The sequence below is a fragment of the Pseudomonas fluorescens NCIMB 11764 genome (assembly GCF_000293885.2).
In the GTDB taxonomy this organism is placed as follows: domain Bacteria; phylum Pseudomonadota; class Gammaproteobacteria; order Pseudomonadales; family Pseudomonadaceae; genus Aquipseudomonas; species Aquipseudomonas fluorescens_B.
On the sequence record NZ_CP010945.1, the window covers coordinates 3952223 to 4067565 of the forward strand.

The 115343-nt window shown below is 59.7% G+C and carries 103 protein-coding genes and 2 pseudogenes (1 of these 105 cut by a window edge); 57 read left to right on the forward strand and 48 right to left on the reverse strand.

The window, feature by feature from the left end; translation table 11 throughout:
• The 3 genes and pseudogenes from B723_RS34140 to B723_RS18270 form a co-directional block, all read right to left on the reverse strand.
• Positions 1-305 carry the 5' portion of a methyl-accepting chemotaxis protein gene (locus tag B723_RS34140; RefSeq protein WP_425311822.1) on the reverse strand. It extends 460 nt beyond the left edge of the window, so 305 of the gene's 765 nt are visible here — the first part of the coding sequence; its start codon is at positions 303-305; its stop codon lies beyond the left edge, outside the window.
• 93 nt (positions 306-398) lie between these two features.
• A pseudogene (locus tag B723_RS34145) lies at positions 399-1667 on the reverse strand (HAMP domain-containing protein); the annotation flags it as partial.
• Positions 1668-1720: 53 nt separating this feature from the next.
• Positions 1721-3043: a hypothetical protein gene (locus B723_RS18270; RefSeq protein WP_017338088.1), complete on the reverse strand. Its 1323-nt coding sequence runs from the start codon at positions 3041-3043 to the stop codon at positions 1721-1723.
• A gap of 1239 nt (positions 3044-4282) precedes the next feature.
• Here B723_RS18270 and B723_RS18275 point away from each other — a divergent pair.
• The 4 genes from B723_RS18275 to B723_RS18290 all read left to right on the forward strand — a co-directional run bounded on the left by B723_RS18275 (position 4283) and on the right by B723_RS18290 (position 7878).
• Positions 4283-5026, forward strand: a complete 744-nt coding sequence (locus B723_RS18275) for a hypothetical protein (protein ID WP_031318746.1) — start codon at positions 4283-4285, stop codon at positions 5024-5026.
• Complete coding sequence (locus B723_RS18280; RefSeq protein WP_017338090.1) at positions 5026-5736, forward strand: AAA family ATPase; 711 nt, start codon at positions 5026-5028, stop codon at positions 5734-5736. The genes B723_RS18275 and B723_RS18280 overlap by 1 nt, the downstream gene beginning before the upstream one ends.
• A 214-nt stretch (positions 5737-5950) precedes the next feature.
• On the forward strand, positions 5951-6340 hold the full coding sequence (locus B723_RS18285; protein WP_017338091.1) for a c-type cytochrome: 390 nt from the start codon (positions 5951-5953) through the stop codon (positions 6338-6340).
• A gap of 47 nt (positions 6341-6387) precedes the next feature.
• Complete coding sequence (locus B723_RS18290) at positions 6388-7878, forward strand: aldehyde dehydrogenase family protein (RefSeq protein WP_017338092.1); 1491 nt, start codon at positions 6388-6390, stop codon at positions 7876-7878.
• Between the two features lies 1 nt (position 7879).
• Here the strand turns inward: B723_RS18290 and B723_RS18295 are convergent, their stop codons facing one another.
• The 6 genes from B723_RS18295 to B723_RS18320 all read right to left on the reverse strand — a co-directional run bounded on the left by B723_RS18295 (position 7880) and on the right by B723_RS18320 (position 15338).
• On the reverse strand, positions 7880-10267 hold the full coding sequence (locus tag B723_RS18295) for a DUF3772 domain-containing protein (protein WP_017338093.1): 2388 nt from the start codon (positions 10265-10267) through the stop codon (positions 7880-7882).
• A 114-nt stretch (positions 10268-10381) separates the two neighbouring features.
• Entirely contained in the window at positions 10382-11566 is a 1185-nt protein-coding gene (locus B723_RS18300) for an acetyl-CoA C-acyltransferase family protein (protein WP_017338094.1), read from the reverse strand.
• 503 nt (positions 11567-12069) lie between these two features.
• A complete protein-coding gene (locus B723_RS18305; RefSeq protein ID WP_017338096.1) occupies positions 12070-13473 on the reverse strand; it encodes a heavy metal sensor histidine kinase in 1404 nt (467 codons plus the stop codon).
• A complete protein-coding gene (locus B723_RS18310) occupies positions 13470-14141 on the reverse strand; it encodes a heavy metal response regulator transcription factor (RefSeq protein WP_017338097.1) in 672 nt (223 codons plus the stop codon). Before B723_RS18310 ends, B723_RS18305 begins: the two co-directional genes overlap by 4 nt.
• 39 nt (positions 14142-14180) lie before the next feature.
• Positions 14181-14441, reverse strand: coding sequence for a DUF2790 domain-containing protein (locus tag B723_RS18315; RefSeq protein WP_017338098.1), 261 nt, complete (start codon positions 14439-14441; stop codon positions 14181-14183).
• Between the two features lie 126 nt (positions 14442-14567).
• On the reverse strand, positions 14568-15338 hold the full coding sequence (locus tag B723_RS18320; protein WP_017338099.1) for an alpha/beta hydrolase: 771 nt from the start codon (positions 15336-15338) through the stop codon (positions 14568-14570).
• Between the two features lie 198 nt (positions 15339-15536).
• On the opposite strand from B723_RS18320, the gene B723_RS18325 reads away from it, so the two are divergent.
• Positions 15537-15758 (forward strand): hypothetical protein, encoded by a 222-nt coding sequence (locus B723_RS18325; protein ID WP_017338100.1) that lies wholly within the window; start codon positions 15537-15539, stop codon positions 15756-15758.
• A 76-nt stretch (positions 15759-15834) separates the two neighbouring features.
• On the opposite strand, the gene B723_RS18330 is transcribed toward B723_RS18325, so the two are convergent.
• The 3 genes from B723_RS18330 to chrA form a co-directional block, all read right to left on the reverse strand.
• Positions 15835-16347: a DUF6644 family protein gene (locus tag B723_RS18330; protein ID WP_017338101.1), complete on the reverse strand. Its 513-nt coding sequence runs from the start codon at positions 16345-16347 to the stop codon at positions 15835-15837.
• Positions 16347-16697, reverse strand: coding sequence for a DUF6152 family protein (locus B723_RS18335; RefSeq protein ID WP_017338102.1), 351 nt, complete (start codon positions 16695-16697; stop codon positions 16347-16349). Before B723_RS18335 ends, B723_RS18330 begins: the two co-directional genes overlap by 1 nt.
• 161 nt (positions 16698-16858) lie before the next feature.
• Positions 16859-18064 (reverse strand): chromate efflux transporter, encoded by a 1206-nt coding sequence (gene chrA, locus B723_RS18340; RefSeq protein ID WP_017338103.1) that lies wholly within the window; start codon positions 18062-18064, stop codon positions 16859-16861.
• A 158-nt stretch (positions 18065-18222) separates the two neighbouring features.
• Between chrA and B723_RS18345 the strand changes: the two genes are divergently transcribed.
• The 4 genes from B723_RS18345 to B723_RS18360 all read left to right on the forward strand — a co-directional run bounded on the left by B723_RS18345 (position 18223) and on the right by B723_RS18360 (position 22483).
• Positions 18223-19194, forward strand: a complete 972-nt coding sequence (locus B723_RS18345) for a Bug family tripartite tricarboxylate transporter substrate binding protein (RefSeq protein WP_017338104.1) — start codon at positions 18223-18225, stop codon at positions 19192-19194.
• Entirely contained in the window at positions 19191-19685 is a 495-nt protein-coding gene (locus B723_RS18350) for a tripartite tricarboxylate transporter TctB family protein (RefSeq protein ID WP_017338105.1), read from the forward strand. Before B723_RS18345 ends, B723_RS18350 begins: the two co-directional genes overlap by 4 nt.
• Before the next feature lie 24 nt (positions 19686-19709).
• The gene (locus B723_RS18355; RefSeq protein ID WP_031318754.1) at positions 19710-21218 is read left to right on the forward strand and encodes a tripartite tricarboxylate transporter permease; all 1509 of its coding nucleotides are present in this window, start codon (positions 19710-19712) and stop codon (positions 21216-21218) included.
• A 266-nt stretch (positions 21219-21484) separates the two neighbouring features.
• Positions 21485-22483, forward strand: coding sequence for a bile acid:sodium symporter family protein (locus tag B723_RS18360; RefSeq protein ID WP_017338107.1), 999 nt, complete (start codon positions 21485-21487; stop codon positions 22481-22483).
• Positions 22484-22503: 20 nt separating this feature from the next.
• Here B723_RS18360 and B723_RS18365 read toward each other — a convergent pair whose 3' ends face one another.
• Positions 22504-24069 (reverse strand): aldehyde dehydrogenase (NADP(+)), encoded by a 1566-nt coding sequence (locus B723_RS18365; protein ID WP_017338108.1) that lies wholly within the window; start codon positions 24067-24069, stop codon positions 22504-22506.
• 6 nt (positions 24070-24075) lie between these two features.
• Positions 24076-24705, reverse strand: coding sequence for an isochorismatase family cysteine hydrolase (locus B723_RS18370; RefSeq protein WP_017338109.1), 630 nt, complete (start codon positions 24703-24705; stop codon positions 24076-24078).
• Positions 24706-24805: 100 nt separating this feature from the next.
• Between B723_RS18370 and B723_RS18375 the strand changes: the two genes are divergently transcribed.
• Positions 24806-25315: a winged helix-turn-helix transcriptional regulator gene (locus B723_RS18375; protein ID WP_017338110.1), complete on the forward strand. Its 510-nt coding sequence runs from the start codon at positions 24806-24808 to the stop codon at positions 25313-25315.
• Between the two features lie 65 nt (positions 25316-25380).
• Here the strand turns inward: B723_RS18375 and B723_RS18380 are convergent, their stop codons facing one another.
• The 4 genes from B723_RS18380 to B723_RS18395 form a co-directional block, all read right to left on the reverse strand.
• Positions 25381-27816, reverse strand: coding sequence for a TonB-dependent siderophore receptor (locus tag B723_RS18380; RefSeq protein ID WP_017338111.1), 2436 nt, complete (start codon positions 27814-27816; stop codon positions 25381-25383).
• Between the two features lie 104 nt (positions 27817-27920).
• Positions 27921-28889 (reverse strand): FecR domain-containing protein, encoded by a 969-nt coding sequence (locus tag B723_RS18385; protein ID WP_017338112.1) that lies wholly within the window; start codon positions 28887-28889, stop codon positions 27921-27923.
• Positions 28886-29392, reverse strand: a complete 507-nt coding sequence (locus B723_RS18390; RefSeq protein ID WP_017338113.1) for a sigma-70 family RNA polymerase sigma factor — start codon at positions 29390-29392, stop codon at positions 28886-28888. The genes B723_RS18385 and B723_RS18390 overlap by 4 nt, the downstream gene beginning before the upstream one ends.
• Positions 29393-29496: 104 nt before the next feature.
• Positions 29497-30438, reverse strand: coding sequence for a Dyp-type peroxidase (locus B723_RS18395; RefSeq protein WP_017338114.1), 942 nt, complete (start codon positions 30436-30438; stop codon positions 29497-29499).
• 139 nt (positions 30439-30577) lie between these two features.
• Here B723_RS18395 and B723_RS18400 point away from each other — a divergent pair, with 139 nt between their 5' ends.
• Positions 30578-31153 (forward strand): nucleotidyltransferase family protein, encoded by a 576-nt coding sequence (locus B723_RS18400; protein WP_017338115.1) that lies wholly within the window; start codon positions 30578-30580, stop codon positions 31151-31153.
• A 50-nt stretch (positions 31154-31203) separates the two neighbouring features.
• Here the strand turns inward: B723_RS18400 and B723_RS18405 are convergent, their stop codons facing one another.
• Positions 31204-31635 (reverse strand): nuclear transport factor 2 family protein, encoded by a 432-nt coding sequence (locus tag B723_RS18405; protein ID WP_017338116.1) that lies wholly within the window; start codon positions 31633-31635, stop codon positions 31204-31206.
• A gap of 161 nt (positions 31636-31796) precedes the next feature.
• Between B723_RS18405 and B723_RS18410 the strand changes: the two genes are divergently transcribed.
• The 3 genes and pseudogenes from B723_RS18410 (at position 31797) to B723_RS34155 (ending at position 34452) form a co-directional block, all read left to right on the forward strand.
• The gene (locus tag B723_RS18410) at positions 31797-32552 is read left to right on the forward strand and encodes a DUF72 domain-containing protein (RefSeq protein WP_017338117.1); all 756 of its coding nucleotides are present in this window, start codon (positions 31797-31799) and stop codon (positions 32550-32552) included.
• 286 nt (positions 32553-32838) lie between these two features.
• Positions 32839-33594 (forward strand): annotated as a pseudogene (locus B723_RS34150) (MCP four helix bundle domain-containing protein); the annotation flags it as partial.
• 132 nt (positions 33595-33726) lie between these two features.
• Positions 33727-34452: a methyl-accepting chemotaxis protein gene (locus B723_RS34155; RefSeq protein WP_425311823.1), complete on the forward strand. Its 726-nt coding sequence runs from the start codon at positions 33727-33729 to the stop codon at positions 34450-34452.
• Positions 34453-34613: 161 nt separating this feature from the next.
• Here B723_RS34155 and ilvD read toward each other — a convergent pair whose 3' ends face one another.
• The gene (gene ilvD, locus B723_RS18420; protein ID WP_017338119.1) at positions 34614-36296 is read right to left on the reverse strand and encodes a dihydroxy-acid dehydratase; all 1683 of its coding nucleotides are present in this window, start codon (positions 36294-36296) and stop codon (positions 34614-34616) included.
• 384 nt (positions 36297-36680) lie between these two features.
• On the opposite strand from ilvD, the gene mqo reads away from it, so the two are divergent.
• From mqo to dapF, 5 genes are all read left to right on the forward strand, one after another.
• Complete coding sequence (gene mqo, locus B723_RS18425) at positions 36681-38327, forward strand: malate dehydrogenase (quinone) (protein ID WP_017338120.1); 1647 nt, start codon at positions 36681-36683, stop codon at positions 38325-38327.
• A gap of 246 nt (positions 38328-38573) precedes the next feature.
• Positions 38574-39719 carry a hypothetical protein gene (locus tag B723_RS18430; RefSeq protein WP_017338121.1) on the forward strand — a complete coding sequence of 382 codons (1146 nt, stop codon included), beginning with the start codon at positions 38574-38576 and terminating at the stop codon, positions 39717-39719.
• 40 nt (positions 39720-39759) lie between these two features.
• Positions 39760-40878, forward strand: a complete 1119-nt coding sequence (locus tag B723_RS18435; RefSeq protein ID WP_031318756.1) for a glycosyltransferase 61 family protein — start codon at positions 39760-39762, stop codon at positions 40876-40878.
• Positions 40879-40984: 106 nt separating this feature from the next.
• Positions 40985-41884 carry a hypothetical protein gene (locus B723_RS18440; RefSeq protein WP_017338123.1) on the forward strand — a complete coding sequence of 300 codons (900 nt, stop codon included), beginning with the start codon at positions 40985-40987 and terminating at the stop codon, positions 41882-41884.
• Positions 41885-41942: 58 nt separating this feature from the next.
• The gene (dapF, locus tag B723_RS18445) at positions 41943-42758 is read left to right on the forward strand and encodes a diaminopimelate epimerase (RefSeq protein WP_017338124.1); all 816 of its coding nucleotides are present in this window, start codon (positions 41943-41945) and stop codon (positions 42756-42758) included.
• A 68-nt stretch (positions 42759-42826) separates the two neighbouring features.
• Here dapF and B723_RS18450 read toward each other — a convergent pair whose 3' ends face one another.
• The 3 genes from B723_RS18450 to B723_RS18455 form a co-directional block, all read right to left on the reverse strand.
• The gene (locus tag B723_RS18450; protein ID WP_017338125.1) at positions 42827-43114 is read right to left on the reverse strand and encodes a hypothetical protein; all 288 of its coding nucleotides are present in this window, start codon (positions 43112-43114) and stop codon (positions 42827-42829) included.
• A 171-nt stretch (positions 43115-43285) separates the two neighbouring features.
• Complete coding sequence (locus B723_RS33355) at positions 43286-43426, reverse strand: hypothetical protein (protein ID WP_017338126.1); 141 nt, start codon at positions 43424-43426, stop codon at positions 43286-43288.
• On the reverse strand, positions 43423-43644 hold the full coding sequence (locus B723_RS18455; protein WP_017338127.1) for a hypothetical protein: 222 nt from the start codon (positions 43642-43644) through the stop codon (positions 43423-43425). The genes B723_RS33355 and B723_RS18455 overlap by 4 nt, the downstream gene beginning before the upstream one ends.
• A gap of 372 nt (positions 43645-44016) precedes the next feature.
• Here B723_RS18455 and B723_RS18460 point away from each other — a divergent pair, with 372 nt between their 5' ends.
• The 4 genes from B723_RS18460 to B723_RS18475 all read left to right on the forward strand — a co-directional run bounded on the left by B723_RS18460 (position 44017) and on the right by B723_RS18475 (position 48731).
• Complete coding sequence (locus B723_RS18460) at positions 44017-45021, forward strand: PdxA family dehydrogenase (protein WP_017338128.1); 1005 nt, start codon at positions 44017-44019, stop codon at positions 45019-45021.
• Between the two features lie 66 nt (positions 45022-45087).
• A complete protein-coding gene (locus B723_RS18465) occupies positions 45088-45966 on the forward strand; it encodes an alpha/beta fold hydrolase (protein ID WP_017338129.1) in 879 nt (292 codons plus the stop codon).
• Between the two features lie 64 nt (positions 45967-46030).
• Entirely contained in the window at positions 46031-47314 is a 1284-nt protein-coding gene (locus tag B723_RS18470) for an MFS transporter (protein ID WP_017338130.1), read from the forward strand.
• A 142-nt stretch (positions 47315-47456) separates the two neighbouring features.
• A complete protein-coding gene (locus B723_RS18475; RefSeq protein WP_050558273.1) occupies positions 47457-48731 on the forward strand; it encodes an MFS transporter in 1275 nt (424 codons plus the stop codon).
• Here B723_RS18475 and B723_RS18480 read toward each other — a convergent pair.
• Positions 48656-49543 (reverse strand): LysR family transcriptional regulator, encoded by an 888-nt coding sequence (locus B723_RS18480; RefSeq protein ID WP_017338132.1) that lies wholly within the window; start codon positions 49541-49543, stop codon positions 48656-48658. The genes B723_RS18475 and B723_RS18480 overlap by 76 nt on opposite strands.
• Positions 49544-49803: 260 nt before the next feature.
• Between B723_RS18480 and B723_RS18485 the strand changes: the two genes are divergently transcribed.
• From B723_RS18485 to B723_RS18500, 4 genes are read left to right on the forward strand one after another with little or no spacing between them, the layout of a single operon-like run.
• Positions 49804-50118 (forward strand): DUF485 domain-containing protein, encoded by a 315-nt coding sequence (locus B723_RS18485; RefSeq protein WP_017338133.1) that lies wholly within the window; start codon positions 49804-49806, stop codon positions 50116-50118.
• Entirely contained in the window at positions 50115-51788 is a 1674-nt protein-coding gene (gene actP / locus B723_RS18490) for a cation/acetate symporter ActP (RefSeq protein WP_017338134.1), read from the forward strand. The genes B723_RS18485 and actP overlap by 4 nt, the downstream gene beginning before the upstream one ends.
• 57 nt (positions 51789-51845) lie before the next feature.
• On the forward strand, positions 51846-52400 hold the full coding sequence (locus B723_RS18495; RefSeq protein ID WP_017338135.1) for a cytochrome b: 555 nt from the start codon (positions 51846-51848) through the stop codon (positions 52398-52400).
• A 3-nt stretch (positions 52401-52403) separates the two neighbouring features.
• Positions 52404-53396, forward strand: coding sequence for an NAD(P)H-dependent flavin oxidoreductase (locus tag B723_RS18500; protein ID WP_017338136.1), 993 nt, complete (start codon positions 52404-52406; stop codon positions 53394-53396).
• Between the two features lie 228 nt (positions 53397-53624).
• On the opposite strand, the gene B723_RS18505 is transcribed toward B723_RS18500, so the two are convergent.
• The gene (locus B723_RS18505) at positions 53625-54512 is read right to left on the reverse strand and encodes a LysR family transcriptional regulator (protein WP_031318761.1); all 888 of its coding nucleotides are present in this window, start codon (positions 54510-54512) and stop codon (positions 53625-53627) included.
• 112 nt (positions 54513-54624) lie between these two features.
• On the opposite strand from B723_RS18505, the gene B723_RS18510 reads away from it, so the two are divergent.
• The 5 genes from B723_RS18510 to B723_RS18530 all read left to right on the forward strand — a co-directional run bounded on the left by B723_RS18510 (position 54625) and on the right by B723_RS18530 (position 59885).
• Positions 54625-55299, forward strand: a complete 675-nt coding sequence (locus B723_RS18510; RefSeq protein ID WP_017338138.1) for an MOSC domain-containing protein — start codon at positions 54625-54627, stop codon at positions 55297-55299.
• Between the two features lie 199 nt (positions 55300-55498).
• On the forward strand, positions 55499-57016 hold the full coding sequence (locus tag B723_RS18515; RefSeq protein ID WP_017338139.1) for a CoA-acylating methylmalonate-semialdehyde dehydrogenase: 1518 nt from the start codon (positions 55499-55501) through the stop codon (positions 57014-57016).
• Positions 57017-57136: 120 nt separating this feature from the next.
• On the forward strand, positions 57137-57526 hold the full coding sequence (locus tag B723_RS18520; RefSeq protein ID WP_017338140.1) for a tautomerase family protein: 390 nt from the start codon (positions 57137-57139) through the stop codon (positions 57524-57526).
• Between the two features lie 67 nt (positions 57527-57593).
• Positions 57594-58643 carry an NAD(P)H-dependent flavin oxidoreductase gene (locus tag B723_RS18525; RefSeq protein WP_017338141.1) on the forward strand — a complete coding sequence of 350 codons (1050 nt, stop codon included), beginning with the start codon at positions 57594-57596 and terminating at the stop codon, positions 58641-58643.
• Between the two features lie 114 nt (positions 58644-58757).
• Complete coding sequence (locus B723_RS18530) at positions 58758-59885, forward strand: GGDEF domain-containing protein (protein ID WP_031318764.1); 1128 nt, start codon at positions 58758-58760, stop codon at positions 59883-59885.
• Positions 59886-59897: 12 nt separating this feature from the next.
• On the opposite strand, the gene B723_RS18535 is transcribed toward B723_RS18530, so the two are convergent.
• Positions 59898-60902 (reverse strand): AraC family transcriptional regulator, encoded by a 1005-nt coding sequence (locus B723_RS18535; protein WP_017338143.1) that lies wholly within the window; start codon positions 60900-60902, stop codon positions 59898-59900.
• A 248-nt stretch (positions 60903-61150) separates the two neighbouring features.
• Here B723_RS18535 and B723_RS18540 point away from each other — a divergent pair, with 248 nt between their 5' ends.
• From B723_RS18540 to B723_RS18560, 6 genes are all read left to right on the forward strand, one after another.
• Positions 61151-61897 (forward strand): EAL domain-containing protein, encoded by a 747-nt coding sequence (locus tag B723_RS18540; RefSeq protein ID WP_017338144.1) that lies wholly within the window; start codon positions 61151-61153, stop codon positions 61895-61897.
• Between the two features lie 112 nt (positions 61898-62009).
• Positions 62010-64076: a maltose alpha-D-glucosyltransferase gene (treS, locus tag B723_RS18545; protein ID WP_017338145.1), complete on the forward strand. Its 2067-nt coding sequence runs from the start codon at positions 62010-62012 to the stop codon at positions 64074-64076.
• A gap of 26 nt (positions 64077-64102) precedes the next feature.
• Entirely contained in the window at positions 64103-65263 is a 1161-nt protein-coding gene (locus B723_RS18550) for a colicin E5-related ribonuclease (protein WP_017338146.1), read from the forward strand.
• 2 nt (positions 65264-65265) lie between these two features.
• Positions 65266-65595, forward strand: coding sequence for a colicin immunity protein (locus B723_RS18555; RefSeq protein ID WP_017338147.1), 330 nt, complete (start codon positions 65266-65268; stop codon positions 65593-65595).
• 247 nt (positions 65596-65842) lie between these two features.
• On the forward strand, positions 65843-66133 hold the full coding sequence (locus tag B723_RS33035) for a hypothetical protein (RefSeq protein WP_144425250.1): 291 nt from the start codon (positions 65843-65845) through the stop codon (positions 66131-66133).
• Positions 66134-67564: 1431 nt separating this feature from the next.
• Positions 67565-68755 carry a carboxylate-amine ligase gene (locus B723_RS18560; RefSeq protein ID WP_017339300.1) on the forward strand — a complete coding sequence of 397 codons (1191 nt, stop codon included), beginning with the start codon at positions 67565-67567 and terminating at the stop codon, positions 68753-68755.
• 268 nt (positions 68756-69023) lie between these two features.
• On the opposite strand, the gene katG is transcribed toward B723_RS18560, so the two are convergent.
• The 12 genes from katG to B723_RS18620 all read right to left on the reverse strand — a co-directional run bounded on the left by katG (position 69024) and on the right by B723_RS18620 (position 84173).
• Positions 69024-71279, reverse strand: a complete 2256-nt coding sequence (gene katG / locus B723_RS18565) for a catalase/peroxidase HPI (RefSeq protein ID WP_017339299.1) — start codon at positions 71277-71279, stop codon at positions 69024-69026.
• 449 nt (positions 71280-71728) lie between these two features.
• The gene (locus B723_RS18570; RefSeq protein WP_017339298.1) at positions 71729-73036 is read right to left on the reverse strand and encodes an OprD family porin; all 1308 of its coding nucleotides are present in this window, start codon (positions 73034-73036) and stop codon (positions 71729-71731) included.
• Between the two features lie 80 nt (positions 73037-73116).
• Positions 73117-73689 (reverse strand): PPC domain-containing DNA-binding protein, encoded by a 573-nt coding sequence (locus B723_RS18575; RefSeq protein WP_017339297.1) that lies wholly within the window; start codon positions 73687-73689, stop codon positions 73117-73119.
• Positions 73690-73813: 124 nt separating this feature from the next.
• The gene (locus tag B723_RS18580) at positions 73814-75391 is read right to left on the reverse strand and encodes an aldehyde dehydrogenase (NADP(+)) (RefSeq protein WP_017339296.1); all 1578 of its coding nucleotides are present in this window, start codon (positions 75389-75391) and stop codon (positions 73814-73816) included.
• Positions 75392-75422: 31 nt separating this feature from the next.
• Positions 75423-76382, reverse strand: a complete 960-nt coding sequence (locus B723_RS18585) for an amidohydrolase family protein (RefSeq protein ID WP_017339295.1) — start codon at positions 76380-76382, stop codon at positions 75423-75425.
• Positions 76375-77334, reverse strand: coding sequence for an amidohydrolase family protein (locus B723_RS18590; RefSeq protein ID WP_017339294.1), 960 nt, complete (start codon positions 77332-77334; stop codon positions 76375-76377). The genes B723_RS18585 and B723_RS18590 overlap by 8 nt, the downstream gene beginning before the upstream one ends.
• A gap of 13 nt (positions 77335-77347) precedes the next feature.
• Positions 77348-77806 (reverse strand): thioesterase family protein, encoded by a 459-nt coding sequence (locus B723_RS18595; protein ID WP_017339293.1) that lies wholly within the window; start codon positions 77804-77806, stop codon positions 77348-77350.
• Positions 77807-77846: 40 nt separating this feature from the next.
• On the reverse strand, positions 77847-79745 hold the full coding sequence (locus tag B723_RS18600) for a TRAP transporter large permease subunit (RefSeq protein WP_031318990.1): 1899 nt from the start codon (positions 79743-79745) through the stop codon (positions 77847-77849).
• A gap of 15 nt (positions 79746-79760) precedes the next feature.
• Complete coding sequence (locus B723_RS18605; RefSeq protein WP_017339291.1) at positions 79761-80804, reverse strand: TRAP transporter substrate-binding protein; 1044 nt, start codon at positions 80802-80804, stop codon at positions 79761-79763.
• Positions 80805-80976: 172 nt separating this feature from the next.
• Entirely contained in the window at positions 80977-82182 is a 1206-nt protein-coding gene (locus tag B723_RS18610) for a CaiB/BaiF CoA transferase family protein (protein ID WP_031318988.1), read from the reverse strand.
• A gap of 1 nt (position 82183) precedes the next feature.
• Complete coding sequence (locus B723_RS18615) at positions 82184-82963, reverse strand: enoyl-CoA hydratase-related protein (RefSeq protein WP_017339289.1); 780 nt, start codon at positions 82961-82963, stop codon at positions 82184-82186.
• A gap of 73 nt (positions 82964-83036) precedes the next feature.
• Complete coding sequence (locus B723_RS18620; RefSeq protein ID WP_017339288.1) at positions 83037-84173, reverse strand: iron-containing alcohol dehydrogenase; 1137 nt, start codon at positions 84171-84173, stop codon at positions 83037-83039.
• 175 nt (positions 84174-84348) lie between these two features.
• On the opposite strand from B723_RS18620, the gene B723_RS18625 reads away from it, so the two are divergent.
• From B723_RS18625 to B723_RS18635, 3 genes are all read left to right on the forward strand, one after another.
• Positions 84349-85272, forward strand: a complete 924-nt coding sequence (locus tag B723_RS18625) for a LysR family transcriptional regulator (protein ID WP_031318987.1) — start codon at positions 84349-84351, stop codon at positions 85270-85272.
• 347 nt (positions 85273-85619) lie between these two features.
• Positions 85620-86966, forward strand: coding sequence for a PQQ-dependent sugar dehydrogenase (locus tag B723_RS18630; RefSeq protein ID WP_031318986.1), 1347 nt, complete (start codon positions 85620-85622; stop codon positions 86964-86966).
• A 495-nt stretch (positions 86967-87461) separates the two neighbouring features.
• Positions 87462-87731 (forward strand): hypothetical protein, encoded by a 270-nt coding sequence (locus B723_RS18635; RefSeq protein ID WP_017339284.1) that lies wholly within the window; start codon positions 87462-87464, stop codon positions 87729-87731.
• Between the two features lie 52 nt (positions 87732-87783).
• Here B723_RS18635 and B723_RS18640 read toward each other — a convergent pair whose 3' ends face one another.
• Complete coding sequence (locus B723_RS18640; protein WP_017339283.1) at positions 87784-88614, reverse strand: alpha/beta hydrolase; 831 nt, start codon at positions 88612-88614, stop codon at positions 87784-87786.
• Between the two features lie 110 nt (positions 88615-88724).
• Here B723_RS18640 and B723_RS18645 point away from each other — a divergent pair, with 110 nt between their 5' ends.
• Positions 88725-90161, forward strand: coding sequence for an HD domain-containing phosphohydrolase (locus tag B723_RS18645; protein WP_017339282.1), 1437 nt, complete (start codon positions 88725-88727; stop codon positions 90159-90161).
• A 3-nt stretch (positions 90162-90164) separates the two neighbouring features.
• On the opposite strand, the gene B723_RS18650 is transcribed toward B723_RS18645, so the two are convergent.
• Positions 90165-90674 (reverse strand): Lrp/AsnC family transcriptional regulator, encoded by a 510-nt coding sequence (locus tag B723_RS18650; protein WP_017339281.1) that lies wholly within the window; start codon positions 90672-90674, stop codon positions 90165-90167.
• 200 nt (positions 90675-90874) lie between these two features.
• On the opposite strand from B723_RS18650, the gene B723_RS18655 reads away from it, so the two are divergent.
• The 9 genes from B723_RS18655 (at position 90875) to B723_RS18695 (ending at position 99669) form a co-directional block, all read left to right on the forward strand.
• Entirely contained in the window at positions 90875-91891 is a 1017-nt protein-coding gene (locus B723_RS18655; RefSeq protein ID WP_017339280.1) for a 1-aminocyclopropane-1-carboxylate deaminase, read from the forward strand.
• A gap of 43 nt (positions 91892-91934) precedes the next feature.
• The gene (locus B723_RS18660) at positions 91935-92399 is read left to right on the forward strand and encodes a hypothetical protein (RefSeq protein WP_017339279.1); all 465 of its coding nucleotides are present in this window, start codon (positions 91935-91937) and stop codon (positions 92397-92399) included.
• 35 nt (positions 92400-92434) lie between these two features.
• Entirely contained in the window at positions 92435-92722 is a 288-nt protein-coding gene (locus tag B723_RS32360) for a hypothetical protein (RefSeq protein WP_080995133.1), read from the forward strand.
• Positions 92719-95418: an alpha-ketoglutarate dehydrogenase gene (gene mdeB, locus B723_RS18670; protein WP_017339277.1), complete on the forward strand. Its 2700-nt coding sequence runs from the start codon at positions 92719-92721 to the stop codon at positions 95416-95418. Before B723_RS32360 ends, mdeB begins: the two co-directional genes overlap by 4 nt.
• A 40-nt stretch (positions 95419-95458) precedes the next feature.
• The gene (locus B723_RS18675) at positions 95459-96703 is read left to right on the forward strand and encodes a dihydrolipoyllysine-residue acetyltransferase (protein WP_017339276.1); all 1245 of its coding nucleotides are present in this window, start codon (positions 95459-95461) and stop codon (positions 96701-96703) included.
• Between the two features lie 123 nt (positions 96704-96826).
• Positions 96827-97027, forward strand: coding sequence for a YbdD/YjiX family protein (locus B723_RS18680; RefSeq protein WP_017339275.1), 201 nt, complete (start codon positions 96827-96829; stop codon positions 97025-97027).
• A 156-nt stretch (positions 97028-97183) separates the two neighbouring features.
• On the forward strand, positions 97184-97666 hold the full coding sequence (locus tag B723_RS18685) for a GNAT family N-acetyltransferase (protein ID WP_017339274.1): 483 nt from the start codon (positions 97184-97186) through the stop codon (positions 97664-97666).
• 114 nt (positions 97667-97780) lie between these two features.
• The gene (locus B723_RS18690; RefSeq protein ID WP_017339273.1) at positions 97781-99001 is read left to right on the forward strand and encodes a hypothetical protein; all 1221 of its coding nucleotides are present in this window, start codon (positions 97781-97783) and stop codon (positions 98999-99001) included.
• Positions 99002-99036: 35 nt separating this feature from the next.
• On the forward strand, positions 99037-99669 hold the full coding sequence (locus B723_RS18695; RefSeq protein ID WP_017339272.1) for a glutaminyl-peptide cyclotransferase: 633 nt from the start codon (positions 99037-99039) through the stop codon (positions 99667-99669).
• Positions 99670-99689: 20 nt separating this feature from the next.
• Here B723_RS18695 and B723_RS18700 read toward each other — a convergent pair whose 3' ends face one another.
• On the reverse strand, positions 99690-100550 hold the full coding sequence (locus tag B723_RS18700) for a CAP domain-containing protein (protein ID WP_017339271.1): 861 nt from the start codon (positions 100548-100550) through the stop codon (positions 99690-99692).
• A 184-nt stretch (positions 100551-100734) separates the two neighbouring features.
• The gene (locus B723_RS18705; RefSeq protein WP_017339270.1) at positions 100735-101637 is read right to left on the reverse strand and encodes a LysR substrate-binding domain-containing protein; all 903 of its coding nucleotides are present in this window, start codon (positions 101635-101637) and stop codon (positions 100735-100737) included.
• Positions 101638-101743: 106 nt separating this feature from the next.
• On the opposite strand from B723_RS18705, the gene B723_RS18710 reads away from it, so the two are divergent.
• Complete coding sequence (locus B723_RS18710) at positions 101744-103141, forward strand: MFS transporter (protein WP_017339269.1); 1398 nt, start codon at positions 101744-101746, stop codon at positions 103139-103141.
• The gene (locus B723_RS18715) at positions 103138-104412 is read left to right on the forward strand and encodes a glucarate dehydratase family protein (protein WP_017339268.1); all 1275 of its coding nucleotides are present in this window, start codon (positions 103138-103140) and stop codon (positions 104410-104412) included. Before B723_RS18710 ends, B723_RS18715 begins: the two co-directional genes overlap by 4 nt.
• Here the strand turns inward: B723_RS18715 and B723_RS18720 are convergent.
• From B723_RS18720 to B723_RS18730, 3 genes are read right to left on the reverse strand one after another with little or no spacing between them, the layout of a single operon-like run.
• Complete coding sequence (locus tag B723_RS18720; RefSeq protein ID WP_017339267.1) at positions 104396-104704, reverse strand: DUF7693 family protein; 309 nt, start codon at positions 104702-104704, stop codon at positions 104396-104398. The genes B723_RS18715 and B723_RS18720 overlap by 17 nt on opposite strands.
• A 43-nt stretch (positions 104705-104747) precedes the next feature.
• Positions 104748-105380: a response regulator gene (locus B723_RS18725; protein ID WP_017339266.1), complete on the reverse strand. Its 633-nt coding sequence runs from the start codon at positions 105378-105380 to the stop codon at positions 104748-104750.
• 26 nt (positions 105381-105406) lie between these two features.
• Positions 105407-106768 (reverse strand): cache domain-containing protein, encoded by a 1362-nt coding sequence (locus tag B723_RS18730; protein WP_017339265.1) that lies wholly within the window; start codon positions 106766-106768, stop codon positions 105407-105409.
• 440 nt (positions 106769-107208) lie between these two features.
• Here B723_RS18730 and B723_RS18735 point away from each other — a divergent pair, with 440 nt between their 5' ends.
• Both B723_RS18735 and B723_RS18740 read left to right on the forward strand, forming a co-directional pair.
• Entirely contained in the window at positions 107209-109266 is a 2058-nt protein-coding gene (locus B723_RS18735) for a carbon starvation CstA family protein (protein WP_017339264.1), read from the forward strand.
• Positions 109267-109281: 15 nt separating this feature from the next.
• A complete protein-coding gene (locus tag B723_RS18740) occupies positions 109282-109479 on the forward strand; it encodes a YbdD/YjiX family protein (protein WP_017339263.1) in 198 nt (65 codons plus the stop codon).
• 139 nt (positions 109480-109618) lie between these two features.
• On the opposite strand, the gene B723_RS33695 is transcribed toward B723_RS18740, so the two are convergent.
• Both B723_RS33695 and B723_RS33990 read right to left on the reverse strand, forming a co-directional pair.
• Positions 109619-110050: a hypothetical protein gene (locus B723_RS33695; RefSeq protein ID WP_017339262.1), complete on the reverse strand. Its 432-nt coding sequence runs from the start codon at positions 110048-110050 to the stop codon at positions 109619-109621.
• A gap of 168 nt (positions 110051-110218) precedes the next feature.
• Positions 110219-110578, reverse strand: a complete 360-nt coding sequence (locus B723_RS33990; RefSeq protein WP_338012303.1) for a DUF6555 family protein — start codon at positions 110576-110578, stop codon at positions 110219-110221.
• 51 nt (positions 110579-110629) lie between these two features.
• Here B723_RS33990 and B723_RS18755 point away from each other — a divergent pair, with 51 nt between their 5' ends.
• Entirely contained in the window at positions 110630-111025 is a 396-nt protein-coding gene (locus B723_RS18755) for a hypothetical protein (protein WP_017339260.1), read from the forward strand.
• 150 nt (positions 111026-111175) lie between these two features.
• On the forward strand, positions 111176-113176 hold the full coding sequence (locus tag B723_RS18760; RefSeq protein ID WP_017339259.1) for a peptidase U32 family protein: 2001 nt from the start codon (positions 111176-111178) through the stop codon (positions 113174-113176).
• Between the two features lie 75 nt (positions 113177-113251).
• Here the strand turns inward: B723_RS18760 and B723_RS18765 are convergent, their stop codons facing one another.
• Positions 113252-114931: a methyl-accepting chemotaxis protein gene (locus tag B723_RS18765; protein ID WP_031318983.1), complete on the reverse strand. Its 1680-nt coding sequence runs from the start codon at positions 114929-114931 to the stop codon at positions 113252-113254.
• Between the last annotated feature and the right edge of the window lie 412 nt (positions 114932-115343).

The window sequence follows — 115343 nt, forward strand, 5'->3', positions numbered from 1 at the left end:
GCCAGCAGGTTGGTCTGCTGAGAGATGCCCTTGATCACTTCGAGGATCTGCCCGATGTTCACAGTTTTACTGTTCAGCACTTCGATGTTGACGCACGACGCACTGATTTTTCCGGACAGTTCGTTCATCACCTGAATCGTGCGCTCGACCACCTGACGCCCGTCTTCGGCTTGTTGGCGCGCGGCGGAGGCTTGCTGTGAGGCGTCGGAGGCGTTGGTCGCGATTTCCTGGGCGGCGGCGCCCAGTTCGTTGATGGCCGCCGCCACGCTGTTGGTTCGGATCGATTGTTCGTCGAAGTTGCTCATCGATGAATGGGTTGCCAGCAGCACGCGTTTGGCACCTTCATTGACGCCGGTCGCCGCTGAAGACACTTCGCGGATCGAGTGATGAATGCGCTCGACAAACCGGTTGAACGCGGTTGCCAGTTGGCCGATTTCATCCCGTGATTGCACGGCCAGCCGTCGGGTCAGATCGCCTTCGCCCAAGGAAATGTCCTCCATGACCCGCGTCAGTAATTGCAGTGGCCGGGTGATGCGATAGGCCGCGTACCAGATCAACACCAGCCCGAGCAGGGCCGAACCGCCGCCCAGCAACAACTCCAGCGCCGTGCTTTGCACGCCTTGCGCGTCCAGTGCCTTTTGCAGCGTGGTGACAGGCGCAAGCAGCACATCCTGAGGCACGCCGACCAGGACGCCCCAAGGCACTGCACCGGCAATTGGCGCCAGCGGTTCGAGGACGTTGATCTGTTGCCGGTCGACGAACACCTTCGGCTGGCCCTGACGCAAGGTGTCCATGACCTCGGCATTCTCCAGCGGCTGGCCGAGGCGACTGACGTCCTGGCTGTTGGCGGAGATCACGCCACGGGGGCTGACGATGCTGATCTGCCCGTTGCCATCGAACAGTTGGAGCGCACTGGCTTCGCTGTTCTGTTGCAGGGCGGCGAGGTTGATGTCGAGGCCGACCACGGCGATGACTTTGCCATTGTCGATCAGCGGAAACGCAATGCTGGTCACCAGTTTGCGGCTGCCGGACGCCTCGTCGAAATACGGCTCCAGTACGCAGGCTTTGCGGCTGTCGCGGGCGCAGGTGTAGAAGGCGTTGTACGGCGCGCCGCTGGGACCGGGCGAGGTGTTGGCGAGCAGCGCTTCGTCACCGATCACCGCTTGCAGTTCGCCGGGTTTGCTTTGCACCCAGTACAGGGAAAAGCGCCCGGTTTCGTTGCTGCCCATGACGGCCTGATCGACGAAGCTGGCGTCGGCACCGTCCAGGGCATCGGGTTCGAAAATGACATAAAGCCCGAGCAGGTCGGGCTTGTCGATCAGGGCCTGATGCAACTGGGTGCTCAGCGCCTGGCGCAGTTGTGGGCGGGTCAGGTTGCCCTGGTGTTGCAGCTGCCTGAGGTAAAGCAGATAGCGCGACAACCCTTGGCCATATTCGTGAGTCTGCATGAAGGTGCGTTGCACTTGCATCGCCTGCACTTTGCCCAGTGCCTGCATGTGTTCCCTGGCGGCATTGGCGAGCATTTCGCTGCTGGCCCGGGCCACTTGCTGGCTGCTTTGATGGGTCTGGTACAGCGACAAACCCATCAGCAAACCCACCACCAACAACAGACAGAGGCCGGCGAGGAGGGCGATCTTGCTCTGAATCGTCAGGAATTTCTTGTGCATTGGAAAGGCCTTTTTCCATCGGGGCAGCGGATGCGCCACCGCCCCGGTCTGGCTTAGAAAGTGGTGGCGAAAATCACCTGGCTGTAGAGGTTCCTGTCGTTGTTGCCCAACTGCGTGCCGCCCTGATCGGCGCTCTTGTCCGGCTGGAACAGACCGATCAGCGGCATCACGCTCAGGTGCTCGTTGACGTGCCACTCGGCGTACAGATCAACCTCGTGGCCATCGGTATTGCCGAGGTTGCGGTCGATGGTGTCGAAGTTGAAGTACAGGGCGCCAACCGTCAGGTTCTCCAGTGGCGAGACAGAGAACTTGACGTTCTGGATCCGCGAGTTGGCGTTGAACGGACCGGCGTAGTTGCCCGCCACTTCGCCCTGGAACCAAGTGCCGAAACCACGGCTGAAACCGTAGAACAGCGTGTCGTAGCCTTCCGAGAAACGGCTGTAGCGGTAGCTGACATACGGCGACCAGGCCACGTCGGAAAAGGTCCAGCCGGCTTCCAGGTACCAGGCGTCTTCGGTCGAGGTGTGAGGCTTGTCCTGTTTGGCGTATTCGCCGGAAAGGAACAGGTCCTTGACCCCGGCATTGCCGGTAGCGCGCAGGCTGTAGGTTTTCATGCCGTCGCGTTCGAGTTGAATCGGCGAGGCGTACTGTTCGTCGATATCGGTGGTGTCGATGTAAGTCAAACCGACGGTGCCGACATCGGACACGTGTTCCAGGGTGCCGACATACATCTCGGTCATGGCTTGGGCGCGGTTGTCCGATTTCAGCCACATCAGGTCGCCACGCCAACCTTCCTTGCCTCCAATGCGCAACACGGCCGTCTCGTCGAACGCCTTGCGCGCCGCCAGCCAGTAAGCGCCTCCGCGGTTGAATTCGCCGTCGGCCAGGCCGTTGCCCAGGTTGAGCGCGTCACCATTAATCAGGAAGCCATCACCGACCACGATGTTCTGACGGCCGAAGGACAGGTCGACGCCATCCTCACCCAACACGTCGAACAGCTTGCCCGAACGCCAACCGAGGTAGGCATCTTCGAATTTGGTGGTGCGTTCCGAACCGTCGGTGAAACCCGCGGCATCGCCGTCGCCCCAGGTGCCGGAGCTGAGCATATTGGCCGCGCCGTACGCGGTGCCCATACCGGCCAGGCCCTTGTCGAAGCTCAGGCCATATTTGACGTAGCCTTCGCGCCACGAAGAAGAACCCTGATCGAGACGGCCGGACAGCGCGTAGTTTTCCTGACTGTGGAAAATACCGAATACCGCTTCCAGCGTGGCGTTCAGGTGACTGTCGTCATCGGCGTAGAGTTCATACGCGCTGGCATGGCCAGCACTGATCATCAGAGCAAGCGTAGAGAGACGAAGCAAGGGGGACTTGAGCATGGTGTGGCATCCGTTCTTGTTCTTGAGCGCAGGTTTGCGGTCTTTTTCGATACTAAGGCGCGGAACTTTTCCGGCCTTTTGTGTGGTTGCCAATTAGTTGGTTGTGCATGCCAGATTTTAGGAAGGGGGCACCTGACAGGCTGTTTCACGTTTGTTTACACCCTCGAGTGGAGTTGCCAAAGGTATCCACACAGAGCGTGAGCCATGACCTCCGACTTAAGTGCCGAGCCCAAAATTGCGCGGCGAACCAAGCATCACAACCACCCGGCTATCAATAATAACTACTCTGGTTATCGCTACCGTTTGTCGATTTTTTTTTTGAAAAAAACTCGAGTAATCAGCAAATGTTTTGAAAAATGCGGAAACTTCTTACGACGCTCCTACAGATACCCGAGTCGAACATTACTCCGTTTTCGCCAATATCTATGATGGGTAAATCGAGGGTTTTTAATAGCTTATAAAGTGGTGTTATAAATTCGTTTGAACTTAAACATTAGTTGAATCGAATTGGCTTCTCTATTTTTTGCGAGAACTTTCCTAGGGGCTCGTGAGAAGTGTCCTACATGCAAAAAAACTCTCCTTGCTGTCTGGCCAAAAAATGAATAAATATAAAGCGCCGCCAGCATCTGGAGGCACTTCCTAAAATAGCGAGTGAAAAATAATGAAAATCTTGTTAAGTCAGGGAATTGGATGTGTTAGATATATCGGATTGCGACTATCCGGACTCATGTTTGTTAACAGTTTACGGTCAGACTGATGAAAGCCGGAATGTGCATTATTGTGCTGGAATGGCATACGCAGGGTCATTAGCGTCGGCATTAGAGAAATCAATATATGAGCTTTGGCAAACATATAGGTTCTTGGATTTGTTCGCTGCTACGGAAGGTGATGTTGAGGAGGTTGAAGACTCGTATTTACGATATTTTATTGGTTGTCATAAGTATGAGATGTTTCAAGAGATAACTTCGATAAATTCAGTGGTTGCGCCCCAAGGAAATCAACATTTGATTTTAGTTTGGGCGGGCTTTTGACTGTGCTGAGCGCTCAAGAAGTCGACGGTTATCTTTACACTGAAACTATCGACATGGAAAACTCCCAGTATCATTTCTCCAGATTTTTTTCTTCATATGAACAACTCAAAGAATATAAATATCAAAAATAGATATTCCGGCAGGTTTTTCGATTCGATATTGGCTGGTCGAAAAAGAGTAATGGTTCCATTTCCTTAGGAGATTAAAGATGTCATCTTCTATAATAAAAAGATCTGTAATGTTGATGCTTTTATTTGTAAAAGAACAATTGAAGGAGCCTGTTGCGCTTTTTTGGATGATTGTTTCTCCAGCAACGACATATTATTTGCTGGCCTATTTGCGAGGAGGTGTTGTTGATTCAGGGGTGGGTTACTGGGAACGTACTTCCTGGTTTTATGCGTATATTTCTTCGAGTGTAGCTCTGTTTGGTTTTTCTTTTTACATAGTTGGGAGGAGGGAAAGTGGTTTTATCAGGTCTTTCATATATACATTTGAAGCAAAACTAGTTTTTATGCTGGCGCAATTTTTATCTTATTCCTTGATCGCTATCATTTATTGTAGTGTCTTTTATGCGTTGGTTTATTTTTCTATCGGTTCTTCTGATGTTCCTGGACTTTTGTCAATTGTTTTTCGTTTTTTCTTGTGCTACGTGCTGTTTAGCGTGCTCGGAATTCTATTGAGTTTATTGCCTATAAATTTCCAGAATGCGGGTACTGTCTTTTCGATTGCTTCGTTTGTAATGCTTGTTTTGGGTGTGGTTAGTATTCGTAGTACACACCCGATTGTTGAAGCTCTTAATGTTGTAAATCCACTATTTATCGCTAACAAAATTATGACTGAAGGGGTTGAGTGTCACTTGATGTTTGTGTGTTGTCTGTTGGTGGCATTTGTGTTGGCTTTTTTGCTCTCGCTGCATTGTTTGAGGATTAATCCAGTATGGAGTCGTTATTAATGAACGCTCTGGAAGCGAAATTACTGTGTTTTAGTTATTCTGATAAAGTGATATTCAAGGATGCTTCTATGAATGTTTTGCCGGGGGTGATTACCGGCTTGCTGGGTCCAAATGGATCTGGGAAAACCACTTTTTTTGATATTGTTTTTGGTCTGAAGAAGGTAGATAAGAGTGAATTTAATAATGGCTTCTCCAGTCAACTTTATCTTTCGCAAACAGTAGTTACTCCACCTGTGCTGCGGATGTTTGATATTTTCAAGATGACAGCGTTACTCAGTTCTGCCAGGCCTGTGTCGCAAGAGCAAGCGCTAGGAAAGCTAGCTTCTTGGAGTCCCGAAATAGTGGAGCGTTTTAAAGAGATTTGGAATAAAAAATCTGCTGTATGTAGTTACGGTGAGAAACGGTGGTTCTTTACTCTTTCACTGTTGGCCGTGGAAGCGGATCTTGTTGTATTGGATGAGCCAACCGCTGGCGTGGATCCGGAGTTCAGGCATTATATTTGGAAGTGTCTACGTGGGGCTGCAAGTGAAGGGGCGGCGATTTTAATGTCGTCGCATAATATCGAAGAGGTTGCGAGTCACTGTGACAGTTTTTACATGATCAGTCAGAAACAATTTAAACCATTCTGTTCAGGTGAGGATTTCATGAGTCGTTATAACGCAACTTCGTTGGACCAAGCCTTTATCCACGCAGCAGCTGAATCCGTCTAAAGATCAGCCGATTTATCCCTTTCCAGCATTCCAGCATTCCAGCGAGACTTTAAAGCGATTTGGCAGAACAGCCAAAACATCTGGCACGCAGGGCAATACCTGCGTGACGCCGACCATAGACAATCTTTTCAACCAACCGGGATGTTCCTGTCCCGGTTTTTAGTGTTGGCGTTCGTATTTGGCGAATGCGCAGATTTTTCAAGGTCGTTTTCCTATGTTTACCTCCCTGCGACTACCTCTTATCGGTCTGCTCTCTATCGTCCTGGCTGACACCACGTATGCCGCCGACTGCGCCCCGGATCAGGGCCATGGCGCCCAGGTCTTCGCCAATGAGTGCGCGGTCTGCCACTCAGTGGCCAAGGGCATGACAGGCATGATGGGACCGAACCTGGCGGGTGTGGTCGGGCGCAAGTCCGGCTCGCTGGAAGGCTTCAACTATTCCCAGGCCATGCGCAACAAGGACATCGACTGGCAGGCCGAGAACATCGCGCAACTCATCACCCAACCCCAGGCATTCGTGCCGGGGACCTACATGCCTTACATGGGCCTGGCATCGGCGGACGATCGCCAGGCGGTCGTGTGCTTCCTCAAAGAACAACAGTAATCAGCCCGTTATCCGGCTGAACAATGCGTCTGAACCAAAGGTGATTTATGAGCAACGTTGAAATCCTGCCGCAGGTTGCTGCATTTCTTGACCGCCGCCATGGCTGCTTCATTGACGGCCAATGGGTGTTTGCCGAAGGGCCGAGCATTGCCGTGGTCAACCCGGCCACCGGCAAAACCCTGTGCGAAACCCTGGACGCGCCGCTGGAAGTGGTCGAGCAAGCCGTGCAGTCGTCCCATAAAGCCTTCAAATCCGGCGTGTGGTCGGGGCTGCGTCCGGCAGACCGTGAACGCATTCTGCTGAACTTCACCGCACTGGTTGAGGCGCATGCCGAAGAACTGGCGCAGCTGGAAACCCTGAGCCAGGGCAAATCGATCAACATGGCGCGCGCGCTGGATCTGAACGCCACCGTGGAGTTCATGCGCTACATGTCCGGCTGGGCGACCAAGATCGAAGGGCAGACCTTTGACGTGTCGATTCCGCTGCCGCCAGGGGCGAAATTCACCGCGTTCACCAAGCGTGAGCCGGTGGGTGTGGTGGTCGGGATTGTGCCGTGGAACTTCCCGTTGTTGATTGCGGCCTGGAAGTTGATGCCCGCGCTGGCTACCGGTTGCACGGTGATCATCAAACCGGCGATGGAAACCCCGCTGACCGCCATGCGCCTGGCCGAACTGGCGCTGGAGGCCGGCATTCCGGCGGGCGTGTTCAACGTTGTCACCGGCGGTGGCGCTAATGTCGGCGGCGTGCTGACGGCGCATCCGTTGGTGAGCAAGGTGTCGTTCACTGGCTCGACCGCTGTCGGAAAAAGTGTCGGCGTGGCGTGCATGGCAAACATGACGCGTTTCTCGCTGGAGCTCGGCGGTAAAAACCCGATGATCGTGCTGGCCGATGCCGATATCGACAAAGCCATTCAGGGCGCGATCCTCGGCGGTCTGCTGAACAACGGCCAGGTCTGTGCGGCAGCTTCGCGCTTCTATGTGCATCGCTCGATCCACGACAGATTCGTCGAAGGGCTCGCGGCAGCGGTCTCGGCCATGCCAATCGGTGCGGGCATGAACTGCGAAGCGGCGATCAACCCGCTGGTGTCGCGCAAGCAGCAACAAGGCGTACTCAAACACATCGAACTGGCTCGCCGGGAAGGTGCGCGCGTGGTGTCCGGTGGCGAGTTGCTGGAAGGCGAGGGCTTCTATGTGCAGCCGACGATACTGGCGGACATCGACCACAGCATGACGGTCGCCCGCGAAGAAGTGTTCGGTCCGGTGTTGGGGGTGATGCCGTTTGACGATGAAGACGCCGTGATCGCCCTGGCCAACGATAACCGCTACGGCCTGGCGGCCAGCCTGTGGACCAATGACCTCGGCAAAGCCATGAACCTGGTGCCGCGCATCGAAGCCGGCACTGTCTGGGTCAATGCCCACGTGTTGCTCGACCCGGCGATGCCGTTCGGTGGCGTCAAGCAATCCGGCATGGGCCGCGAGTTCGGGCGTGCAGTGATCGAAGCGTACACCGAGCTGAAATCAGTGTGCATTGCCCACTGATTCACACCGCGGGTGCCGGCTTCGCCAGTTCGATGCCCGCGGCACCCAGGCGCTTGAGAATCTCGAACAGCAGGTCGCTCTTGGTCACGCCGACAATGCGCGGGCTGCCGACATAGCCGGTGACGGTCAGGGTGATGCCTTCGGGCGTCAGTTTGCTGAAGCGCACCATCGGTGCCGGTTTGTCGAGAATGGTTTCGTGCTCGCAGTAGGTGTTGTAGAGCAGGTCTTTCACCTGTTCGGGGTCGATGTCCAGGGGGAAGGTGAGTTCCAGTGTCGCCACCCCTTGGGCGCTACCGCCCAGGGTTACGTTGCGCAGGTTTTGCGAGATCAGCTGCGAATTGGGCACGATGACAATCGAGCGGTCACTGAGCTGGATTTCGGTGGCCCGCACGTTGATCCGGCGGATGTCGCCTTCGACCCCGCTGATGCTGATCAGGTCGCCGACCTTCACCGGGCGTTCGGTCAGCAGGATCAGGCCGGACACGAAATTCTTGACGATCTCCTGCAAGCCAAAGCCTATCCCCACCGACAACGCGCTGACGATCCAGGCCAGGTTGGTCCACTGCACACCCAATGATGACAGCGCCATCAGGATCACCAACGCATAGCCGATATTGGCGAACAGTGTGGTGATCGAAGCACGCATGCCCGGGTCCATTTCGGTCTTTGGCAGAAACTCCTTGTCCAGCCAGCGGCCCAGCGTGCGTATCAGGTAAATGCCGATCAACAAGGCCAGTGCAGCATTGAGCAAGTGCCCCGGGATGATGTTCAGCTTGCGCAACCCGGCCCCGCCAAGGATGGAAAAGACGTTGTCGAGCAATTGCCCCAGGGTCGTGCCGACCCCCCCTACAAACAGGATGACGATCGCCAGCAGCAACAGACCGGCGCGGCCGACCCCTGACAGGATGGTCGAAATCTGTTCCAGGCGCCGATCTTCAATGCCCAGCAGTTGTTTCAGCGACTTGCCGCTGGAACTTTTGACCGAGAACAGGAATTCGCAGGCATCCTTGAAGCATTGCATCAGCACATAAAAGCCGCAGAGCACGAGGAAGCCCCAGACCAGTTCATACGTGATGAACCGGGCCAGGGACACATACCCTGTCAACAGAGATAACAGTGTTATCCCCATCGAGAGGCTGGCGATTGTGTAAAGCACGCCAGCCACCGTCCTGCCTGCCTCGGGGGCCTCTCCCGCGAGCACGACGGCCCTTCGGACCTTGCTGGTGCGCAACAACATGTCCAGCAGGACAAAACAAATCACCAGCGCGATGATGCCGCGACCGGCGAGCACCACTTCGCTGCTCATCCCGGTTGCGTTGATGATCTGGTTCATTGTCATCAGCACCAACAGCACCACGGCCAGCGCTCGGGGATAAGGTTCCAGTGACAGCGCCACCGGGTCGGCGAGCGCCGGAAGTCGCCAGGACGGGTGCTTCGTGGATAACAGGGCGCGACTCAGCGAGGTGATCAGGACGCAGGTGTAGGCGACTTTTTCGAACTCCTGGGAAAATGTAGTCAGCATCGGCGTCAGCGGAGTCTGGCGTGTGAAGGTATAAAACAGCAGTTGCAGGGCGACCCCGACGGTCAATACGGTGGCCAGTACAGAGGCCAGCGCGAGGGAACTTCGGCGCAGGCGTCCTTCCGGCATCCGGTGAATGCACAGCCAGGTCAGCCCGCGTTCGGCGAGCCGGCGACCCAGCGTCCAGATGAGCAGGGCCAACAACAGCAGCGCGCTGGTTGTGAGGCGCAGGCCCGGTTGCCACGCGGCTCGGGTGACCGCTGTCGCCTGGTCGAAGAACGTTTTGGCGCGCAGTCGATCGTCCAGCGAAGGGGCCAGGACCGGCGACCAGAAGTCGGGGTTAAGGATGCTGCGGGTGCTCAGGGTCAGTTCGCTTTCCAGCATGTTGCGACGGATGCCGGCGATCTGGGTAATGAGGTCGGAGGCACTGGTTTTCAGAGTGGCCAGGGTTTTCAGGGTGGCGTCGACTTTGTTTTTTTGTTCGGTGAGCGCTGTTCGCTGCGCGGTGATATCGGATTGTTCGGCCGCACCTTCGTCAAGGGGGACAGGCCCCAACACGCCCAGTTGTGTACGCAGTTGGGTTTGTAGCGGAAGCAGTGAGGCGGTGAGGCGATCGACATCCAGCATGAACATCTGGACCAGGTCTTGCGGGCCTTCCAGCTGGTTGAAGTTATCGACCAGCGAGATCTGCTGTTTGAGGTTGTCGAGCCGAACCTGCAGGGTCTGGAGATCGCTTGGGGAAACGGTGAGGGTCGCAGCGCCCGCCCTGGGCATTGAAATCTCGGGTTGGTCCGCCGCCGACAGCATTCCGGGTCCCGCCCCGAAAAGCGTGAAAGCGACGAAAATCATGGCTTTCAGTGCATGACGCATAGGAGTGCCTGACTCTATTGTTAGTCATTCAGCCTATGAGGTTAGGTCATCAGGTAAACCTTCGAGGAATAGTTTGGTCGCCTGCCCCCCGCTGGGCGAGGGGCAGGGGACGTGTCAGACGCGTTCGAACAACACGGCGATGCCCTGGCCGCCGCCGATGCACATGGTCGCCAGGGCATAACGGCCCTGGACCCGGTGCAGTTCGTGAATGGCTTTGGTGGCGATAATCGCGCCGGTGGCGCCCACCGGGTGGCCCAGCGAGATGCCCGAACCGTTGGGGTTGACCTTCTCCGGGTCGAAACCCAGTTCCTGGGCCACGGCGCAGGCTTGCGCGGCAAAGGCTTCATTCGACTCGATGACGTCCAGGTCGGCCACGGTCAGGCCAGCTTTTTTCAGCACCAGACGGGTAGCGGGAATCGGACCGAGTCCCATCAGTTCAGGCTCGACCCCGGCATGGGCGTAACCCACCAGCCTGGCCATCGGCTTGAGGCCTTGGGCGCGCACCATTTCACCGGTGGCCATGATCAACGCACCCGCGCCGTCATTCAGGCCGGAGGCGTTGCCGGCGGTGACGCTGCCGTCTTTTTTGAAGGCGGGCTTCATCTTGGCCAATTGTTCGGCATTGACCTCGGCGCGCACGTGTTCATCGGTCGCGAAGGTCACGGTGCCTTTGCGCGACGCCACTTCGATCGGCACGATCTGACCGTCGAAGCGGCCTTCGGCGATTGCCCGTGCAGCGCGCTGCTGGCTGAGCATGGCCAGTTCATCCTGAGCCTGGCGGGTGATGCCGTAGCGCTCGGCGATGTTCTCCGCGGTGATGCCCATGTGGAAACCGGCAAACGGGTCTTGCAGCACGCCGAGCATGTAGTCGATGGCCTGCATGTCGCCCATGCGCGCGCCCCAACGCGCTTGCGGCAACAGGTAAGCACCACGGCTCATGGACTCGACGCCACCGGCCAGCGCCGCGCCCGCATCACCGAGCATCAGGCTTTGCGCGGCACTGACAATCGCCTGCAGACCGGAACCGCACAGGCGGTTGACGTTGAAGGCCGGCGTCTCTTTCGGCAGGCCTGCATTCATCGCCACCGCCCGGGAGATGTAGGCGTCACGCGCTTCGGTCGGAATCACATGGCCCATCACCGCATGGCCAATGTGCTCAGGCGCCAGCCCCGAACGCTCGATGGCGGCGCGGCACACGTCGGTCGCCAGTTGAATCGGCGGCACATCCTTGAGCGAGCCGCCGAAGCTGCCGATGGCGGAACGGACGGCACTGATTACGAAAATGTCGGATGGGTTCATGAGGGTTTCCCTGGTTCAGTCGGGGGCGCGTTTGGCGCTTTTATTGGGGGAAAGAGTCTAGGGGCGGCAGTGTGGTTGGCCTATGTCGAAAGTGCTCAAGGGGGGTGGTGTTTTTTGCCATTTCAGAGGAAGGGTGTTTTAGATCGGCTTATAGGGGGTGGGCGATGTTTCGGATTCTTTGGGTTGTTGACCGGGGACAGATCCGTTGCTGCGGTCCTGCTCCGTGGGCCTGCCGCCTGAAGGTCATCGCGGTGAACACCAACGACATGCCCGCCATCAATCGCCTGTGGGAGCTGGCCTGCCAGCGATGAACGCCCAGACACCGCGATCCTTCAGACAGCACACGTCATCGTTGACGACCATCGCTGACAGGCCAGCCCCACAGGGGAATGCGTACACATGGCCGGTAGGCCGCCGCGGTTGCATTGGCGGCAGTCGCCCCCTCAAGCCCCGAGCCTGTCCGTCAACCTGTGATGACCTCCATCGGTGTCTCTACCAACGTCTCACTCACCCACCCGCCGTTCCGGAAAAAACAACTCAAAACACGTCACCCCCTCACTGCTGCTGACGCTGTACCTACCGTGATGCAATTGCATGATCGTCGCCACAATCGACAACCCCAAGCCATTGGAATGCGCCGAACGCTCGCGGGATTCGTCGACCCGGTAAAAGCGTTCAAACAACCGGGGCAAGTGTTCGGCAGCAATGGTCGGCCCCTGGTTGCGCACGATCAACCGGATACCGTCAGCCGCAGGCGTGGCGCGAATGAACAGCTCGGAATGCGGCGCCCCATATTTGATGGCGTTCGCGCAAAGGTTGGCCAGCGCACGGCGCAGCAGCATCGGTTCTGCCCAAATCACGCCGCTGCCCTGGGCGTCGATGCTGATCCCGACGTCTGCCGCCGGCCCTTCGAAGTAGTCGGCCATGCGTTCCATTTCGTCGGAGGCGTCCAGTTCCTGGCGTTGGCTCAAGGCACTGGCCGGGTCAGTGCGCGCCAGAAACAGCATGTTGTCGAGCATCCGCGCCAGGCGCTCAAGCTCTTCGACGTTGGAGGCGAGCAGTTGTTGATAGGCTTCGACACTGCGGTTCTGCTGCAGCGCGACCTGGGTTTCGCCGAGCAGATTGTTGATCGGCGTGCGCAGCTCATGGGCCATATCGGTCGACACCTGACCCAGTTGCACAAAGCCCTTGCCCAAACGGTCGAGCATGGCATTGAGCGCCTCGATCATCGGCAGCAGTTCCCGCGGCGCGCCCTGGCCATCGAGGCGCTCGGTGAGGTTGCCGACGCCGATACCATGGGCGTGCCGAGCCAGGCGCCGCACGGGTAGCAGGCCGCGATGCACCAGCAGGTAACCGGACAGCGCCAGCAGAATCGCTGCCACGCTGGCGAAGAGGTACACATTGAGCCGGTACCGGGCGAGCACGGCGGTGCGCTCGGTCATCAGGCGCCCGGTGACCACTTGCAAGCTGCCCATGTCGCCGGAATCGATGGTCGCCGCCAACGCCGCGAAAGGCACGCCATCCACGCCGGGGTAGTGCTGCACGTCGGCCAGGCTCAGCGGATGGTCCATCGCCACCGGCGCCAGCGACGGCATGGCCAGGTTGCCGGGGTTGACCACCAGCAAGGGTTTTTGTCCCGGCGCGCCGATGCTCAACAGGGCTTCGCGATTACCCAGCATGTTCTGGAACAACGCCGGTTTGGTCCTGATGAGCTCCAGCGTATTGCTGTCGTTGAGGAAGGTGCGCAACTGATCGATGCGGTTCACCAGGGCGGCGTCGTCGCGACGGATCAGCTCGTGCTCCAGGTCGCGGTAAAGCGCCACGCCCAACAGGGTCAGCGAGACAAACGCCAGCAAGGCAAACACCAGCGCCAGGCGCAATGTCAGGGAATGGCGAAGGCGGTTCATGGCTGTGTATCGAAGCGGTAGCCGATGCCGCGCACGCTGTGGATCAGCTTGAGCTGGAACGGGTCATCGATTTTCAGGCGCAGGCGGCGCACGGCGACGTCGACGACGTTGGTGTCGCTGTCGAAATTCATGTCCCAGACCCGTGACGCGATCATCGAGCGCGACAGGACCTGGCCCTGGTGCGTGGCGAACAGGTGCAGCAGGGCGAATTCCTTGTTGGTCAGGGTGATCTTCACACCCGCGCGAGTGATGCGGCGCTTGAGTACGTCGATTTGCAGGTCGTCCACTTGCAACTGTTCTTCTTCGCGGGTGGGACCACGGCGAGTCAGGGTGCGCAGGCGCGCCACCAGTTCGGCGAAGGAAAAAGGCTTGATCAGGTAATCGTCGGCGCCCAGTTCCAGGCCCTTGATGCGGTCGGCGATGTCATCCCGGGCGGTGAGAAACAGTACCGGCGTGTCGGCTTCCTTGCGCAAACGGCGCAGGACTTCCCAGCCATCCATTTTCGGCATCATCACGTCCAGCACAATGACGTCGAAGTCGTGCTCCAGGGCCAGGTGCAAACCGTCGGCGCCGTTCCGCGCCAGGCTGACGGAGTAACCGAGCTCCTGCAGGCCGTTGAGCAGGTAATTACCCGCTTTGGGTTCGTCTTCGACTACGAGGATGTTCATGGGCGTGTGCCTCAGACAATTGGCGCCAGTGTAGCCGGATCAATGATCATTGGTGCAGCCGCTGCCGTTGACCTGGTAATCCAGCACATGCTCGCGACCCTGGTGGTCCAGGTAGTCGAGCCGCGCCGGAATCAGGCCGCACTGCTGCGAAATGTCGGTGCTGGACAGGACTTTATCAACGTCCATGTGCACGAAGAAACCGGTCTTGTCATGGATCACTGGCGCCGTGGTTGTCTGCGTATCGGCAAACGCCGAGCCGGTGGCGAGGAGGGCGGCGAAACCGAGGATAAACATTTTCATGATAAGTCTCTCTATTCGGGGTTTTGGCTGTCGGCGGATGGCCTGGCAGTGAGTTCAGGTTAACCAGGCGATCCGGACAGCCGACCAACAGTTCAATGACAAAGTTGTAATGAAACGGCCTCGGCGTTAAGGCTGGCGGCCCGAGGCTTCGAGGATCAGGTCGGCGATCTCTTTGGAGTGGGAGACCAGCGACAAGTGGCTCGACGGCAGCTCGATGGTGGTCGCGCCCATGCGCTTGGCGAGGAATCGTTCGAGGTCCGGATTGATGGTCTGGTCGAGGCTGGAGACCGCGTACCACGACGGTTTGCTGTGCCAGGCGGCTGCGGTGGTGCGATCGGTGAACAGGGTCTTGGCGATCGGTTGCTGCACGGCGAACAGTTGCATCGCCTTGTCGTGGGGCACGTCGCTGGCAAAGTACTTGAGGAAGGCGTCCTGCTTCAGGCTGACGAAACCGTCGTGTTCTTCGGTGCCGGCGCGCACGGGCATGGTCGGGTATTTACCTGATAACGCGACGAAATCTTCCCCGGCGTCCGGCGCGCGGGCGGCGACGTATACCAGCGAACTGACCTTGGGATTGACCCCGGCTTCACTGACCACGGTGCCGGCGTAGGAGTGGCCGACCAGCACCGTCGGGCCGTCTTGCTGATTGAGTACGCGCTGGGTCGCGGCGACGTCGTCGGCCACCGAGGTCAGCGGGTTTTGTACGGCGGTGACGTGCAGTCCGGCAGCCTGCAACCGCGAGATCACGTCCGCCCAGCTCGAGCCATCGGCCCAGGAGCCGTGCACCAGCACGACGTTGTTGGCCTTGACCGGCGCGATGTCGCTGGCCATGGCGGATCCGGTGCCGAGCATCAACAGGCTGGCGGCGATCAGGCAGAGTTTGCTCAATGGTTTCATGGTATCGACCCTTGTCATCTTCAGTGGGAGGCGTCACCCGTGTGGGTGACTGACGACGTCACTGTAGGAAGCGAGGGTGCCGGCTACGCTGACAAGTCGATGACAAGTTTGTAATGCAAGGGCTGCCGTATGTCGGGAGCCCGGAACGGTCACCCGCTCGAACACTTCCAAACGAAGACAATTCTTGGGAGTTAGACCATGACCGATGATCTGAGACGAGATGCCCTGGCGGCCTGGTACAAACTCCTCGCACAACCCGAAATTCGCATGGATGTGGAGGAGCAGTACGACGAGTTGCTCAAGGCCGCCGATGAGATGGAGCGCCAAGGGCTGATCAGCAGCGCGGAATGGCGAACCCTGGTGCGCGAGGCCGGAGTGGCTTTTTCCAGTGCGACAGAAGGGGTGGGCAGAGGCACGTAGGGTTAAATCAACGCGCAATGGCCTGTTTTCGGCCTGCTGTGCGAACCATTGCAGAACCAGCGCGCAGGCCGGATCTTCAGGTGTAGGCCAGTAACCGACCGCACAACACCACGGTGAACCACAACGCGATCGATAGCAGCGCCTGGCATTTAGCAATGCCGGGCGCGGCGACGGCGGTGTTCCATTGATGGACTGACCGATAGACGCCGACGTGGAACAGCGCAGCATTGAGGCCGGCCGTCGCAATCAGGCAAAGCTTGAGGATGAAAACGCCGTTGGAGGCGAAATCATGTGGGTGGGCTGAAAACATCATCAGCCCCGCAGGCACGATCAACAGCAGTGCAGCGACTGACCAGGTCAAAAGGTGCCGAGCAAGGTCAGTCACGGCAATGTTTTTCGACAAGCCGAGTACCCTCAGATCAAACATCACGACCGAGCCGACCAACACGGCGAACCCGATGATGTGAACCACCTCCACCATCGGATACAGCCACAGGTCGCCGCGCATGGCGGCGCCCAGTTGCGAGTCACCCACCCAGTCCAGCCAGCTGTCCGCATTCGCTTCCACGCCGGTGTTGAGGGTTTGCATCAGCGTAACTCTGTGGTTTTGCCGCCGACCGTGATGCGTTCGGCGCGCAGTTCATCCGGTTTGTTGCGATTCTGGTAGCCGACCACGCTGACCGTGCTGCCGACGCTTAGCATCTCCCGGGAAAGACCACGGTTTTCCATGCGCGAGGGCGGCGCCAATACCACGTTCCAGGTCTTGTCCGGTGTTTTGAGGCGCACGAATCCATGGGGATGGGAGTAACCCGATTCTTCGATCGTGCCGTTCAACTGCAAGGGATTGTCGGAGTCGTATTCACTCCAGCCGTGATGAGCGAACGCTGCGGTTGCCACCAGTATCAGTGACAAACCAATGCCGCCGAGCATGCTTTTCATGACCTGTCTCCTGATGCACGCCATCAATAAACTCAAGTCGCGAATTCCAGCTGGTTTTTAGAATAGCTCGCCCGTTTTCAGTGATGGATCGTGGGCTCGGGGATTAGTGTTTCTGAAAAAGTAACTGCGCGAAAATCAACCGGTTATTCCCCTGTTTTTGATTACCCGGCGCTCAACAGCCAACCCGCCACCCCGCAGCCAAGCACCACCAGCCACGGCGGCAGCTTCCAGAACATCAACGCAACAAGGGCGACCAGCGCCAGAGCGAAGTCTTGCGCGGTGAAAATCGCACTCGTCCAGACCGGTTGATAAAGCGCGGCCAGCAGCAAGCCGACCACGGCAGCATTCACCCCGATCAACGCGGCTTGCGCGCCGACGTTGCGACGCAACCGCTCCCAAAACGGCAGAGCGCCCATGATCAACAGGAACGATGGCGCGAAGATCGCCAGCAGGCAGATCAACCCGCCGAGCCAGCCCGACGGCGCAAGGTTCATGGATGCACCGAGGAACGCGGCGAACGTGAACAGCGGACCCGGTACGGCCTGCGTGGCGCCATACCCGGCGAGAAACGCTTCATTGCTGACCCAGCCCGAAGGCACCACCTCGGCTTGCAGCAGCGGCAGCACGACGTGGCCGCCACCGAAAACCAGTGAACCGGCCCGGTAGAAGGCATCCACCAAGGCCAGGGTTTGGCTTGGAAAAAGTTGATTCAAGATCGGCAGGCCGATCAGCAGTGCCACGAACAGCGACAACCAGATCGCCCCGGCGCGCCGGCTGAAGGAGATAGGCAAAGGATCGTGCCCTTCACGCTGTGCGGGTTTGAACAACAGCAGGCCGGCGACACCGGCGGCGATTATCACCCCGACCTGCGCCCAGGCAGACGGTTCAAACAGGACAACGCTGGCTGAAATCATCATGAAGGTGACGCGCAGCCCATCCGTGCACAGGTTTCGCCCCATGCCCCATACGGCTTGCGCAACCACCGCGACAGCCACCACCTTGAGCCCGTGCAGCGCGCCAGGCGACAGGAGTGCACCGTACCGGGAAAGCCCCAGTGCAAACAGGATCAGGGCAACGGCTGACGGCAACGTAAAACCGGCCCACGCCGCGAGCGCCCCGCGATATCCCGCCCGAGACAGGCCCAGTGCAATGCCGACCTGGCTGCTGGCCGGCCCTGGCAGGAATTGGCACAGCGCTACCAAATCGGCATAACTGTGTTCCGACAGCCAGCGACGCCGTGTGACGAACTCATCACGGAAATAGCCCAGATGCGCAATGGGGCCGCCGAAAGAGGTCAGCCCGAGGCGCAGGAAAATGATGAACACCGACCATGGGCTACTGCGGCTATCGGCACGGGGATCGTCCATGTACGCGTCTTCCTGAAATGAAGTGATTCAGTGTTGTATGCCGCCATTCTAACCATGGCCTACGCTTATCCTGAGATGGATGTTCATTGATCGGGACATTTGCCCTGATCGACGTTCAACCGGTGCCCCATAAAAACAAAAGTCTCGGGAGAAAACGCATGTTTGCATTGTTACGTCGATCCACCCTTTTGCTCGCGGCTGTCGTCAGCACCGCTGTGCTTGCAACGCCTGCATTTGCGCTGGATACCGTCAAGTTCATGGCTCCCGGTTCGGTGGGCGGCGGTTATGACCAGACCGCACGCGTCTTGGGCAAAGCCTTGATTGAAGCCAACGCCGCCAAATCCGCCACCTTCGAAAACAAGGGGGGGGCAGGGGGGACGCTGGGGCTGGCGCAGTTTGCCAACAGCACCAAAGGCGATCCGAATGCGCTGCTGGTGGTCGGTGCGATCATGGTGACTGGCATCGAGCAGAACAAACCGCAGATTACCTTGAAAGATGTGACGCCAATTGCACGGCTGTTTACCGAATACAACGTGATTGCGGTGCGCAAGGAGTCCGAATTCAAAACCCTGGAGGACCTGCTGAAAGCCTTCAAGGACAAACCGACCAGTATTTCCTGGGGCGGGGGTTCCAAGGGGTCGATCGATCACATCGGCATTGCCGAACTGGCCGCGAAAATGGGCGTTCCGGTCAACAAGGTCAATTACGTTGCCTTCGCGGGCGGAGGGGAAGTGGTTGCCCAGGCATTGGGAGGGCAGATCAAAGTCATCACCGGCGGTTATGCCGAACTGGGCCAGTACGTCAGGAGTGGTCAGTTCCGTGTGCTCGCCATCGGTGCACCGGAGCGCGTGGCAGGCATCGATGCTCCAACGCTTAAAGAAAGCGGGTATGACGTGATCATCGGCAACTGGCGTGGTGTTTACGGTGCTGCGAATCTCACACCCGGGCAGCGCAAGGAAGTGACCGACGCCGTGGTCGCCGCCGCCAACAGCAAAGTCTGGAAAGACAATATTGAAACCAACAAATGGTCGCCCAACATCCTCACCGGTGACGAGTTCGGTAAATTCGTCGACGCCGAGCACGTGCGGCTGCGGGCGATGCTGGTCGAGGTGGGGCTGGTCAAACCATGAGCCAATCGCGCGCAATCGTGCCAGTGCAACTGGCGATTGGCGTCGGTGTGATCGCCATCAGCGCCGTGCTGGCCTACGGCGCTTTTCTTTTCCCTGACGAGATGGGGTTCGTCATTCTTGGCGCGTACGTCTATCCCTATGCCGTGGCGGTATTCCTCGCGGGCGTAGGCGTGGTACTGAGCTATCAGGCCCTTACCGGCGGTTTTCGCGAACTGGCGGACCACGAAGACGAATCCGCCAAAGTGTTGCCTGGCGGCAAGGCCGGTGTGGCGTGGGTGACGGGGGGGTTGGTGGGGGTGGCCGTGCTGATCAATCTGATCGGATTCGTCCTGGCGGCCGCGCTGTTGTTCGCCTGCTCGGCGCGGGGCTTTGGCAGTCGCCATCCGCTGCGTGATCTCGCCATCGGCATAGCCCTGACGCTACCGATTTACTGGCTGTTCAATGCCGGGCTGGGGGTTTCCCTTCCGCCGCTTGTCAACGCCTGGATCTGATTCGGGCCGCAGGAGATCAACAGGGTGGACATTCTTGCAAGCCTGGCAATGGGTTTTTCCTCGGCCCTGACGCCGATCAATCTGATGTGGGGGTTCATTGGCTGCCTGCTCGGCACCGCCATCGGCGTCTTGCCGGGCATAGGTCCGGCGCTGACCGTGGCGCTGCTGCTGCCGATCACCGCGAAGGTCGATCCCACCGGCGCGCTGATCATGTTCGCCGGCATTTACTATGGCGCGCAGTTCGGCGGTTCCACGACGTCCATTTTGCTTAATACACCCGGGGAATCCTCGTCCATGGTCACGGCCCTGGAAGGCAACCTCATGGCCCGAAATGGTCGAGCGGGACCAGCCTTGGCCACGGCGGCCATCGGCTCTTTTGTGGCGGGTACTATCGCCACGGTTCTGCTGACTTTGTTTGCGCCCATCGTGGCAAAACTGGCACTGAAGTTTGGGCCTGCGGAGTATTTCGCGATTCTGGTGCTGTCGTTCACAACGGTGTCTGCGGTGCTCGGGGCGTCCATGTTGCGCGGCTTTGCATCCCTGGGGATTGGCTTGACCGTCGGATTGATCGGGCTGGACTCGACCTCCGGTATCGCTCGCTACACCTTGGGCGTTCCAGAGCTGGTCGATGGCATCGAAGTCGTGCTGGTGGCGGTCGGGTTGTTTGCGGTGGGCGAAGCGCTGTACAGCCTGCTGTATCAGAAGGAAGAGGCAACCGGTCGACACCGCATGTCCTCCTTGTGGATGACGCGCGCCGACTGGAAGCGCTCGGTTCCGGCGTGGCTGCGGGGAACGTTGATCGGTTTTCCCTTCGGGTCGATCCCGGCCGGTGGCGCGGAGATCCCGACGTTCCTGTCCTATTCCACCGAGCGCAAGCTCAGCAAATACCCGAAAGAATTTGCTGCCAGCAAAGGCGAGGGCGCCATCGAGGGCGTTGCCGGCCCTGAAGCGGCGAACAACGCAAGCGCCACCGGCTCGCTGGTGCCGTTGCTGACCCTCGGTATCCCGACATCGGCCACCGCAGCCATCCTGTTGGCCGCCTTCCAGAACTACAACTTGCAGCCGGGGCCGCTGCTGTTTGAAACCTCGGGTGAACTGGTCTGGACCCTGGTGGCCTCGCTGTACATCGGCAACGTCATCCTGCTGGTGCTGAACCTGCCGTTGGTGGGGCTGTGGGTCAAACTTCTGCAAATCCCGAGGCCGTACCTGAACGCCGGGATCCTGGTGTTCGCCACCATCGGCGTGTACGGCATGCGTCACTCATCTTTCGACCTGTTGCTGATGCTGGCGATCGGGTGGGGCGGGGTGTTGATGCGCCGATTCGACTTCCCCGTCGCTCCGGTGATCGTGGGCATGCTGCTGGGGCCGATGGCGGAAAAACAACTGCGTAACGCGTTATCGATCAGCGAGGGCGACTGGACGGTGTTTCTGACGCAACCGATTTCCGCTGCGTTTCTGGCGTTGACGTTGCTGGTGCTGCTGGTCCCGCATCTGCTGCACGCCAGGGGCATCAAGTTGCATGAAGATGATTGAGCACGTCAGAAAGGCTAACGAATTCATGTGCGAATCCGGCGAACACCGATCGGTCCTGGTCGATGGAGGGGAACGCCGCTGAAAGTGCGTTCCTGGTAGTTCGAAGCTTGCGAAATCAGACGCGCGATGCTGGTCGGCTTCAACTTGCTGCATTCAGCGCTGGTTATGTCCTTTTGCCGATATCTACTGGCTTGTTAGCGTTAGTCGGCAATCCGCTGGCGCGTTAGAGTCGGGGCACCGTTCTTCGCCACCGCTGGATGCCACCGATGACTCGCCCCCGTTTTTTGCCCGACAACTTCACCCTGACCCTCATCGGCGTGGTCGTTCTCGCCAGCCTGCTGCCTGCCAGCGGCCAGGTCGCGGTCGGTTTTGGCTGGCTGACCAACCTCGCCATTGCCCTGTTGTTTTTCCTGCATGGCGCCAAACTGTCGCGTGAATCGATCATCGCCGGTGCCGGCCACTGGCGTCTGCATTTGCTGGTGTTCAGCCTGACGTTCATCCTGTTTCCGCTGATCGGCCTGGCGCTCAAACCCTTGCTCTCGCCGCTGATCGGCGACGAGCTGTACATGGGCATGCTCTACCTCTGCGCGCTGCCCGCCACAGTGCAGTCGGCGATTGCTTTCACGTCCCTGGCTCGCGGGAATATCCCGGCAGCCATTTGCAGCGCGGCGGCCTCCAGCCTGTTCGGGATTCTCCTGACGCCGTTGCTGGTGACGTTGCTGCTGAATGTGCACGGCGAGGGCGGTTCGACGCTCGATGCGATTCTGAAAATCAGCGTGCAACTGTTGCTGCCGTTCATTGCCGGGCAGATCGCCCGACGCTGGATCGGCGCCTGGGTGGCGCGCAACAAGAGCTGGCTCAAGTTCGTCGATCAAGGCTCGATCCTGTTGGTGGTCTACGGTGCATTCAGTGAGGCGGTGATCGAAGGCATCTGGCACCAGATTCCGCTCTGGGAGCTGGCCGGGTTGGTGGTGGTCTGCTGCATCGTGCTGGGCCTGGTATTGCTGGCGTCCACCGTGCTGAGCAAAGCCTTCGGCTTCAATCAGGAAGACCGCATCACCATCCTGTTCTGCGGTTCGAAAAAGAGCCTGGCCACCGGCGTACCGATGGCCCAGGTGTTGTTCGCCGGCAGCACCATAGGCGTGTTGATCCTGCCGTTGATGCTGTTCCATCAGATTCAGTTGATGGTCTGCGCGGTGCTGGCGCAGCGTTATGCCAATCGCCCGGAAACGGTTCCTGAACTCATGGCCCAGGTCGATCCTTGATTTCCGGGCTGGATTGCAAGCTATTGCCCGTCGATGAGGCGAGGCAGCTTCAGCGGGTTGAAATCACGCAGTGCCTCAGGCAACAGCGCATCCGGAAAACCCTGGTAAGCCACCGGGCGCAAGAAGCGTTCGATCGACGTCATGCCCACCGAGGTGAAGCGGCTGTCCGAAGTGGCCGGGAACGGGCCGCCGTGGACCGTGGCGTACGTCACCTCCTGGGGATGGGCAAACGCGTTGACAACGATGCGCCCGGTGCGGCGTTCCAGCACCGGCAGCAGGCGCCGGGCCAGTGGCAAGTCATTTTCTTCCAGGTGCAGCGCGGCGCTGAGCTGGCCTTCGAGCGAGCGAGCAATGGCGATCAGTTCAGCTTCATCCTCGACGGTCACCAGCAGCGCGGATGGACCGAAGACTTCCTGCGAAAGTACCGCTTCGCTCAGGAAGCGTTGGCCGTTGACCTCCAGCAGCGCCGATTGGCCGTCAAAGTCTGCGCTGGGGGCCGAACCTTCGGCGACGCGGCGCGCACCGGCGTCCTCCATTGCGGCCAGACCGTTGAGGTAGGACGCATGGATCCCCGGCGTCAACATTGTGCGCGCCGAGGCCTCGGCCACGCGTTTCACCATGGCGTCGCGCAGTGCTTCAAGACCCGCACCTTTGATCGCGATCAGCAGGGCGGGCCTGAGGCAGGCTTGCCCGACATTGACCAGCATGCGCTCGATAAAGCCGTCACCGATCTGCGCACCGCGCTCGGCCAGTGCGGCGGGCAGGATGAACGTGGGATTGATGCTGGTCATCTCGGTGAACACCGGAATGGGGTCGGGCCGTAGTTGCGCGCGGCGATACAATGCCATGCCGCCCTGTTCCGAACCGGTAAACGTCACGGCCTTGACCAGCGGATGATCGACCAGGGCTTCGCCGATCGTGTTGCCCACGCCGCGCACCATCGAGAAAACGCCCTCGTGCAACCCGTGGTCCTGCACCGCCTTCTGGATAGCCCGCGCCTGGATTTCCGAAGCGCCCGGATGGGCGTTGTGCGCCTTCAGAATGACGGTCGCGCCAGCGGCCAATGCCGACGCGGTATCGCCACCGGCCACTGAATAGGCGATCGGAAAGTTGCTCGCCCCGAAAATCGCCACCGGGCCGATGGCGATTTTTTGCAACCGATGGTCCATGCGCGGGCGAGGCTGACGATCAGGCTGCGCCGGATCGATGGCCAGTTGCAGGAAGCGGCCTTTGCGCACGACCTCCGCGAACTGGCGAAACTGTGTGGCGGCCCTTGTGGCCTCGCCTTCCAGTTGCGCTTGCGGCAAGCCCGTTTCAAGCGCGGCACGGGCCGCTAGCTCTGCGCGGACTGCTTCAAGATTGTCGGCAATGCTTTCGAGAAACGCCGCGCGCGCAGCGAGCGAGGTGTGGCTGTAACTGTCGAATGCCTCGTCGGCGAGCGTTGCCGCCCGGTGGACTTGCGCCACGCCACCCAGCGCAAAATCCGGTTCGATCAACGTGTTGGTGGCGGGGTTGAGCGCTTTCATCGTCCCTTCAGTGGCAGGGACATCGTGGGCGCCGATCAGCAGGTTTCCTGTGAGTTTCATCAGCGGTTACTCCTGCTGTGCCAGCGTGGCGACGAGTTCTTCCGTGGTCACAATGGCGTGAGCAAAGGTAGGGCCATTCAGCTCGTGGGCAGCGTGCATCATCTCCGGACGGAAGGCAGCAGTCGCATCACGCACCAGCGTGACGTGGTAACCCAGTTCCGATGCATAGCGGGCAGTCGCTTCGATGCAGGTGTTGGCCAGCAGGCCGACGATGATCACGTGAGTGATGCCTTTCTGCTTCAGGCGAAAATCGAGATCGGTATTGGCAAAGCCGCTGGAGCCCCAATGCTCCTGAACGACGATGTCACCGTCCTTTGGCGCGAAATCCGGATGCCATTCGCCGCCCCATTCCCCGCGAGCGAAGTGGTGCATGTGCATGATCTTGCACTGGGTCGGTGTCGGATGGTCCCAGCCTTCGTAGTCGCCGTGTTCCCAGCGATGGTGCGGTACGATGACCACCGGAATGTCGCGGGCGCGCACCGCGCGGTCGAGGGCGCGCAGGTTGTCGAGCAGGCCGACTTGCTCGGCGATCGGCTTGATCAAGGGGAAGACCTTGCCGTTTTCCGACAGGAAATCGTTGTACGGATCGACCAGCAGGTAAGCGGTCCTGTTGAGCGGATACGGGGCGTTCGACATGACGATGTTCTCCACGAAAAGTTGAGTGACCGGTGCCGGGGACTTGCCTGGGCATCTTGTTGATATGATAATCATAGTAACTGTGAAAGAGGCAAGTCCTATGTCGATAAATACCAGTGTTCCCGACACCCTTTGCCCGATTTCCCGGGCCGAGGCGATCGTGGGCGATCGCTGGACCGTGCTGGTACTGCGTGAGTTGATTATGGGGAGTCATCGCTACGACGAGATCCAGGCGCAGACCGGCGGCACCCCGCAAATGGTCGCTGCACGCTTGAAGAGTCTGGAGGCTGACGGCCTGGTCGAGCGCCGTCTCTACAACGAACGCCCGCCACGCTACGAGTACCACCTGACCGAAAAAGGGCAGGCCTTTTACTCGGTGATACTGGCGCTGCGTGCCTGGGGGGAAACCTGGTGCAAGTCGCCGGAGGAAGGCCTGGCGGTGGTGTACACCCACAAGACCTGTGGCGAGCCCGCAGGGTTAGGACCGCTTTGCGAACATTGCGGTGAGTTGTTGCGTCGGGATGAGCTGATCAGTGAGCAGAGCGAAGCCTACGCCGCAGAACGACATACGCGGCGTGAGGCTTTCAAAGGGAGTCGGGGCCAAGCGTAAGGAGGCTGTAACCGCCCTCCCTGCGCTTGCGAACGAGGAGGGCGTTGTGCAAATGATCAGCGGTGTCAGAACTCCGGCGTGTATTTCACACTGAACATCACGTTGCGCGGATCACCGTAGTTATTGTTGCCATTGATCTGGTTGTACGCCGCCGCAAAGTAGGTCTTGTCAAACAGGTTGTTGGCGTTCATCGCCAGCTCGATTTCCGGCGTGAGCTGGTAACCGACACGGGCGTTCCACACGGTGTAACCCGGAACGTTGACGGAGTGGTCGTAACCAATTGTGTGGGTTTGAGCAACGAAGCCCAGGCCAGTGCTGACACGGCTCCAGTCGCCACTCAACTGGTAGTTGCCCCAGACGCGCAGCATGTGTTTTGGCGTCCACCAGCTGAAGACCTTGCCTTCGTTGTCCGGGTCCTTGAGGTACTTGGTGGTGTTGTAGGTATAACCGGCAAACAGTTGCAGGCCGTCCAGCACTTCGCCGCTGATTTCAGCGTCGAGACCCTGGCTGCGTACTTTGCCGGAAGCCTTCGAGCAGTACCAACCGTCGCAGATTTGCCCGCCATCGGTATCGAGCGTTGCACGGTTTTCCTGGTCGTAACGGAACAGGGCCAGGGACGTATTGACCCGTCCCTCCATCAACTCGCCCTTGAGACCCACTTCGTAGTTCGTACCGATAATCGGTTTAACGACCGAGCCGCCGGTATCGCGTTCGGTTTGCGGTGTGAACACGTCGGTGTAGCTGGCATAGACCGCCCATTCGCGGCTCAGGTCATAGACGATGCCAGCGAAAGGGGTCACTTCGCCGTTTTCGTTGCTGGTGCTTTCAGGATCGGCGGTGATGCTGGTCGCGTCCTGGCGCCACGATTTGTAGCTGTAGTCGTACCAGCTGACCCGCGAGCCGAGCACCAGGGTCAGCGGATCGATCGGCTTGACCCGCCAGCTGCCGTACAGACCCTTTTGGCGGATGTCATATCTGCTCGGTGTCCCACGACCTCCGGGGCTATTGAGCAAACCGTCGTAGCTGATTTCCGGACGATCGTGATCAATGTCGAAGAGAGTGTCGGTACTGTTATTGAAGGTCCGAGCGAATTTGTCATCCGAGGTGTACTTGGAGAAGTTGCCGCCCACCATGATTTCCTGCTGCATGGACAAGGCTTCGAACTTGCCGTTGAGGTTCATGTCCAGCGCGACTTTGGTGGAGTCCAAGTCAGTTACGAAGTCAGCGTATTGCACGCCGCTGCCATCGGCATTGATGCCATTGCCACTGGATTGCACCCGTTGGTTCTTCGCCTTGTTGGTTTCAGTCATGCGCACAGCGCCAACCTTGAAAGCCCAATCGTCATTGAAACGGTGCTCCAGGTCGGTGTAGAGCGTGGTGACATCGATGTCCGAATGGTTCCACTTCGCCCCGGTGTAAGTTTTGCGCGGCAGGTCGACGGGTTTGCCGTCGGCGTAGCGCGGGAAGCCGCGGACATTCGAGCGCGATTCACCGTCGGACTGGCTGACCGCAAAACCCAGGGTCGTGTCCTCGCTCAGATCGAAGTCCAGCGCGCCGTACAGTGAGGTGGTCTCATACCATTCGGAATCGACGAACGAGTGGCTGTTGTCCTGGTCGGCCACCAGGCGGCCGCGCACGGTGCCGGCCTGGTTCAGCGGCCCGCCGGCGTCCAGTTGCAGACCGTAGTGATCCCAGGAGCCGGCCTTGCCGGTGAGGGTGACGGTCGGTGCGTTCTGGCCGCGTTTGCGCACCAGGTTGACGGCGCCACCAGGGCTGCCGGTGCCTTGCAGCAAACCGGACGCGCCACGCAGCACTTCCATGCGATCGAAGAAGATCAGGTCCTGCGTGGCCCAGTTGCCCAGCGCGTAGGTGTTGCGCGGGATCGGCACGCCGTCGTATTGCCAGTCATCAATCTGGAAACCGCGCGAACTGAGGATCAAGCCTCTGCCGACACCCTGAGCACCGACCAGGCCGGTGGTCTTGTTGGCCGCGTCCTTGAGATCGACGATATCCTGATCGTCCATTTGCTTGCGGGTCATCACCGTGACCGACTGCGGGATTTCCTTGAGGGTGTGGGTGCCCTTGCCGATGGTCACTGCTCGCGCGGCGTAAGAGCCTGAGCCTTCGGTGGTGGCGTCGGTGCTGCGTTCGACGATGTTGGTCACGCCCAGTTGCAACGCTGCGCCGCTGTCGGCGGCGGGCTCGACGCTGAAGTTACCTTGTCCGGTCACTCGCAATTGCAGGCCGCTGCCCGCCAACGCCTTTTGCATCGCTTGTTCCACGGGCATTTGGCCGATCACCACCGGTGCCTGTTTGCCCCGCACCAGCGAAGGCTCCAATGAAACGATGTGGCCGCTCTGGCTGGCGATGGCATTCAGCGTGCTGGCGAGGGGGCCGGCCGGCAGGTTGAACGTCAGGTCTTGGGCCTGTGACAGGGCAGGGCTCGCCAGGGTTGCCAGGGCGACAGCGGCGGAAAGGGCGTGGGGCCATGGGTTGAACACAGCGTTCTCCTGAAAATGTGAAAGTGTCAGGAGATAGGTGGGACGAGAAATGAAAACCGGACACGAATGAGAGCGATTTGCAAAAAAAAAGTAGTTCAGCCAGGTTATTTCGGACGAATCAGCGTCAGCCACGGGCTGTAGCGATCCACGCGAATCGGCAGTGTTTCTGCCAGCGCCGTGAACACCCGATCGGGATCGTTCAACGGGAATACGCCCTGGACGCGCAAACCGCGAACCTCGGGCGCCACTCGGACGAAACCCCTGCTGTAAGGACGTAGCGCGTCGACCACTTGCTCCAGAGGTTCGTCCAGCACATTCAATCGGCCGCTGAGCCAATCGGCGCGATGACGCTGATCGCCAGCCACCGGGGCAATTTTCCCTTCATACAACAAGGCCGATTGGCCTTCCTGCAGGTCAAGCGTCGCACCGTCGAACAGACGGGCTTCGACCGAATGTTGCAGCACCACGACGCGAGTCGCGTCTTGTTCCTGAGCCACCAGGAATCGGGTGCCCAGTGCACGTATTTCACCCTGGGCAGTGCGCACGCGCAGCGGACGCGTGGGGTCGGCTGCGACCTGAATCACCAGTTCGCCGTGGCGCAGAATCACCAGCCTTTGCTGGTCATCGAAGCGCAGATCCACCGCACTGTCGGCATTCAGGCTCAGGCGGCTGCCGTCGGTCAGCGTGAAGTCCTGGCGCTGGCCGCGGACGGTGTGCAGGTCCGCCAGCAGCGAGTCACCCAGCGGGCTGCGAACACCCAGCCATGCGCCGCCGCCCAGCAGGCCCAGGCCGACGATCACGCGCAGCGCATCGCGGCGTGAACCGTGGGGTTGCAGCAGCAGTTGCCGCGCTTCGTCGGCCTGACCGGGCAGGCGCCGATCCAGCGCACGAATGGTGTTGAAGGAAGCCCCGAGGCGTTCTTGCAATGTCGCCCAGGCCCGGGCGTGGGCGGGATCCATCGCCAGCCATGCGTTGAACCGTTCTTGCAGTGCGGCATCGGGCTTGCCGGCACGAAGGCTCACCATCCAGTCGATGGCCTGCTCGCTGACCGGATCGAGACGCGGCGTGCTCATGGCGCCAACTCGCTCAGGTAGCACTGACTCAATGCCTGTTTCATGTAACGGCTGACCGTGCGCTCCGACAGCTCCAGTTTTTGCGCAATCGCCACGTAGCTCAAACCGTCCAGCTGGCTGTAGAGGAACGTAGCTTTGACGACTATTGGCAAGCCGTCGAGCGCCCGGTCGATGGCAACCAGGGCTTCGATCAACTGCAACTGTTCTTCAGGGGAAGGGGCGAACGCTTCGGGCAGCGTGGACAGGCGTTCGAGGTAGGCCAGTTCCAGCTTGCGCCGGCGATGACGATCAAAGATCAGGCGTCGGGCAATGGTCGAGAGGTAAGCGCGAGGTTGTTCGATGCTGTCCGGGTCTACCCGGGCAGTCAGCATCTGGCAAAACGTATCGGCGGCGGTGTCCTCAGCGTCCGCGTGATTGCGCAGTCGCCGCTGGATATGCTGCAGCAGCCAGCGATGATGGTCGCTGAAAAAGAAGCCCAGCTTGCTGGTCGGAGGAGGTTGCACCGGTTGGTTTTCCAGATGTTAGTGTGAATCGTTCTCAATACTACCTTTGAGATGATGGCCACTGCAATCTCTGACTTCGCCAACGGAGCGGGCACTTCTTTGGTTCAACGATCCGCCAGTTCTTCCAGCAGGTCTGCTGAAGGAACGAAGAACAGGCCTCCGGTGACCGCCGTGCTGAAATCGAGCAAACGGTCGTAATTGCCCGCCGGTCTGCCAACAAACATGTTCTCGAGCATCAGCTCAAGCGGGGCTGGCGAGCGCGCATAGCCGATGAAATACGTGCCGAATTCACCGGCGCCGGGGCGCCCAAAGGGCATGTTGTCGCGCAGGATTTTCACTTCCTGCCCGTCCTGGGTAATCGTCGTCAGGGCGCTGTGCGAGGAGGTCGGCTTGACTGAATCATCGAGTTCGATATCGGACAATTTGGTGCGCCCGATAACCCGTTCCTGAGCCTCGACGGACAACGCGTTCCAGGCCGTCATGTTGTGCAGGTACTTTTGCACCAGCACATAACTGCCTGCGGTGAACGACGGATCTTCGTTGCCCACGAGCGTGAAGTCGACCGCCTTGCGACCGACCGGGTTTTCGGTGCCATCCACGAAACCGATGATGCTGCGCATATCGAAATAGCGGAAACCCTGGACTTCATCGACGACCGAAACCGCCTCTCCAAGCGATGACAGTAACTGCGTCGCCAGTTCGAAGCAGAGGTCCATCTGGTCGGCACGGATGTGCAGCAAAATGTCGCCCGGCGTTGCCACGGCGCGGCGTCCCTCTACGCCAAATTCGCGAAAGGCGTGCAGTGAGGCCGGGCGCGGATTGCCGAACAAAGCGTCCCACGCCGTGGACCCAAAACCGCAGACACACGACAGGTTGCCGGAGGGGACGCGTTTGCCAACCGATCGTGTCAGGGACGCGACATCGGCGCACCAGGCCCGGACTTTCCCGGCAGCGTCACTGCCAGGCGCCAGGGTTGCCACGATAAAAATCGCGCTGCTGGTAATGGGGTTGCAGATGGCTTGGGGCTCAGGCGTTTGGTTATCCATTGGCATCCACGCTGTCCGGGTGAGTTGCCACACTCTAGCGTTCTCGCGAGTGGAGTGAAATACATGCGTTCGGCCTGTCACCGGGCGCTTTTAATGTATCGTCTGCTCCAAAGGATTTAGGCCCACGTACGGAGACAGCATGACCCTGACCGCCGAAACACTGATCGAAATCGCGATGACCAACCCGGCCAACGCCGAGATTGCCAGGCGCTTGCCTGCGCTCGGGCTGAGCCAGTGCATGCTGACGGCGGGTTGCCTGTTTCAAGCGGTATGGAATCATCAGTCCGGCCGGCCTGCCGCGTGGGGCATTAAGGATTACGACGTTTTTTACTTTGATGAAGACGAATCGTGGGACGCCGAAAACGAAGTCATCCTGGCGGCGCGAGCGCATTTTCACGACCTCGACGCGACGATCGAAATCAAGAATCAGGCACGGGTTCATCGTTGGTACACACAGCGATTTGGCGTGGAGTATCCGCAATTGCGCTCAGCGAAGGATGGCATCGATCGGTATCTGATTGCAGGGACGTGTATCGGTCTCGATGTGGTGAGCGGCGAGGTGTATGCGCCTTACGGTTTGAGCGATGTCGAGGCAGGACTGCTACGGATCAATCCGGTCATGCATGAAACTGACTTGTTTACTCACAAGGCTGAAAGTTATCGGGCTCGATGGCCTTGGCTGACGATTGTCAGCGCTGACGCTGTCCCTGATTGAAATAAAAGGGGACAGGGCTCGAATACCCCATCCCCGTCATCACATAACAATCAGAACTTGAACGCCTGGCGTCCAACCAGCAGCCAGCGGCCTTTCTGTTTCTGCCAGATCTGGAAGTTTTCGATCTCGGTTGGAATCACTTCAGTGCCTTTCAATGCCTGTGCCGAGAAATGGTTGCGAACCAGGGCGACGTCACCGGACAGGGTGATGGTCTGGTTTTGCATCTCCAGGGTTTTGAAGGCGCTTCGCCCGGTTTCGATGTCGGCGATGTATTCCTGTTTGTTCTGGATCTTCCCGCTGGAATGCCCGTAGGTCAGGTTCTCGGCGGTCAGTGCGTTCAGTTCGGGAATGTTCTTTTTCAGCATGGCTTGGGTCAGGTGGTCGACGGCCTGCGCCACGTCTTTCTCAGCGGAGGACGGAGTCGCTGCGACGTAGCCACTGAACAGGCACAGAAAACCAATCAGCAATTTCATTTTTTTCATGGGTGTTTCCTTGTTGTTGTGGGTGAACGAGTGATGGACTTTAAACGGCATTCATCAGTCGTCGTACAACCTAGCATGCACTAATGAAAAAACGAACTTGCGGACCGGGGTTTTCTCGAAGTTATGGAGATGTTCATGCGCGAAGCCGCCGGGGTGCTCTGTTGAACGAGCTGAATCAGACCTATATTGGTTGCGCCGGGTGGAGCCTGCCTCGTGACTGCTGGCCATCGTTTGCTGTCGATGGCACGCACTTGCAGCGGTATGCGTCGCAACTGACGGCCGTTGAAATCAACAGCTCGTTTTATCGCCCGCATCGGCCGCAGACCTATCTACGCTGGGCGCAGTCGGTCCCGGCCGCCTTTCGCTTTTCGGTGAAGATGCCCAAGCTCATCACCCATGTGCACCGCCTGCAGGGCTGTGAGCTGTTGCTGGACGAATTTCTGGCCCAGTGCACCGCGCTGGGTGAGTCTTTAGGTTGCATTCTGGTGCAGTTACCGCCATCGCAGGCTTACGAGGAGGGCGTTGCTTCGGCGTTTTTCGCGGCGTTGCGCCTGCGTTATGCCGGGCCGGTGGTGATTGAACCCCGGCATGAAAGCTGGCGGGACGCGGAAGAATTGTTGAACGAGCAGAAAGTCGGCCGGGTGGCTGCCGACCCATCGCCCCTTGCCGGTGGCGAGAGGCCGGGTGGCTGGCCGGGCATTCAATACTGGCGCTGGCACGGTTCGCCGCGCATCTATCACAGTAATTACGACCCGAGCCGACTGGAGGCGCTGGCGCAGCAGGTGCGGAATGCGGAGCAGGCGGGCGCCGTCAGCTGGTGCATCTTTGATAACACCGCCAGTGGTTTTGCGCTGGGCAATGCGTTGACCCTGCAAGCGCTTCTGGGCTGCAAGGCTCAAGCGGTATCCACCCTGTGAGTCACTCAAATCATGCAGGCAAACCCACATCCCCCGATACGAACTGGCGCTGCTGATCCTGCTGCTGTTGATCGTCGTGGCGTTCGGCCTCTCTCCCCGCAGTCGAGTTGTTACGGGTTACTGCTGGTTTCCCTTCGCGGCAAAACGCAAAAGGCGCCGATGACGACCGCATGTCGTAAAAGCGCGAGCGCATCGAAATAGCCTTCAATTCCCCTCTGCCGCAGTCGATAGCCTGTTCAGAAGCCATTTGCGAATGGCTGTAGCCAACTGACAGGGGACTCACAGAGTGTCGATAAAACTACGTTTGATCCTGCTGATAGGCACCGGTCTGCTCACGGCTTTGATCATGAGCCTGGTCAGTTACCTGGGAAACTCGCAAATGGCGACCGCGGTGAACGACAACGAGGTCAGCATGGCCGCGCTGCGCAATCACCTCGAAGCGGACATGATGCACGACGCGTTACGCGCCGACGTGCTGTCGGCGATGCTGCTCGGCCTGGGCAAAAGCACCAGCACCCCTGCCGAAGTGCGCAGTTCCATCGAGGAGCACGCGTCGCACTTTCGTGAAGTGCTGGGTGAAAACCTCAAACTGCCGGTCAACGACACCATCAAGGCCGGCTTGAACAAGATCAAACCCAGCCTTGATACCTACATCAGCGCCGCCGAGCGCATTGTCGGGCTGGCCCTGCAAAATCCGGATGCGGCACAAAAAGAGCTGGGCAACTTCAACACCGCCTTCAGCCAGCTGGAAGACCAGATGGCGGCCCTCAGCGAGCTGATCGAAACCAACACCCAGCAAACCAGCGCAGGCACTCAGCAGGCCATCAGTGACGCCAACCTCACGCTCGGTATTGTGCTTGTCGCCAGTCTGTTGCTGTTGCTCGTCCAGGGACGCTGGGTGATTTTGAGCATCATGGGGCCGTTGCAAACCGCCAGCCGCATTGCCGAGAGCATCGCCCACGGCAACCTGAGCGAACCGATTGCCGAGCCCACCCGCAAGGACGAAGCCAGCGCACTGATCCGCAGCCTGGCGACCATGCAGCGCGATTTGCGCGGCATGATCGAAGTGGTGCGCAGCAACGCCCATGGCGTCAGTGGTATGAGCGCGCAGTTGAGCAATGGTTGCCACGAAGTCGCCGACAGCAGCCAGCAGCAAAGCGCCGCCGCCACTACCATGGCCGCCGCCGCGAGTGAAATGACTGCGAGCATCGAAGACATCACTCGCCACGCCGAGCGTGCGCTGAACATGGCCAACCAGGCCGAGGCACTGGCCAAGAATGGCGGTCGGGTGATCCATCAGGTGGTTAACGACATGGACGGGATTGCGCGATCAGCCCAGCAGTCCGCTCAGGTCATCCGCACGCTGGACAAGGAATCCGAGGGCATTTTCAGCATCATTCAGGTGATCAAGGGCATCGCCGATCAAACCAACCTGCTGGCGTTGAATGCCGCCATCGAGGCCGCGCGGGCCGGGGAGCAGGGGCGCGGGTTTGCCGTGGTGGCCGACGAAGTCCGCAGCCTGGCGGGGCGCACCAGCGCTTCCACCCAGGAAATCGCCACGATGGTTGCGCGCATCCAGCAAAGCACCCGCGAGGCGGTCACCAGCATGGAGGCGGGCGTGGCCCAGGTCGACAAAGGCATGGCCGTGACTGCCGACGTCGAACGGGCCATCCGCGAAATCCTCGAAGCCACGCTGAACACCACGCAACTGGTGAACGACATCTCCCGCACGATCGGCGAGCAGAGCCTGGCCAGCAATGAAATCGCGCATCAGGTGGAGGTAATTGCGGGCATGTCGGAAGGCAACAGCAAGGTCATTGGCCAGACGGCTTCGACCACGGATGATTTGTCGGCGCTGGCGGGTAAGCTTTCGCAGTCGGTGGATCGGTTTCGGTTGTGAAGCCCATTCAACATTGATCTCGCCTGACCGGGCGCCATCGCGAGCAGGCTCGCTCGCACATTTTTATCGTTGTAGTACACGGTATTGATGTGCACAGGAGATCCAATGTGGGAGCGAGCCTGCTCGCGATGGCGTCAGATCAGTCAAAGCTGAACTACGGCTTAAAGATACTTATCCGTTACAGCCCCCTCCGAAGCACTCGACACCGTCTTTGCATACTTCGCCAACACCCCGCGTTTGTACTTCGATTCCGGCCGCACCCAGCGCGTCTTGCGCTCGGCCATTTCAGCATCGGAAACGTCCACCGTGATCTGCCGGCTTTCGGCATCGATGGTGATTTTGTCGCCGTCTTCGATCAACGCAATCGGCCCGCCATCAAAGGCTTCCGGCGTGATGTGCCCCACCACGAATCCGTGCGAACCACCGGAGAAACGGCCGTCGGTGATCAGCGCAACGTCCTTGCCCAGGCCTTTGCCCATGACCGCCGACGTCGGCGAGAGCATTTCGCGCATGCCGGGGCCGCCCTTGGGGCCTTCGTAACGGATCACGATCACGTCACCGGCTTTCACTTCGCCATTCAGAATGCCGGCCAGCGCACCTTCTTCACCGTGATAGACCCGCGCCGTGCCTTCAAAACGCAGGCCTTCCTTACCGGTGATCTTGGCCACTGCGCCGGAGGGCGAAAGGTTGCCGCGCAGCACGACCAGGTGGGAATCCTTTTTGACCGGCTGGTCGAAGGGCAGAATCACATCCTGACCTTCAGGGTAATCCGCCACGTTTTCGAGGTTCTCCGCGAGGGTCTTGCCGGTCACGGTCATGGCATCGCCATGCAACATGCCCGCCGCGAGCATGCGCTTCATCAGTGGTTGAATACCGCCGATGGCGACCAGTTCGCTCATCATGTATTGGCCGCTGGGGCGCAGATCGGCCACCACCGGCGACACCTTGCCCAGCTCGACAAAATCATCCAGCGTCAGCTCGACATCCACCGCGTGCGCCATGGCCAGCAGATGCAGCACCGCATTGGTCGAGCCGGCGAGGGCGATCACCACCCGAATCGCATTTTCGAAGGCTTTGCGGGTCATGATGTCCCGGGGTTTGAGGTCCAGCTTCAGCAGCTCCATGACCTGCTGGCCAGCGCGGAAACTGTCCGAGGCCTTGTCGCTGCCGACGGCGTCCTGGGAGCTGGAACCGGGCAGGCTCATGCCCAATGCTTCAATGGCCGAAGCCATGGTGTTGGCGGTGTACATCCCGCCGCAGGAACCGGCGCCGGGTATCGCCACTTCCTCGATCTGCTTGACCTGGATTTCGTTGATGTCACCGCGCGCATTCTGGCCCACGGCTTCGAACACGGAAATGATGTCGGTGTGGCCGGCGCCCGGGCGGATCGTACCGCCATAGACGAAGATGGAAGGGCGATTCAGCCGCGCCATGCCGATCAGGCAGCCCGGCATGTTCTTGTCGCAACCGCCCACCGTCACCAGTCCGTCAAATCCTTCACAACCGGCCACCACTTCGATTGAATCGGCAATGACCTCGCGTGACACCAGCGAATACTTCATGCCCTCCGTGCCGTTGGCGATGCCGTCGGAAATGGTGATGGTGTTGAAAATCACCCCCTTGGCCCCGGCGGCATTCGCGCCTTTTTCAGCCTCGATCGCCAGTTTGTCGATGTGCATGTTGCACGGCGTCACCATCGCCCAGGTCGAGGCGATGCCGATCTGCGGCTTCTTGAAGTCCTCGTCCGTGAAACCCACGGCGCGCAACATCGAGCGGCCGGGCGCGCGCTCCACGCCGTCGACCACTTGAGAGGAATATTTGCGCAGGTTGTCTTTATCGCTCATGACTGCTCCTCACCGGCTCGCCGAGAAAATCACGATGAGTATAGTGGCCTCGGCGTCTATGCTCGGACTATCAGGTCGGGAACAGACGCGCGGGTTTGCGATGTCGTGATATTCTTCGCCCCAACTTGGTTTGACCTATTCAGTTTGCGCGTCCACAGACGCGCCAACAGAATCACTGTCGCTCAAGTAGCTGAAGCCAATAAAGATAAAAAGTCAGTTCAGAAGGGACATATAAACTGAGGTCGATGGAACACGTCGGCCTTGTGTGCCCACCCTCTCAGTCTTCATGTACGAGTACCCACGACATCCTGCCTGAATGCCGTAAAACAAGGGCTTGTGAGTGAAGATGGAAGGGCGGATGGCGTTTTATCAAAGGTGCTACAGATGTTTAAGAAAATGAACACGGCCCTGCTGGGGCTGGCTTTGTCGATGGGGATCACGTCCGTTCACGCGGAAGAGGCAAAGAAAGTCGATGTATTGCTCATCGGCGGCGGCATCATGAGCGCGACCCTCGGTGTCTGGCTCAACGAGCTGGAACCTGGCACTTCGATGGAAATGATCGAGCGCCTCGACGGCGTCGCCCTGGAAAGCTCCAACGGCTGGAACAATGCCGGTACCGGTCACTCTGCCCTGGCCGAGTTGAACTACACACCGGAAGACGACAAAGGCAACGTCTCGATCCCGAAAGCCGTTGAAATCAACGAAGCGTTCCAGATTTCCCGTCAGTTCTGGGCCTGGCAGGTTCAGCAAGGCGTGCTGAAGAACCCGCGTTCGTTCATCAACTCCACACCGCACATGAGCTTTGTGTGGGGCGATGACAACATCAAGTTCCTGAAAAAGCGCTACGAAGCCCTGCAAGCGAGCCCGCTGTTCGCCGGCATGCAGTATTCGGAAGACCCGGCGCAGATCGCCAAGTGGGTCCCGCTGATGATGGAAGGGCGCGACCCGAACCAGAAAATCGCGGCCACCTGGTCCCCGATCGGCACCGACGTGAACTTCGGCGAGATCACTCGCCAGTTCGTTGCGCACCTGCAAACGACCCCGAAATTCGACTTGAAACTGTCTAGCGAAGTGCAAGACATCACCAAGAACGAAGACGGCACCTGGCGCGTCAGCTACAAGAACCTGAAAGACGGCACTAAATCCGAAACCGACGCCAAGTTCGTGTTCATCGGCGCGGGCGGCGGTGCCCTGCACCTGCTGCAGAAGTCCGGCATTCCTGAAGCCAAGGAATACGCAGGCTTCCCGGTCGGCGGCTCGTTCCTCGTGACCGAGAACCCGACCATCGCCGAGCAACATCTGGCCAAGGCGTACGGCAAGGCCTCCGTTGGCGCTCCGCCAATGTCGGTTCCGCACCTGGACACCCGTGTCCTGGACGGCAAGCGCGTCATCCTGTTTGGCCCATTCGCGACCTTCAGCACCAAGTTCCTCAAGGAAGGCTCGTACCTGGACCTGCTGACCACGACCACCACGCACAACGTGTGGCCAATGACCAAGGTCGGCATCAAGGAATACCCGCTGGTCGAGTACCTCGCCGGCCAACTGATGCTGTCGGATGAAGACCGCCTCAACGCCCTGAAAGAATACTTCCCGAACGCCAAGGCTGAAGACTGGCGCCTGTGGCAAGCCGGCCAGCGCGTGCAAATCATCAAGCGTGATGAAGCGGCCGGTGGCGTGCTGAAACTGGGCACCGAAATCGTGGCTTCCGCTGACGGCTCCATCGCCGGTCTGCTGGGCGCTTCGCCGGGTGCCTCGACTGCTGCGCCGATCATGCTGACCGTGCTGCAGAAAGTGTTCAAGGACAAGGTGGCTTCGCCTGCCTGGCAGGAAAAGCTGCACCAGATCGTGCCGAGCTACGGCACTCAGCTGAATGGCAGCCCTGAAAAAGTGGCTGAAGAGTGGGCCTACACCGCCAAGGTGTTGCAGCTGACTCCACCGCCTGCAATCGGTCAGGTGGCGGCTCCGGCTGCTGCTCCGGCCGAGGCGCCAAAGGCACCGAAAGCCAACGCTGCGAGCGATATGGCTCTGTAACCAGAGGCGTAATCGAAAAGCCCACTGAACCGATGACGGTCAGTGGGCTTTTTTGTGAACGGGAGTTTCAAACGGAAAGACCGGCATGTCGCTTGCAAACCCTCTACCTTGATCTTTACTAGTACTGAATCTGCGAGCGTTGCCTTACAAAATATGCCTTCAATATCAAGGTTTAAACACGCCTCTTGAAGTTCAGTCATGATCTTTTTCTGATCTGCACAGAAAACCCACAAGGATGACGAAGCAATGAAAGAGAACGTGGCGGCCGTTATCCGAAAACTCATCTCGCCTTCAATGCGGTATGAGATACGGAACGCTGCAAACTGGTGGCAAGACATCCTTGGACGGGCGTGTGTCTGGCGCTGGGAGGTTGCCAGGTTCAGGCTGCAGAAGGACAGCCCTTACGAGATTCTCTATATCGGAAGGAAACAGCAGCGGGAGATGGCCAAGCTGCTCATCGGCGGGAAAAATATCCCTGTGACTGACGGCGAGCCGGTAGCCGCCGCGTCGAATCATGTGGTGGTGGTCAGTGAAGTGCGGACCCCGGGGGCTTTGTCTGTTCCCTTGTACCTGAGTGCTGTCGTTCCGTTGGGGCGATCGATCGAAGACATCACCGCAAAGTACGACAGTGAATTGCGCCGAAACATCCGCAAGAACCGACCGCTCTATCACATGAGGCCGGCGCTGCTGGATGAAGAAATTGCACAGGCCGACAGGGACATGCTGCGGCCTTATGCCCTGGCGAGGCAAGGCATCCACGCTGCGCAATTTCCGACCGAGGAAGTGTTCAGGATAGCCAGGACTGTCGGGCGGCTTGACCTTATCGAGCGGGAGGGCGAGGTGATTGGCTGTCACCTTGGCTGCGTCGTGACGCGTGGCGGAAAACGCTACTGGAGCACGCTGCGCTTCGGATACACCGAGGCGATTTTTTCAGATGCCAAACGGCTGGGCGAAGTCAACGCGATTACCACGTTCATGGCGCTTGAATCGGCGATCAATGAAGGCTTCGATTATTACGACATCGGTCTTTGCGTGGCCCGACCTGATGATGGACTGCTGAGATGGAAAAGAAGGCGCGGCGGTGACGTTGATTCCCTGGGTAACCACGCTTACATGTTTCTGCATCTGCCCAAGACCGGTGTCGCCAGATTCCTGTGGGACACGCCGCTTTTCGCTGCCGAAGGAAAGGAGTTGACCCTTCACCTTGGCTTGCCTGACGGGCCCAGCGATGAAGAAGCCGCCAGCCGCTATCATGAAATGGTATTCGGCGGGCTGCACAAGATTTATCTCTACTGCGCCCAGAATTCGGGCGAACAGTTCCTCGAAACCTTGCGCAGTCGCTACGCTAACTTGCAGACCCCACCCGTTATGGAAAGGATTCCATCCAGCTGAGTATTTTTCAGGACACTCTGTCCTGAAGGGAGGACTTTTCATGGAAAGCGATGTCTCGCCAATCACTGCTTCGCCCGCAGGCAATCGAAGGAAATGGACCCTTGCTGCCTACAGGCACATGGCGAGGAAAAGACTTGCGCGCAAGGCAGAGATCAACCTGAAAAGCCTGGCGGTCAAACGCTGGGACGTTGCGCCGGGTGGCGTATCGTATTCTCCACCCGCTTTCTTCCTGCCCGGTCAAATGGAACGGGTGACGGGATGGGAGGCAAAGCGCTTTTACCCGTTCGAGCATCCCGCGCGCACGATGGAAGGGCTGGGTGAAGTGGTCCAAGGCCCGACACGGGGTTACTTGCTCGAGAATGTCTGGCTGATCGATGGGGCGCTCTACAAGGACAACGCAAGTTTCTGGTTGTCTCTGAAACCTGGCAGGTTTCCGCGCATTGTCGTGGAGAACGAGATCGACCGCGGGGCCGTCTTCTGCACGCAAAATGGAAACACCTGGTTTGGCACGCGGTTGATGGAAGACTTCCCGACCTATCCATTGGCCTGCGACGAGGGCGTCCCGGTGACCACCGCGCCCTCCGCCCGGTTTCCTCTGTCTGCCCAGACCCTCGCGTACGAAGACTGGCTGGGCATGAAGCCCGTCCGCTTGAACGGCGCGTTTTTTCATGAGCTCGTGCTGTTCGACGATTTCAGCAACAACCAAAGCAGGCACCTGCGTTACCGGGCCATGGGTGAAAAACTGCTGTCGCACGTGAGCCACGAGGATCACCCTGGCGTGTTCATTCTTCGCGGTAGCGCCGGTGACTTGCGCCTTTTGCGCAACGAACTCGAGATCGCCGAACATCTGCGCAAGACTCGAGGGTTTCGCGTACTCGATCCTTTGAAAACCGACGTCCCGACCATCGTGGCCACCTGCGCCGGAGCGCGGACCGTGATCGGGGTCGAAGGCAGCCAGCTGGTACATGGCGTCAATGTGCTGCAGAAGGGAGGTTCGTTGCTGACGCTGCAGCCACCGAACCGCTTCGTCAGTTATTTCAAATACCTGACGGATCGTGACCAGCAGAACTTTGGTTTTGTGGTCGGAACGCCTGAGGGCGATGGCTTCAAAATCGATATTGAAGAGGTGGAGCGCACACTCGACCTGTTTCCTTCATGACGGCTGCCATGGCCTGCTGATCCGTATTTTTTTACCCGATCTGCCACTTTCGTAACGATGGGGGCAGATCTACAGTCGAGGACGCCTCTTCAGGGAACCTCTGGTCATGTACAGCCTGCTTGCTCGCCCGGGCACCGCTCGCCACTTCCACGACCGTGTCTACGCCGGCGACATCCTGCTTGCCGCGGATTTACCGGCAATGAACGCGCTGGTCGGGTTCACCCGTGCATTCGTCGAAGACGCGCTGCATCCCTGGCTGCCACAACATATCCATCGCCACTTGAACCACGAACAGCAGACAGTTCTGTTCGCCAAATGCCAGAACGAATTCGCTCGCTCGGCCGAGATCCAGCGTCTATGGCGCGCCGTCATCGAACAGCTCGGGTTGACCCCGGATTCTCTGGCGTGTGATCGATTGCACCTGCGTTTCCAGCCCCATCGGGAACCCGAGCAGCTCACCCCACGCGCCCGCACCACGGCCACCATCGCCTTCCACCGCGACACATGGGGCTCGAACCTGTACGCGCAGACCAACTGGTGGGCGCCGGTTTATCCGGTCACGGCCGGGCGGACGTTCGCGTTATACCCCGGCCTGTGGCAACGGCCGCTGCTCAACTCGAGTGTCACCTTCGATATGCGCGCCATTCTGCAGCGCTCCCATCAGGATGGGCGCAATGCGGTGGACGCCGACGAGGCCATCCCGCACCTGCTGGAGGCGATTGATTCGGAGGAGGGGATTGCCGTCGAGATCGAGCCGGGCAGCCTCATCGCCTTTTCCGGGGCTCATGCCCATGCCGGCGTCGGCAACAGCACCGGCCTGACGCGGATCTCGTTCGAGACACGCTCGGTGCTGATCGCCGACGTGATGGCCGGGTTGGGCGCCCCCAACATCGACGGTTACGCGCCGTGGCAGACGCCGGGGTTGTTTCGCCGGATGAGCGATGGGAAACGCCTGAGCGAAATTCTTGGCTGCGGGGTGATCGAGCGCTATTCGCGGCCAGCTTGAAAAAGCGTTGCGAATGGGGCTAGATCCATCCCACTTGCCGCCTCGCCAGGATCTGTTTATGCCGCTGAGTTTTCACAAGATGCACGCCAATGGCGATGACTTCGTGATTGTCGACGCACGAAACTCCGCCAACCCAGTGACCAGCGCCATCGCTCGGCGAATGGGCGATCGCAACCGAGGCATCGGATTCAATCAGCTCGCGGTGCTACTCGATTGCGATGACGCCGCCGCACGCCTGGAGTTCTGGAACGCCGATGGCTCGCCGCTGGATGTGTGCGGCAGCGCAACCCGCGGTGCCGCGGACAGGCTGATGCGTGAAGCCAATTCCACCTCGATAGCGCTCCGCACCAACCGTGGATTGCTGAGCTGTGAACGAACCTCCACCGGCGCCATTTCGGTCAGCATGGGAGTGCCGCTTTTTACCTGGTCGGATGTTCCTTTGGCTCAGGAAATGGACACGCTCGTGCTGCCTCTGGAAGGTGGCCCGACCGCATGCAGCATGGGCAATCCGCATTGCACTTTTTTTGTGGATGATCTGACGGCGATTGATATCGCGGCAATTGGCCCCGTCATCGAAACCGATCCGTTGTTTCCACTCAAAACGAACGTGCATTTCGTTCAGATCATTGACCGCCAACACATTCGATTGCGCATCTGGGAGCGCGGGGGCGGGATTCCGCTTGGTTCGGGTTCTTGCTGTTGTGGGGCTGTTGTTAATGGGATTCGTCGGGGCTTGTTGGATGAATCCGTTGAGGTTGAGTGTGATGGCGGGACTGTAATTGTTCAATGGGATGGCGCGGGGGCGGTGTTGCTCGTTGGGCCGGTGGAGGCGAGTTTTTCGGGCACAATTGCGGACGGCTTATTGAAAATTTGATTACTGCTTTTTCGTGATAACCAGAGGAGCTCCCCGTTGGGCCTCGAAGCAGACCTGAATGGAATAATTCATTCAACGTCATACATTAGGTCCAAGGCTTTGATCCACTCATCCGTTGCTTCAAATCTTGCGTAATACGCGAGTCTTTCTAAGTCACTCAGTTCAGTGAAAAAGGGATGGAAATAGTTGTCGTTGTAGTAAGCCTGGGCGGAGTTAGTTCCAGGGGGGAGCAGAAAACTATTACGGGGTAATGAAGCTTTAGCGAAAACTGATTTCAGTTCTGGTACTGAATATCCGACAAACTGCTCTTCTGGCTCTTGCTTTAGGAAGGTCTTGATACGACTGAAAATGTTCATTATCGGCCTCAGTCCTGAAGAAATTCGGTGAGCCAACTAGCTCCAAAATAACCAGCGGTACCGAATTTAATCCCTCCAACCGCACCACTGACGACTGCTCCAGGACCTGTTTCAATGCCAACCGCGGCGATTTTTGGCAATTAAGTGAGGGTTGTCTGGAGAGGCATAAATTCATCTCACCAGAAAGCCATCTTTACCGATCTCATCGACGACAACAAACATGTGAATGTTGGCAGGCATTGGGTAGCCAGAGACATTGCTCACCGAGCCGGCTTGTTGATTTGTCGGAATTTTGCAGGAGAACTCAGTCATGCGTCACCCCACTTTTCCAGTGCCGCCACGCCGGTCGTAATCTCCAGTGTTTCCTGTTTTTTTGTTGCAATACGTGGCGTATGCCCTGATTCGTCGGAAAATCCGGTGTCAACCTGACCGGCCTCATCCCTGATGTAATAGGGCACAAAAGCGAGAGGCTGACCGTCGCTTCCGATAATACGGAATTGTTCATTGAACGGTTGCAACCATAGCGGCATTGGCCACCAGCGCAATCATCCGGGTTTGCAGGCTCAGGCCCGACTCGGCTGGAGTACGTGAATCGGGTGTGGCGGGTGACTTCACCGAGGTGATCCTTTTCGAGGCGCTTCAAACAAAGCGCTGCGCCATGAGTTTTTACCATCCGGCGTCCCTTCACAGAAGACGATCCCTCAGAAAATAAGGTCTGGGTGACCCCGCTCAAACCACAGTCTGTGAACGCCCACCCCACGTTTTGCACCTTGAAGGCACACCCCGTCGGCCTAGGATGACCACAGCGGTTGCACCCAGGCGTCGGCCCGCAAACCCGGGCTTACTCCCAGGCGCTCCCGATAACAAGAAAGACACATCTTGACCGGACTGGAGAGAATCTGATGAAACCCCTGATTGGACTTATGCTCGGCGATGTAACCGGCATTGGCCCTGAGTTGGTCGTCAAGCTGTTGTCGACACCTGAGGCACGTGAGCGGGCGGATGTGGTGATCATTGGTGACGAGCGGGTGCTCGAACTGGGCATGCGCGATGCTGATCGGCGCATTCCCTACCGGAAAATCACCCACCTGAGCGAGGCCGACCACACCCAGGCGGCCGTGCCGCTGATCGATCTGCACAACGTTGACCCGGCCTTGTATGAACGTGGTGTGGTCAACGCAGAATCGGGTCGGCTGACCGGCGAAACCCTGAAGATCATGACCGACATGGCCCTGGCCGGTGAGCTGGACGGCATCTGCTTCGCGCCGCTGAACAAGGCTGGCCTGCATCGCGGTGGCTGGCATTATCACGACGAGCACCAGATGTTTGCAGCCTGGACCGAACACGTCGGTTACTTCGGTGAGGTCAACATCATCCCGCAGTTCTCGACCTTCCGCGTGACCTCCCATGTGGCCCTGCGCAAGGCCGTCGACATGGTGCAGCCGGATCGCATCGAAGGCGCATTGCAACTGGCCCACGACACCTTGCGCGCACTGGGCAACGACGCCCCGCGAATCGGTGTCGCCGCGCTCAATCCCCATGGCGGCGAGAACGGTCTGTTCGGTGACGAAGAGATCACGATCATTCGCCCGACCCTTGAAGCCTTGCGTTTGAAAGGCCTGGTCTGCGAAGGGCCGTTTCCTTCCGACACGGTATTCATCAAGGCGCGCAACGGCGATTTTGACGCGGTGGTGATCATGTATCACGACCAGGGCCAGATCGCGACCAAGCTGCTGGGCTTTTCGTCCGGCGTGACCCTGACCGGTGGCCTCAAGACCGTCTATGCCACCCCGGCCCATGGCGTGGCGTACGACATCGTCGGCAAAGGCATCGCCGACGTCGGTGCCATGGCTGCTGCGTTCCGCGTGGCCAGCGATAACGCTGCCGCGCGCAAGCTCAAACGCTGAGCCCTCCACGAACAACAAGAGCAGGGCGTAACGCCCAGGCCAGGCATACCCATAGAGGCTGAGACCATGTTCGAGAATTTCACCAAAACCATCACCAAAACCAGCGGCGCTGACATCGTTACTGTCGTGGGTGGCGAAGGCCCGCCCTTGCTGCTGATGCACGGCAACCCGTTCAATCACCTGTCCTGGCACAAGATCGCACCACGCCTGGCCAGGGACTTCACCGTGGTCTGCACCGACTTGCGCGGCTATGGCGACAGCTCCAAACCGGAGGGCGGCGGTGATCATTCGGCGTATTCGTTCCGTGCCATGGCCCAGGATCAGGTCGAAGTCATGCAGTCGCTGGGCTTCGAGCAGTTCTATGCCGCCGGCCATGACCGAGGTGCGCGGGTGCTGCATCGCATGTGCCTGGACCACGGCGACAAGGTGTTGAAAGCGGGTTTCGTCGACATGCTGCCGCAGCATTACTTGCTCAACAACGTCACGCGTCAGTGGGGCAAATTCTCCTGGCACTGGTTCTTCATGACCCAGGACGCGCCGACGCCGGAGCGCATGATGAACGCCGATCCGGAGTTCTTCATCCTGCGCAAACTGTCGAAGACCGACCAGGGCACCAGCTTCTTCGGGCCCGAAGCACTGGCCGATTACATCCGCTGCATCAAGAACCCGGCCACCACCCACGCCATGTGCGAAGACTATCGCGCCACGTTCGGCATCGACCTGGACATGGACACCGCTGACTTCGACGCCGGCCGGCGTATCGATAACCCGGCGCTGATCCTCTGGGGCGAGAAGGGCGGTGTTGGCCGCAACCACAACGCCGCGCAAATCTGGAGCCGCTACGCCACCAACATTGTGCAGACCGCCACGGTGCCTTCGGGGCACTACTTGCAGGAAGAGTGCCCGGACGAGACCTACGAGGTGCTCAGCGGCTTCTTCAAGTAACGCCATGACAGGCGGTCCGGGATGACCGCCTGCCCACTACAACTATAAAAAAAGGTGGAAAAAAATGATTCCGACTACGCTTGCGCAAAAACGCAGGGCAACGCTGACCTTCGTGTTGCTGTGCGTCATGGCCTTCATCATGTACGTGGACCGCACCAACCTCGCGGTCGCCGCACCGACGATCAGTAAAGAGCTGGGTTTCAGCAACACTAATCTGGGCATGATGTTTTCCGCGTTTGCCATCGCCTACAGCTGCTTCATGATTCCCGGCGGCTGGTTCAGCGACCGGATCGGTTCGCGCAAGGCGATGTTGCTCTACGGCATTATCTGGTCGGTCGCGACCATTGCCACGGGCCTGGTCAGCGGTCTGGTGGTGCTGGTGATTGCCCGTTTCGTGGTCGGCATCGGCGAAGCGCCGATCTACCCGACCGCGGCGCGCATGATCGCTCGCGCCATCCCCGTCACTCAGCGCGGCACGGCCCAGGGCATGATGCATGCGTCCGGACGCCTGGCCAACGCACTGGCACCGTTGATCGTGACGTTCATGATCATCCAGTTTTCCTGGCGCATGACCTTTGTCATCCTCGGCGTGGTGACACTGATCTACATGTTCGTGATGTATTTCAGCCTCAGCGAGTCGAAGAAACTGGTCGAGGCCACGGCCGCTGCACCGGTGGCGCCTGTGGTCGCCGCTCCGGTCAACTGGCCGCAGATGCTGCGCAGGGTCTGGCCGGCGGCCGCCACCTGTTTTTGCCACGGCTGGGTGTTGTGGTTCTTCCTCAACTGGATTCCGTCGTTCTTCACCCAGCGCTACGGCATGGACCTGACCCACACCGCCATGTTTTCGACCTTCGTGCTGCTCGGCGGAACGGTCGGCACCGCGGTCGGCGGCATGCTCTCGGACTGGCGTTTCAAGGTCACCGGCAACCGCCTGCGCTCACGTCGCGACCTGATCATCTTCGGCTTCCTGGCCTCGATCATTGGCCTGATTCCGCTGATGTTCACCCACGACCTGATGATCTGCGCCTGCGGCCTGAGCTTCTCGTTCTTCTGCTCGGAACTGGCCGACTCGCCGCTCTGGGTGATTGGCACCGAGGTGTCCCACGCCCACTCCGCGACTTCCAGCGCCTGCACCTTCACCGGCATGGCCTTGGCCGGTGCGGTGTCGCCGGTGGTGATCGGCTGGTTGCTGGACATCACCGGCAATAACTGGTCAGTGGCATTCGGCGCGTCGATCGCCGTGGTGCTGATGGGGCCGATATTGGCCATGTTCATCAAGCTGGACGACGAGCCGGCGCCGGAGCCCGTTTCATTGGTGCATTCGAGCGCGCCTGCGACCCAGAGCTGAAGTCCGGGCGTTTTCGGATGGTTATCTTTAATGGAGATAACCCTGATCGAATTAATTCGCTTCTTAAGATATCTGCGCCTGCGTAGGGTTTACCTGTCTTGAGAGCGACTTTCCATTCGATCAAAGCGGAACGCCATTGCACGTGAATTATTCCGATCGTAACCAGAAGTACTGGCGCCGAAACCTGGCAGTGTGTGTTTTCGGCTCGTTCACTACGCTGGTCAGCCTGAGCATGTTGTTGCCCTTCTTGCCGCTGTACGTCCAGCAACTGGGCGTTACGGCGCAGGCTGACGTGGTGCAATGGTCGGCGGTGGCCTTCGGCGCGACGTTCCTGGGGACCGCTGTGACGGCCCCGATCTGGGGGCGCCTGGCTGACCGCTATGGCCGCAAACCCATGCTGGTCAGAGCGGCCATCGGCATGGCCGTTGTGATGTCGCTGATCGGGCTGGCGCACAACGTGACCGAACTGGTCGCACTGCGCCTCTTCGCTGGCCTCATCGGTGGCTACGCGTCCGCCTCGATTGTCATGATCGGCTCCCAGGTTCCACGGGAACGGGCCGGTTGGGCCTTGGGGGTTTTGTCCACGGGCGCCTTGTCCGGCAACCTGATCGGGCCGTTGGTGGGCGGTTTCCTGCCGGAGTTCGTGGGTATCCGCGGCACGTTTTTCGTCGGTGGCGGGATGATCGCGGTCGCTGCCTTTGCGACCATCCTGCTGGTGCGCGAGGACTTCGATCGTGTGGCGGATGCGAGACAGCGGGGCAAGAAAAACCAGCCTGAGGAGACGGGTTCGAAATGGCCGGTCATCGGCGCACTGCTCGTGACCGCAATGATGGTGCTCCTGGCCAATATGTCGATCGAGCCGATCATCACCGTCTACATCGGCGACCTCGGCGTGCCGTTGGATCGTCAGGCCCGTGTCGCGGGTTTTGTCATGGCCGCTTCAGCGCTGGGCAGTATTTTGACCGCCGCCAAGCTGGGGGCGCTGGCAGACCGGGTCGGCAGCTGGAACGTGATCATCGGCTGTCTGCTGTTGACGGGGATGGTCATGGTGCCCCAGGCCTTCGTCACGCAATGGTGGCAACTGGCGGTTTTGCGCGGTGTCATGGGGATGACCCTTGCAGGCCTGCTGCCGGCGATTGCCAAGCTGATCCGGCATTCGGTCGAAGAGCACAACACCGGGAAAATCCTCGGTTATCTGCAATCGGCGCAGTTTTCCGGGCAGGTGATCGGGCCACTGATCGGTGGGCAGATTGGCGCTCACTTCGGCTTGCATCATGTGTTCCTGGTGACGGCCGCGCTGTTACTGATATGTGCCGGAATGAACGGCTGGATCAGCTATCGCTACATGGGCTCGAGCGCCGGCACCCCGTCCAGTCGGGCGCTGTCCAGAAAGGTCGATAGCGCGCTGGAAAAATAGCCATCGATGCGCCGGACAAATACCGTCTCTACGTCGGCGATATCCGGTGTCAGCTTATGCACGTTGACCAACCCGTCGCGCAACGCACTGGCGACAACGCCTCTGGGTAACAATGTGACGCCGACGCCGGCGGAAACGCAGGCAACGATGGCTTCGATCGATCCGAACTCAAGTGGCTCGGGCGCCGGGACGCCCAACCGGGTCAGCAGGGAATCCAGGCGTTGGCGATAGGAACAACCGATTCGAAAGACGACGGTCTTCAGGTTGTCGACGGAGGCGACTTCGTCCAGGCGATTGATCGCGGTAGACGTTACTAAAACCAGCTCTTCGCGGAAGGCTGGTTCACTCAGTAACTCCGGGTGATTGACCGGTCCCACCACAAACGCGCCTTCGAGCTTACAGTCGATGACCCCCTGGATCAGGCTGCACGTGGTGCCGGTGCGAATCAGCGGGCGAACGTCAGGGTAGGCCTTGGCGAACCTGGCGATCAGTCGTGGCAGACGCAGCGCCAGCGTCGTCTCCAGCGTACCGATCTCGAATACGCCCCTTGGGTGTCCATCGTCGCGCGCGGCGCTGGAGGCATCGAAGAGCAGCTTCGACAGGCGCGCGGCGAAGGGCAGGATCCGCCGCCCGGCCGGCGTGATCTGGACACCTCGGGCGCTGCGTTGAAACAGCGCCACCCCCAGCTCCTCTTCCAGCGCTCGAATCCTTGCCGACACGTTCGACTGCACGGTATTCAGTTCGCTGGCCGCCTTGTTCATGCTGCCGTGCCGCGCGACCGCGTCAACCACCTTGAGGTCCGTCATATCCATCAAATTCACCTATCTCTAAAAGCAATAACTGACTCGAATAATACACGTTGAGGAGATTGGGTTTCGCAAATCGCAATGGCAAGAATAGGCAATGGCTGGTTCATCAAAACAGATCACAAGCATCATTAATGATCGTTTTACATGATTCGGTGCCAGGCATAGGTTGAGGGTGCAAATACCCCGCAGCCAGTGGCAAATCGAGTCTTCGAATTGAGGCTGTGGAACAACAATAAACGCTTCCACTGCTACACGGAGTCAACGTGAACCATGCAATCGAATCAGCCAGAATTCGCAACCATCCCCGGTATCAGGAATTGGTCTCAAGGCAGCGAAGGTTCGTCGCTTGTCTTGTCGCCGCCACCCTCGTTCCTTACTTCACGTTCATCCTCATCGCCGCGTTCGCGCCGCACCTGCTGGCGCAGAAGCTTTCTGCGACCAGCGTCATCAACATAGGCTGGCCGCTTGGCGTTGCCTTCATCGTCGGGGCCTGGTTGTTTACGGGCCTGTACATCCTTCGGGCCAATGGTGAGTTCGACGCCCTCACCACAGAAATTCGCGAAGGAGCCATCGTATGAAAACCCTTCTTCGCTACCTCATTGTTCCTGCTCTCCTGAGCGCGGCAGCCACGTGCGCCTCGGCGGCCGACACCTTGCAGGCGGTTGAAAAACAACCCCTCAACATCACCGCCATTGCGATGTTCCTCGTCTTCGTGCTGACGACGTTGGGCATTACTTACTGGGCGGCCAACAAGACCAAGTCGATGGACGATTTCTACAACGCCGGCGGCGGCATCACAGGCTTCCAGAACGGCCTGGCGCTGGCCGGGGACTACATGTCGGCGGCTGCGTTACTGGGTGTCACCAGCATGATTTTCTTCAACGGCTTCGATGGGGTGCTGTACTCGATCAGCTTCTTCGTTGCCTGGCCATTGCTGTTGTTCCTGTTTGCCGAGCGCATCCGCAATCTGGGGCGTATTACGCTCTCGGACATTGCGTCTTTTCGACTCGATCAAAACCGGATTCGCACCCTGACAGCCTTCGGTTCGTTGACCGTGGTGTGCTTCTATCTGGTGGTGCAGATGGTGGGCGCAGGGCAGTTGATCCAGCTGCTGTTCGGTCTGCCCTACAACTATGCGGTGATCGCGGTCGGGTTGTTGATGGCGGTCTACGTCACGTTTGGCGGGATGGTCGCCACCACGTGGGTGCAGATCATCAAGGCCGGGCTGTTGCTGGTGGGCGGAACCTTGCTGGCGGTATTGGCGCTGAGCAAGTTCGGGTTTTCCTTCGAACAGTTGTTCACTCAGGCGGTGGCCGCTCATCACGATGGTGAACTGATCCTGCTGCCCAGCAAACTGGTGGCCGATCCGTTGGCGCTGATCTCGCTGTCCCTGGGCCTGGTGTTCGGCACGGCCGGATTGCCGCATATCCTCATGCGTTTTTTCACCGTGCCGGATGCACGGCAAGCGCGTAAATCGGTGTTCATCGCGACGGGTTTCATCGGCTTCTTCTACCTGATCGTTGCGGTGCTCGGGCTGGCGGCGATCGTGATCGTCGGGCGCGATCCGGCGTTCTACGAGTCCGGCATTCTGGGTGGCAAGCTCATCGGCGGTGGCAACATGCCGGTGATGCACCTGGCCAAAGCGGTGGGGGGCGACCTGTTACTGGGCTTCATCTCCGCGGTTGCGTTTGCCACGATCCTGGCGGTGGTCTCCGGACTGACGATGGCGGGGACCTCGGCGATTTCCCATGACCTCTACGTCATGGTCTTCAAGAAAGGCCGGGCCGAAGCGAAAGACGAGCGCCGTGTTTCGCGGATCGCTTCGGTCGGCATCGGTATCGTTGCGGTGGTGCTGGGCATCCTGTTCAAGGACCAGAACATCGCCTTCCTGGTGGCGCTGACGTTTGGCGTAGCGGCCTCGGTCAACTTCCCGATTCTCGCGCTTTCGATGTACTGGAAAGGGCTGACGACGCGAGGGGCATTGATCGGTGGCATCGCCGGACTGGTGAGCTCGGTCAGCCTGGTGATTCTCTCGCCGGCGGTGTGGGTCAAGGTGCTGGGCAACCCCGAGGCTATTTTCCCCTTCGACTACCCGGCGATCATTTCGATGAACGTGGCGTTCTTCTTTACCTGGCTTGGCTCGGTCACCGATCGCAGCAGCGAGGCCGTGCTGGAGCGGGAGCGTTTCGATGACCAACTCATCCGTGCCCAGACCGGCCTCGGGGCCTCGCAGGCTGTCAATCATTAAGACACAGCCCGTCATTTTCCTATCCTGATTTGCGCACTCTGCCAAAAGGAGTCTGCCATGCAACTTCGAGACAATGGCTTAAGGTTTTCACCCATCACCGTGGCGCTGCACTGGGTCGTGGCGCTGTCGCTGCTGGCGATCGTCGGCTTGCAGCTGATGATCGACCAGGCCTCCAGCGACGCCGCGCGGATGCCGCTTGCCCACATGCAAAACCTGGTGGGGCTGATTCTGTTTCTGGTGTCGGTCTATCGATTCTGGGCCAGGATCACCTCTTACCATCCGCTGCCCGTGGGCACGCCGAATCCCATCGAGGTCATCATCAGCCGTTCGGTTGCGGTGGCGCTCGCCCTGGCGATGGTGCTGCTGCCGATAGCAGTCTGGGCTTCCCGTTCGGCGGGCGGCGAGGCCGTGGTTTTGCCTGGAGGATTCTCCATTCCAACGCTCTTGCCCACTCACGCCGGACTCAAACATGTCGTTGATGTGCTGTTCGATATTGGCGCTTCGGCGTTTCTCGCGGGGCTGGCCTTGCATGTCTTCGGTGCGGTCAAGAATCACTTTCTCCTGAAGAACAACACGCTCAAGCGGATGCTTGGAAAACATGTGGAGCTGTGAGTCATGAACGAAGCCAGATCCGATTTTGCAGGAAACGCCATCACTCGACTGTGCGGCGTGAAGTACCCGATCTTTCTCGGTGGCATGGCAGCCATTTCCGGCCCGCAGCTCGTGGGGGCGGTGGCCAATGCCGGGGGGATGGGGGTGCTGGGCGGTTTGCGTCTGCCGCCGCTGACCTTGCGCCGGTGGATACAGGAAACCCGTGCACTGACCGATAAGCCTTTTGGTGTGAACCTTGTTCCACAGTTCGGCGGCCCGGACGTTTTCGAAGCGCAGTTTCAGGTGGTGCTGGAAGAAAAACCGCGACTGCTTTCACTGTTTTACGCCGAGGCCTATTCCGCCGACATGATTCCCCGAGCGAAGGACGCGGGGCTGACGGTCATGGTGCAGGTGGGGTCGGTTGAACTTGCCAGGATTGCCATTGCACAAGGCGCCGACATTCTCGTGGCGCAAGGCAGTGAAAGTGGCGGTCATTTGAACCGGGGCACCATCGGCATCATGCCGCTGTTGTCCTCAATCCTGGGTGTTTCGGAGGGGCGACCGGTCCTGGCCGCGGGCGGTATCGTGGCGGGCGATGATGTCCGGGCGCTGATGTCGCTCGGTGCGTCAGGTGTGGTGGTGGGCACGGCGTTTATCGCCACCGACGAGTCGAATGCGCACCCGCTCTACAAACAAAAGATCGTGGAAGCGACGACGGATGACACCGAGTACCGGACCGGTTATTCGTTCGGCTGGACCTACGGTACGCCTCACCGGGTGATCCCCAATCGGGACAAGTGGAACCTGCTGCGCTTCATCGGCGGCGGCGCCCGGGCGATCGACAAACCGCGGATGGCGAAAAAGCTGTCGCTGTACGCGGGGCAGGGGGTGGGCAAGATTCACAGTGTCGTCCCGGCGGCCGAGCGCGTGGTTGAGCTGGCCTCCGGGCTGCCGATGACAACAAGCCGGTTGCCAATGGAGGAGGGTGAAGCCGTCAACTTTGCCGCTAAAGCCTAATACTGATCACTTAAGTGCGGGCTCCACACAATTGTGGCGAGGGGATTTATCCCCGTTCGGCTGCGAAGCAGTCGCCAATCCGGACAATTCAATCTAATTGGCCGGACGCTGGGGCCGCTTCGCGACCCAACGGGGCGGTGCGACGTTTCGCTAAATCCCTTCACCACAGATTTCTTGCCTGCCTGAAGATTTTCTTAAGTGAACAACATTCTGGTCATTGCCGGCTATTCACGCCACCGCCGGCCGGGCGATCTGGTTTTGTGCCAGGCCGATGAACGCGCTCATGGCCGAGGTGATCATCGTGTCGTTTCGGCGGATGAAGACGGTCGAGACGTTGGCGAATTCCGGCGGGAGCGTGTGGCAACGAATGGCATGCCGTACGCTGCAATTTTCCGCGATGGCCTTGGGCAGCAAGGTCACGCCCATGCCGGCGGCGACGCACGACAGGATACCGTCGAGGGTGCCCAGTTCCATGATCTGGTTGGGCACCAGCCCGACCTGATAAAACCAGTTTTCCAGGGTGGAGCGGTAGAAGCAGCCGGTGCGGAAGACCAGTACGGTTTGCTGCGGGATTTTCTCGATCAGCGCCGGCAGTGACGGGAACTGATTGCTGCTGACCAGCACCAGTTCTTCCTGGAAAACCTCTTCCTGGGTCAGCGCCGAATTCTGGTGGAATCCGCCGACGAATGCGCCGTCGAGTCGATGCGCTTCAATCGCCTTGATCAGTTCGGAAGTGGTCCCGGTCAACAGCGACAACTGAACCTCGGGGTATTTCTCGCGGTACTTCGTCAGCACTTGCGGCAAGCGGATGGCGGCGGTGGTTTCCATTGAGCCCAACCGCAGCAGGCCCGCCGGAATGCCGGTATCCATCAGGGCGTTGCGACTCTCTTCTGTCAGTTGCAGGATGCGCCGCGCATACCCGAGGAAGGTCTGGCCCGCCGAGGTGAGCACCACCCCGGACTTTTTGCGGATGAACAGTTCCCGGTTCAGTTCGGCTTCCAGCTCCTTCACCCGCATGGTGACATTGGACTGCACCGTATTCACATTGACGGCGGCCGCAGTGAAGCTGCCAAGCTCGGCAACCGCGCAGAAAATCTTCAGTTGGCGCATTTCCATGATCTTGCCACCTATCATAAAAAGTGATGAATAGCATCACGAGTCATCATTTTACGATCATTGTCGACGGTTAGTAAAGTCAACAAAACAGACGAATGAGCGCTGCCGGACGATGAACCTGACTTCAAGAATTGACCATGTCTTTGCCGGCGGCATGGGCGTCCTGATGCCTGAAGGGCAACGTTCAGGCATCTTCAAACAGCGACGTGCCGGCCCCGCTCGCGTGGAGGTCCAGGGGATTGTCGGAGATGAGCACGCCGATCGCCGGGTTCACGGCGGTCCGGAAAAAGCAGTTCATCACTATGCGGCAGAAAACTATCAGCGCCTGGCGCAGGCCTTTGCACAGTGCGCCCCGGAACTGATCCCGGGCAGCCTCGGGGAAAACCTCTCAGCGCTCGGGCTCTCTGAGCGAAACGTGCACATCGGCGACGTGTTCCAGATGGGCAGTGCGGTGTTGCAAGTCTCTCAGCCACGCAGCCCGTGCTGGAAAATCAACCATCGTTTTGACGCCGAACGCATGTCGATGCATGTCGCCAAAGAGCGCATCACCGGTTGGTATTACCGGGTGCTTCAACCGGGATTTATCGAGGCCGGGGACACGATTGAACTGCTGGAACGGCAGACGCAGCGCTTTTCCATCGATGAGTTCTGGCAGGTGCAGCTGTCGCACCGGCCAGTGATCGACGACCTGCTCGCGCTGGCCGCCATCCGTGGCCTGGCCGAGGACTGGAAGCGACGCCTGTCGGAGCGGGCGAAATGGCTGCAAAAAGCTGTTCAAGACAAATAACTGTCCGCCCGTAGCGAGGGCGCTTGCTCCATCGCCATCAAAACAGCTTCACCATTTGTGATCACCAGAATCATTAATCATCATTTTACATGATCCAAAGGCTGGCCTACTTTGACCCTGAGGCGCGCCGACAGGACCGCCTGGCAATCCCGAACAACAAAAAGAGATGGTCCTTATCCACCACCAGGGGACACCCGCCATGAGCACCCAGCCAGCAGACATCGCACATTACATTCACGGCCGCGTGACGCACGGTTCTTCGGGCCGCACGCAGAACGTCACCAACCCCGCCCTCGGCTCCGTCATCGGCAAAGTTGCGCTCGCCAATGCCGCTGAAGTCGACGCAGCGGTGAAGTCGGCGGCACAGGCTTTTCCGGCCTGGTCGGCGCTGCCGCCACTGCGTCGGGCACGCATCATGTTCAAGTTCCTGGCGCTGCTCAACGAGCACCGCGACACCCTGGCGCGCATGATCACCGCCGAGCATGGCAAGGTCTTCACCGATGCCCAGGGTGAAGTGACACGCGGCATCGAGGTCGTCGAGTTCGCCTGCGGCATCCCGCAATTGCTCAAGGGTGACTACACCGAGCAGGTCTCGACCAACATCGACAACTGGACCATGCGCCAGCCGCTGGGCGTGGTGGCCGGCATCACCCCGTTCAACTTCCCGGTAATGGTGCCGATGTGGATGTTCCCGGTGGCCATCGCCTGCGGCAACACCTTCGTGCTCAAGCCAAGCCCGATCGACCCGTCGCCCTCGTTGCTGATCGCCGAACTGTTCAAGGAAGCCGGGCTTCCCGACGGCGTGTTTAACGTCGTGCAGGGCGACAAGGAAGCGGTGGATGCGCTGATCGATCACCCGGACGTCAAAGCCGTGAGTTTTGTCGGCTCAACGCCGATTGCCAATTACATCTATGAAACGGGCGCCCGCCACGGCAAGCGTGTGCAGGCGCTCGGGGGCGCGAAGAACCACATGGTAGTGATGCCGGACGCCGACATCGATCAAGTGGTGGACGCGCTGATCGGCGCGGCATTCGGCTCTGCCGGCGAGCGTTGCATGGCGATCTCGGTGGCGGTTTTTGTCGGGGATGTCGCGGACAAGGTGATGCCCAAACTGGTGGAACGCACCCGCGCGCTCAAAGTCCTCGAGGGCATGAACCTGGCCGCGGAGATGGGCCCGATCGTGTCGCAAGTCGCGTTGCAGCGCATCACCGGGTACATCGAACAAGGCATTGAAGAAGGCGCAGAACTGCTGGTCGACGGCCGTGGTTTTGACGGTGCTCAGGCTGGCGCGAACTGTGCCGAAGGGTTCTGGCTCGGTGGCACGGTGTTCGACCATGTCACGCCCGAGATGAAAATCTACAAAGAGGAGATCTTCGGCCCGGTGCTCGCGTGCATGCGCGTCAAGGATTTTGCCGAGGCGGTCAATCTGGTCAACGCCCACGAGTTCGGCAATGGCACCGCCTGCTACACCCGTGACGGCCACATCGCCCGTGAATTCGCCAGCCGCATTCAGGTCGGCATGGTTGGCATCAACGTGCCGATTCCAGTGCCGATGGCGTGGCATGGCTTCGGCGGCTGGAAGCGTTCGCTGTTCGGTGACACACACGCCTATGGCGAAGAGGGCGTGCGCTTCTACACCAAGCAGAAGTCGATCATGCAACGCTGGCCGAACAGCATCGCCAAGGGCGCTGAGTTCGCCATGCCGACGTCCAAGTAATACGGTTTCTGCTCCACAGGTTTGGGGTTGGGTGACGTGTTGGCACGGGCTGGCACGGCATCTTTTTTCCCAGGGGGGGCGAATTTCTCGCCCCCGGTTTTTTCGCACAGGTGAATCGCTATGCCGTTGCTCAAGTTCGACATCCTCCAGGGGCGCAATGACGAGCAGCTCAAGACGCTTCTGGACGCGACCCATCAGGCGATGGTCGAGGCCTTTGAAGTGCCCGCCAGTGATCGCTATCAATGCGTCACCCAACACCGTCCCGGTGAGTTGGTGCTGCACGACACGGGATTGGGCTACACGCGCTCGGCCAATGTGGTGTTGCTGACGGTGATTTCGCGACCGCGCTCACAAGCGCAGAAGGCCGCGTTTTACCGCTTGCTGGCCGAGAGACTACGTGCCGATTGCGGCTTGTCGCCCGATGACCTGATTGTTTCGCTGGTGGAAAATGCCGATTCGGACTGGTCCTTCGGCCGGGGACGGGCGCAATTCCTGACCGGCGAACTGTAGCGCCGGGCAGCGCCGAGTGCTCAGGCACCATCGGTTTTACTCACACTCATCACGTACAGGTGCTGTCATGTCCAGTCCACTGCTGTCCCTTTTGAACATTCAACTGCCGATCCTTCAATCCCCCATGGTGGGCGTTTCCACACCCAGGCTCGCGGCAGCGGTGTCGAGTGCCGGCGGTCTGGGCTCCATCGGCATCGGGGCGAGCAGCGTCGAGCAGGCGCGGGCCATGATTCGAGAGACGGCGGCACTGACGGATAAACCCTTCAATGTGAACCTGTTCTGCCACCAGCCTGCCGTGCATGACAGCGCCCGAGAGGCTCAATGGCTGAGTTTCCTGACACCGTTTTTTGCCGAGTTCGGCGCCGCTGCGCCGTCGTCGCTGCGCGAGATCTACACCTCGTTCGTCGAAGACCCGGACATGCTGCAGATGCTGCTGGAAGAAAAACCGGCGGTGGTCAGCTTCCATTTTGGATTGCCCCCACAATCCGCCGTCGATGCGCTCAAGGACGCCGGCATCGTGCTCTTGTGCTCCGTAACGAGCCTGGCCGAAGCGCAGTTGGCGGAGCACGCCGGCGTGCATGCGCTGGTGGCTCAAGGTTACGAAGCCGGGGGCCATCGCGGTGTATTCGACCCGCAGCAGGACACGGAAATGGGCACGTTTGCGCTGGTGCGTGTGTTGACCCGCGCTTGCAGACTGCCGGTGATCGCGGCGGGTGGCATCATGGACGGCGCAGGCATCAAGGCGGTCATGCAACTGGGCGCCAGTGCAGCGCAGCTGGGCACGGCATTTATCCTCTGTCCTGAATCCTCCGCCAACAGCGCTTACCGTGAGGCCTTGAAGGGGCCGCGCGCACACCAAACCAAAGTCACCAGTGTGATTTCCGGCCGTCCTGCCCGTGGCATGGTCAATCGCAACTTCACCCTCCTTGCGACGGCTGCCACGGCACTGCCCGACTATCCGCTGACCTATGACGCCAACAAGGCGCTCAACGCTGCCGCGACCGCGCAGGCAAACACTGATTTTGCCGTGCAGTGGGCCGGGCAGGGCGCACCGCTGGCGCGTGAATTGCCGGCCGCAGCGCTGGTGAATCTGCTGGCGGCGGAAATGAAAGCCTGACTTGAGACATTGCTGCCTGCAGCGATTCAGAGGATCCGTCCGATCACCGAGTGAGTAGCCCTAAGCAATGTGCCACAATCGCATTCGTCGCAGCATCACGATCAGGCGGATGAAATGGATGGCCTTGGATTGCGGTTCGAAACGGAAGATTTAATCGTCAGTCAGGTGCGCACGGACCGATTGCACCAGCTGTTCCGCCAGTCGGTCTCGGCGGTTTTCGGCAGCTTTCTCGCGGTGTTGATGCTGTGCTGGCTGTGCTGGGAGCGTTTTGATCACACGGTCATCGCGTGGTGGATCGCGATACTGGCAGCGTCGTCGCTGTTGCGGATCTCGATGTTCATCGCCTATTTGCGCAGCCCCCCCAGTGAGCGCACCCCTGAGCGCTGGGAGCGCACGTATTGGGTCACGCTCGTATTGTCCGCCGGTATCTGGGGCGGGGGCGCGCTGATGGTCATGCCAGCCGATGACCTGTTGGCCCAGGCGCTGGTCATGCTGTTTTGCGTCGGGATGTCGGTCAGTGCGGTGTCCTGTTACTCGGCCTATCGCTACATGACGATCGTGTCCATTTCCCTGGTGTTGCTTCCTTGTACGATCTGGCTGTTGTTTCAAGCCTCGTCCTTGCAGGTCGGCATGGGAGTGGCGGTGCTGGTGTTCGCCTCCTTTGTATTCAGCGCGACGCGCAACCTGTCCGACGCACTGGAAACCGCCTTCCGTCTAACCCGTGAAATGGAGCAGGCACACAGTGTTTCCACGCGTGCCGCCCAGACCGATGAACTCACGGGCCTGATGAATCGCCGGGCTTTTTTCGAGCACGCGCAGCATCTATATGGCCACTGCAAGAACAACCAGTTGCCGCTGTGTGCCGTCATGCTGGACATGGATCACTTCAAGCACATCAATGACACCTACGGGCATCAGGTCGGGGATCAGGTGCTGCGGCAAATGGGGGCCGTCATCAGCCGTTCGTTTCGCGAAACCGACGTGTACGGGCGGTTGGGCGGGGAGGAGTTTGCCGTTTTGCTGCCGGACACGTCGATTGAAGTCGCACAGCACATTGCCGAGGAGCTCATCCAGTCGATCGCCGGCCTGATGACCGGGCCGGTCCATCGTATCTCGGCCAGCGGCGGTGTCGCCTCGATGAATGCCGACGATAACGATCTGCACAGTTTGATCAACAACGCGGACAAGGCGCTGTATCGAGCCAAGGCGCGCGGGCGCAATCAGGTCGCAGTGTCTGAATAGGCCGGCAGGTGGTCAGGACACTTCCCTGTAGCGTCCAGGCGTCATGCCGAACCAGCGTATGCAGGCTTTATGAAAGCTGCTCTGATCGCGAAAACCCAGCAGCGCGCCGATGTACTTCACACTGCGCGCTGAATTGCGCAGGAAGTTATGCGCGAGCATCAGTCGCGCTTCATCCTGCAGTGCCGAGAAGTGCATGTCTTCATTGCTCAAGCGCCGTTGCAGGCTGCGTGCACTCACGCCGACCGCCTGGGCGATCCGGTTCAGGTCGCTGGGCACGCCTTGGGCCAGCCGCTCGGAAAGCACCTGTCGAACACGTTCGGTCATTGAGCCGTTGAGCAGCAGGTTCAAGCGTGTGCGGGCGTATTCGACATGCAGGACATCCAGTGCAGGATCGGCCGTCGGCAATGCAATCGAGCAGTCGTCGAGGCTGAACGTCAGGCTGTTGTAAGACGCGCCGAATGACAGGTTGCTCCCGAGCAAGTGTTCCAGCCGGGTGGTATCCGCTGGTTTGGGGTAAGTAAAGGTCGCCGCCACGGGTTGCGGCTTGCGCTTGGGCAACAGCCAGTGCACCAGTCCCACGGTTTGCGCGGCACCGGCATCGATGAAGGCCCGGGGTGTCAGCGACGGCTGGGCGCTGATGTCGAAGCCGATCAGCTTCAGCGCTGTCGGTTCCTGGTCCAGGCACATATAGAAGCCATTGCAGATCAGCGATTGATAATCCACCAGCCGATGCAGCGCGGAGCCCAGCGTGGCGCAAGACATCACGGCGTAGCCCAGCACCTCCAGGTTCGCCGGATGCGCGCGGGCATAAGCCAGCAAACCAATGTCCGGGTTACCGGTACGTTTTTCCGCTTCAGCCATCACCTTATAGACCAGCTCCAGCCTGACGCCGTTGGGGTTTGCCCAGACCTCCTCGTTGCTGCTGCCGAACTCTTCGAGCAAGGTTTCCACGTTGGCGCCGGCGTCGGTCAAGACGTCGGCGAGCACCCGAAAACCGGTGCTGGTCATTCTGTGCATGATTCTTCCCGGCGTAATGGCTAATTGATGTCGCGCAAGCCGGCGCATGATCGCAATAAACAAATGGTCACAGTCGATTAACACAACCGACACGTTTCCAAGGACAAGCGAAAGGTATCCGGGAACACTTCCTGACCGGTCGGCGAGCGTCGATTATGGCCGGCAGTCAACGCTGCAGTTGCAGGAGCGCCGCGTGGCGTCGCCATATTCACCCGGCGGCAGGACGCCGCTTTGTCTACGGATGTGACATGCACAGAGTGAAGAATTTTTACAATGAACTGGCACAGGGCAAGTTGGTGTTGGCGTTTCAGCCGGTCGTCTGGTTGCCCGACAGTCGCCGGGTGCTGTACCAGGAAGGGCTGTTGCGGCATATCGATGCACAGGGCGAGGGGGTTTATCCTTTCGCCATGCTGGAAAAGCATCAGTTGATGCGTGAGCTTGACCGCAGCGTGGTGAGCTGCGTGATTGAACGTCTGCTGCAAAACGAACACCTGCGGCTGGGCTGCAACATCTCCGCGCAAAGCGCCATCGTTGACCACTACTGGCAACCGATTCTCATGCAATTGCGCGACACCCCTTCGGTGGCCGCGCGACTGGTGATTGAAGTGACCGAAAGCGCCACGCCGCCAAGCACCTCGGCGGCGATCGAATTCGTGTTGTGCCTGCGGGAGATGGGTTGCCGGGTGGCCATCGATGATTTTGGCTCGGGCCTGGGTACGCTGGAATTCATCCGGCAGACCCGGCCGGATATCGTCAAGATCGATCAGGGCTACCTCCAGCGCGCACGCCTGGAGACCAACAGCGCCCAGACCCTCGGTCATCTGGTGCAGCTGTGCAAGACGCTGGCGCCGTGCGTGATCATCGAGGGGATTGAATCCGAAGCCGATCGCGCCCTTGCCACTGCCTGCGGTAGCGAGTGGGGTCAGGGTTATCTCTTCGGCCGTCCGCAGATCGATGCGCTGGGAGCTTGGTGCCAACTGCAACCCGGAGCGTGATCACGCAGCACGATGCAACGAATGCCACGTCATGGCCTCATATGAAAACGAGCAGTGCCTTTGGTGCAGAAGGGCGGATGCCATTTTTTCATGACGAGAGGTGATTGTTTCCATGACGGCAGCTGAGAAAAACCATGTGGACTGGCTGGTCGAACAATCGATGCTGCATGCCGCAAGACAACGGGCCAGGCTCTACTCGGGGCAAGGCCGATTGTGGCAACAGCCCTATGCGCATACCCGGCCCCGTGACGCCTCGGCCCTCGCTTCGGTGTGGTTCACCGCGTACCCGGCGTCGATTGTCACCCGGGAAAACGGTACGGTGCTCGAAGCCCTGGGGGACGAAACCTTATGGCACGCCTTGTCGAGAATCGGTATCCAGGGCATTCACAACGGCCCGCTGAAAAGGTCTGGCGGCCTCTCGGGCACCCAACACACGCCCACCATTGACGGCAACTTCGACCGCATCAGTTTCGACATCGATCCACAGTTGGGCACCGAGGCGCAGCTGCAAGCGTTGGTGCGCATGGCTGCTGCGCACAATGCGGTGATCATCGACGACGTCATCCCGTCGCACACCGGCAAAGGCGCGGACTTTCGCCTGGCCGAGATGGCGTATGAAGACTATCCGGGGCTCTACCACATGGTGGAAATCCGCGAGGAAGACTGGCCGCTGCTGCCCGATGTTCTCGAGGGCCGCGACGCGCAGAACCTCAGTCCGCAGCAGGTCGATGTGCTGCGCGACAAGCATTACATCGTCGGCCAGTTGCAGCGGGTGATTTTCTTCGAGCCCGGAGTCAAGGAAACCGACTGGAGTGCGACACCGGTCGTGATCGGGGTCGATGGCAAACCGCGACGCTGGGTTTACCTGCATTACTTCAAGGAAGGGCAACCGTCGCTGAACTGGCTGGACCCGACCTTCGCCGCGCAGCAGATGATCATCGGCGACGCGCTGCACGCCATCGACGTGATGGGGGCGAAAATCCTGCGTCTGGACGCCAACGGTTTTCTCGGCGTTGAACGCAAGCTCGATGGCACCGCCTGGTCGGAAAGTCATCCCTTGTCGATCACCGGCAACCAGTTGCTGGCCGGGGCAATTCGCAAGGCGGGCGGTTTCAGTTTTCAGGAACTGAACCTGACCGTTGACGATATCGCCGCCATGTCCCACGGCGGGGCCGATCTTTCCTATGACTTCATCACCCGACCCGCTTACCAGCATGCGTTGCTGATGGGCGATACCGAATTCCTGCGCTTGATGCTGCGCCAGATGCACACCCTGGGCATCGACCCGGGCTCGCTGATCCACGCCTTGCAGAACCATGACGAACTGACCCTCGAACTGGTGCATTTCTGGACGCTGCACGCCCATGACACTTTCCTCTATCAGGGCCAGACCTTCCCCGGCAACATCTTGCGCGAGCACATTCGCGAGCAGATGTACGAACGCCTGGCCGGCGAACACGCACCGTATAACCTGAAATTCGTCACCAACGGCGTGTCCTGCACCACCGCCAGCATCATCACGGCAGCGCTGGGGATTCGTGACCTCGATGCCATTACCGCAGCGGATATCCAGCAGATCCGCCAGATTCATGTGCTGCTGGTGATGTACAACGCGATGCAGCCCGGCGTGTTCGCGTTGTCGGGTTGGGACCTCGTCGGCGCACTGCCGTTGCCGGCAGAGCAGGTCGCACATTTGATGCTCGACGGCGACACACGCTGGATTCATCGCGGCGCCTACGATCTGGTTGATCTCAATCCGGAAGCGGAGCTGTCGGAAGGTCAGATGCCGCGCCCGAAAACGCTTTACGGCAGCCTGACCAGTCAACTGAAAGACCATGACTCCTTTGCCTCGCAGCTGAAGCGAATCCTGGCGGCGCGCCGTTCCTATGATATTGCCGCGAGCCGTCAGATCCTGATCCCGGATGTCGAGCATCCGGGGTTGCTGATCATGGTCCACGAGCTGCCGGCCGGCAAAGGCACCCAGATCACCGCGCTGAACTTCGGTTCCACAGCGATCACCGAGACCCTGCACCTGCCCAATATTGCGCCGGGGCCGGTGGTCGACATCATCAATGAACGGGTCGAGGGTGATCTGACGCCTGAAGGGGAGTTCACGATTACGCTGGATGCTTATAAAGGGTTGGCACTGCGTGTGGTCAGCAGTTCGCCGATGATTTAGCCCTCCCAAGGCGATGTGGCGCGGGAATGATCGACGCGCCATATCGACGGTTTTGCTCTGATCCGCTTCACCTTTCGCTTCGAAACGGTAAACCCTCTTATGGGGAGAACAGCGAAGAAGCGCTGCACAAGCTTGCCGATTTGTTCCGTGTCGGGAGAGCATTGGGTAGCGGAACCGATACCGAAAAAGTGCGAGGTCAGCAGCTTGATCGCGAGCTGATGCGTCGGCTGGGCAACCGCAACGAACAAACCCGCGCCAACACCGTCAAGGCACTTCTTGGCGTAGTCGCACCGGGCGGGCAAGACAAGAATGTCGAGCTTGTCGCCCAGCGTTTGACGGATATGGCGGGGCAGGATCCCGACAAGGCAATGCAGGTTCTTGCGGTGATGTACCGGATGAATTTGCTACAACAGACCCAGCAAAACTTCGTACCGGTGGTGGTGGCGGGTACTGTGCTGTTGGGGGCGTTGGCTACTTCGCTCGCGGCCACGCAACTGCCTCCTGAACGGCAAGCAGAGATGCAGGCGGCAGTGTCGAGCGCGATAGACTCTATTGAGACGAACGTGCGCGATGTCAATCAGCGTGCTGAGATGGTCAAGCTGATCGTAGATGTCGCGCTTACCAACCTTGGGCTTCCGATTCATGTGCTTGACCCGAGGTTGAAGAAGTACGAAGGTCTGTTGGTTGAGGCGGGCAAGCAAAACCCGAGTAGCGGCGGTTATGCGGAGGGCGGGCAGGCCTCCACAACGCCCCATACCGGTGGAAGCCAATTGGATGGTCAGCAAGGCGGTAATGTTTATGTGACGCCGGGGCATCAGCTGAATCCGGGGGCGGTCTATAACGAAAGTACCAATGCTGACGGTGCAAAAGAGGCCGCTTCGGAAGGATTAGAAGCCACAAAGACGGGCAAAATTACTATTGACGGCAAAATTGGCGGTCAACTTGAAGCTCGAGGGTGGACTCAGCAAGAGGTCCAGGACGTCATTGATGAAGGGCCAGTGGGAACTACTGCTGACAACCGATCTGCGTCGAAGACGCCAGATGGATTGGCGAGAAGTGATCCGGCATCCGTGTATGGCTCAAAGAACGGGTATGTTGTAGTTAACGACCGGACTGGCGAAGTCGTGCAGATAAGCGGCAAAAATGACCCAGGGTGGATTCCGGATAGTCGAATTAAGTGGAAGTGAAAATGATCATTGATCTTCAGCAGCGCTACGACTCATCCGATGACTTCTTCAATCTTGGTGGAAGCGTTGTGATGAAGGTCTCAGCCGATGCAGCAGTTGCTATTTGTGAACGCGCTGCACAGCGCGGGTTAGTGGTCGCTCGAATCGAAGGAGGCATTTGGCATGCCCCTGGATTTGAGGCGCGGTTGGATTGTATTTGGGACGGAGTTGATCCCCCAGTCGATCAGAGAACGGCCGAACAAAACAATCGAGTAGCGGCTGAATTCGTGCGCACGGAACAGGCCGTGCATGATGTCTACGTGATTACGGCGCCTCGTATGTTGGGATGGTAAGCACGTCGCGTTTGCTGGCAGCAAGGAACACTTGAAGGTCCGGTAGTAGTGTTGGTGCAAAAGCGACAGGTGGTGCAGTAGAGCTAACATTTGACAAAGCTACCCGGACTTGGACAACCCCAGCAGGTCTAGACTATGGACAAGGATCGGTTCAAGGAAACAGAGTTTTGCATGTTTTAGAGCATGCGGAGCCGAATCCGGCCAAGACAACGCATAGCGTCTTTAAGTTGGCCCTGGGAACTCGTTTGTGTTTCCGAAAAGCTATTTGGATGAGCTTTACAAGTCGACAGGTGGGAATATTCGCGCCGTGGAAACGAAACTTAGCTTGCCTGCTGGTTATCTGGATAAGGCTCAGGCAGAGGTAATTGCTAAGCCAAATGTTCGCATGCCGTCAGGGAATGAAGTTGGTGCATTTCCTGGTTATTGGGTTCCTGGGGGGTATACTTCTGGTGGCGTACCAGAGGCTGTCATTCCCGGGCAGTTGCGAATTGATCAAGTCGCTGTAAAGGCTGTGAGGGAGTTGTTCAATGGAAATTGATTTGCCACTTGGTTATTGGTTGAAGAACACTAGTGAAGGGCATTTTTGCATCGGCTTTCAATATGGAGGGCACATGGGGGGGAATGTGAAATATTTCTTCCAAGGTCCAAGTTGCAAAAGTTTTGCTCTGATGACGAATGGCGTAATCAGACTATAAATCGATTTTACAAAATTGTTTTTCTAGCCATCCCAGAACTGAATGTGCCGATCCCTGAGACTGAAGCAAAAAAGGACGGCGTAGTTCCTGATGACTGGGCTTGAAATAAAAGTCGCAATAGAGTCGCAATAGAAAACAATAGGGTGTAAAAGCGACAGGTGGTGCAGTAGAGCTAACATTTGACAAAGCTACCCGGACTTGGACAACCCCAGCAGGTCTAGACTATGGACAAGGATCGGTTCAAGGAAACAGAGTTTTGCATGTTTTAGAGCATGCGGAGCCGAATCCGGCCAAGACAACGCATAGCGTCTTTAGTATGGACAGAAAAGAAATTTTAGGAACTGTCGATGAGGCATGGCTCAAGAAAGGTAGTCCCGTGGTAGGTGATCCGGGTGCATATGTTGTCCCGATGGGCCGAGCGATTGGTACTTCGGGAGAAACGAGTATTAAAAGTATTGTTCGGCCTGGGACCAATCAGGTCATTATCGCCTATCCTGTTAAATAGAGAAGTTTTATATGCTGTGTCCAAGGTGTGAGCAGGGAGATGTTGTCAAGGCTAGAATTGTAGCTAACGACACTTGCTTGTTCGTATGTCAAGAGTGCGAGGCCTCATGGTTTTTATACGAAAACATTGGGGTTAAGGCCTTTGTCGACTATGGGACTTATATGGAAAGTCTAGGACTGAAACCACTATGGAGTGAGTTGCAAATCATTCCTGAGTAGGTGCAAAAGGGTCGATCAAGAATAAAGTCATAGTAGGTAATAATGATCTGGCACCACTTCGAGTGGTGTGCGGGTCGAAGGGTATTTGACTCCCAATAAAATTGGCCATCCAAAGCGTTATGGGGCTTAGTGAAAATATGTTTCTCATGGGAAGACTCAGGTGGTGGGCTTTCCCCATATTGCAGGTCTAGCATCCTCAATGAAGATGGAGTCAGCCCGCTCGCTTGCTTGTTAAATGATGATGGCGGAATTTATTTTCTGGATACCAACGTATTTCCGTGACGAGCGTACCTGCGGTGTGAAAGGGATTCATCTATTTCTCCCGCGACAAAATGGGCTACCCAAAAGGTCGCCCGTTTTCATTCGCTCCACAGCCTGCGCCCGCAATACAGGTGTCGTGGGCCGCATTGCGAAAAAAACAAGAACTCCTGCGCCCAAATGCAGCCATAGCCTTAAGAACGCTAATTCTTGAATCCGGCAATGGCGCAGTTCTTCACCTCTCGCCCAATCACGGATTCACGACCGCAAGGCAGACCCCGTGAGGGCATTTGATGAACCCACACCTGAACTTCGGCATTGAAGAGGAATACTTCATCACTGACCTGCGCACCCGCCGCATGTCGGAGGATCCGCCCGGCGCAGCAATTGAGGCGTGCAAGGCTGCGTTAGGCCCGTGCTTTGCCTATGAGATGTTTAAAGGGCAGGTCGAAGTCGCGTCACCAATATTTACCGATGTTGCGCAAGCAGCCGAATACCTGGCTAACGTTCGCCAAACCTTGGGAAATGCGCTGGATCCTTATGGCCTGGGACTACTCAGTGTCGGCAGCCATCCGTTGGCGGACTGGCGTCTGCAACAGGCCACGGAGCAGGATCATTTTCTTCAACTGTTCGAAGACTTCCAGCGCGTCGCACGGCGCAGCCTGCTGTCCGGTCTGCACGTGCATGTTGAGGTGCCAAGGCATCTGGACCGTATCCACGTGATGAACGAAGTCTTGCCGTGGCTGCCGTTTTTGCTGGCCTTGAGCAGTTCATCACCGTTTTGGGACGGCGCCGACAGCGGCTTTGCGAGCTACCGGCAAACGGCTTGTGATGAATGGCCGCGGATGGGCGTTCCGGAGTTTCTTGAGGATCAAACTGCCTATGACGCTTACGTTGCACTGCTGATCCGTACCGGGACGATTCGGCAGGCTGGCGATGTCTGGTGGGGTTTGCGGCCGGCGGCGAAGTATCCGACCCTGGAGTTGCGGATGACGGATGCCTGTCCACGTCTGGATGATGCGTTGTGCATCGCCTCGTTTTTTCGGCTGGTGGTGGCGTATGCCATGGATCAACCGCGTCCCGGTTCTGCGTATTCGCAAACATCCCAATGGATTCTCAAGGAAAACCGCTGGCGGGCGAAACGCTACGGAACTCGGGCGTCGTTCATTATTGAAGGCTACGACCGGCCGTTCTCCATGGAGCAGTGGCTGTTCATGGCTGAACAGATATTGGGCGATGCGGCGCGAACACTGGGCGCAGAGTCGGTTTTTGCTCACATCAGGCAGATGCTTCGTGAAGGCACCAGTGCGCAACGACAACTGGGTGTTTACCAGCGAGCCTTGGGCAGTGGGGACGATGTTCAGGCTGCACTTTCGCAAGTGGTGGACCAACTGCTGACGGAAACGTCGCAAGCGCCATCTTTCGATCAAAGGATCCCCGGCAGCGGCAATCCCGGCAGGGCGTTGACAGGACAGGTGATCTGATCCGTATTTTTCTGCGTGATCTGCATCTGTTACGCATCAGGCCTGCGCCTCACAATGACAGCACGGTCCGCATTCGCAGTAGCCCTTGCACCGCATTCTCATTCCGTAGGAGGCTCCATGGCCAAGATGTCCCTTTTCCTGGGTGGTTTTCTGCTGTTAACCCTTTTGATCGGTGCCCTGGCGACGATCTCTCCCACTTAGTCCGTTTTGCCAGTCGGCAAAAAGCACAACGCCTCCACTTGGGAGGCGTTGCAGTTTTTCAGCCGTGTTACTTCAGATCAAACCGATCCAGATTCATCACCTTCGTCCAAGCCGCCACAAAGTCCTTCACAAACTTCTCCTTCGAATCGCCGCTGGCATAGACCTCAGCCAGCGCGCGCAACTGAGCATTCGAGCCAAAGACCAGATCGACCCGGGTGCCGGTCCATTTCACTTCGCCGGTTTTGCGATCGCGTCCTTCAAACTCCTCGCTAGCCTCAGAGGTCGGTTTCCATTCCACGCCCATGTCGAGCAGGTTCTTGAAGAAGTCGTTGGTCAACGCCTCTTTCTGCTGGGTGAATACGCCGTGCTTCGTTTGTCCGACGTTGGTATTCAATACTCGCAGGCCGCCGATCAGCGCGGTCATTTCCGGCGCAGTGAGGGTCAGTTGTTGCGCCTTGTCGATCAACAGATGCTCGGCCGGAACGCGGTAGCGGGTTTTGAGGTAGTTGCGGAAGCCGTCGGCGATGGGTTCGAGGAAGCCGAAGGATTCCACGTCGGTCTGTTCTTGCGAGGCGTCCGCACGCCCCGGTGTGAACGGCACGGTGACGCTGTGACCGGCATTTTTTGCGGCTTGTTCGACACCGGCGTTGCCGGCCAGCACGATCAGGTCCGCCAGCGAGATTTTCTTGCCGCTGTTGTTGAACTCGTTCTTGATGCTTTCGAGTTTCGCCAGCACGTTCGCCAGTTGCTCAGGCTGGTTGGCTTGCCAGGACTTCTGCGGCTCCAGGCGCAGACGACCGCCGTTGGCGCCGCCGCGTTTGTCGGAGCCACGGAAGGTCGAAGCCGCCGCCCAGGCCGTGGATACCAGTTGTGAAACGCTCAGGCCCGAGGCGAGGATTTTGCTCTTGAGCGCGGCGACGTCGCTGTCGTTGACCAGTTCGTGGTCGACGTCCGGGATCGGATCTTGCCACAGCAGTTCTTCACTGGGCATTTCCGGGCCGAGGTAGCGGGAGAGAGGACCCATGTCGCGGTGGATCAGCTTGAACCAGGCGCGGGCGAAGGCGTCGCTCAATTGATCCGGGTTCTGCAGAAAGCGTCGCGCAATCGGCTCATAGATCGGGTCGAAGCGCAGGGCCAAGTCCGAGGTCAGCATGGTTGGGTTGCGCCGTTTCGACGGGTCGTGTGCATCCGGAATAGTCCCGGCGCCCGCGCCGTTTTTGGCGACCCACTGGTTTGCGCCAGCCGGGCTTTTGCTCAGTTCCCACTCGAAGCCGAACAGGTTTTCCAGGTAGTTGTTGCTCCACCGGGTGGGCGTGGTGGTCCAGGTCACTTCCAGTCCGCTGGTGATGGTGTCCGGGCCCTTGCCGGTGCCGAAGTTGTTTTTCCAACCCAGGCCTTGTTGTTCAAGACCGGCCGCTTCGGGCTCGGCGCCCACGTTGTCGGCAGGCCCGGCGCCGTGGGTTTTGCCGAAGGCATGGCCGCCGGCGATCAGCGCCACGGTTTCTTCGTCGTTCATGGCCATGCGGCCGAAGGTTTCACGGATGTCCAGGGCCGAAGCGACGGGGTCGGGATTGCCCTCCGGACCTTCCGGGTTCACGTAGATCAGGCCCATCTGCACGGCAGCCAGTGGGTTTTCCAGATTGCGTCCTTCATCCGTGCGGCTATCTTCGTTTCTCCCGGGTTCGGCCACGAGTGGCACATCGCCGGGTGTCTGTACGGGTTTTTGCCCTTTGTCGTAGCGGGTGTCGCCACCCAGCCATTTGTTTTCCGAACCCCAGTAAACGTCCTCGTCCGGTTCCCAGACGTCGGCACGGCCACCGGAAAAACCAAAGGTCTTGAAGCCCATGGATTCCAGCGCAACGTTGCCGGTCAGCACGATCAGGTCGGCCCAGGAAATGTTGTTGCCATACTTTTGCTTGATCGGCCACAGCAGCCGGCGTGCCTTGTCGAGGCTGACGTTGTCCGGCCAGCTGTTGAGCGGGGCGAAGCGTTGTTGACCGGAGCCGGCACCGCCACGCCCGTCACCGGTGCGGTAGGTGCCCGCGGCGTGCCAGGCCATGCGAACGAACAGCGGGCCATAGTGACCGAAGTCTGCCGGCCACCAGTCTTGCGAATCGGTCATCAATGCGGTCAGGTCTCGCTTGACCGCCGCAAAGTCGAGCTTTTTGAACGCTTCGGCATAGTCGAAGCCCTCGTCCATGGGGTCAGACAGGGACGAGTGCTGGTGCAGGATCTTCAGATTCAGTTGGTTCGGCCACCAGTCGCGGTTGGTCGTGCCACCGCCGGCGGCGTGATTGAACGGGCATTTCGATTCATTTGCCATGTGCGAGCTACCTTTTGGTCGTGTTCTTCCGGCTATCGGGCCCGGAGCGGGCGTTAAATAGCGACGAGCGAGATCAAGACACAGGCTGCAGGGCCAGCAGTTGGATCAACTGATTGTGGTGACCACACGGAATTCTGAACAGCGGCAATCAGGTTGCCTGCGCGGTGACCCACGGGCGGCCTAGTCAAGCTTCGGGCTCATTCCTGTCTCCTTTCCAGCGCTAATCCGGCCGGCTTATGACGCCAGCGCAGACTAAGGTTAGACCCGAGTCGGGAAGTCAGCTAATAGGTGGAGTGTTGTGGCCCGATAGGCAGAATCTTTCACTGAAACCCTCTGGTGGAAACGGTCGTCAGGGACAGTTGAACCAGCCGCTGACGCAATTGCGGGATTGAGATCAACCCTCGGAGGCTACGTCGGGATCGTCCGGCATAGCCTCCGAACACCCATCGTCAAAGCAGTGGAATGCTGTAGCTGACGATCAGGCGGTTCTGGTCCTGGTTTCGGCTCGCTTCACTGTTGGACTTTCCGTTGCGCCAGCCAAACCCGACGCCTTTGAACGCGCCGGACTGAATCGCGTAATCCAGGCCGATATCCCGTTCCCATTCCTTTTGCGTGTCGCCAGTGACGGTCTTGATGTTGTCGCCGCTGAGGTAGATGACCGACGCCTTCAAACCGGGCACGCCCAACCCCGCAAAGTCATACGCATACTGGCCGAAAGCGGTGCGTTCACCTGCGCGGGTGAAGGTCTGGATCAGGCGGTCGGTGTACAGGTAAAGACTGGCGCCACCGGCACCTTTGTCCGGCAGGTTGCCTTGGCTGAGCTGGGTGAAGTTGCTGCCGCTGGAAACGCTTTGGTAGCCGGCGGTGATGGCATGGGCGCCGGCGGTGTAAATCAGTGCGGCGCTCCAGGTCCGGTTGTCGATTTCGCCATCGGCGCCTTCGGTGTAGCCGCTGATCCGGTAGCCTGAAGTGCCCGAGCTGTTTTTGCCGGACGAATCGGTCTTGAAGTAACGCAGGTCGGTTTTCAGCGATTGATTGTCCGAGATCGTCAGCGTGTGCATCAGGCCGAAAAACTGCTGGGTGTAGTAGTCGTCGAGGTTGGCATAGTAATACTGAGCGGTCAGGTCCTTGGTGATTTTCCAGTCGCCACCGGCGAAGTCGAACGCGTTGCTTTCACGGGTGCCACCCGTTACCGCGAGCCCGGTCTGATCGCTTGAACCCCGGCCAGTCGCGTGTTCGATGCGGCCACCGGTGAGGGTCAGGTCTTTGAACTCGCCCGAGGTGATCTGCCCGCCTTCGAAGGTCTGCGGCAGCAGGCGGCCGTCGTTGGCCACCAGGATCGGCAGCTTTGGCATCAGCGTGCCCAGGCGCAGTTCGGTTTTCGAGACTTTGACCTTGCCGGTCAACCCCAACCGGCTCCACTCGTCGACCGCGCTGTTGTCGCTGTCCGAAGGAATCATGCTGCTGCCGACGTGGCGTCCTTTGCCGCTGTCCAGGGTAATCCCCATCAGGCCCAGTGCGTCGACACCGAAACCGACGGCGCCGTCGGTGTAGCCCGACTTGTAGTCGAGCATGAAACCCTGCGCCCATTCTTCGGTTTTCGACGGGGCGGCCGGGCCATCGCGGTTGTCGTTGTTGAAGTAGAAATTCCTCATCCCCAACGTCGCTTTGCTGTCACTCAGGAAGTCGGCGTGCGCCTGGGTGCTGAGTGCAATGGCGCCCAGCGCCAGGGTTACAACCGTGTTCTTGTTGCTCATGTAAGACGCCCCTAATTATTTTTGTAATATGAATCGGGAGGGTGGCTCCCGCCGTGGCAGGCGGGAGCGTGAGGCTTGATTCAGATACCCAGCACGTTGGCGCCGATGCAGGGATCGATTCCGCGTTCCAGGCGACGCTGATGGACGATCACGGTGATTTCCATCGAGCCGGTGGTGACCTCGAAATCGAGGATGTGGCCGCCATAGGCCTGGAAGGTGGCATCACCAGCAACGCCGTGCATATGGATCGAAGGCTGACCGTTCTTCCACGCCACCGAGCCGGTGATGCTGGCCATCTCGACGCTGTTCAGGATCTTGGCGTCGAAGTCCTTCTTGTCCTTGTTCCAGAAACCGAACTTGACGTTGCCGAAGCCGATACCCGTGATGGACGCGCTGGGAATCTTCTCGGCGATGGCCAGTTTGGTCAGTTCCTTGAACGCGTTGTCGCCCATGCGCAGCACCATGAGGTAACCGGTGGGGGTTTTGGTGTAGCGCGGTGTGGCTTCAGTGGCACATTGCATGGGGGCTGTCGTCGCGGCGGGCGTGGTTTCGGCAATGGCCAGTTGAGTGCCTGCGGTGGTGATCATCACGGCAGCGGCCACGGCCAGCATCAATTTGCACAAGCGGTGTTTCGGGTGACGTTGAGCTTGCATGAGACTTCCTCTGTTTTTGTTGTTGTGTGGGTACAGCGGTTTTCGGGACGAGCGAATCCGACGCCTGTGTTCAACAGGCGCGGAAGGTGTGACTGTCAGTGGGTGTCAGTTGAAGCGCGTTGACCTACAGCGCATCGCGGTGGCTGATGCCGTCCACCAGTCGGGCGATGCTCAACGGGTTGCTGTTTTTCAGGGCGTCCGGCAGCAGGCTGTCGGGGCAGTTCTGGAAACACACCGGCCGCAGGAAACGATCGATCGCCAACGTCCCGACCGAGGTGCCGCGCGCATCCGATGTCGCCGGGTACGGCCCGCCGTGCACCATGGCGTCGCAGACTTCCACGCCGGTGGGGTAACCGTTGAAAAGGACGCGTCCGACTTTCTGTTCCAGCAGGGCCAGAACGTCGCCCTGGGTAGCGACTTCCGAATCTTCGACCATCAGCGTGGCGGTCAACTGACCGCGCAAACCGTGCAATGCCTGGATCAATTCGGCGCGGTCAGCGACTTCCACCACGAGGGTGGTCGGGCCGAACACTTCTTCCTGAAGCAACTCATCGCCATTGATCAACAGGCTGGCGTCGGCCTTGAACAGTTGCGGCCGTGCCTGGTTACCCTGTTGCTCGGTGCCGGCCAGGTGCGTGATGCCGGGGTGGGCGCGCAGGTGATCCAGACCCTGGCAGTAGCTTTTCAGTGCGCCGGCGTTGAGCATGGTTTGCGCTGGTTGCTCGTTCATCAAACCGGCGAAGCGCTCCAAGAAAGCCGTGAACTCCGGCGAGCGAATGCCCAGCACCAAACCGGGATTGGTGCAGAACTGGCCCGCGCCCAACACCACGGAAGCGCTCAGGTCAGCGGCGATCTTTTCGCCCCGTGCCTTGAGGGCTTCGGGCATCAGCAACACCGGGTTGATGCTGCTCATCTCGGCGAACACCGGGATCGGCTGAGGACGCGCCGCGGCCATGTCACACAAGGCGCGGCCGCCGCGCAGCGAACCGGTGAAGCCGACCGCCTGAATGGCCGGGTGTTTGACCAGCGCTTCACCGACGCTGCCGTAAAGCAGGCTGAACACACCCTCGGGCATGCCGGTTTTCCGGGCAGCGCGGGTGATCGCATCCGCAACGTAATCGGCGGTCGCCATGTGGCCGCTGTGGGCCTTGAACACCACCGGGCATCCGGCGGCGAGGGCGGACGCGGTGTCGCCGCCGGCGGTGGAGAAGGCCAGCGGAAAGTTGCTGGCGCCGAACACCGCGACCGGACCGAGCCCGGTGCGGTACTGGCGCAGGTCGGGACGGGGCAACGGTTGGCGGTCCGGCAGCGCACGGTCGATGCGTGCGCCATAGAAATCACCCCGGCGCAGCATCGTGGCGAACAGGCGCATCTGGCCGCTGGTGCGTGCCCGCTCACCTTGGATGCGCCCGGCGGGCAGGGCGGTTTCCCGGCACACGAGGGCGATGAATGATTCATCCAGCGCGTCGAGCTCGGTGGCGATGGCATCGAGAAACCCGGCGCGGCGGGCGGCCGACAGGTTGCGAAAGGTCGGGTACGCCGTGGCTGCCGCTTGTGCCGCTGCATTTACTTCCTCGGCGGTCGCCTGATGGAAGCGATACGGCAGCGCTTCGCCAGTGCTGGCGTCGTGGCTTTGCAGGGTGGTCGTACCTTTTGCCGAACGTGCGCCGGCGATGTAGTTGTGGCCTGAAACTTCAAACATGTTGGACTCCTGATGAGCAGTTCAAATCGGGTCAAGCGAGGCGGTAGAGACGCCGGGCGTTGTCATGAAACAGGGCCAGCCGATCAGCAGGGGAACGCTCCCTGACGATGGTTTTGAAACCGTCGAACACTTCGCTGAGGCTGTTCACCACGCCATCGACCGGGTAATTGCTGGCAAACGCGCAGCGACTGATGTCGAAGATCGAAATCGCGTCGTTCACCACCCCACGGTTCGCCTCGACCGGCCATGCCTCGCCCGGAATGCAGATGCCGGAAATCTTCAGCGCGACGTTAGGTTCCTGTGCCAGAAGCGCGAGGTTTTTACGCCAACCGGCCAAGCCTTCTTCCGAACGATCTGCGGGCAGTGCGGTGTGATTGACCACGATGGTTACGTCGGGGAAATCCCGGGCCAGTTCGGCGGCTTCCGGCAGATGCCACCACGGCGCCTGCAACTCGAAGTGCAGGCCGTTTTCGGCCAGTCGGGCATAACCGTCGCGCCAGCGCGGATCGCGCATGGAGCCGGGTTCGGCGAAATCTTCACTCCAGGCCTCGAGACTGGTCACCGTTGGCTTGTGGCGTATGCCGCGCACCAGCGGGTGATCGCCGTACAGGCGCAGCAGATCAAAAGCGTCTTCGCGATCCAGCCAGGCCTGCGCAACCATGGCGCCCAGGGTGGATTCGGTTTTCGCCAGCGACTCGACAAACCTCACTTCTTCAAACGGCGTCTCCGGGTCCCATTCACCCTCGATCACGACCGTCTGCACGACATGATGGCTGCCGGTGAGCCGGTGATAGTCTGCCGGCAGGAAATTGCGGCAGATGGACGAATAATCGCCATATCGAAACGGTCGCAACGGGCGGTCGTTCAACCACGGGTAGTAATGGGTTTCGATGTCGAAATAGTGTTGATGCGCATCGACGATGGGCAAGTCCGCGTCATCGCCGCTGGCGAGAAAGCGCGCGCGCCAATCGATGGCGGACAAGTTATCCATGCGGCTCCTCCAGACGATAAAAGCGCCGAGCGTTGCCGGCGAACACCGCTTCCTGCAAGGCTCGCCCCATAGGCGCGAGCATTGCGGCCATGCCATCGGCAATCGTGTCGAAGGAGGCGCGCAGACCGGCAACCGGAAAGTTGCTGGCGAACATGCAGCGCTCGGGGCCGAAGATCTCCAGGGCGGTCAGGACCACCACCCGGTTATCGTCGTAGTTCCAGGGCGAATCCTTGAGGCCGAACTCCGACAGCTTTATGTGCACGTTGGGCTGCAAGGCCAGCGCTTCCAGGCCTTTGCGCCAGCGCGTCATGCCGGCCGGGCTGCGATCCCAGGCGAAACCGGTGTGATTGAGCGCGATGCGGATCTGCGGAAACATCGCCGCCACCTCGGCCGCCTCGACCAGGTGCCACGGCGGTACCCGCAGGTCCCACGACAGATCGTGAGCGGCCAGCCGGGAAAATCCTTCCAGCCATTTCGGGTCCTGCATCGTGCCCTTGGCACCGGCAATCGATACGTCCGGTGAAGCCGAGGTCACCGGTTTCGAGCGAATGCCTTTCACCAGTGGCCGGGCGGCTTGTTCCGCAAGAATCTGCGCGCTGTCTTCGCGATCGAACCAGGCGTGGGCGACGATGGCATTCGGGAAGCCGTAGCGTGCGTTCACCTGTTCCAGCCAGCGTGTCTCGGCGACTTGCTCGTCACGCGCACGTTCGGCCTCGACATGCACGGTCCCCACCAACCGTTGTTTGGCGGTCAGGGCCAGGAACTGTTCCGGCAGGAAATCACGGCACAGGCTGTGATAGTCGCCGAGGAAAAAGTCCTCGTGGTATTCGTCCTGCAGCCACGGATAGCGACCGTTGCCGAGGTCCCACAGATGATGGTGAGCATCGACAACCGGCAGCGCATCCTCGGCGGCAAGGTTCCGCAGACCGTTGCGTTCGTGCAGCGTGATCATGACTCGACCCTTTTCAGCGTGACGCAGAGAATTGGGAAGGGCTGAGCACGCCGTCTTCGACTTCGCCAGCGGCGGCGGCCTCGGCTTTGGCCTGCACGCGGCTGCGCAGTTTGGCGACGTTCACCACCACGCGGGTATGCGCGGCCGTGGCGACCAGCTCGACGTCATCGCGCACTTCGACGTTGAAGGTGACACTGCGACCTTCGATGCGGGTCACCGTGGCGACGATGCTGACCGACATGCCCAGCAGCGTGGCGCCGACGTGGCGGATATCCACCGCCGCGCCGACCGTGTTTTCGCCGTCATCGAGGAAGGTCAGCAGGTAATCGAGGCACGTCTGTTCTATGTCGTCGACCAAGCGTGGCGTGGCATAGATGCGCAGGTCCTCGCCGAGAAACGAGATGGTGCGTGGCTGGTCGACGATCAGTCGGCGTTCGGTTGCGGTACCGGCTTCGAGCGTGGAGAAATTCATGGGAAACCTCATGTTTGAGTGCTGACAGTCAAAAAGTGATTCAGGCGTTGGGCAGGAAACCGATGGAAATCCACGGCACGGCAATCAGCACCCCAAGCGCTACGACCAGCGCGCCGAGATACGGCCAGACCCGACGCATGGCGCCGCTGGGGTCGACCTTGGCGATGGCGCACGCGGCGTAGAAACCCACGCCAAACGGCGGGGCGAACAAGCCCAGGCCCATGGCGAAGATCGCGACCATGGCGTAATGCACGTCGTTGATGCCCATGGCCTTGGCAATCGGGAACAGCAGCGGCCCGAACAGCACGATGGCCGGGATGCCTTCCAGGAAACTGCCGAGCAGGATGAACGCCACGGCGGAGATGATCAGGAAACCCATCGCACCACCCGGCACAGTCGACATCACCTGCGCCAACTGATGGGAGAAGCCCGACTGGGTCAGCGCCCAGGCCATGGCGGTGGCGCTGCCGATGATGATCAGGATCGCGCCGGACAACGAGGCGGTGCTGACCAGAATCGGATACAGGCGCCGCCAGTCAAAGCAGCGATAGCACAGCAAACCGACGATGAAGGTGTAGGCCACGCCAATGGCGGCGACTTCGGTCGCGGTGGCGACCCCTTCAACTACGGCGGTGCGGATCACGAAGGGCAGGGCCAGCGCAGGGATCGCGAGCAACAATGAGTGGCCGATTTCCTTGCCCGAGGCGCGTTTACCGGTGGAAGCCTCGCCTTTGCGGTTCTTCCACCAGATCACGGCGGCCATGGCAATCGCTCCCACCACCGCCGGCATGAAGCCGCCGGTGAACAGTGCGGAAATCGACACGCCGGTCACCGAGCCGATGGTAATCAGCACCAGGCTGGGCGGAATGGTTTCCGACATCGCCCCGGAGGCATTGAGCATTGCCACCAGTTCGTTTTCATCCTCGCCGCGTTTCTTCATTTCCGGAAACAGCGCGGGTGCGATGGCGGCCATGTCGGCTGCCTTGGAACCGGAAATGCCGGAGATCAGGTAGATCGCGCCGATCAGCACATACGACAAACCGCCGCGCACATGACCGATCAACGAGCACAGGAAGCGAATCATCGCCCGCGCCATGCCCATGGCCTCGATCAGCGCCCCCAAAAACACGAACAGCGGGATGGCCAGCAGGATCAGGCTCGCCATGCCTTCGTCCATCCGCCCGATCACCAGGGTCAGTGGAGTGCTGGTCATGGTCGACAGATACGCCACCGTCGCCAGGCCGAACGCGACCATGATTGGTACGCCGATGACGATCATCGCCATCACGCCGATCATGAAGAAGATCACCAGGTTCCAGTTGCCCATCAACAGCATCCAGCCTTCGGCCACCCACAACAATGCGCCGAGGGACGCGAGCATCGCCACCGACACCGAGAAGTCGATCAACCGTGCGCTGGTCAGCAACCGTGCGACGCAGGTCATCAGCATCAGGCTCAGGCCGACGGCGATGGCGGACACGCGAAAGGCGTTGGGAATTTCCAGGGCGGCGGTGGTGATGATCCACTCGTCGCTGACGTACTCCCAGGCCGGGGTGAACAGCAGGCCGATAAAGGTGATAACGATCACCGCGCCCAGGGTGTCGACGAAGGCGCGTTTTTCCACGGGCAGCCGCCCGATGAACGAGGTGAGGCGCATGTGCTCGCCGCGCCGCATCGCCACCACCGAGCCGAGCATCGCCAGCCACAGGAACAGCAGCGAAGCCAGTTCATCGCCCCAGACGATCGGCTGGTTGAGCACGTAGCGAGAGAACACATTGCAGAACAGCAGTGTGACTTCGATCACCACCAGCAACGCCGCGCTGCCCTCGGTCAGCCAGCGCAGGCCGGTGTCCAGCGCACGACCGAGACGAAACGTGGTTTGGCGCGGGCTGACTCCTTCAGCGGGGGACACTTCCGTCATTGGTATTTCAGTTTTCATGACCTTGTCTCCGGCTTAGGACAGTTGACCCGCGTATTGCTCAAGCAAGCTCCAGGCTTCCGGGCCGTACTTTTCCTTCCATTGGGTGTAGAAGCCCTTCGACTGCAGGTCAGTCCTGAACAATGAACGGTCGACTTTGTTGAAGGTGATGCCGTGGGCGGTCAGCGAGGGTTCCAGGCTGGCGTTGAGGTCGATCACCTGTTGGCGCTGGACCAGCGCGGCGGCGTTGATCTGCCGGGAAACGATTTCCTGCACATCGGCGGGCAGTTTTGGAAAGGTCTTGCCCGAGGCGACGATCCAGAAACCGCCCCAGATGTGGTCGGTCATGGAGCAGTATTTCTGCACTTCATAAAAGCGTGCGGACTCGACCACCACCAACGGGTTTTCCTGGCCGTCGACCACTTTGGTCTGCAAGGCCGAGTAGGTTTCGTTGATGCTGATGCCGGTCGGCGAGGCGCCGAGGGCGCTGAACATCGAGGTCCATAACGGGCTGACCAACACGCGCAGCTTGAAGCCGGCGAGGTCTTGCGGGGTGTTGATCGGCCGTGTCGAACTGGTGATCTGGCGGAAGCCGTTGTTCCAGACTTTCTCCATCGGGATCAGGCCGACTTTCTCGGTTTTGGCCCGTACGTGCTCGCCCAGTTTGCCGTCCAGCGCGGCCCAGACACTGTCGTAATCCTTGAACGCGAACGGCATGCTTTCAATCGACATGGCCGGTACCAGCGTCGAGAGAATCGCACCGGGCAGCGGAATGAAATCGATCGCCCCGGCACGCACCTGGGACAGCATGTCGGTGTCGCCACCCATGGCGCCGTTGGCGTACACCTGCAAGTCCACTGCGCCGTTGGTTTCGGCCTTGATCGCGAGCGAGGCTGCTTTCATCTGGATGTTCAGCGGGTGGGTGTCGGGCAGGCTGCTGGTGTAGCGCAGTACGATGGGTTTGGTCGCGGCGAAGACGCCGGAGGGCAGCAGGTTGGCGGCAAATGCACCACCCACGGTGACGCCGGCAGACACTAGAAATGATCGGCGGCTGACAGACTCGGTCAAGATACGGCTCATGATGTTCACCTTCTTGTTTTTGTTGTAGTTGTTCTAAAAAAACAGCAGATCAATGATGCGAACGCTGTTCCCTGCGGGAGCGGGCTTGCTCGCGAAGGGGCCATCAGTCTCGATATCTGTATTGACTGAACCACCGCATTCGCGAGCAAGCCCGCTCCCACAGGTTTTTGCGTTATGCCAGGGCCACCACTGCTTGGCTCCGGATCAGCTCATCGATTTCATTCTCCGCATACCCGCTTTCCTTCAGCACTTCGCGGGTGTGTTCGCCGAGCAGCGGCGCAGGGCGGCTGGTGGTTGGCGGGGCGTTGTCCATGTCGGAGAAGTGGATCGGCAGGCCCATGCCGCGCACCCGGCCTTCGGTGGGGTGTTCGGTCTCGACGACCATGCCGCGAGCCTTGGTTTGTGGATGGGCGAGGGCGGCGGCGATGTCGAGGACCGGCCCGGCAGGCAGGCCGAGGCTGTCGAACAACACCATCCATTCATCCGTGGTGCGCGCGACCAGGACTTCGTTGAGAATTTCCACCAGGGCCAGACGATGCTCCATGCGCAACGCGTTGCTGGCGAAGCGCGGATCGGCCTTGAGTTGCGGCAATGCCAGCGCTTCGACCAGCCGTTCGTAGTTGGCCTGGTTGGCGGCGCCGATGTTGATCCAGCCGTCCGCCGTGCGGAACACCTGGTACGGCGCGCTGGTTGAGTTGGCCGAGCCCATTTTCGGCAGGATGGTGCCATCGGCGAAATACGCCGCTGCCGGCCAGTACATCTGTTGCAGGCCGGCTTCGAACAGCGACGTGTCGACCATCTGCCCGAGCCCGGTTTTCTGTTTGGCGGCATAGGCGGCGCAGATGCCGAGGGCGGCAAGGATGCCGGAGTTGATGTCGGCCACCGGCGAGCCGGCCTTGACCGGCTCACGCCCGGCTTCACCGGTCATGCTCATCATGCCGCTCATGCCCTGGGCGATCAGGTCGAAACCGCCTTTCTCGCCGAACGGCCCGCTGCGCCCGTAACCGGAAATCGCGCAGTAGATCAGGCCAGGGTTGAGGGTTTTCAGGGTGTCGTACCCCAGGCCGAATTTCTCCATGGTGCCGGCACGGTAGTTTTCCGTGACCACGTCGGCGTCCATCAGCAGGCGGCGCAGTACGTCGCGTCCGCCCTCGGTTTTCAGGTTCAGGCCGATGCCGCGCTTGTTGCGGTTGACCACCATGAACGAAGCGGATTCGCCGCTGGCCATGATCGGCGAGAAGCGGCGCGAATCATCACCGTCCGGGACTTTCTCGACCTTCACCACGTCAGCGCCCATGTCGGCCAGCATCATGCCGCACACCGGGCCGGACATGATGTGAGCCAGTTCTACCACGCGCATTCCTGTCAGCGGTCCCATGTTATTTACCCTCGAATTGTGGTTTGGCTTTCGCGATGAACGCGTTCAGGCCAGTCTGAAAATCGTCGGTGTCGTAGCAGGAGTAACTGCTGTCGATCTGTTCGACGGTGGGGGCAACGCCCGCTTCCAGTTGTCGCGCTGCCTGGCGATGCCAGCGAGCAACGAGGGGCGCGCCGTGGGTGATGCGTTTGGCGGTGGCGAGGGTCTCTGACTCGACCTCTGCATCGGGCACGACGCGGGTCACGATGTTTTTCACGTAGGCGTCGTGGGCGTCGAGAATGCGGCCTTCCAGAAGAATTTCCAGGGTCGTCGAGCGTCCGGCGAGGGCTACCAGCCCAGACATTTCGTCATAGGACATGACCAGCCCGAGCTTGCCGACCGGCGCACCGAAGCGGCTGGATGTGCCACAGATACGCAGGTCACAGAGCGCGGCGATTTCCAGGCCGCCACCGACGCACACGCCATGGATCATCGCGATCACCGGGTGCGGGCAATCGACAACCGCGCGCATCGCCTTCGAGGTGACATCGGCATAGACCCTGGCTTGCGCCTGGTTGGCACGCACGGCCGGAAACTCGCCGACATCGGCGCCAGCGGCAAAGGCCTGTTCGCCGGCACCGCGCAACACCACGCAGCGCACGCTGAGGTCGGCGGACAATTCGGTCATGACGTCACCCAGGTCCTGCCACATGGACAGGGTCAGGGCGTTCATTTTCCCCGGATGACTGAGGGTGACGATGGCAATGGCGTCTTGCCGTTCGATAAGGACGGTGGGCTTCATGATTGTTCCGCTGGCGTTGGCTTGGCCGACGACGCGGATGCCTCCTGATTTATTGTTGTTGGATAGCGGCTGCTTACAGCGATTGTTCGAGCATCGACAGGTAGTCTGCAGACGAGGCTTCGCGCGGGTTCGTCTTGTGGCTGTGATCGTGCAACGCGCCCTCGACGATGCCGGCAAACAGGCTCGGATCGACGCCGATTTCGCTCAGGCGGGTGGGCAGGCCCAGGCGTCGGGTCATGTCTTCGATGGCCGCACCGATGTTCGCGCCGGCTTCAAGGCCCATCGCGTGGCGCAGACGTTCGAGTTTGCGCTCGTCACGGACGGTCGGAGCATTGGCATTGAAGTGCACGACCGCCGGTAAAAAAATCGCGTTCAACGTGCCGTGGTGGAGTTTCGGGTTGATGCCGCCCAGGGCGTGGGAGAGGCTGTGCACGCAGCCCAGACCTTTTTGAAAGGCGAGTGCGCCCTGCATCGAAGCGCTCATCATGTTCATCCGCGCTTCACGATCGCCAGGCTCGGCGGTGGCACGTTCGATGTGTTCCCAGGCGCGCCACAGGCCATCGAGGGCGATGCCGTCAGCGGCGGGGTTGAAGGCCGGCGCCATGAAGGTTTCGATGCAGTGGGCGATCGCGTCCATGCCGGTGGCGGCGGTGAGCATGGGCGGCAGGCCCAGGGTCAGTTCCGGATCGCAGATGGCCACGCGAGGCACCACGTAAGGCGAGATGACGCCGACTTTGCGACCATCGTCGAGGATCAGGATGGCGCCTCGTCCGACTTCACTGCCGGTGCCCGCCGTGGTCGGAATCGCGATCAGCGGCGCGGTGGCCGACGTGATGCGGTCCAGCCCGCCTTCGATCACCGCAAAGCTGTGCAGAGGACCGTCGTGGGTGGCGCAGACCGCGACGCCCTTGGCCAGATCGATCGAGGAACCGCCGCCCACCGCGATGATGCCGTTGCACTCGCCGAGGTGGTAGTGCGCCACGGCTTCACGCACGGCGTGTTCGTTCGGGTTGGGCGGGGTGGCGTCGAAAATCGCCGGAGTGAGGCCGCCGAGGGCAGCGATTACTTTGTCGACGATGCCGGCATTGCGCACGCCGACGTCGGTGACGATCAGCGGCCGGGTGATGCCGGCGCGCTCGGCTTCGGCCGCCAGGTGCTGGAGGCTGTCATAGCCGAACTGGATTTTGGTGACGTAATTGATGAGTGACATGATTCACCACAAGTTATACAGGATTGTTATTGTTGCAACCGGTCTTGGGCAGGAGGGCGTTAGCGCTCTGGTCAAACCCGTTGCATTGCCTGGTTGTGGGGTGGACTATAGGGCCGTCGTGGCCAGCCTCGATACTGACAACTTTCGATACCTCTATAACTTTTAGTTAACCCTGATGACGCCCTCACTGAACTCGATCATGTCCCGCCTGCACATCAAGCAGCTTCGTTTGCTGATCGCCCTGGATGAGCACGGCTCCTTGCTGGGCGCGGCCAAGCAGGTCGCGCTGACCCAGCCCGGCGCGAGCAAGGCACTGCAGGAAATTGAAACCACCTTTGGCACGTCCCTGTTCACCCGCACTAACCGCGGGCTTGAACCGAACGATGCCGGACGCTCGGTCATCCGGTACGCGCGGTTGATCCAGACCGACCTCGCGCACCTGCGCGAAGAGATCATCGGCATCATGAGCGGCGAGGGCGGGCGCGTGTCGGTCGGCACCATCATGGGCGCCGTTCCGCTGTTGACCACGGCGATCAGCCGGGTGATAGCCGACCACCCGAAGCTGTCCATCGAGATCGTCGAGGACACCAGCGCCGCGCTGCTCAGCCAGCTCGACGCCGGACGCCTGGACCTGGCGATCTGCCGTACTACCATCAGCACCACTCCCTACTTGTACGAGAGCTCGACCTTCGTCGAGGAAACCCTCGCGGTGATCGCCAGCACCCAACACCCGTTCGCCTATGCCCGGCAGCTATCGCTGAAGGACCTGGTGGATTACCGCTGGGTCGTCTATCGCGCCAACATGCCGATGCGGTTATTGCTGGAGCGGGAATTTCACGAGGCCGACCTGCGTTTTCCAGTGCACCTGCTGGAAACCACCTCGGCCTTCGCCACCTTGTCGCTGCTTCAGGAAAACCCGACCCTTGTCGCGCTGGTGTCGACCGACGTGGCGAAGTTCTGCTCCGGCTACGGCTTCACCACCACGCTTCCGCTGCCTATCACCTCGCGCAGCGAACCCTATGAACTGGTATCACGCAAAGGCGTGCCGGACTCGCCGGCGGCCAGGCTGTTGCGCGAGGCGTTGTTGAATCCCGCGTAGAACCGTAATGCTGTTCACACCCGGAGAGTCTTGAACCAGAGAAACCTGTGGCGAGGGAGCTTGCTCGCGCTTGAGTGCGTAGCACTCACAAAAATCGCATTGGTTGTCAGCTTTTTGGGGCCGCTACGCAGCCCAGCGCGAGCAAGCTCGCTCGCCACAAGTGACCAGCCTTAGCCTGGAACCAGTGGTTGGGATAGTGCCCGGCATTGAGGGCGTGCATTCGTGCGATTCAGGCAAAACTGATTTGTGACTGGCGCGGTGTTTGTGACGGATCAACGCCGCGATACTCGACGGGATTTTGCCTTCCCCTAAATTGGCCCACGGATGGCCATTGCGAGGTTCGAACCATGACTGTTTCCCGCCGACTGGCGCTCTTGATGACCGCTGCCGCGTTGCTCACCGCGTGTGGTGAATCGTCCAAACTGCCGCCCCAGGCCAGCGTCGGCCCCTCGCCGCAGTTGCCTGAACCCACCACTTCGTTGATCCCCACGTTGAAGGTGTCCAAGGCAGTCGGCTGGTCAGGCAGTGACATGCCCAAGGCGCCTGCCGGATTCAAGGTGACCGCGCTGGCGGACGATCTCGACCATCCGCGCTGGATCTACCTGCTGCCCAACGGCGATGTGCTGGTCGCCGAAAGCAATCACCCGCCGATGCCCGAAGGCGCCACGGACGGCGGCAGCGGGCCGCTGGCCTGGGCGAAGCGCACGGCGATGGGCATTGTGATGGGACGGGTCGGTGCCGATGTGCCCAGCGCCAATCGCATCACCTTATTGCGCGATGCCGATGGCGACGGTCACGCTGAAACCCGCACGGTGTTCATGAGCGGGCTGACTTCGCCATTCGGCATGGCGTTGGTGGGTGACGAGCTGTTCATTGCCAACGCCGATGCCGTGGTCAAGGTGCCTTACACCACGGGGCAAACCGAAATCAGCGCGACGCCGGTAAAAGTCACCGACTTGCCCGCCGGCATCAACCACCACTGGACCAAAAACGTCCTCGCCAATCCCGAGGGCACCAAGCTTTACGTCACCGTCGGCTCCAACAGCAACGTCGGTGAAAACGGCCTTGAGGCCGAAGAAGGTCGCGCGGCGATTTGGGAAGTCGACGTTAAAAGCGCAGAAAAGCGCCTGTTCGCCAGCGGTCTGCGCAACCCCAACGGCCTGGCCTGGAAGCCGGGCTCGAACGAGTTGTGGACCGTGGTCAACGAGCGTGACGAAATCGGCAGCGACCTGGTGCCGGATTACCTGACCTCGGTGAAAGACGGGGCGTTCTACGGCTGGCCGTGGAGTTACTACGGCAACCACGTCGACACCCGTGTAGAGCCGCCGCGCCCGGACAAGGTGGCTCAGGCCATCTCCCCGGATTACGCGCTGGGCACCCACGTCGCACCGCTGGGCCTGGCGTTCTCCGACGCCCGCGCAATGCCGGCCGGTTTCGCCAATGGCGTGTTTATCGGCGAGCACGGCTCGTGGAACCGCAATCCGCAGGCGGGCTATAAAGTGGTGTTCATCCCGTTCAGCGACGGCAAGCCGTCAGGCGTGCCGGTGGATTTTCTCACCGGTTTCCTCAATGCCGACGGCGAAGCGCAAGGGCGTCCGGTGGGTGTGGCGCTTGATCAGGGTGGTGCGTTGCTGGTGGCCGATGATGTCGGTAACAAGGTGTGGCGTGTGGTGGCGGCCAAACAGGGGCAATGAAAACCTGGGCTTGACTCAGTGTTGCAAAACTCACGCAGATGATAGAAGGCGCGCGCCGCGAGGTACGCGCCTTTTTTTGTTCGACGAGGGCATCTTGTGGATTTTGTGCACTGGCCGGTCCGTGACGTTCTAAAAGAAGTTTGATCTATCCACGAGGGAGAAAAATCGAGGAACGAGGCATTTCCGAGAAAGGTGAAGGACGTCTCCGAGACGCATAAACCGGGTTTTTCTTCGCTTAAGGCTCGCCTATAGTTCGCCCGTCGCCGACGAATCGGTGATCGACTTTAGCCGGTCGTATCAGATGATGCACAAGCGCCCGTATAATCGCGGCGTTTTTTGCTGCCTAGAATCTACATGTCTATGGTGGCTGTGCGTGGGACACCTTCGGGTGTGCCGGGTTCATCTGTCCGGTCGGCTAACCCGCGCATAGCTACCACCCAAATTCGTTTAGCCGCGAAAGGGTGGGAGCTTCACTTATCAGATGAGATTCACGCCATGCCTAAATTCCACCCGCTCCAAGGCAACTTCAGCGTCGGCCCGACGCTGTACATCGACACCGAAGCCCGCGCTTCCGATCTTCTTGAAACCGCCGTCCACCGACTAAAAGCTGCGCGTAATCTGCTCAACAGTGTTTCCTGCCTTTGCGTCAGAGAAGCCGAGGGTCATGACCTGGAGCATTTCGCCAACGCCGCACACATGCTCGTCCAGGACGGCTGTGATGCCTTGGATGTGCTGGGCTGGACGCTGGAAAAAGCTTCACGCTGAGAACGAGAAAGCCGCGATATTCGCGGCTTTTTTGTGCGTCAAAGTGGCCTGCTCAAACCCCGTTCCTGGTGTTTTGCGGCCCATGAGACTGCTGGGTTGCATCCGTCACTTCCGCAGTCTTGTCCTGAGTCTCGTGCACCGCCTGGATGATGACCTTGGCCACGTCGGCCGGACGCGACTGCTGCGGCACATGACTGGCCTGGACTTCGGTGACCTGCGCTTTCAATTTCTTGGCAAACGCACGCTGCAGATCCGGTTGGATCATGCGGTCGTCGCGAGCAACGACGTACCAGGTCGGTTTGCCTTTCCAGGCAGCGACGCTGGTTTTGTCGTCGAATGCCGAGGCACGAATCGGTCCCTGCGTGGCGGCCATGACGGCGGTCTGTGCAGCGGGAAGATCCTGGGCGAAGCCGGTGGCCATGCCTTGGGGGGTCATGTAGAGAAAACCGTTTTTATCAGCGGCGATGTCTTTCACGCCGGGCGGCGCCGGGAAGTCTTTGCCCAGATCCTTACTGGCCTGGCCCGCATCCGGGGCGAACGCAGCGACGTACACCAGGCCACGGACTTTCTGGTCAGTACCGGCCTGACTGATGACTGTACCGCCCCAGGAGTGCCCGACCAGCACAACGCCATTGTCCTGATTGTTCAACACGCGCTGCGTGGCCGCAACGTCATCGGCCAGGGAAGTCAGCGGGTTTTGCACCACGGTAACCTTGATGCCTTCGGCCTGTAGCAGCGGAACAACCTTGCCCCAGTCGGAGCCGTCGGCGAAAGCACCGTGTACGATCACCACCGACGGTTGCGGGGCGGCGGCCTGGCTGCCGACGGCGAACAATGAAGTGGTCATGGCGAGTGCGAGGGCGATAGCCTTGGGTTTGAACATGGTTGGAACTCCTGTGGTTGGTGTGACGCAGTTTCAGGAATACGGGGGCGGTCCGGTATCGGTCGTTTATCCGAGGCAGGCCAAACATCATTCGAAGAAAGGGGAGAGTCATGCGCGAGAGTGACGGCATCGAGCTGGAGAGTGCGATCCTGGCGTTGTCCATGGTCGGCGATTTGAGTATGGGCCAGCCCTTCGACCAGTCACGCCGTACGGCTCGCCTGGTGCAGTTGCTCGCGCAGTCGTGCCACGGTGCCGGTGAACACACTGAGGTTGCACGGCAAGTGGCCTTGCTGCGTTGGTCAGGGTGTACGGCCAATGCCGAGGGTTTTACCCGTTTGCTGGGCGATGACGTCGAAGGCCGCAACGCCATGCTCAGCCAGACACTGGGCGCGGCAGGCCTGCGCGCGATGCGCAAATCGGCGCCGTTGGCCGTGGTGCATTGCGAGGTGTCGGGCGATATCGCACACACGCTGGGCCTGAGCGCACCGGTCGAACATGGGCTGCGACATGTGTTCGAGCAGTTCGACGGTGAAGGCAAACCCTTTGGCTTGCGCCATCCCGAGGTGCCTGAGGTGGTCTATCAAGTGTTGCTGGCCGGTGATCTGGAAATCCTCTCCCGGGTTCACGGACTGGAGGCGGCACTGGAGTGGATCGCGACCAAGGGCGATCGTCGCTACCCGGCATCGCTGGCCGCCGAACTCGCGCTCAATGCCAAAGACTGGCTGGAATCGTTGCGCGTGCCGCAAGACGTTCGTTCGCAACCGCATCGAAGCGAGGGGCAGGTTGCGCTGACGCTGGTCGGGGATGTGATCGACCTCAAGCTGCCTTGGTTGGCGGGCTACTCACGCCGGTCGGCCGAACTGGTCAGGGAGGCCGCGAGGTTGTGGGGCTTGTCGGACCAGTCGGCTGACCAGGCCGCGAAAGCCGCGCTGATTCATGGCGTCGGCCGGGCGGCGGTGCCCAACCGAATCTGGAACACGCCGGGCGTATTGCTGGACGGTGATCTCGAACAGGTCCGGCTGGTGCCTTACTGGACGTCGCGCACTTGCGGCCAGATTCCCGAACTGACGGCGCCGGGTCGGCTGGCGGCGAATGCCTATGAACGACTGGATGGCAGTGGCTACTTCCGTGGCCTTGAGGGCGATGCCTTGCCCGCCGAACAGCGTTTGCTGGCGGCCACGCTGGTCTGGCAGGCATTACGTGGCGACCGGCCGTGGCGTGCGGCCTTCAGCGACAGTGACGCCGAGCGTCTCTTGCTCGACGAAGCCGCGCGGGGGCGTTTCGACCCCCAGGCCTGTCAGGCGGTCATCGCGGCGGCTCGCGGCGAGAGCGTCGTCGCACCCAGGGGAAATGCCAGCCTGCTGAGCGACCGCGAGACGCAAATCCTGCAACGCATCAGCATGGGCGGCAGCAACAAGGAGGTGGCGCGCCAACTCGGCATCAGCCCGAGCACGGTGCGCACCCATGTCGAGAGTGTGTTCCGCAAATTGCAGTGCACGACCCGTGCGGCCGCGACACTGAAGGCGCTGACGCTCGGATTGATATGACCCTCAAATGGGGATGTGTGTGGTCGACAACACCTGGCGCAGCCCCATGAAAGAGCGAATCTGCCGAACCCCCGGCAGGTAAAGCAACTGCTCGGCGTGCAGCCGGTTGAAGCTGTTGCTGTCCTTGGTGCGGATCAACATGAAGTAGTCGAATTCCCCCGTCACCACATGGCACTCCATACACCCGGACACTTTCTGTGCCGCGGCTTCGAAGGCGGCGAAGGATTCCGGCGTCGAGCGGTCCAGCACCACGCCGATCAACACCACCATCCCCGCGTCCAGCGCGTCGTTGTCCAGCAGCGCGACAATGCCCTTGATCAGGCCCGCCTGCTTGAGGCGTTCGACTCGCCGCAGGCAGGCGGGGGCGCTCAGTTTCACCTTCTCGGCGAGCGCCACATTGGAGATGGAGGCGTCTCGCTGCAGGGTCTTGAGAATGGCGCGGTCGGTCCGGTCCAGCGTGAGCGGCTCCGCACCTGGAGTGCCGGGCTTCTTGTGATTATTTGTTGCGCTCATAGTCATTTCCGCACAATAAAAGTCTGTTTGAAGTAATAAATATTGATTGATGTTTCTTTAATGGATTGAAACTTGCAACACATATTTTTCGCTTTGTTCTTAATATTGAACTCATCGAAGTCGCCTGAAACAGCCTGGAAATGCCGTTTTTTTGTCTTTCGGTCTGGCGCTTGGATATCCAATAATCAAGGAGCAAAGTCATGAACCTGAATCGCTTCAAACGTTATCCGCTGACCTTCGGTCCTTCTCCCATCACGCCCTTGAAACGCCTCAGCGAACACCTGGGCGGCAAGGTCGAGCTGTATGCCAAACGCGAAGACTGCAACAGTGGCCTGGCCTTTGGCGGCAACAAGACGCGCAAGCTCGAATACCTGATTCCTGAAGCCATCGAGCAGGGCTGCGACACCCTGGTGTCCATCGGCGGGATCCAGTCGAACCAGACCCGCCAAGTCGCTGCCGTCGCCGCCCACCTGGGCATGAAGTGTGTGCTGGTCCAGGAAAACTGGGTGAACTACTCCGACGCCGTGTATGACCGGGTCGGCAATATCGAAATGTCTCGCATCATGGGCGCCGACGTACGACTGGACGCCGCCGGGTTCGACATCGGCATTCGGCCCAGCTGGGAGAAGGCCATGAGCGACGTGGTGGAGCGGGGCGGCAAGCCGTTCCCGATTCCGGCGGGTTGTTCCGAGCATCCTTATGGCGGCCTCGGCTTCGTCGGTTTCGCCGAGGAAGTCCGGCAGCAGGAACAGGCACTGGGCTTCAAATTCGACTACATCGTCGTGTGCTCCGTGACCGGCAGTACCCAGGCGGGCATGGTTGTCGGTTTCGCCGCCGACGGCCGTTCGAAAAACGTCATCGGTATCGACGCTTCGGCCAAACCGGAAAAAACCAAGGCGCAGATCCTGCGTATCGCCCGGCACACCGCTGAACTGGTGGAGCTGGGTCGCGAAATCACCGAAGAGGATGTGGTGCTCGACACGCGCTTCGCCTATCCGGAATACGGTTTGCCGAACGATGGCACGCTGGAAGCCATTCGTCTGTGCGGGCGTCTTGAAGGCGTGCTGACTGACCCGGTGTATGAGGGCAAATCCATGCACGGGATGATTGAAATGGTCCGCCGTGGCGAATTCCCTGAAGGCTCGAAAGTGCTGTACGCGCACCTGGGCGGGGTACCGGCGCTGAATGCCTACAGTTTCCTGTTCCGCAACGGCTGAAAAAACTGTGGGAAGGGACCGTTCAACCGCTGGGAGTAACGCCATGCATGCGACATCGCAATCCGCAGTCTGGATCAAGGAACCGTCGGCGGAGGCCGGGGTGGTCATCGTCACCAGCGCCGCTTTGCCCAAATACATGATCGACAAGCTGCACATGGCGATCGATGACTGGGATCAGGTGGCTTATCTGGCCGTCAAGCAATCCCGGGAATTGATGCTCGACTGGTTGCGGGTCGGGTTCAACCCCGGGCAATCGACGCGAGTCGACGCGTGTGACGCCAGTCAATTGCTGCGCTACGTTTCCAAAGGCAGCTTTTTACTGGACGTCGAAGTCGGCGCGGCCCCTGGCCTGGCCTGGCTGGGCTCTGTCTGTGGTCACCCGTTGCGCGTCGTCGAACTGGGAGAAGTAGCGTCCTCCAGCGCGGCGATGGACCGACAGGTGGAAGCGGTTCTATCGGCCACCCGGAGCCTGGCGAAAAGCGTGCTGCAGGAACGCTGCGGCATTTAGCAATCAGCCACCCCCAAACAAGAAAGGCGAAGCCTATGAGCCAAACTGCCGACTGTCGCAAAGCCATGAAATGGATGCGCGAGCCTTCAAGTTGCACGCGTATTGTCGTCATCGCGTCCGGACTTGAAAGCGATCATATTGACTTGATCCACCAGGGCTTCAGCTGTTTTGACAATGTTGCGATGATCCATGTCGAGACGGCGAATGTCGTCTCGGCGGAGCGTTCCATCCTCGAGGCGATGGAGCACGTCAAAAGCCTCGCCCGAGCCAGCCATTCGCGCCACCTTGAAGTGTTTCCCGACACCTGCAGGAGTTGCCCATGAACCCGTCCGACATTCATGCCCAATTGCCGGGCCAGACCGCTGAAGATGCCCAGGAAATCGCTGAATGGCGGGATGCCTTGCTCTCGGTCATCGCCCATGGCGGTGCCGGGCAAGCCGCGCAGATCATGGACATGCTGGTGGCGCTGGCCAGCACTGCCGAGATGAACTGGCGGCCACGCCACGGCACGCCCTACGTCAATACCATCAGCGTTGAGCAGCAGCCGGTGTTTCCGGGCGATCTGGCGATGGAAGAACGCCTGGCCTCGATCATGCGCTGGAATGCGCTGGTCATGGTAGCCCGGGCCAACCAGGCCTATGGGGAACTCGGTGGCCACATCGCCAGTTATGCCAGTGCTGCGGACTTGTTCGAGGTGGGCTTCAACCACTTCTTCAAGGCGCGTACCGAAAGCAGCGGCGGAGATCTGGTGTTTTATCAGCCGCACTCCGCGCCGGGCGTTTATGCACGGGCCTTTCTGGAAGGTCGCCTCGAGGAAAAGGACCTGCAGCATTATCGACAAGAGATCGGCGCGCGCGCCCAGGGTGCCCGAGGCCTCTCGAGTTACCCGCACCCGTGGTTGATGCCGGACTTCTGGCAGTTCCCGACCGGCTCGATGGGCATCGGCCCGATCAGCTCGATCTACCAGGCGCGCTTCATGCGATACCTGGAGCACCGCGGCTTGCAAGACACCGCCGGGCGCACCGTCTGGGGCGTGTTTGGCGACGGTGAAATGGATGAGCCGGAAAGCATGTCGGCCCTGACGCTGGCGGCGCGTGAAGGGCTGGATAATCTGGTGTGGGTGGTCAACTGCAACCTTCAGCGGCTGGACGGTCCGGTGCGGGGCAACGGTCGCATCATCGATGAATTGGAGGCGCTGTTCGGTGGGGCTGGCTGGAACGTCATCAAACTGGTCTGGGGTTCCGACTGGGACGGCCTGTTTGCCCGGGATCACGACGGTGCGTTGGTCAAGGCCTTGTCCGCCACGGTCGACGGCCAGTTCCAGACCTTTGCCGCCAAAGACGGGCGCTTCAACCGCGATCAGTTCTTTGGCCAGAATGAAGCCCTGACGCATCTCGCCCAGGGCCTGACCGATGAACAGATCGACCGCCTCAAGCGCGGTGGCCACGACGTGGTGAAGATTTTTGCCGCCTACCACAGCGCGATGCGTGAGGGCAGAAAGCCCACGGTGATTCTGGCGCAGACCAAGAAAGGCTTCGGCATGGGCGACGCCGGGCAGGGCAAGATGACCGTGCACCAGCAGAAGAAACTCGACAAGGAGGCCTTGATCGCCTTCCGTAACCGTTTCAATTTGCCGCTGACCGATGAACAGGCCACCTCGCTGAGCTTCTTCAAGCCCGCCGACGACAGCGCCGAAATGCGTTACCTGCATGAACGTCGCCGGGCATTGGGCGGGTACATGCCGTCGCGACCGACAACGTCGGCGTCATTGGCGGTGCCCGATATCAACAGCTACGCCGGGTTCGCCATTGCCGCGGAAGGCAAGGAAATGTCCACCACCATGGCGTTCGTGCGGATGCTCAGCGGTTTGCTCCGGGACAAGCAACTGGGGCCGCGCATCGTGCCGATCGTGGCGGATGAGGCGCGCACGTTCGGCATGGCCAGCCTGTTCAAACAGATCGGCATCTACTCCAGCGTGGGCCAGCGTTACGAACCGGAGGACATCGGTTCGATCCTGAGTTATCGGGAAGCCCTGGATGGCCAGATTCTCGAAGAAGGCATCAGTGAAGCTGGCGCGATCAGTTCCTGGGTCGCCGCGGCGACCAGCTATTCGGTGCATGGCCTGCCCATGCTGCCGTTCTACATTTACTACTCGATGTTCGGCTTCCAGCGCGTCGGCGACCTGATCTGGGCGGCGGCTGACCAACGGGCACGCGGGTTCCTGCTTGGCGCCACGGCGGGCCGCACCACGCTGGGTGGCGAAGGCCTGCAGCACCAGGACGGTAACAGCCACCTGATGGCAGCGATGGTGCCCAACTGCCGTGCCTACGATCCGGCGTTCGCCGGTGAGTTTGCGGTGATCCTCGATCACGGCATGCGCCAGATGCTGGAGCGCCAGGTCGATGAGTTCTATTACGTCACGCTGATGAACGAAAACTACCCGCAGCCCAACCTTCCCGACGGTGTCGAACAGGCGATTATCAAAGGCATGTACCTGTTCGCCCGACACGAAGTCGAGGATGCACGCGGCAGCGTCCAGTTGCTGGGCTCCGGCGCGATCCTGCTTGAAGTGATCGCGGCAGCCGAGTTGCTGGCCAGCGACTGGAACATCGACAGCGAGGTGTGGAGCGTCACCAGTTTCGCCGAACTGGCCCGCGAGGCCCGCGAAGTGGAGCGCTGGAATCGCCTGCATCCCGGACAACCGGCGCGGCGCAGCCACGTTCAGGAATCGCTCAACGACGCGGCGCCGATCATCGCCTCTACCGATTACGTCCGCGCCTTGCCCCAACTGATCGCCAGTTATGTGCCGGCGCGTTACACGGTGCTTGGCACCGACGGTTTCGGCCGCAGTGACACCCGCGGCAGGCTGCGCGCGTTTTTCGAGGTGGATCGCCATCAGATCGTCTTGAGCGCGCTGACGTCACTGGTTCAGGAAGGACTCCTCGATGTTGGCGTGTGCGCCGAAGCGATTGCGCGCTACGCGATTGATGTGGACGCCATCGCGCCTTGGGAAGCTTGAAGCCGGGCTTCAGGTCGAGTCGAATTATCAGGAAATGGTCATGAAGAATGTGCATGAAGTGCGAATGCCCGACATTGGCGATGCCAAAGATGTCGGTGTCATAGAAATACCGGTCAAGGTGGGCGATGCGGTGGTCGAAGGGCAGACCCTGATCATCGTCGAGACCGACAAGGCGTCCATGGAAATTCCATCGCCGCAGACGGGTGTGTTGCAATCGTTGGTGGTCAGGCTGGATGACAAAGTCAGCGAGGGATCGCCGATTGCCTTTATCGAAAATGAAGGGCGATTGGCGACGTCTGCGCCCAGCATAGAGCCCGTTGCAACGGTCGCGGCGCCTCTGTCGGTGGCTGCGCCAGCGTTGCTCATCGAAGCGTTTGATCCGCCAACGGACTTGCCGCTGGCATCGCCGTCGGTTCGCAAGTTCTCTCGTGAGTTGGGTGTTTCGCTCAAGGCCATTCAGGGCACGGGTCTACGTCGTCGCATCACCAAAGCCGACGTGTCGGCCCATGTGAAAGGCGTACTGACAGTAACTGAAACCGGTGTTCAGCCATTAGGCGGATTGCTGCCCTGGCCGGTGGTGAATTTTGCCAAATACGGGCCGGTGGAAACCCGGACACTGTCGAGAATCCGCAAAATCAGCGGGGCGAACCTGCATCGCAATTGGCTCATGATTCCCCACGTGACCAATCATGACGACGCCGATATCACGCAGCTCGAACAATTCCGCGTGCAGGTGAACAAGGAAAAGGCCGGCAGCGGGGTCAAGTTGACGTTGCTGGCGTTGTTGATGAAAGCCTGTGCCGGCGCGTTGAAAAAATTCCCGGAGTTCAATGCCAGTCTCAAAGGCGACGACCTGGTGTTAAAGCGCTATTGCCACATCGGTTTCGCCGCCGATACGCCTGAAGGGTTGGTCGTCCCCGTCATCAAGGACGTCGATCAGAAAGGCGTGCTGGCGATTGCCCGGGAAATGTCGGTGCTGGCTGAAAAGGCGCGGGGGGGCAAATTGAGCGTTGCCGAGATGAGTGGCGGCTGCTTTTCGATCTCGTCGTTGGGCGGTATTGGCGGGACGTATTTCACGCCGATCATCAATGCGCCGGAAGTCGCCATTCTCGGGGTGGGCAAAAGCACGGAACGACTCGCGCTGGAGGGCGGGCAGGTTGTCGCGCGCAATATTCTGCCGTTGAGCCTGAGTTGGGACCATCGAGTGATCGATGGCGCGGCGGCGGGGCGTTTCAACGCGTATCTGAGCAGTGTGCTGGCGGATTACCGCCGGTTGGTTCTGTGACCCGGTTGCCGGTTTACCGGGTTCGTTCAGTCACTTAACTGACAACTTCCCCGGTCGCGGACACAATTCAGATACATAAGTGCGGTTTCATGGGACCGTCCAACCCTCAAAGAGGCTTTTGCCATGTTCCGCAAACTGCAGCTTGCCGCCAGGTTCCTCAGCCAGAGCACGCGCCTGATGGTGGGCGTTCCGGATTATGACAACTACGTCGCGCAGATGAAGCGCAATCATCCGGACGAATCGGTCATGAGCTATTCAGCTTTTTTTCGTGAACGTCAGGAAGCACGCTACGGCAAACGCAGTTGCACGACGCGGTGCTGCTGAACGCCGGTTGATCGGTGGTCACCGAAAGGCCTCGTCCTCTCTGAGAGGGCGAGGCTTTTTGCGTTTCATGGTTAGCAAACTGTCCGCATGCAGCCACTTTAATTCGGAGCCTGCAATCAGTAATGTGTCACACCGACATTTGGATGGAGCCGAATCATGCCCCTCACTCACCGCCCTGTACGCGCTGAAGATGTTCTGGCGATCTGCAATTTCCCGCAAACCCCTGAAGAACTGTTTTTCATGTTTCCGAAGGGGCAGTACCCGCTGACGGACGCCCAATTACTTGCATCGATTGCCCAACGTTCTGACTCAACGGTGGTTGAAGAGGATGGCTCTGTGATTGGTTTTGCGAACTTTTACAGGTTTGAGCGAGAAGGCGTGTGCGCGATCGGCAATGTGATCGTGGCACCCAGGGCCCGGGGAAAGGGCGTGGCGAAATTTCTGGTGGAGACGATGGTGGGGCTGGCGATCGATCGTCACCAGGCCAGTGAAGTGCAGATTTCATGCTTCAACGAAAACACGGCGGGACTGCTGCTGTATCCGCAGCTCGGATTTATGCCGTTCGGTATTGAGGAACGGCTCTCGCCGGATGGTCGTCGGGTCGCACTGTTGAACATGCGGTTGCTGACCCACGCCTGACCCTCGGACATCCCCTTACAAGCGCAAACAATCCCGCCCCGTGCTCATCCTGTCGCGTGACTAGACTAACCAAGGTTATCGAACGACAGGAGCGACAACCGTGGCGCTACTCCTATGGACTCATTGATCACAGCTGCCGCGCGGGCACTGGCGGCGGGCGACCCGCTCGGAGCGCTGGACCGGGTGGCGTTGCGTGACGATGCGCCCGCGCTCGCGTTGCGCGGTATCGCCATGGCGCAACTCGGCGATCTGGTTCGGGCGAAAGCGCTGGTGAAAAGCGCCGCACGTGCATACGGGCCGAAAGAGGCATTGGCGCGGGCGCGGTGCGTGGTGGCCGAGGCCGAAATTGCGCTGGCTTCGCGCGACCTGGGCTGGCCAGTGAAGGCGCTCGAAGCCGCACGGGTGACGCTGGAGGCGCACGGGGATCGAGTGAACGCCGCTCACGCGCGGTATCTGCAGATTCGGCGACTGTTGCTGATAGGGCGCCTCGACGAGGCTGACGCTCTGCTCGCTGCGCTGGACCCTGCAACGCTGCCACCGGTTTTACGCGCCGCCCATGAATTGGTGGCGGCGGGTATTGCGATCCGTCGCCTGCAATCGCAAACGGCCCGGCATGCCCTGACGAGGGCCGAGCATGCCGCGCGCGAGGCGGGTATCCCGGCGCTCACTGCCGAGGTCGAAAACGCCTTTCTCGTCCTGAATTCCCCGACAGCGCGTCTGATCGCCCATGGCGAAGAGCGACCGTTGTTACTGGATGAAGTTGAAGCGGTGCTCGGGTCGACCGCGTTGGTGGTGGACGCCTGCCGTTATGCCGTGCGCGGCGCCGGCATGTCGGTTTCCCTGGCCAGGCGCCCGGTGCTGTTCACCCTCGCGCGGGCGTTGGCCGAAACCTGGCCGGCGGACGTATCGAGGGAGACACTGATTCGCCGGGCGTTTCGCCTGAAGCTATCGGACGAGTCCCATCGAGCGCGCTTGCGTGTTGAAGTCGGGCGCCTGCGCGCGGCGCTGAAACCCTTGGCGGGTGTCGTCGCCACCCAACACGGGTTTGCGCTGGTGGCGCTGGTTTCATCCGACGTGGTGGTGCTGGCGCACCCGATCGAAGAACGATACGCGGCGCTGTTTGCGTTGCTCGCCGACGGCGAATCCTGGTCAAGTTCAGCGTTGGCGTTGGCCCTCGGCACCAGTCAGCGCACGGTGCAGCGCGCACTCGACGCGCTGGCGGCGGCCGGAAAAGTGCAGCCATTCGGACGTGGCCGGGCCCGGCGCTGGATGACCCCGCCGATGCCGGGTTTCGCGACGACCTTGTTACTCCCGGCGCCCCTGCCGAGTGACTAGGATGGACCTCACGAACCCCTGATGAGGAAACCGAAATGAAACACTCAAGCGCAGAAATCCTCCGCGAGTATGGCCCGTTCACCGGCGTCGACAGCGTGCATGGCGTGACCTGGGACGGTGAGCGCGTCTGGTTTGCCAGTGGCGAAAAACTCATCGCCCTCGACCCGCAAAGCGGCAAGACCTTGCGTTCAATCGATGTCACCGCGGATGCGGGTACGGCGTTCGATGGCCAGCACCTGTTCCAGATCGCCGCCGACCGCATCCAGAAAATCGACCCGCAGTCCGGCAAGGTGCTCAATACCATTCCCGCACCGGGCGGCGGCAATGATTCCGGGCTGACGTGGGCTGAAGGCACACTGTGGGTGGGGCGGTATCGCGACCGGAAAATTCACCAGCTCGATCCCGAGACCGGCGCGATTTTGCGCACGATCGAGTCCAACCGCTTCGTTACCGGGGTGACCTGGGTGGAGGGGCAGCTTTGGCATGGGACGTGGGAAGGCGACGAGAGCGAACTGCGTCGCGTCGATCCGAAAACCGGGGAGGTGCTGCAGAGCGTCAAGATGCCGACCGGAGTCGGCGTATCGGGACTTGAGTCAGATGGCGGCGATCAGTTTTTCTGCGGCGGCGGTGGCAGCGGGAAGGTGAGGACGGTACGCCGGCCTGCATGACGCTCACTGCGTTACCGGCCTCAAGGCGCTCCAAACAGCATCGTCCAGTAAACCCCTTCGTCACTGCGCGAATCCGTCGCGTAGGCGGCTCCCACTTGAGTGAACAGCGGGCTCATCAAGTTGGCGCAGTGTCCGGGGCTGGCGAGCCAGCCTGCCATTGCCTTGCTCGGTGAGCCTTGCCCCGCGGCGATGTTTTCGCCGATCTGGCGGCCACGGAATCCGGCCGCTCTTGCACGGTCGGCGGGCGTATCACCGTCGGGATCGCGGTGTGCGAAGTAATTTCCGTAGGCCATTGCCTTGCTGTGGCCCTGGGCTGCGGCCCCGAGGCTGGCGTTCCAGGCGAGTGGTCGGGCGGCGGCGAAACGCTGACGCCCGCAGAGGCGCGGTTTGGCCCGCGCGGCGTTGACCTGGGCGAGCAAGGCCCGGCTGACGGCTCGTGTGTCGTCCATTTGGCTGTCCAGTACTGGCCGCGCCAGCACCACTTGCCATTCGCTGCGGCTGCGACTGACGCCGATATCGGCGTATTGGCTGTCCAGCAATGCCATGCAGTAGTCGCTTTGCAGCAGGTCGAAGGCCTCTTCGGCATCTTGCGCGCCGACCACACGCAGGGTGCGCACGGTCACTGCCTGATAACCGGAAGCTTTCAACCGGTCCCGCAAGCCGCCGCCGTAGCCGATCGGCAAGGCCAGGTTGGATTTCAGCGTCAACGGTGACAAACGTTGGGCGGGACGCCGCTCGCAGCGCTGCGGGTGTGCACGGTAATCGTTGATGGCTTCCACCAGTTGCCGTTCCGCGCCGGCGTGGGCGGGGCGGGTGGTAAAAGAAAGCAGGGTGAACAGGCACAGCGAAGTCAGGCGCAAGGCGTGGTCGGTTTGGCGCATGGAGGGACAGCTCTGAAGAGATGACAACGATTAGGGGAGGAATTGGCGCCGCTGTAAGACTGGGGAGTTCAAACAAGGTTCACGGCGCAGGAGGGCATATTTACCGGGGCCGCCACGCGTCTGACGGACGTACCGTTCGATGCTGTTTTGCCAGCCAGCAAGATCCACACCTCTCGCCCGCTATCTACGCGCCCCAACCCTCCCGCACCGCCGTGCGAATCCCCTCCAGCAACATCGCAAACGCCGGGTTGTCATTGTTCTCCCGCCAGATCAGATGCAATTCGCTCTGCACCCCTTCGCCCAGGTCGATATCGCGAAATACCACATTCTTGAACACCACACTGCTGGCGCAACGCGGCACCAGCGCCAACCCCATGCCGGCGTTGACCAGCGCCAGAATCGTCAGCGACGAGCCGAGCCATTGCACGTATTCCGGGGCGACGCGGGCCGAGCGCAGCATCCCGGTCAGCAGTTCGTTGAACGGCGGGTAGGCGGCGTGGGAGTACATGAGAAACGGTTGGGCATCGAGGTCGTTGACCGACACGATTTCAGTGCTGGCCAGCCGGTGGTTGCTGGGCACAGCGAGGACAAACGGTTCGCGCACCAGGCATTCGGTGGCGTAACCCGGCTCCAGCAATGGCGCACGGACGATGCCCAGATCGATACGGCGGGCACGCAAGGCTTCGTGCTGCTGGTAGGTGTTCATTTCCGACAGGTCGATTTTCACCTGCGGTTGTTTGAGCCGCGCTTCGGCAATCACCTTGGGCAGGAATTCGTACACCGCACTGCCGACGAAACTGATGTTCACCGTGCCGATATCGCCTTCGGCGAAGCGTCGTGCGGTGGCGGCGGCTTGTTGGGCGCGCTCCAGCAGGTTCTGCGCTTCGATAAAGAACGCGCGGCCGGCGGCGGTCAGGGCGACGCTGCGGGTGGTGCGGGTGAACAGCTCGACGCCCAGATGGTGCTCCAACAGTTGAATCTGCCGGCTGAGCGGCGGCTGGGTCATATTCAACCGTTCGGCGGCGCGGCGGAAATTGAGCTCGGTCGCCACCGTGGTGAAGCAGCGCAATTGCGTCAGTTCGAACATTGATCTAATCCAGGTATCAATCGAATGCCAAGTTAGATTAGACGGGATCAATGTCCGCGTCCATGATCGGCCCGTCCCTAAAAAAACAATGAACGGGAGTCGCCCCTTGAATACCCTCCAGAGTCCGCCGGACCCGACTGTGCTCGCCCGCGCAGCGGCCAAGGTCAAGCGCCACGTGCTGCCGCTGTTCGTGGTGATGTTCATCGTCAACTACATCGACCGGGTCAACATCGGCTTCGTGCGCAGCCACATGGAAACTGACCTGGGCATCGGCGCCGCCGCCTATGGCCTGGGCGCCGGGCTGTTCTTCATCGGTTACGCAATCTTCGAAGTCCCCTCCAACATGCTGCTGCAACGCTACGGCGCCCGCGCCTGGCTGACGCGCATCATGTTCACTTGGGGTGCGGCCGCCATGGCCATGGCGTTCGTGCGCGGCGAAACCAGCTTTTATGTGCTGCGTTTCATTCTCGGCGCAGCCGAGGCGGGTTTCTTCCCCGGCATCATTTACTACTTCACCCAATGGCTGCCGTCGACCGAACGCGGCAAGGCCATGGCGATCTTCCTCAGTGGCTCGGCCATTGCCTCGGTGATTTCCGGGCCAGTCTCCGGTGCCTTGCTGAACGTCAGTGGTTTCAGCCTGCACGGCTGGCAGTGGATGTTCCTGATCGAAGGCTTTGCCTCGATCGTGCTCTGCGGGTTTGTCTGGTTCTGGTTGCAGTCCCATCCGCGTGAGGCGAACTGGCTGAGCACGGAAGAAAAGGACGCACTCGTGAGCGCCATCGCGCTGGAGCAGCAGGCCCGTGAAGCCACGCAGACAGTAAAGCCGTCGATGTTCAAATTGCTGGCTGACAAGCAGATTGCGCTGTTCTGCTTCATCTATTTTTCCATCGCCCTGACTATCTACGGCGCCACCTTCTGGCTGCCAAGCATGATCAAGAAAATGGGCAACCTCGGCGACTTCCAGGTCGGCCTGTTCAACTCGATTCCGTGGATCATTTCCATCGTCGCGATGTATGCCTTCGCCGCCATGGCCAGCAAATGGAAACACCAGCAGGCCTGGGTTGCGTTGACCTTGGTGATTGCTTCGTTCGGCATGTTCATGTCCACCACCGGCGGGCCGATTTTCGCCTTCGTCGCCATCTGTTTTGCGGCCATTGGCTTCAAGGCTGCCTCGGCGTTGTTCTGGCCGATTCCCCAAGGCTATCTGGACGCACGCATCGCGGCGGCAGTGATCGCGTTGATTAACTCTATCGGCAACCTGGGCGGTTTTGTGGCGCCGACGGCGTTCGGTTTACTCGAGCAAAAAACCGGATCCATCGAAGGTGGCCTCTACGGTCTGGCAGCCACTTCACTGGTGGCGGCAGTGGTGATCTTCTTTGCCCGCACGGCACCGCGGGGCGATGCACACAACGTGCTGAAGGGGAAACCGGTCGATACCGCAGCAGCGCCCACCTCTTTAAGTCACCCCGCTTTGAAACCTGATCCAAAGGGAGCAGCCTCTTGAAAATCAAACGAGTCACCGTCACCCCCATCGCTTTCCGTGATCCGCCGCTGCTCAATGCCAGCGGGATTCACGAGCCTTTCGCGCTGCGCTCGATCATCGAAATCGAAAGCGACAATGGCTACATCGGCCTAGGTGAAAGTTACGGCGATGCGCCGGCGCTGTTGATCCAGCAACAACTGCAATCGCAACTGATCGGCCTTGACCCGTTCAATCTCAATCAACTGCGCCGCATCGTCCAGGCCACCGTGGCGGCGAACAAACCCGCGAGCATTGCCGGTGCCGAACTGGCGCCGGGCTCACACGCCAGCAAAGCGGTGAGCAACGCGTATTCGGCGTTCGAAGTGGCGTTCCTGGATTTGCAGGCACATTCGTTGAACGTGCCGTTGGTGGACCTGCTGGGCGGGGCGATCCGCGATGAGATTCCGTTCAGCGCCTACCTGTTTTTCAAGTACGCGCAACACGTCGATTCACCCTACAAGCCAGACAATTGGGGCGAGGCGCTGAACGAAGAGCAGATCGTCGCCCAGGCGCGGCGGATGATCGAGGCTTACGGCTTCAAGAGCATCAAGCTCAAGGCCGGCACGTTGCCGCCGGAGCATGAAGTGTCGTGCATCAAGGCGCTGAAAAAAGCCTTCCCCGGCTATCCGCTGCGCATCGACCCGAACGGCAACTGGTCACTGGAAACCTCGATTCGCATGGCCGAGCTGCTGGGCGATGACCTGCAATATTACGAAGACCCGACGCCGGGCCTCGACGGCATGGCCGAGCTGCACAAACGCACCGGTTTGCCGCTGGCGACCAACATGGTGGTCACCGATTTCGACGAGTTCCGCCGTAGCGTGGCGTTGAACAGCGTGCAGATCGTCCTCGCCGATCACCATTACTGGGGTGGTCTGCGTGACACTCAGGCGCTGGCGAAAATGTGCGACACCTTTGGTCTCGGCGTGTCGATGCATTCCAACTCGCACCTGGGCATCAGCCTGATGGCGATGGCGCATGTGGCGGCGGCGGTGCCCAATCTGGATTACGCCTGCGACACCCATTACCCGTGGCAGGAGCCGGATGAAGAAGTGATCAAGGGCGGCAAGCTGCCGATTGTCGATGGCTGCGTGAAAATCACCCGTGCACCCGGGCTGGGCCTGGAACTGGATCAGGATCAGCTCGGCAAGTTGCATGATCAATACTTGACCTGCGGCATTCGTCAGCGCGATGACGTGAAACAGATGCAGCGCTACAAACCGGACTGGAAAGCGCTTAAACCGCGGTTTTGAATGCGCTCAGCAAACGCTCGATCTGTGCCTGCTCCCAGCCGCTGAGCAAACTCACCGGGTCGGTGCCGTAACGTTGCCAACTGTCGAAGCTGCCCTCGCGGCCATCCGGGCTCTGGCAATGCTGGCAGTGGCGCAGGTGGGTGCCGTCGACATCGAGGGTCAGACGCCAGCCCTCGATATCGACCTGCACCACGCCGGGCTCGGCCGGTTCGCCCGATAGTCGCAGCGGGCGAACCTCCAGAGCGGCATCACGCAACAGCTGGTAAATCTCACGGGCGGTCAAGGGCGGCACAGCGGTCTCCGGCAAGTAGGTGTGTCGGTGGTGTTTGCGTGGTTTACGGCGAAATGATCCCGTGATCGATCGCGTATTTCACCAGCGCCGCCGGTTTGTCGATGTTGAGTTTGCGGCGGATGCTCAGGCGATGGGTTTCTACGGTGCGCACGCTGATGTCCAGGTCGCGGGCCATTTCCTTGTTGTTCATCCCTTGCGCCATTTTGTACAGCACCTGACTTTCACGGGGCGTCAGCTCGTTGTCGGTACTTTTATCGGCGATGAGCCGCTGGGCGATTTCAGCGCTGTAGAACGTCCCGCCGCTGGCAATGGCTTCGATAGCCGCAATGATTTCCCGTGACGGCGCATTCTTCAGCACATAGCCGCTGGCACCTGAGCGAACGGACTCACTCACGTATTCGTAATTGTCGTACATGCTCAGCACCAGCACTTTGAGCGACGGGTACTGGCTGCGCAGCAACCGGGTCAGCTCCAGGCCGTTCATGTCTTTGAGGCTGATATCGACCAGCAACAGATCCGGCTGACAGCGCCCGACCATCTCGATGGCGTCCGCGCCATTCTCGGCTTCGCCGACCACTTCCAGCGGGGCCATGACAGACAGCAGCGCCTTGATCCCGTCGCGGACCAAAGAGTGATCGTCGACCAGGGCGACGCGGATCGGGGAGGGCAGGTTCATCACGAGTATTCACTCTTATTGTCAGGTCAGCGTTTTGCGCCGGGCATTTTCATCGGCAGCAGCACGTCCAGCTCACTTCTTCCCGGCATCGAGATCAGGTCGAATCGACCGCCAAAATGCTCGACACGCTCACGGATATTGCGCAGGCCAATCCCGGCATGACGCCGTTCGACCTGGGCGACGTTGAAGCCGACACCGTCATCGACCACCGTCAGCCGTATGGATTCTTCAGACCCGTGCAGGTTGATGGAAACGTTTTTCGCCTGTGCATGGCGTTCAATATTGGTCAGGCCTTCCTGGACGATGCGGAACAGCGAGACCGCCGCGCCATCGACCAGGTGGCAGTCGAATTCGTTATCGTTGTAGGTCACCGTCAGCCCGCTGCGCTGCTCGAACTCCTCGGCAAGTTGACCGATGGCCGCGGACAGGCCCAGGGTGTCGAGCAAGGAGGAGCGCAGGTCGTGGGAGAGGCTGCGAACCTCGCCAATCGCGTCTCCCAGCCGCTCCGTGGCCTCTCTCAAAATACTCAAGCCTTTGTCCTGTCCATTCTCCAGGACATGGCTGGCCAGTTCGAACTGGAACTTGATGGAGACCAGGACCTGACTGATGCCGTCGTGCAACTCTCGGGAAACCCGCGAGCGTTCTTCTTCTTGCAAACTGACGATGCGCTGGGTCAGGCGTTGCAGTTTTTTGTCGGCCAGACGGTGTTCGCTGACATTCAGGGTCATGCCGCTGGCAAACACGAACAGCACAGCCACGAGGGCGACGGCGGCAATCGCCAGCATGGTTTTGCGAATGCCCATCGCCACTTCTTCGCGGGCCTGCTGAGTGGCGCGTTCAACGTCTTCAAGGTAGATGCCGGTGCCGAGCATCCAGCCCCAGCGATCCAGCATCACCACGTAGGCAAGTTTGTCGGTCACCTCGCCAGAGGAGGGTTTGTTCCAGGCGTAGCGCTGAAAACCTTCACCGGATTGCGCGCTCTTGAGCAAGGCCTGGATCACCGGCAGGCCGTGCGGGTCTTTCATGTCCCACAGATACTGACCCACCAGATCCGATTGCCGCGCGTGCATCAGGCTGCGACCCTCGCGGTCGTACACGAAGAAGTAGCCATTGATGCCGAAGCTGAGCTTGCGCAGTTCTTCCAGCACTTGCTGCTGGGCGCGCGCGTCACCGTGGCCGTCGTCGTACAGCGGCGCGATCAGGCTCTGGGCCATTTCCACGTAGTTTTTCAGTTCGGCGCGCTTGCTGGCCAGAATGCTGTCTTCGATCAGCTGCGCCTGTTGATCGCCCAGTTGACGGTTCAGGGAAATCACCAGCGCACAGATGACTGCGATCGCCAGCACCAGCGGCAGAATCCCGAGCGCGACGATTTTGTGTTTGAGCTGCATCTGGGCTCCTGAGGACTTTGTAGGAGCGAGCTTGCTCGCGAAGGTCGTCAATGAAAACGCGTGTTGGCTGGATTTACGCGTTGTTCTTGAGTCCATCGCGAGCAAGCTCGCTCCTACAGGGACGGCATTAGGCGAAGGCGGGCATCATATGCCAAAGAGATGCGCGTCCAGTAGCGCTGCTGGACGGAATGACCTGTGGTTGGGAAGTCAGCGAGTTGAAAACACAAACCCCTGTGGGAGCCAGCCTGCTGGCTCCCACAGGGGTATTGCATTTCAGCTGCGAGATCAGTGGTCTCTACGTAGAACTACGTAGAGACCACGTACGTAGTAACGCGGATTTATTTGTGGACGGCATGCGCGGATATTGGGCCAGCTCCGCACAGCGGACACAATTATAAAAATTACCGCCGCAGTCACTGGCTGTCGGCAGGAGACACGCTATGCCCCGTCTGGCTAAACACCTCGCCTGGTTTGCCGTGGCTGTTCTGGGAGCGTTTGCGCTGAGTGTCGTGGCCCTGCGCCGCGGCGAAGCGATCAACGCCCTCTGGATCGTAGTCGCAGCCGTCGCCATCTACCTCGTTGCTTATCGCTACTACAGCCTGTTCATCGCCAACAAGGTGATGCAACTCGACCCCAATCGAGCCACCCCCGCTGTCCTCAATAATGATGGTCTGGACTATGTACCGACCAACAAACACGTACTGTTCGGTCACCACTTCGCGGCCATCGCCGGCGCAGGTCCGCTGGTCGGTCCGGTTCTGGCGGCGCAGATGGGCTACTTGCCCGGCACGCTGTGGCTGATTGCCGGCGTGGTGCTGGCCGGTGCGGTTCAGGACTTCATGGTCCTGTTCATGTCCACCCGCCGCAACGGTCGCTCTCTGGGCGATATGGTCCGTGAGGAAATGGGCCGCATCCCCGGCACCATCGCGCTGTTTGGCTGCTTCCTGATCATGATCATCATCCTCGCGGTGCTGGCGCTGATCGTGGTCAAAGCCCTGGCCGAAAGCCCGTGGGGCATTTTCACGGTGATGGCGACCATCCCGATCGCGATGTTCATGGGCATTTACATGCGCTACATCCGTCCGGGTCGTATCGGTGAAATCTCCGTCATCGGCGTATTGCTGCTGCTCGGCTCGATCTGGCTCGGTGGGCAGATTGCTGCCGATCCGGTCTGGGCCAAGGCCTTCACTTTCACGGGCATCCAGATCACCTGGATGTTGATCGGCTACGGTTTCGTTGCTGCGGTACTGCCGGTGTGGCTGATCCTGGCACCGCGTGACTACCTCTCCACGTTCCTGAAAATCGGCACCATCATTGCGTTGGCGATCGGCATCCTGATCACCATGCCTGACCTGAAAATGCCGGCATTGACCCAATTCATCGACGGCACCGGGCCGGTATGGAAGGGCGGTCTGTTCCCGTTCCTGTTCATCACCATCGCCTGTGGCGCGGTGTCGGGTTTCCATGCGCTGATTGCTTCCGGCACCACGCCGAAGTTGCTGGCGAGTGAGGGTCATGCTCGCTACATCGGTTACGGCGGCATGCTGATGGAGTCCTTCGTGGCCATCATGGCGATGGTCGCCGCTTCGGTAATCGAGCCGGGCGTGTACTTCGCCATGAACAGCCCGGCGGCCATTGTCGGCGCCGACGCTGTGTCGGTTGCGCAGACCGTCAGCAGCTGGGGTTTCCTGATTACCCCGGAAGCCCTGCAAGCGGTGGCCAAGGACATCGGTGAAACCACCATCCTGGCCCGCGCCGGCGGTGCACCGACCCTGGCAGTCGGTATCGCGCAGATCCTGCACAACATTCTGCCGGGTGAAAACACCATGGCGTTCTGGTACCACTTCGCGATCCTGTTCGAAGCGCTGTTCATCCTGACCGCGGTGGACGCCGGCACCCGTGCCGGACGCTTCATGCTGCAGGACTTGCTCGGCTCCTTCGTGCCGGCGCTGAAGCGCACTGATTCCTGGACCGCCAACCTGATCGCCACCGCCGGTTGTGTGGCGATGTGGGGTTACCTGTTGTACCAGGGCGTGATCGATCCGCTGGGCGGCATCAACACCTTGTGGCCGCTGTTCGGTATCTCCAACCAGATGCTGGCTGGTATCGCGCTGATGTTGGCGACCGTCGTACTGATCAAAATGAAACGCCAACGCTACGTCTGGGTCACCATGCTGCCGGCGGTGTGGCTGCTGATCTGCACCGTTACCGCAGGCTTCATCAAGCTGTTCGATGCCAATCCGGCCATCGGTTTCCTCGCGCTGGCCAGGAAATACAGCGATGCACTGGCCAACGGTCAGGTGCTTGCCCCGGCCAAAAGCATCGAGCAGATGCAGCACGTGATCTACAACGCGTACACCAACGCAACGCTGACCGCGCTGTTCCTGTTCGTAGTCTTCAGCATCCTGTTCTTTGCCCTCAAGGTCGGTATCGCCGCCTGGGGTACCAAGGAACGCACGGATAAAGAAGCGCCATTCCAGGCCATACCGGACGCTTGATCGAGGATTGCGAACATGTTCAATGACCTGAGTCGCCTCGGTAAATACCTCGGTCAGGCCGCGCGCCTGATGGTCGGCATGCCCGACTACGACAACTACGTCGAGCACATGCAGAGCAAACACCCGGACAAGCCGGTGATGAGTTACGAGGTGTTCTTCCGGGAGCGCCAGGAAGCTCGTTACGGCAGCAAGGCCGGGCCGAAGTGCTGTTGACCCGGTTGTCGGCTTAACAGCAATCCCTGTGGGAGCTAGCCTGCCAGCGATGACGGCTGAACATTCAACATCATTGTTGATTGACAGTCCGCCATCGCTAGCAGGCTAGCTCCCACAGTTGTTTTGTATGCAGCAACTTTCAGGGTTTACGTTCGATAATGGTTCGCGCGGGCTCATTGCGACAAATCAGTTGATCCCGGTAATGGTCACAAATCGCTTTCAGCACATCAGCCGCGCAGGCCCCGCTTATCCTTCTATCAATGGTAAAACTCGCCACGTCTCCTTTCAGTTGAATATCCACCCCTGACACTGTCTCCAGTCGCTGTTTGATCTCCCCAAGCGTCCAGGGCTTATCCTTGAAAATAATACTGTCGGCCGGATAGTGGTTATTCAGCCACCCATAGATGCCGCCCAATACAGCGAAGCAGGTCAGCAGGCACAGCAGGGGAGGCGGCAACTTCAAGTGGACTTTGTCATAGATGATTTCCGTGAGCGCTTGCCAGAGTTTCAGGTGAAAGGACAAACCAAGGCCCACAAGCAGCAAGATCGCGGCACCGATCATCGCCACCATCAAACCCGTCCGGTCAAGGTCCGATAATTCTGCGCCCAGGCGCGGACCCCAGATAGAAAGGCATGGTATTTACCTTTATGGGGTGGGGGAAAACGTGGTGATTCGAGCGTAGCGGGCAGTTGTGATTTTTTTCTTTCTGGTCTGGAATTCGCATATCGCTAGGCGTAATTACGGCAACTCTTCCCATTTGACGTGCGTCAAACCGGACTTTTCAGCGTGTCCGCGCAGTTGCGCACCATTTTGCTGAGCCACGTCTTCCCCATACAAAAGGCCCACGCCCGCGTGCAGACACGCGTAGTACCACGCATCTTCATCGGTCATGTGTACGTCCGGCTGGACGAACATTCGGCGCGAGCCATTCAAACAGTAAGTGATTTCAAAATGCCGAGAGCGCATCAGCCATTTCTCCAGGTGATGCGGCTCCGACATTAGTGGCTTAGTGCCAGTTCCCTTTCTTTTTCGGGCTTCTTCCCGTTTCTGCCAAACGCGGAGGTTTTTTGTTCTGAAAATAAACATTCCCGTCGTCATTGCCTAAGCTTCATCTACCGCCTCCATGCCCGAGTCATCCTGAGGTGCAACATGAACCGAAAGACGCTGTACTGCTTGGTCATCGCCATTGCCTTGGGCGGTTGCGCCTCCAAGCCCGAACCCGTCATCAAGCCCGTCACCCCGACAGCCGTGGCACTTGACGATGCTCAGATCCACAGCACGCTGATCGGCCACAAACTGAACAATATCGGCAAGGCCGGATTGCCCTATTCATTGAGCTTCAATGCAGATGGCACCGAAATTTTTGCGCTTGAGGGATATCCTCCAGAAACAGAACGCTGGACAACCAAGGACGGCGTGATTTGTTTTACATCCCCCAAAATCCGCAAAGAGTGCTATCGACTGATGAAGGACAATGACGATTATTGGCTGGTGTATCCAGTTTCCGGAAAGGTGCACTATCACTACACCTTGACGCCCCAGTAGTTGAATTTCGGTTGAGGGATAAGAACGCTGGATGATTGATGGCGTATGGGCTCTATTGCCAGCGGTCATCACTCGGTAGGTCACGGGTGCCGGTCGAGTGTTTCGCCGCTACAATGCGTGCCTCGACCGTGACAAACCAGATAAAAAAACATGTCTCTACCTAAACATCACCTGGAGCTGCTCAGTCCCGCCCGTGACGTGAGCATCGCCCGCGAAGCCATCCTGCATGGTGCCGACGCCGTGTATATCGGTGGCCCAAGCTTCGGCGCCCGCCACAACGCCTGCAATGAGGTGAGTGAAATCGCCGGGCTGGTGGAATTCGCCCGTCGCTACCACGCCCGGGTGTTCACCACCCTCAACACGATCCTGCATGACAATGAACTGGAGCCGGCCCGCAAGCTGATCCACGAACTGTACGATGCCGGTGTCGATGCGTTGATCGTCCAGGACCTGGGCGTGATGGAGCTGGATATCCCGCCGATCGAGCTGCACGCCAGCACCCAGACCGACATCCGCACCCTGGCGCGAGCCAAGTTCCTTGACCAGGCGGGCTTCTCCCAACTGGTACTCGCCCGCGAGCTTAACCTGCAAGAGATTCGCGCCATCGCCGACGAGACCGACGCGGCGATCGAGTTCTTCATTCATGGCGCGCTGTGCGTGGCGTTCTCCGGCCAGTGCAATATTTCCCACGCACAGAACGGCCGTAGTGCCAACCGTGGCGACTGCTCCCAGGCCTGCCGTTTGCCGTACACCCTCAAGGACGACCAGGGCCGCGTCGTTGCCTATGAAAAACACCTGCTGTCGATGAAGGACAACAACCAGAGCGCCAACATCCGCGCGTTGGTGGAAGCCGGCGTTCGCTCGTTCAAGATCGAAGGGCGCTACAAGGACATGGGGTATGTGAAGAACATCACGGCCTACTACCGCCAGCGCCTGGACGATGTTCTCGAAGACCGTCCGGACCTGGCCCGCGCTTCAAGTGGCCGCACGGCGCACTTCTTCGTGCCCGACCCGGACAAGACCTTCCACCGTGGCAGCACCGACTACTTCGTCAGCGAGCGCAAGGTCGACATCGGCGCCTTCGATTCACCGACCTTCACCGGCTTGCCGGTGGGCGTGGTGGAGAAGGTTGGCAAGCGCGACTTGCAGGTGGTGACCTTCGAACCGTTGTCCAACGGCGATGGCCTCAATGTGCAGATCAAGCGCGAGGTGGTGGGATTCCGCGCCAATATCGCGGAGCCCAGGGGAGAGTTCGACGAAGAGGGCCAGAAGCGCTATCGCTACCGCGTCGAGCCCAACGAGATGCCGGAAGGCATGTACAAGCTGCGGCCCAACCATCCACTGAGCCGCAACCTGGACCATAACTGGCAGCAAGCCTTGCAGAAGACGTCTGCCGAACGTCGTATCGGCCTGACCTGGGTCGCACGGCTGGACGAACAGCGCCTGCAACTCACCGCCACCAGCGAGGAGGGCGTCAGCGCCAGCGTTTCCCTGGACGGCCCGTTCGGTCTGGCCAACAAGCCGGAGCAGGCCCTGGAGCAACTGCGTGACTTGCTCGGTCAACTGGGCACCACCGACTACCACGCCACCGCCATTGAACTGGATGCGCCCCAGGCGTTTTTTGTCCCCAATTCGCAGCTCAAGGCCTTGCGCCGCGAAGTGATCGAAGCATTGACCGCGGCCCGCCTGCTGGCCCACCCACGGGGAGGCCGCAAGGCCGAAACCAACCCGCCGCCGGTGTACCCGGAATCGCACCTGTCGTTCCTGGCCAACGTCTACAACCAGAAGGCCCGCGACTTCTATCACCGACATGGCGTGAAGCTGATCGACGCGGCCTTCGAGGCCCACGAGGAAACCGGCGAAGTGCCGGTGATGATCACCAAGCACTGCCTGCGTTTCTCCTTCAACCTTTGCCCCAAGCAAGCCAAAGGCGTCACCGGTGTGCGCACCAAGGTCGCGCCAATGCAACTGGTGCACGGTGACGAGGTGCTGACGCTGAAGTTCGACTGCAAGCCTTGCGAGATGCACGTCATCGGCAAGATCAAGGGACACATCCTCGATCTGCCGCAACCGGGCAGCGTCATGGAACCGATCGTCGGTCACATCAGCCCCGAAGACCTGCTCAAGACCATCCCTCGCGCGCCCCACTGAGCGTGACAGGCGAGCGTGCAGTTGTCCTGTTGCGCTCGCCTGATCGACCCGATTGCGTGTATGGCAGGCCAGAATCTAAATACGAAACTGGCCAACCAGACGACCCAGTCGACTCCCCAGATCCGTGAGACTTCTGGAGGTTTGTGCGCCATTCTTGGCGTCACCGGCGACTACGTCAGCCGCCTGTGAGATGTGACTCATACTGCGGTTTACTTCTTCGGCCACGGCGTTTTGCTCTTCGGACGCGCTGGCGATCTGAGCGTTCATGTCATTGATGGTGTCGATCAGTTGGCTGATGGCGTCCAGCGACATTCCCGCCCGGTTTGCCAGCTCCCCCGTTGTCCGGCCTGTGTCGCTGGAGCGGCCCATTGTGATCATGGCGCCTTGAGTACCTTTTTGCAGCAGGCTGATCATCCCATGGATTTCCTGAGTGCTTTTCTGCGTACGGCTGGCCAGGGCCCTGACTTCGTCAGCGACCACCGCAAAACCACGACCCGCATCGCCGGCCCGTGCTGCTTCAATGGCGGCGTTCAAAGCCAATAGATTGGTTTGCTCCGCGATAGAACGAATGACGTCAACGACACCGGCTATCGACTGTACATCCTTGTTCAGGCTGTCCAGGGACGCGCTGCTTTGGCCGATTTCCTCAATCAACGAATGAATGCTTTCGATGCTCCTGTTGACGACATCCCTTGCCTGCCCACCCACATCGCTGGTTTCCCGTGCTGCGAGCGAAGCACTTTGGGCACTGACGGAAACCTGATGCGCAGCCGTGGACATTTCATGTATGGCTGTCGCCACATGATCGGTCTCCTGGCGCTGACGATCCATGGCCTGCTCTGACCGTTGTGCCTGGGCCGACATCTCTTCGACCAGTGCAGTCAATTGCCCGGTCATCTCAGCGATCTGACGTACAAGGCTATGAATTTTTTCCACAAACAAGTTGAACGAGTGAGCCAAATCGCCCAGCTCATCGTTGCTCGAAACGGGCAAGCGGTGTGTGAGGTCGCCATCTCCAGCGGCGATGTCGTCCAGTTTCTTCTTGATGGCCAGCACAGGTCTCACAATGCTGTTGCCTAGCCAAATGCCAATCAGCGCCACGAATAGCAGCACGCAAACGGCGAGGAAAAGGATGTACGTGGTGTGCTGGCCGATTCGCTTATAGCGCTCGCTGGCGATGGCCTGCACCTGAACCTCAAGATCGTCCAGGTTCACCTGGGTACCCACGATCAGGTCCCATTTATCCAAGTAAACGGTGTAGCCGAGCTTGGGTGTAGGTTTCGGGCTGCTGGGTGTTTGCCATTGATAGCGGAAAAAATGAGTGCCCGTCCTGGCCGCTTCAACCAGCCCCCGAATGACGTATACGCCGTCGGCATCTTTGCTATCGACAAAGCTCTTGCCGATATCGGTGTTCAGATTGGCGGAGAACACGCGAACAGACGAAGAGTCGTAGCCGTAAAAGTAGTTTTGTTTATCAAAACTCAGCGTACGCAGAATCTTGACGGCCTGATCCCGAGCGTTGGAATCCCCATATCCGGAAGCGTCGTAGATCGGCTGAATCGATGCCTGGGCAATTTCCATATAGTGCTTGAGCGAAGTTTTTCGCTCATTGATCAAGAGGTCGCGCGTCTGCTCGACTTCCTCGGATGCCAGCTTTTGCAAAACCCAAAAGGTGATACCGCTGATCACTGCAGCCAGCAAAAGGCCAGGGATGATCGTCAGAAGAATGATTTTGCTGCGAAGACTTAGCATCACGATGAGTTTCACCTCACTCAAGAGATTTTATTGTTTTCCAGCCCTTTTTATTTCGGCCAAGGCTGGCTAAACGTCGCGTAAAAGGCGGGGGTGTTTTTGGGTTGAAGCCGTTGGGTCTGGAGAGACTGAAAGGTCTCCCGTCGTCAAAAAATTATTAATGATCGATCGATCAATAGTAGTCTACGCTCATCCCGAACGGCTTGTCGATGGCCGGTAAACGGCGGTGGAAGAACCTGTCGTGTCATTGACCCAAGAGGAAACGTTGACCAGGCCCGGGGTCTTTTGCGCTTGACGCAACATGACGTTGCGTCCTGCCCATATTCTCTGGAGGGGGAGTGCCGCCTATTTTGTTGACCTGACAAACATCAATGCGAGTGATCTTTCCTTGGAGAGTCACCGCTGTCGAATCTCA

What these genes read in the sequence shown, in the direction of transcription:
- B723_RS18730 (WP_017339265.1), bottom strand. Translation starts at nt 106,768, where the DNA reads ATGCAGCTCAAACACAAAATCGTCGCGCTCGGGATTCTGCCGCTGGTG.
- B723_RS18455 (WP_017338127.1), bottom strand. Translation starts at nt 43,644, where the DNA reads ATGCCGCTATGGTTGCAACCGTTCAATGAACAATTCCGTATTATCGGA.
- B723_RS18705 (WP_017339270.1), bottom strand. Translation starts at nt 101,637, where the DNA reads ATGTTCGAACTGACGCAATTGCGCTGCTTCACCACGGTGGCGACCGAG.
- B723_RS18660 (WP_017339279.1), top strand. Translation starts at nt 91,935, where the DNA reads ATGCATGCGACATCGCAATCCGCAGTCTGGATCAAGGAACCGTCGGCG.
- B723_RS18350 (WP_017338105.1), top strand. Translation starts at nt 19,191, where the DNA reads ATGAGCCAATCGCGCGCAATCGTGCCAGTGCAACTGGCGATTGGCGTC.
- B723_RS33695 (WP_017339262.1), bottom strand. Translation starts at nt 110,050, where the DNA reads ATGGTGGCGATGATCGGTGCCGCGATCTTGCTGCTTGTGGGCCTTGGT.
- B723_RS18695 (WP_017339272.1), top strand. Translation starts at nt 99,037, where the DNA reads ATGAAACACTCAAGCGCAGAAATCCTCCGCGAGTATGGCCCGTTCACC.
- B723_RS18585 (WP_017339295.1), bottom strand. Translation starts at nt 76,382, where the DNA reads ATGGATAACTTGTCCGCCATCGATTGGCGCGCGCGCTTTCTCGCCAGC.
- B723_RS18370 (WP_017338109.1), bottom strand. Translation starts at nt 24,705, where the DNA reads ATGTCGAACGCCCCGTATCCGCTCAACAGGACCGCTTACCTGCTGGTC.
- B723_RS33990 (WP_338012303.1), bottom strand. Translation starts at nt 110,578, where the DNA reads ATGACGACGGGAATGTTTATTTTCAGAACAAAAAACCTCCGCGTTTGG.
- B723_RS18305 (WP_017338096.1), bottom strand. Translation starts at nt 13,473, where the DNA reads ATGAACCGCCTTCGCCATTCCCTGACATTGCGCCTGGCGCTGGTGTTT.
- B723_RS18655 (WP_017339280.1), top strand. Translation starts at nt 90,875, where the DNA reads ATGAACCTGAATCGCTTCAAACGTTATCCGCTGACCTTCGGTCCTTCT.
- B723_RS18275 (WP_031318746.1), top strand. Translation starts at nt 4,283, where the DNA reads ATGTCATCTTCTATAATAAAAAGATCTGTAATGTTGATGCTTTTATTT.
- B723_RS18320 (WP_017338099.1), bottom strand. Translation starts at nt 15,338, where the DNA reads ATGAAACCATTGAGCAAACTCTGCCTGATCGCCGCCAGCCTGTTGATG.
- B723_RS18675 (WP_017339276.1), top strand. Translation starts at nt 95,459, where the DNA reads ATGAAGAATGTGCATGAAGTGCGAATGCCCGACATTGGCGATGCCAAA.
- B723_RS18430 (WP_017338121.1), top strand. Translation starts at nt 38,574, where the DNA reads ATGAAAGAGAACGTGGCGGCCGTTATCCGAAAACTCATCTCGCCTTCA.
- B723_RS18700 (WP_017339271.1), bottom strand. Translation starts at nt 100,550, where the DNA reads ATGCGCCAAACCGACCACGCCTTGCGCCTGACTTCGCTGTGCCTGTTC.
- B723_RS18605 (WP_017339291.1), bottom strand. Translation starts at nt 80,804, where the DNA reads ATGAGCCGTATCTTGACCGAGTCTGTCAGCCGCCGATCATTTCTAGTG.
- B723_RS18450 (WP_017338125.1), bottom strand. Translation starts at nt 43,114, where the DNA reads ATGAACATTTTCAGTCGTATCAAGACCTTCCTAAAGCAAGAGCCAGAA.
- B723_RS18395 (WP_017338114.1), bottom strand. Translation starts at nt 30,438, where the DNA reads ATGGATAACCAAACGCCTGAGCCCCAAGCCATCTGCAACCCCATTACC.
- B723_RS18740 (WP_017339263.1), top strand. Translation starts at nt 109,282, where the DNA reads ATGTTCAATGACCTGAGTCGCCTCGGTAAATACCTCGGTCAGGCCGCG.
- B723_RS18335 (WP_017338102.1), bottom strand. Translation starts at nt 16,697, where the DNA reads ATGAAAAGCATGCTCGGCGGCATTGGTTTGTCACTGATACTGGTGGCA.
- B723_RS18310 (WP_017338097.1), bottom strand. Translation starts at nt 14,141, where the DNA reads ATGAACATCCTCGTAGTCGAAGACGAACCCAAAGCGGGTAATTACCTG.
- B723_RS33355 (WP_017338126.1), bottom strand. Translation starts at nt 43,426, where the DNA reads ATGACTGAGTTCTCCTGCAAAATTCCGACAAATCAACAAGCCGGCTCG.
- B723_RS18460 (WP_017338128.1), top strand. Translation starts at nt 44,017, where the DNA reads ATGAAACCCCTGATTGGACTTATGCTCGGCGATGTAACCGGCATTGGC.
- B723_RS18620 (WP_017339288.1), bottom strand. Translation starts at nt 84,173, where the DNA reads ATGTCACTCATCAATTACGTCACCAAAATCCAGTTCGGCTATGACAGC.
- katG (WP_017339299.1), bottom strand. Translation starts at nt 71,279, where the DNA reads ATGGCAAATGAATCGAAATGCCCGTTCAATCACGCCGCCGGCGGTGGC.
- B723_RS18535 (WP_017338143.1), bottom strand. Translation starts at nt 60,902, where the DNA reads ATGCACAGAATGACCAGCACCGGTTTTCGGGTGCTCGCCGACGTCTTG.
- B723_RS18760 (WP_017339259.1), top strand. Translation starts at nt 111,176, where the DNA reads ATGTCTCTACCTAAACATCACCTGGAGCTGCTCAGTCCCGCCCGTGAC.
- B723_RS18520 (WP_017338140.1), top strand. Translation starts at nt 57,137, where the DNA reads ATGCCGTTGCTCAAGTTCGACATCCTCCAGGGGCGCAATGACGAGCAG.
- B723_RS18630 (WP_031318986.1), top strand. Translation starts at nt 85,620, where the DNA reads ATGACTGTTTCCCGCCGACTGGCGCTCTTGATGACCGCTGCCGCGTTG.
- B723_RS18580 (WP_017339296.1), bottom strand. Translation starts at nt 75,391, where the DNA reads ATGTTTGAAGTTTCAGGCCACAACTACATCGCCGGCGCACGTTCGGCA.
- B723_RS34155 (WP_425311823.1), top strand. Translation starts at nt 33,727, where the DNA reads ATGGCCGCCGCCGCGAGTGAAATGACTGCGAGCATCGAAGACATCACT.
- B723_RS18315 (WP_017338098.1), bottom strand. Translation starts at nt 14,441, where the DNA reads ATGAAAATGTTTATCCTCGGTTTCGCCGCCCTCCTCGCCACCGGCTCG.
- B723_RS18300 (WP_017338094.1), bottom strand. Translation starts at nt 11,566, where the DNA reads ATGAACCCATCCGACATTTTCGTAATCAGTGCCGTCCGTTCCGCCATC.
- B723_RS18525 (WP_017338141.1), top strand. Translation starts at nt 57,594, where the DNA reads ATGTCCAGTCCACTGCTGTCCCTTTTGAACATTCAACTGCCGATCCTT.
- B723_RS18680 (WP_017339275.1), top strand. Translation starts at nt 96,827, where the DNA reads ATGTTCCGCAAACTGCAGCTTGCCGCCAGGTTCCTCAGCCAGAGCACG.
- B723_RS18635 (WP_017339284.1), top strand. Translation starts at nt 87,462, where the DNA reads ATGCCTAAATTCCACCCGCTCCAAGGCAACTTCAGCGTCGGCCCGACG.
- B723_RS18365 (WP_017338108.1), bottom strand. Translation starts at nt 24,069, where the DNA reads ATGAAACTCACAGGAAACCTGCTGATCGGCGCCCACGATGTCCCTGCC.
- B723_RS18725 (WP_017339266.1), bottom strand. Translation starts at nt 105,380, where the DNA reads ATGAACCTGCCCTCCCCGATCCGCGTCGCCCTGGTCGACGATCACTCT.
- dapF (WP_017338124.1), top strand. Translation starts at nt 41,943, where the DNA reads ATGCCGCTGAGTTTTCACAAGATGCACGCCAATGGCGATGACTTCGTG.
- B723_RS18325 (WP_017338100.1), top strand. Translation starts at nt 15,537, where the DNA reads ATGACCGATGATCTGAGACGAGATGCCCTGGCGGCCTGGTACAAACTC.
- B723_RS18280 (WP_017338090.1), top strand. Translation starts at nt 5,026, where the DNA reads ATGAACGCTCTGGAAGCGAAATTACTGTGTTTTAGTTATTCTGATAAA.
- B723_RS18540 (WP_017338144.1), top strand. Translation starts at nt 61,151, where the DNA reads ATGCACAGAGTGAAGAATTTTTACAATGAACTGGCACAGGGCAAGTTG.
- B723_RS18435 (WP_031318756.1), top strand. Translation starts at nt 39,760, where the DNA reads ATGGAAAGCGATGTCTCGCCAATCACTGCTTCGCCCGCAGGCAATCGA.
- B723_RS18500 (WP_017338136.1), top strand. Translation starts at nt 52,404, where the DNA reads ATGAACGAAGCCAGATCCGATTTTGCAGGAAACGCCATCACTCGACTG.
- B723_RS18570 (WP_017339298.1), bottom strand. Translation starts at nt 73,036, where the DNA reads ATGAGCAACAAGAACACGGTTGTAACCCTGGCGCTGGGCGCCATTGCA.
- B723_RS18530 (WP_031318764.1), top strand. Translation starts at nt 58,758, where the DNA reads ATGGATGGCCTTGGATTGCGGTTCGAAACGGAAGATTTAATCGTCAGT.
- B723_RS18495 (WP_017338135.1), top strand. Translation starts at nt 51,846, where the DNA reads ATGCAACTTCGAGACAATGGCTTAAGGTTTTCACCCATCACCGTGGCG.
- B723_RS32360 (WP_080995133.1), top strand. Translation starts at nt 92,435, where the DNA reads ATGAGCCAAACTGCCGACTGTCGCAAAGCCATGAAATGGATGCGCGAG.
- B723_RS18755 (WP_017339260.1), top strand. Translation starts at nt 110,630, where the DNA reads ATGAACCGAAAGACGCTGTACTGCTTGGTCATCGCCATTGCCTTGGGC.
- B723_RS18375 (WP_017338110.1), top strand. Translation starts at nt 24,806, where the DNA reads ATGTCGATAAATACCAGTGTTCCCGACACCCTTTGCCCGATTTCCCGG.
- B723_RS18480 (WP_017338132.1), bottom strand. Translation starts at nt 49,543, where the DNA reads ATGGATATGACGGACCTCAAGGTGGTTGACGCGGTCGCGCGGCACGGC.
- treS (WP_017338145.1), top strand. Translation starts at nt 62,010, where the DNA reads ATGACGGCAGCTGAGAAAAACCATGTGGACTGGCTGGTCGAACAATCG.
- B723_RS18650 (WP_017339281.1), bottom strand. Translation starts at nt 90,674, where the DNA reads ATGAGCGCAACAAATAATCACAAGAAGCCCGGCACTCCAGGTGCGGAG.
- B723_RS18610 (WP_031318988.1), bottom strand. Translation starts at nt 82,182, where the DNA reads ATGGGACCGCTGACAGGAATGCGCGTGGTAGAACTGGCTCACATCATG.
- B723_RS18590 (WP_017339294.1), bottom strand. Translation starts at nt 77,334, where the DNA reads ATGATCACGCTGCACGAACGCAACGGTCTGCGGAACCTTGCCGCCGAG.
- ilvD (WP_017338119.1), bottom strand. Translation starts at nt 36,296, where the DNA reads ATGAGCGATAAAGACAACCTGCGCAAATATTCCTCTCAAGTGGTCGAC.
- B723_RS18515 (WP_017338139.1), top strand. Translation starts at nt 55,499, where the DNA reads ATGAGCACCCAGCCAGCAGACATCGCACATTACATTCACGGCCGCGTG.
- B723_RS18560 (WP_017339300.1), top strand. Translation starts at nt 67,565, where the DNA reads ATGAACCCACACCTGAACTTCGGCATTGAAGAGGAATACTTCATCACT.
- B723_RS18360 (WP_017338107.1), top strand. Translation starts at nt 21,485, where the DNA reads ATGACTCGCCCCCGTTTTTTGCCCGACAACTTCACCCTGACCCTCATC.
- B723_RS18685 (WP_017339274.1), top strand. Translation starts at nt 97,184, where the DNA reads ATGCCCCTCACTCACCGCCCTGTACGCGCTGAAGATGTTCTGGCGATC.
- B723_RS18645 (WP_017339282.1), top strand. Translation starts at nt 88,725, where the DNA reads ATGCGCGAGAGTGACGGCATCGAGCTGGAGAGTGCGATCCTGGCGTTG.
- B723_RS18550 (WP_017338146.1), top strand. Translation starts at nt 64,103, where the DNA reads ATGATCGACGCGCCATATCGACGGTTTTGCTCTGATCCGCTTCACCTT.
- B723_RS18465 (WP_017338129.1), top strand. Translation starts at nt 45,088, where the DNA reads ATGTTCGAGAATTTCACCAAAACCATCACCAAAACCAGCGGCGCTGAC.
- mdeB (WP_017339277.1), top strand. Translation starts at nt 92,719, where the DNA reads ATGAACCCGTCCGACATTCATGCCCAATTGCCGGGCCAGACCGCTGAA.
- B723_RS18615 (WP_017339289.1), bottom strand. Translation starts at nt 82,963, where the DNA reads ATGAAGCCCACCGTCCTTATCGAACGGCAAGACGCCATTGCCATCGTC.
- B723_RS18405 (WP_017338116.1), bottom strand. Translation starts at nt 31,635, where the DNA reads ATGAAAAAAATGAAATTGCTGATTGGTTTTCTGTGCCTGTTCAGTGGC.
- B723_RS18345 (WP_017338104.1), top strand. Translation starts at nt 18,223, where the DNA reads ATGTTTGCATTGTTACGTCGATCCACCCTTTTGCTCGCGGCTGTCGTC.
- B723_RS18470 (WP_017338130.1), top strand. Translation starts at nt 46,031, where the DNA reads ATGATTCCGACTACGCTTGCGCAAAAACGCAGGGCAACGCTGACCTTC.
- B723_RS18555 (WP_017338147.1), top strand. Translation starts at nt 65,266, where the DNA reads ATGATCATTGATCTTCAGCAGCGCTACGACTCATCCGATGACTTCTTC.
- B723_RS18385 (WP_017338112.1), bottom strand. Translation starts at nt 28,889, where the DNA reads ATGAGCACGCCGCGTCTCGATCCGGTCAGCGAGCAGGCCATCGACTGG.
- B723_RS18625 (WP_031318987.1), top strand. Translation starts at nt 84,349, where the DNA reads ATGACGCCCTCACTGAACTCGATCATGTCCCGCCTGCACATCAAGCAG.
- B723_RS18290 (WP_017338092.1), top strand. Translation starts at nt 6,388, where the DNA reads ATGAGCAACGTTGAAATCCTGCCGCAGGTTGCTGCATTTCTTGACCGC.
- B723_RS18400 (WP_017338115.1), top strand. Translation starts at nt 30,578, where the DNA reads ATGACCCTGACCGCCGAAACACTGATCGAAATCGCGATGACCAACCCG.
- B723_RS18440 (WP_017338123.1), top strand. Translation starts at nt 40,985, where the DNA reads ATGTACAGCCTGCTTGCTCGCCCGGGCACCGCTCGCCACTTCCACGAC.
- B723_RS18295 (WP_017338093.1), bottom strand. Translation starts at nt 10,267, where the DNA reads ATGCGTCATGCACTGAAAGCCATGATTTTCGTCGCTTTCACGCTTTTC.
- B723_RS18690 (WP_017339273.1), top strand. Translation starts at nt 97,781, where the DNA reads ATGGACTCATTGATCACAGCTGCCGCGCGGGCACTGGCGGCGGGCGAC.
- actP (WP_017338134.1), top strand. Translation starts at nt 50,115, where the DNA reads ATGAAAACCCTTCTTCGCTACCTCATTGTTCCTGCTCTCCTGAGCGCG.
- B723_RS18595 (WP_017339293.1), bottom strand. Translation starts at nt 77,806, where the DNA reads ATGAATTTCTCCACGCTCGAAGCCGGTACCGCAACCGAACGCCGACTG.
- B723_RS18285 (WP_017338091.1), top strand. Translation starts at nt 5,951, where the DNA reads ATGTTTACCTCCCTGCGACTACCTCTTATCGGTCTGCTCTCTATCGTC.
- B723_RS18270 (WP_017338088.1), bottom strand. Translation starts at nt 3,043, where the DNA reads ATGCTCAAGTCCCCCTTGCTTCGTCTCTCTACGCTTGCTCTGATGATC.
- mqo (WP_017338120.1), top strand. Translation starts at nt 36,681, where the DNA reads ATGTTTAAGAAAATGAACACGGCCCTGCTGGGGCTGGCTTTGTCGATG.
- B723_RS18600 (WP_031318990.1), bottom strand. Translation starts at nt 79,745, where the DNA reads ATGAAAACTGAAATACCAATGACGGAAGTGTCCCCCGCTGAAGGAGTC.
- B723_RS18640 (WP_017339283.1), bottom strand. Translation starts at nt 88,614, where the DNA reads ATGTTCAAACCCAAGGCTATCGCCCTCGCACTCGCCATGACCACTTCA.
- B723_RS18735 (WP_017339264.1), top strand. Translation starts at nt 107,209, where the DNA reads ATGCCCCGTCTGGCTAAACACCTCGCCTGGTTTGCCGTGGCTGTTCTG.
- B723_RS18575 (WP_017339297.1), bottom strand. Translation starts at nt 73,689, where the DNA reads ATGCAAGCTCAACGTCACCCGAAACACCGCTTGTGCAAATTGATGCTG.
- B723_RS18505 (WP_031318761.1), bottom strand. Translation starts at nt 54,512, where the DNA reads ATGGAAATGCGCCAACTGAAGATTTTCTGCGCGGTTGCCGAGCTTGGC.
- chrA (WP_017338103.1), bottom strand. Translation starts at nt 18,064, where the DNA reads ATGGACGATCCCCGTGCCGATAGCCGCAGTAGCCCATGGTCGGTGTTC.
- B723_RS18510 (WP_017338138.1), top strand. Translation starts at nt 54,625, where the DNA reads ATGAACCTGACTTCAAGAATTGACCATGTCTTTGCCGGCGGCATGGGC.
- B723_RS18330 (WP_017338101.1), bottom strand. Translation starts at nt 16,347, where the DNA reads ATGCAAACCCTCAACACCGGCGTGGAAGCGAATGCGGACAGCTGGCTG.